122 protein-coding genes, 1 tRNA gene and 7 pseudogenes (2 of these 130 cut by a window edge) are annotated in these 109,807 nt (G+C 53.1%); 54 read left to right on the top strand and 76 right to left on the bottom strand.

Going from position 1 to position 109,807, the window contains the following annotated elements:
• Positions 1-641: the 3' portion of a bifunctional hydroxymethylpyrimidine kinase/phosphomethylpyrimidine kinase gene (locus ACZ49R_RS02710; protein ID WP_464733634.1), read on the top strand. It extends 712 nt beyond the left edge of the window; only the last 641 of its 1,353 coding nucleotides appear in the window; its start codon lies beyond the left edge, outside the window; it ends in the stop codon at positions 639-641.
• An 89-nt stretch (positions 642-730) separates the two neighbouring features.
• On the opposite strand, the gene ACZ49R_RS02705 is transcribed toward ACZ49R_RS02710, so the two are convergent.
• From ACZ49R_RS02705 to ACZ49R_RS02665, 9 genes are all read right to left on the bottom strand, one after another.
• Entirely contained in the window at positions 731-1,789 is a 1,059-nt protein-coding gene (locus ACZ49R_RS02705; RefSeq protein ID WP_464733633.1) for an encapsulin, read from the bottom strand.
• Positions 1,790-2,420: 631 nt separating this feature from the next.
• Positions 2,421-3,290 carry a S1C family serine protease gene (locus tag ACZ49R_RS02700; protein ID WP_464733632.1) on the bottom strand — a complete coding sequence of 290 codons (870 nt, stop codon included), beginning with the start codon at positions 3,288-3,290 and terminating at the stop codon, positions 2,421-2,423.
• Between the two features lie 436 nt (positions 3,291-3,726).
• On the bottom strand, positions 3,727-4,239 hold the full coding sequence (locus tag ACZ49R_RS02695; RefSeq protein WP_464733631.1) for a DUF996 domain-containing protein: 513 nt from the start codon (positions 4,237-4,239) through the stop codon (positions 3,727-3,729).
• 26 nt (positions 4,240-4,265) lie between these two features.
• Entirely contained in the window at positions 4,266-5,018 is a 753-nt protein-coding gene (locus tag ACZ49R_RS02690) for an MBL fold metallo-hydrolase (protein ID WP_464733630.1), read from the bottom strand.
• A gap of 4 nt (positions 5,019-5,022) precedes the next feature.
• Positions 5,023-6,009, bottom strand: coding sequence for an ABC transporter ATP-binding protein (locus ACZ49R_RS02685; RefSeq protein WP_464733629.1), 987 nt, complete (start codon positions 6,007-6,009; stop codon positions 5,023-5,025).
• Complete coding sequence (locus tag ACZ49R_RS02680) at positions 5,984-7,588, bottom strand: ABC transporter permease (RefSeq protein ID WP_464733628.1); 1,605 nt, start codon at positions 7,586-7,588, stop codon at positions 5,984-5,986. Before ACZ49R_RS02680 ends, ACZ49R_RS02685 begins: the two co-directional genes overlap by 26 nt.
• A gap of 83 nt (positions 7,589-7,671) precedes the next feature.
• Positions 7,672-9,162: an ABC transporter substrate-binding protein gene (locus tag ACZ49R_RS02675; RefSeq protein WP_464733627.1), complete on the bottom strand. Its 1,491-nt coding sequence runs from the start codon at positions 9,160-9,162 to the stop codon at positions 7,672-7,674.
• A 106-nt stretch (positions 9,163-9,268) separates the two neighbouring features.
• On the bottom strand, positions 9,269-9,526 hold the full coding sequence (locus tag ACZ49R_RS02670; protein ID WP_464733626.1) for a hypothetical protein: 258 nt from the start codon (positions 9,524-9,526) through the stop codon (positions 9,269-9,271).
• Between the two features lie 54 nt (positions 9,527-9,580).
• Entirely contained in the window at positions 9,581-10,636 is a 1,056-nt protein-coding gene (locus ACZ49R_RS02665; protein ID WP_464733625.1) for a DUF1646 family protein, read from the bottom strand.
• A 360-nt stretch (positions 10,637-10,996) separates the two neighbouring features.
• Between ACZ49R_RS02665 and ACZ49R_RS02660 the strand changes: the two genes are divergently transcribed.
• Both ACZ49R_RS02660 and ACZ49R_RS02655 read left to right on the top strand, forming a co-directional pair.
• Positions 10,997-12,079, top strand: coding sequence for an ATPase domain-containing protein (locus ACZ49R_RS02660; RefSeq protein WP_464733624.1), 1,083 nt, complete (start codon positions 10,997-10,999; stop codon positions 12,077-12,079).
• A gap of 1 nt (position 12,080) precedes the next feature.
• Entirely contained in the window at positions 12,081-12,368 is a 288-nt protein-coding gene (locus ACZ49R_RS02655; protein ID WP_464733623.1) for a hypothetical protein, read from the top strand.
• Here the strand turns inward: ACZ49R_RS02655 and ACZ49R_RS02650 are convergent.
• The gene (locus ACZ49R_RS02650) at positions 12,361-13,044 is read right to left on the bottom strand and encodes an ABC transporter ATP-binding protein (RefSeq protein ID WP_464733622.1); all 684 of its coding nucleotides are present in this window, start codon (positions 13,042-13,044) and stop codon (positions 12,361-12,363) included. The two genes, ACZ49R_RS02655 and ACZ49R_RS02650, sit on opposite strands and share 8 nt — an antisense overlap.
• Before the next feature lie 224 nt (positions 13,045-13,268).
• Positions 13,269-13,783: pseudogene (locus ACZ49R_RS02645) on the bottom strand (zinc ribbon domain-containing protein); the annotation flags it as partial.
• 158 nt (positions 13,784-13,941) lie between these two features.
• On the opposite strand from ACZ49R_RS02645, the gene ACZ49R_RS02640 reads away from it, so the two are divergent.
• Positions 13,942-14,451: a DHH family phosphoesterase gene (locus ACZ49R_RS02640; protein WP_464733621.1), complete on the top strand. Its 510-nt coding sequence runs from the start codon at positions 13,942-13,944 to the stop codon at positions 14,449-14,451.
• Positions 14,452-14,517: 66 nt separating this feature from the next.
• On the opposite strand, the pseudogene ACZ49R_RS02635 reads toward ACZ49R_RS02640, so the two are convergent.
• A pseudogene (locus ACZ49R_RS02635) lies at positions 14,518-15,771 on the bottom strand (zinc ribbon domain-containing protein).
• Between the two features lie 382 nt (positions 15,772-16,153).
• Here ACZ49R_RS02635 and ACZ49R_RS02630 point away from each other — a divergent pair.
• Positions 16,154-16,744: a hypothetical protein gene (locus tag ACZ49R_RS02630; protein ID WP_464733620.1), complete on the top strand. Its 591-nt coding sequence runs from the start codon at positions 16,154-16,156 to the stop codon at positions 16,742-16,744.
• Between the two features lie 96 nt (positions 16,745-16,840).
• Positions 16,841-17,356: a DHHA1 domain-containing protein gene (locus ACZ49R_RS02625; RefSeq protein ID WP_464733619.1), complete on the top strand. Its 516-nt coding sequence runs from the start codon at positions 16,841-16,843 to the stop codon at positions 17,354-17,356.
• Here ACZ49R_RS02625 and ACZ49R_RS02620 read toward each other — a convergent pair.
• Positions 17,337-18,989, bottom strand: coding sequence for a S49 family peptidase (locus ACZ49R_RS02620; protein ID WP_464733618.1), 1,653 nt, complete (start codon positions 18,987-18,989; stop codon positions 17,337-17,339). The two genes, ACZ49R_RS02625 and ACZ49R_RS02620, sit on opposite strands and share 20 nt — an antisense overlap.
• Positions 18,990-19,054: 65 nt before the next feature.
• Between ACZ49R_RS02620 and ACZ49R_RS02615 the strand changes: the two genes are divergently transcribed.
• Positions 19,055-19,399, top strand: a complete 345-nt coding sequence (locus tag ACZ49R_RS02615) for a hypothetical protein (RefSeq protein WP_464733617.1) — start codon at positions 19,055-19,057, stop codon at positions 19,397-19,399.
• A 147-nt stretch (positions 19,400-19,546) separates the two neighbouring features.
• Here ACZ49R_RS02615 and ACZ49R_RS02610 read toward each other — a convergent pair whose 3' ends face one another.
• Together ACZ49R_RS02610 and ACZ49R_RS02605 are read right to left on the bottom strand one after the other, a co-directional pair.
• The gene (locus ACZ49R_RS02610) at positions 19,547-19,855 is read right to left on the bottom strand and encodes a cupin domain-containing protein (protein WP_464733616.1); all 309 of its coding nucleotides are present in this window, start codon (positions 19,853-19,855) and stop codon (positions 19,547-19,549) included.
• The gene (locus tag ACZ49R_RS02605) at positions 19,852-20,115 is read right to left on the bottom strand and encodes a Fis family transcriptional regulator (protein WP_464733615.1); all 264 of its coding nucleotides are present in this window, start codon (positions 20,113-20,115) and stop codon (positions 19,852-19,854) included. Before ACZ49R_RS02605 ends, ACZ49R_RS02610 begins: the two co-directional genes overlap by 4 nt.
• Positions 20,116-20,189: 74 nt before the next feature.
• Between ACZ49R_RS02605 and ACZ49R_RS02600 the strand changes: the two genes are divergently transcribed.
• From ACZ49R_RS02600 to yjjX, 5 genes are read left to right on the top strand one after another with little or no spacing between them, the layout of a single operon-like run.
• A complete protein-coding gene (locus tag ACZ49R_RS02600) occupies positions 20,190-21,200 on the top strand; it encodes a M20/M25/M40 family metallo-hydrolase (RefSeq protein WP_464733614.1) in 1,011 nt (336 codons plus the stop codon).
• A 29-nt stretch (positions 21,201-21,229) separates the two neighbouring features.
• Positions 21,230-22,432, top strand: a complete 1,203-nt coding sequence (locus ACZ49R_RS02595) for an RAD55 family ATPase (protein ID WP_464733613.1) — start codon at positions 21,230-21,232, stop codon at positions 22,430-22,432.
• Entirely contained in the window at positions 22,429-22,716 is a 288-nt protein-coding gene (locus ACZ49R_RS02590) for a hypothetical protein (protein WP_464733612.1), read from the top strand. Before ACZ49R_RS02595 ends, ACZ49R_RS02590 begins: the two co-directional genes overlap by 4 nt.
• A gap of 56 nt (positions 22,717-22,772) precedes the next feature.
• Positions 22,773-23,384: a methyltransferase domain-containing protein gene (locus tag ACZ49R_RS02585; protein ID WP_464733611.1), complete on the top strand. Its 612-nt coding sequence runs from the start codon at positions 22,773-22,775 to the stop codon at positions 23,382-23,384.
• Complete coding sequence (yjjX, locus tag ACZ49R_RS02580) at positions 23,381-23,914, top strand: inosine/xanthosine triphosphatase (protein WP_011763127.1); 534 nt, start codon at positions 23,381-23,383, stop codon at positions 23,912-23,914. The genes ACZ49R_RS02585 and yjjX overlap by 4 nt, the downstream gene beginning before the upstream one ends.
• Here the strand turns inward: yjjX and ACZ49R_RS02575 are convergent.
• The 3 genes from ACZ49R_RS02575 to ACZ49R_RS02565 form a co-directional block, all read right to left on the bottom strand.
• Positions 23,902-24,792 carry a class I SAM-dependent methyltransferase gene (locus ACZ49R_RS02575; RefSeq protein ID WP_464733610.1) on the bottom strand — a complete coding sequence of 297 codons (891 nt, stop codon included), beginning with the start codon at positions 24,790-24,792 and terminating at the stop codon, positions 23,902-23,904. The genes yjjX and ACZ49R_RS02575 overlap by 13 nt on opposite strands.
• A complete protein-coding gene (locus ACZ49R_RS02570; protein WP_464733609.1) occupies positions 24,783-25,088 on the bottom strand; it encodes a hypothetical protein in 306 nt (101 codons plus the stop codon). The genes ACZ49R_RS02575 and ACZ49R_RS02570 overlap by 10 nt, the downstream gene beginning before the upstream one ends.
• A 66-nt stretch (positions 25,089-25,154) precedes the next feature.
• Positions 25,155-25,231: transfer RNA gene (locus ACZ49R_RS02565), tRNA-Met, on the bottom strand.
• 439 nt (positions 25,232-25,670) lie between these two features.
• Between ACZ49R_RS02565 and ACZ49R_RS02560 the strand changes: the two genes are divergently transcribed.
• Complete coding sequence (locus tag ACZ49R_RS02560) at positions 25,671-26,048, top strand: hypothetical protein (protein WP_464733608.1); 378 nt, start codon at positions 25,671-25,673, stop codon at positions 26,046-26,048.
• A 129-nt stretch (positions 26,049-26,177) separates the two neighbouring features.
• Positions 26,178-26,446: pseudogene (locus ACZ49R_RS02555) on the top strand (zinc ribbon domain-containing protein); the annotation flags it as partial.
• 19 nt (positions 26,447-26,465) lie between these two features.
• Here ACZ49R_RS02555 and ACZ49R_RS02550 read toward each other — a convergent pair.
• On the bottom strand, positions 26,466-27,152 hold the full coding sequence (locus tag ACZ49R_RS02550; protein WP_464733607.1) for a DUF973 family protein: 687 nt from the start codon (positions 27,150-27,152) through the stop codon (positions 26,466-26,468).
• 80 nt (positions 27,153-27,232) lie between these two features.
• Complete coding sequence (locus ACZ49R_RS02545) at positions 27,233-27,565, bottom strand: hypothetical protein (RefSeq protein ID WP_464733606.1); 333 nt, start codon at positions 27,563-27,565, stop codon at positions 27,233-27,235.
• A gap of 68 nt (positions 27,566-27,633) precedes the next feature.
• Here ACZ49R_RS02545 and ACZ49R_RS02540 point away from each other — a divergent pair, with 68 nt between their 5' ends.
• Entirely contained in the window at positions 27,634-27,849 is a 216-nt protein-coding gene (locus tag ACZ49R_RS02540; protein ID WP_464733605.1) for a hypothetical protein, read from the top strand.
• On the opposite strand, the gene ACZ49R_RS02535 is transcribed toward ACZ49R_RS02540, so the two are convergent.
• Positions 27,830-28,942: a 4Fe-4S binding protein gene (locus tag ACZ49R_RS02535; protein ID WP_464734084.1), complete on the bottom strand. Its 1,113-nt coding sequence runs from the start codon at positions 28,940-28,942 to the stop codon at positions 27,830-27,832. The two genes, ACZ49R_RS02540 and ACZ49R_RS02535, sit on opposite strands and share 20 nt — an antisense overlap.
• A 53-nt stretch (positions 28,943-28,995) precedes the next feature.
• Positions 28,996-29,232, bottom strand: a complete 237-nt coding sequence (locus tag ACZ49R_RS02530) for a hypothetical protein (RefSeq protein ID WP_464733604.1) — start codon at positions 29,230-29,232, stop codon at positions 28,996-28,998.
• Between the two features lie 204 nt (positions 29,233-29,436).
• Here ACZ49R_RS02530 and ACZ49R_RS02525 point away from each other — a divergent pair, with 204 nt between their 5' ends.
• Positions 29,437-29,667 carry a transposase family protein gene (locus ACZ49R_RS02525; RefSeq protein WP_464733603.1) on the top strand — a complete coding sequence of 77 codons (231 nt, stop codon included), beginning with the start codon at positions 29,437-29,439 and terminating at the stop codon, positions 29,665-29,667.
• A gap of 307 nt (positions 29,668-29,974) precedes the next feature.
• On the opposite strand, the gene ACZ49R_RS02520 is transcribed toward ACZ49R_RS02525, so the two are convergent.
• Together ACZ49R_RS02520 and ACZ49R_RS02515 are read right to left on the bottom strand one after the other, a co-directional pair.
• On the bottom strand, positions 29,975-30,337 hold the full coding sequence (locus ACZ49R_RS02520) for an aspartate 1-decarboxylase (protein ID WP_464733602.1): 363 nt from the start codon (positions 30,335-30,337) through the stop codon (positions 29,975-29,977).
• Between the two features lie 441 nt (positions 30,338-30,778).
• Positions 30,779-30,952: pseudogene (locus ACZ49R_RS02515) on the bottom strand (zinc ribbon domain-containing protein); the annotation flags it as partial.
• A gap of 18 nt (positions 30,953-30,970) precedes the next feature.
• On the opposite strand from ACZ49R_RS02515, the gene ACZ49R_RS02510 reads away from it, so the two are divergent.
• Both ACZ49R_RS02510 and ACZ49R_RS02505 read left to right on the top strand, forming a co-directional pair.
• Positions 30,971-31,249, top strand: coding sequence for a hypothetical protein (locus tag ACZ49R_RS02510; protein ID WP_464733601.1), 279 nt, complete (start codon positions 30,971-30,973; stop codon positions 31,247-31,249).
• Positions 31,250-31,299: 50 nt separating this feature from the next.
• A complete protein-coding gene (locus ACZ49R_RS02505; protein ID WP_464733600.1) occupies positions 31,300-31,581 on the top strand; it encodes a hypothetical protein in 282 nt (93 codons plus the stop codon).
• A 266-nt stretch (positions 31,582-31,847) separates the two neighbouring features.
• On the opposite strand, the gene ACZ49R_RS02500 is transcribed toward ACZ49R_RS02505, so the two are convergent.
• Together ACZ49R_RS02500 and ACZ49R_RS02495 are read right to left on the bottom strand one after the other, a co-directional pair.
• Positions 31,848-32,267, bottom strand: a complete 420-nt coding sequence (locus ACZ49R_RS02500; RefSeq protein ID WP_464733599.1) for a nucleotidyltransferase domain-containing protein — start codon at positions 32,265-32,267, stop codon at positions 31,848-31,850.
• The gene (locus ACZ49R_RS02495; protein WP_464733598.1) at positions 32,246-32,614 is read right to left on the bottom strand and encodes a HEPN domain-containing protein; all 369 of its coding nucleotides are present in this window, start codon (positions 32,612-32,614) and stop codon (positions 32,246-32,248) included. Before ACZ49R_RS02495 ends, ACZ49R_RS02500 begins: the two co-directional genes overlap by 22 nt.
• A 211-nt stretch (positions 32,615-32,825) precedes the next feature.
• Here ACZ49R_RS02495 and ACZ49R_RS02490 point away from each other — a divergent pair, with 211 nt between their 5' ends.
• Positions 32,826-33,206, top strand: coding sequence for a hypothetical protein (locus ACZ49R_RS02490; RefSeq protein WP_464733597.1), 381 nt, complete (start codon positions 32,826-32,828; stop codon positions 33,204-33,206).
• 619 nt (positions 33,207-33,825) lie between these two features.
• Positions 33,826-34,263, top strand: coding sequence for a PaREP1 family protein (locus tag ACZ49R_RS02485; RefSeq protein ID WP_464733596.1), 438 nt, complete (start codon positions 33,826-33,828; stop codon positions 34,261-34,263).
• Here ACZ49R_RS02485 and ACZ49R_RS02480 read toward each other — a convergent pair.
• Positions 34,260-34,583 (bottom strand): hypothetical protein, encoded by a 324-nt coding sequence (locus tag ACZ49R_RS02480; protein ID WP_464733595.1) that lies wholly within the window; start codon positions 34,581-34,583, stop codon positions 34,260-34,262. The two genes, ACZ49R_RS02485 and ACZ49R_RS02480, sit on opposite strands and share 4 nt — an antisense overlap.
• The gene (locus tag ACZ49R_RS02475; protein WP_464734083.1) at positions 34,574-34,855 is read right to left on the bottom strand and encodes a HEPN domain-containing protein; all 282 of its coding nucleotides are present in this window, start codon (positions 34,853-34,855) and stop codon (positions 34,574-34,576) included. The genes ACZ49R_RS02480 and ACZ49R_RS02475 overlap by 10 nt, the downstream gene beginning before the upstream one ends.
• Positions 34,856-35,527: 672 nt before the next feature.
• Between ACZ49R_RS02475 and ACZ49R_RS02470 the strand changes: the two genes are divergently transcribed.
• Positions 35,528-36,706: an ATP-binding protein gene (locus tag ACZ49R_RS02470; protein ID WP_464733594.1), complete on the top strand. Its 1,179-nt coding sequence runs from the start codon at positions 35,528-35,530 to the stop codon at positions 36,704-36,706.
• Between the two features lie 33 nt (positions 36,707-36,739).
• On the opposite strand, the gene ACZ49R_RS02465 is transcribed toward ACZ49R_RS02470, so the two are convergent.
• On the bottom strand, positions 36,740-37,744 hold the full coding sequence (locus ACZ49R_RS02465; protein ID WP_464733593.1) for a hypothetical protein: 1,005 nt from the start codon (positions 37,742-37,744) through the stop codon (positions 36,740-36,742).
• Between the two features lie 430 nt (positions 37,745-38,174).
• A complete protein-coding gene (locus ACZ49R_RS02460; protein ID WP_464733592.1) occupies positions 38,175-39,011 on the bottom strand; it encodes an NTP transferase domain-containing protein in 837 nt (278 codons plus the stop codon).
• Between the two features lie 39 nt (positions 39,012-39,050).
• On the opposite strand from ACZ49R_RS02460, the gene ACZ49R_RS02455 reads away from it, so the two are divergent.
• Positions 39,051-39,512: a cob(I)yrinic acid a,c-diamide adenosyltransferase gene (locus tag ACZ49R_RS02455; protein ID WP_011763109.1), complete on the top strand. Its 462-nt coding sequence runs from the start codon at positions 39,051-39,053 to the stop codon at positions 39,510-39,512.
• On the opposite strand, the gene ACZ49R_RS02450 is transcribed toward ACZ49R_RS02455, so the two are convergent.
• The 4 genes from ACZ49R_RS02450 to cobT form a co-directional block, all read right to left on the bottom strand.
• Positions 39,478-40,353, bottom strand: a complete 876-nt coding sequence (locus tag ACZ49R_RS02450) for a CobD/CbiB family cobalamin biosynthesis protein (RefSeq protein ID WP_464733591.1) — start codon at positions 40,351-40,353, stop codon at positions 39,478-39,480. The two genes, ACZ49R_RS02455 and ACZ49R_RS02450, sit on opposite strands and share 35 nt — an antisense overlap.
• Before the next feature lie 278 nt (positions 40,354-40,631).
• Complete coding sequence (locus ACZ49R_RS02445; RefSeq protein ID WP_464733590.1) at positions 40,632-41,315, bottom strand: adenosylcobinamide-GDP ribazoletransferase; 684 nt, start codon at positions 41,313-41,315, stop codon at positions 40,632-40,634.
• On the bottom strand, positions 41,294-42,220 hold the full coding sequence (locus ACZ49R_RS02440) for an aminotransferase class I/II-fold pyridoxal phosphate-dependent enzyme (RefSeq protein WP_464733589.1): 927 nt from the start codon (positions 42,218-42,220) through the stop codon (positions 41,294-41,296). Before ACZ49R_RS02440 ends, ACZ49R_RS02445 begins: the two co-directional genes overlap by 22 nt.
• Positions 42,208-43,197 (bottom strand): nicotinate mononucleotide-dependent phosphoribosyltransferase CobT, encoded by a 990-nt coding sequence (gene cobT, locus ACZ49R_RS02435; protein ID WP_464733588.1) that lies wholly within the window; start codon positions 43,195-43,197, stop codon positions 42,208-42,210. The genes ACZ49R_RS02440 and cobT overlap by 13 nt, the downstream gene beginning before the upstream one ends.
• Positions 43,198-43,269: 72 nt before the next feature.
• Here cobT and cbiS point away from each other — a divergent pair, with 72 nt between their 5' ends.
• The 3 genes and pseudogenes from cbiS (at position 43,270) to ACZ49R_RS02420 (ending at position 45,371) form a co-directional block, all read left to right on the top strand.
• Positions 43,270-44,259: a bifunctional adenosylcobinamide hydrolase/alpha-ribazole phosphatase CbiS gene (gene cbiS / locus ACZ49R_RS02430; protein WP_464733587.1), complete on the top strand. Its 990-nt coding sequence runs from the start codon at positions 43,270-43,272 to the stop codon at positions 44,257-44,259.
• Between the two features lie 365 nt (positions 44,260-44,624).
• A pseudogene (locus tag ACZ49R_RS02425) lies at positions 44,625-44,990 on the top strand (molybdopterin-dependent oxidoreductase); the annotation flags it as partial.
• Between the two features lie 138 nt (positions 44,991-45,128).
• The gene (locus ACZ49R_RS02420; protein WP_464733586.1) at positions 45,129-45,371 is read left to right on the top strand and encodes a TIGR00304 family membrane protein; all 243 of its coding nucleotides are present in this window, start codon (positions 45,129-45,131) and stop codon (positions 45,369-45,371) included.
• Here ACZ49R_RS02420 and ACZ49R_RS02415 read toward each other — a convergent pair.
• The 3 genes from ACZ49R_RS02415 to ACZ49R_RS02405 form a co-directional block, all read right to left on the bottom strand.
• Positions 45,325-45,594 carry a hypothetical protein gene (locus ACZ49R_RS02415; protein WP_464733585.1) on the bottom strand — a complete coding sequence of 90 codons (270 nt, stop codon included), beginning with the start codon at positions 45,592-45,594 and terminating at the stop codon, positions 45,325-45,327. The two genes, ACZ49R_RS02420 and ACZ49R_RS02415, sit on opposite strands and share 47 nt — an antisense overlap.
• 438 nt (positions 45,595-46,032) lie before the next feature.
• Positions 46,033-46,809 (bottom strand): GHMP kinase, encoded by a 777-nt coding sequence (locus ACZ49R_RS02410; protein ID WP_464733584.1) that lies wholly within the window; start codon positions 46,807-46,809, stop codon positions 46,033-46,035.
• Positions 46,782-47,633 (bottom strand): ketopantoate reductase family protein, encoded by an 852-nt coding sequence (locus ACZ49R_RS02405; RefSeq protein WP_464733583.1) that lies wholly within the window; start codon positions 47,631-47,633, stop codon positions 46,782-46,784. Before ACZ49R_RS02405 ends, ACZ49R_RS02410 begins: the two co-directional genes overlap by 28 nt.
• Positions 47,634-47,661: 28 nt before the next feature.
• Between ACZ49R_RS02405 and panB the strand changes: the two genes are divergently transcribed.
• Together panB and ACZ49R_RS02395 are read left to right on the top strand one after the other, a co-directional pair.
• Positions 47,662-48,447 (top strand): 3-methyl-2-oxobutanoate hydroxymethyltransferase, encoded by a 786-nt coding sequence (gene panB / locus ACZ49R_RS02400; RefSeq protein WP_011763099.1) that lies wholly within the window; start codon positions 47,662-47,664, stop codon positions 48,445-48,447.
• Positions 48,444-49,202: a 4-phosphopantoate--beta-alanine ligase gene (locus tag ACZ49R_RS02395; protein ID WP_464733582.1), complete on the top strand. Its 759-nt coding sequence runs from the start codon at positions 48,444-48,446 to the stop codon at positions 49,200-49,202. The genes panB and ACZ49R_RS02395 overlap by 4 nt, the downstream gene beginning before the upstream one ends.
• Positions 49,203-49,407: 205 nt before the next feature.
• Here the strand turns inward: ACZ49R_RS02395 and ACZ49R_RS02390 are convergent, their stop codons facing one another.
• From ACZ49R_RS02390 to ACZ49R_RS02345, 10 genes are all read right to left on the bottom strand, one after another.
• Positions 49,408-49,620 carry a hypothetical protein gene (locus ACZ49R_RS02390; protein ID WP_464733581.1) on the bottom strand — a complete coding sequence of 71 codons (213 nt, stop codon included), beginning with the start codon at positions 49,618-49,620 and terminating at the stop codon, positions 49,408-49,410.
• A gap of 123 nt (positions 49,621-49,743) precedes the next feature.
• Positions 49,744-50,196: a hypothetical protein gene (locus ACZ49R_RS02385; RefSeq protein WP_464733580.1), complete on the bottom strand. Its 453-nt coding sequence runs from the start codon at positions 50,194-50,196 to the stop codon at positions 49,744-49,746.
• A gap of 266 nt (positions 50,197-50,462) precedes the next feature.
• Positions 50,463-50,666: a hypothetical protein gene (locus ACZ49R_RS02380; protein ID WP_464733579.1), complete on the bottom strand. Its 204-nt coding sequence runs from the start codon at positions 50,664-50,666 to the stop codon at positions 50,463-50,465.
• Positions 50,606-51,160 (bottom strand): PIN domain-containing protein, encoded by a 555-nt coding sequence (locus ACZ49R_RS02375; protein ID WP_464733578.1) that lies wholly within the window; start codon positions 51,158-51,160, stop codon positions 50,606-50,608. Before ACZ49R_RS02375 ends, ACZ49R_RS02380 begins: the two co-directional genes overlap by 61 nt.
• A complete protein-coding gene (locus ACZ49R_RS02370) occupies positions 51,160-51,375 on the bottom strand; it encodes a hypothetical protein (protein WP_464733577.1) in 216 nt (71 codons plus the stop codon). Before ACZ49R_RS02370 ends, ACZ49R_RS02375 begins: the two co-directional genes overlap by 1 nt.
• Positions 51,360-53,006, bottom strand: a complete 1,647-nt coding sequence (gene cimA / locus ACZ49R_RS02365; RefSeq protein ID WP_464734082.1) for a citramalate synthase — start codon at positions 53,004-53,006, stop codon at positions 51,360-51,362. The genes ACZ49R_RS02370 and cimA overlap by 16 nt, the downstream gene beginning before the upstream one ends.
• Positions 53,003-53,443 (bottom strand): PaaI family thioesterase, encoded by a 441-nt coding sequence (locus ACZ49R_RS02360; RefSeq protein WP_053240402.1) that lies wholly within the window; start codon positions 53,441-53,443, stop codon positions 53,003-53,005. Before ACZ49R_RS02360 ends, cimA begins: the two co-directional genes overlap by 4 nt.
• 22 nt (positions 53,444-53,465) lie before the next feature.
• Positions 53,466-54,569 (bottom strand): cytochrome ubiquinol oxidase subunit I, encoded by a 1,104-nt coding sequence (locus ACZ49R_RS02355; RefSeq protein WP_464733576.1) that lies wholly within the window; start codon positions 54,567-54,569, stop codon positions 53,466-53,468.
• A complete protein-coding gene (locus tag ACZ49R_RS02350; protein ID WP_464733575.1) occupies positions 54,566-56,158 on the bottom strand; it encodes a cytochrome ubiquinol oxidase subunit I in 1,593 nt (530 codons plus the stop codon). Before ACZ49R_RS02350 ends, ACZ49R_RS02355 begins: the two co-directional genes overlap by 4 nt.
• Before the next feature lie 101 nt (positions 56,159-56,259).
• Positions 56,260-57,045 (bottom strand): hypothetical protein, encoded by a 786-nt coding sequence (locus ACZ49R_RS02345; RefSeq protein ID WP_464733574.1) that lies wholly within the window; start codon positions 57,043-57,045, stop codon positions 56,260-56,262.
• Between the two features lie 46 nt (positions 57,046-57,091).
• Between ACZ49R_RS02345 and ACZ49R_RS02340 the strand changes: the two genes are divergently transcribed.
• From ACZ49R_RS02340 to ACZ49R_RS02315, 6 genes are all read left to right on the top strand, one after another.
• Complete coding sequence (locus tag ACZ49R_RS02340; RefSeq protein ID WP_011763087.1) at positions 57,092-57,532, top strand: SRPBCC domain-containing protein; 441 nt, start codon at positions 57,092-57,094, stop codon at positions 57,530-57,532.
• A 225-nt stretch (positions 57,533-57,757) separates the two neighbouring features.
• Positions 57,758-59,974: an ABC transporter substrate-binding protein gene (locus ACZ49R_RS02335; protein ID WP_464733573.1), complete on the top strand. Its 2,217-nt coding sequence runs from the start codon at positions 57,758-57,760 to the stop codon at positions 59,972-59,974.
• Positions 59,975-59,987: 13 nt separating this feature from the next.
• Entirely contained in the window at positions 59,988-60,986 is a 999-nt protein-coding gene (locus ACZ49R_RS02330; RefSeq protein WP_464733572.1) for an ABC transporter permease, read from the top strand.
• Complete coding sequence (locus ACZ49R_RS02325; protein WP_464733571.1) at positions 60,983-62,047, top strand: ABC transporter permease; 1,065 nt, start codon at positions 60,983-60,985, stop codon at positions 62,045-62,047. Before ACZ49R_RS02330 ends, ACZ49R_RS02325 begins: the two co-directional genes overlap by 4 nt.
• Positions 62,044-63,012 carry an ABC transporter ATP-binding protein gene (locus tag ACZ49R_RS02320; protein WP_464733570.1) on the top strand — a complete coding sequence of 323 codons (969 nt, stop codon included), beginning with the start codon at positions 62,044-62,046 and terminating at the stop codon, positions 63,010-63,012. Before ACZ49R_RS02325 ends, ACZ49R_RS02320 begins: the two co-directional genes overlap by 4 nt.
• Entirely contained in the window at positions 63,009-63,971 is a 963-nt protein-coding gene (locus ACZ49R_RS02315) for an ABC transporter ATP-binding protein (protein WP_464733569.1), read from the top strand. Before ACZ49R_RS02320 ends, ACZ49R_RS02315 begins: the two co-directional genes overlap by 4 nt.
• Here the strand turns inward: ACZ49R_RS02315 and ACZ49R_RS02310 are convergent.
• Together ACZ49R_RS02310 and ACZ49R_RS02305 are read right to left on the bottom strand one after the other, a co-directional pair.
• Positions 63,959-65,119: an LUD domain-containing protein gene (locus ACZ49R_RS02310; RefSeq protein WP_464733568.1), complete on the bottom strand. Its 1,161-nt coding sequence runs from the start codon at positions 65,117-65,119 to the stop codon at positions 63,959-63,961. The two genes, ACZ49R_RS02315 and ACZ49R_RS02310, sit on opposite strands and share 13 nt — an antisense overlap.
• Before the next feature lie 24 nt (positions 65,120-65,143).
• A complete protein-coding gene (locus ACZ49R_RS02305; protein WP_464733567.1) occupies positions 65,144-66,730 on the bottom strand; it encodes an L-lactate permease in 1,587 nt (528 codons plus the stop codon).
• A 269-nt stretch (positions 66,731-66,999) separates the two neighbouring features.
• Here ACZ49R_RS02305 and ACZ49R_RS02300 point away from each other — a divergent pair, with 269 nt between their 5' ends.
• From ACZ49R_RS02300 to ACZ49R_RS02285, 4 genes are read left to right on the top strand one after another with little or no spacing between them, the layout of a single operon-like run.
• On the top strand, positions 67,000-67,920 hold the full coding sequence (locus tag ACZ49R_RS02300; RefSeq protein ID WP_464733566.1) for a heterodisulfide reductase-related iron-sulfur binding cluster: 921 nt from the start codon (positions 67,000-67,002) through the stop codon (positions 67,918-67,920).
• On the top strand, positions 67,917-68,207 hold the full coding sequence (locus ACZ49R_RS02295) for a 4Fe-4S dicluster domain-containing protein (protein WP_464733565.1): 291 nt from the start codon (positions 67,917-67,919) through the stop codon (positions 68,205-68,207). Before ACZ49R_RS02300 ends, ACZ49R_RS02295 begins: the two co-directional genes overlap by 4 nt.
• Positions 68,204-69,586 (top strand): FAD-binding oxidoreductase, encoded by a 1,383-nt coding sequence (locus tag ACZ49R_RS02290; RefSeq protein ID WP_464733564.1) that lies wholly within the window; start codon positions 68,204-68,206, stop codon positions 69,584-69,586. The genes ACZ49R_RS02295 and ACZ49R_RS02290 overlap by 4 nt, the downstream gene beginning before the upstream one ends.
• Positions 69,587-69,616: 30 nt before the next feature.
• Positions 69,617-72,061, top strand: coding sequence for an aldolase/citrate lyase/malate synthase family protein (locus tag ACZ49R_RS02285; RefSeq protein ID WP_464733563.1), 2,445 nt, complete (start codon positions 69,617-69,619; stop codon positions 72,059-72,061).
• Between the two features lie 2 nt (positions 72,062-72,063).
• Here the strand turns inward: ACZ49R_RS02285 and ACZ49R_RS02280 are convergent, their stop codons facing one another.
• The 3 genes from ACZ49R_RS02280 to ACZ49R_RS02270 are packed head-to-tail and all read right to left on the bottom strand — an operon-like array spanning position 72,064 to position 73,577.
• Positions 72,064-73,206: an LUD domain-containing protein gene (locus ACZ49R_RS02280; protein WP_464733562.1), complete on the bottom strand. Its 1,143-nt coding sequence runs from the start codon at positions 73,204-73,206 to the stop codon at positions 72,064-72,066.
• A gap of 16 nt (positions 73,207-73,222) precedes the next feature.
• The gene (locus ACZ49R_RS02275; RefSeq protein ID WP_464733561.1) at positions 73,223-73,345 is read right to left on the bottom strand and encodes a hypothetical protein; all 123 of its coding nucleotides are present in this window, start codon (positions 73,343-73,345) and stop codon (positions 73,223-73,225) included.
• A gap of 13 nt (positions 73,346-73,358) precedes the next feature.
• Positions 73,359-73,577: a hypothetical protein gene (locus tag ACZ49R_RS02270; protein ID WP_053240401.1), complete on the bottom strand. Its 219-nt coding sequence runs from the start codon at positions 73,575-73,577 to the stop codon at positions 73,359-73,361.
• Between the two features lie 63 nt (positions 73,578-73,640).
• Between ACZ49R_RS02270 and ACZ49R_RS02265 the strand changes: the two genes are divergently transcribed.
• Positions 73,641-74,234 (top strand): mechanosensitive ion channel family protein, encoded by a 594-nt coding sequence (locus ACZ49R_RS02265; RefSeq protein ID WP_053240400.1) that lies wholly within the window; start codon positions 73,641-73,643, stop codon positions 74,232-74,234.
• Positions 74,231-75,454 carry a glycosyltransferase gene (locus ACZ49R_RS02260; RefSeq protein ID WP_464733560.1) on the top strand — a complete coding sequence of 408 codons (1,224 nt, stop codon included), beginning with the start codon at positions 74,231-74,233 and terminating at the stop codon, positions 75,452-75,454. Before ACZ49R_RS02265 ends, ACZ49R_RS02260 begins: the two co-directional genes overlap by 4 nt.
• Positions 75,455-75,575: 121 nt before the next feature.
• Here the strand turns inward: ACZ49R_RS02260 and ACZ49R_RS02255 are convergent, their stop codons facing one another.
• A complete protein-coding gene (locus ACZ49R_RS02255) occupies positions 75,576-77,789 on the bottom strand; it encodes a bifunctional alpha,alpha-trehalose-phosphate synthase (UDP-forming)/trehalose-phosphatase (RefSeq protein ID WP_464733559.1) in 2,214 nt (737 codons plus the stop codon).
• 45 nt (positions 77,790-77,834) lie between these two features.
• On the opposite strand from ACZ49R_RS02255, the gene ACZ49R_RS02250 reads away from it, so the two are divergent.
• Positions 77,835-78,383 (top strand): class I SAM-dependent methyltransferase, encoded by a 549-nt coding sequence (locus tag ACZ49R_RS02250; RefSeq protein ID WP_464733558.1) that lies wholly within the window; start codon positions 77,835-77,837, stop codon positions 78,381-78,383.
• Here the strand turns inward: ACZ49R_RS02250 and ACZ49R_RS02245 are convergent.
• The 5 genes from ACZ49R_RS02245 to ACZ49R_RS02225 all read right to left on the bottom strand — a co-directional run bounded on the left by ACZ49R_RS02245 (position 78,351) and on the right by ACZ49R_RS02225 (position 84,043).
• Complete coding sequence (locus tag ACZ49R_RS02245) at positions 78,351-79,562, bottom strand: Nre family DNA repair protein (RefSeq protein ID WP_464733557.1); 1,212 nt, start codon at positions 79,560-79,562, stop codon at positions 78,351-78,353. The two genes, ACZ49R_RS02250 and ACZ49R_RS02245, sit on opposite strands and share 33 nt — an antisense overlap.
• Positions 79,563-79,592: 30 nt before the next feature.
• Positions 79,593-80,201 carry a pyridoxal 5'-phosphate synthase glutaminase subunit PdxT gene (gene pdxT, locus ACZ49R_RS02240; RefSeq protein ID WP_464733556.1) on the bottom strand — a complete coding sequence of 203 codons (609 nt, stop codon included), beginning with the start codon at positions 80,199-80,201 and terminating at the stop codon, positions 79,593-79,595.
• On the bottom strand, positions 80,198-81,214 hold the full coding sequence (pdxS, locus tag ACZ49R_RS02235) for a pyridoxal 5'-phosphate synthase lyase subunit PdxS (RefSeq protein ID WP_011763073.1): 1,017 nt from the start codon (positions 81,212-81,214) through the stop codon (positions 80,198-80,200). Before pdxS ends, pdxT begins: the two co-directional genes overlap by 4 nt.
• A gap of 302 nt (positions 81,215-81,516) precedes the next feature.
• Positions 81,517-82,590, bottom strand: coding sequence for a TIGR04084 family radical SAM/SPASM domain-containing protein (locus tag ACZ49R_RS02230; protein WP_464733555.1), 1,074 nt, complete (start codon positions 82,588-82,590; stop codon positions 81,517-81,519).
• 184 nt (positions 82,591-82,774) lie between these two features.
• The gene (locus ACZ49R_RS02225) at positions 82,775-84,043 is read right to left on the bottom strand and encodes an MFS transporter (protein ID WP_464733554.1); all 1,269 of its coding nucleotides are present in this window, start codon (positions 84,041-84,043) and stop codon (positions 82,775-82,777) included.
• Positions 84,044-84,678: 635 nt separating this feature from the next.
• Here ACZ49R_RS02225 and ACZ49R_RS02220 point away from each other — a divergent pair.
• The gene (locus ACZ49R_RS02220) at positions 84,679-85,035 is read left to right on the top strand and encodes a hypothetical protein (RefSeq protein ID WP_464733553.1); all 357 of its coding nucleotides are present in this window, start codon (positions 84,679-84,681) and stop codon (positions 85,033-85,035) included.
• Here the strand turns inward: ACZ49R_RS02220 and ACZ49R_RS02215 are convergent.
• A complete protein-coding gene (locus ACZ49R_RS02215) occupies positions 85,032-85,835 on the bottom strand; it encodes a KaiC domain-containing protein (protein ID WP_464733552.1) in 804 nt (267 codons plus the stop codon). The genes ACZ49R_RS02220 and ACZ49R_RS02215 overlap by 4 nt on opposite strands.
• A 44-nt stretch (positions 85,836-85,879) precedes the next feature.
• Here ACZ49R_RS02215 and ACZ49R_RS02210 point away from each other — a divergent pair, with 44 nt between their 5' ends.
• Positions 85,880-86,182, top strand: a complete 303-nt coding sequence (locus ACZ49R_RS02210) for an MTH1187 family thiamine-binding protein (protein WP_464733551.1) — start codon at positions 85,880-85,882, stop codon at positions 86,180-86,182.
• Positions 86,183-86,185: 3 nt separating this feature from the next.
• On the opposite strand, the gene ACZ49R_RS02205 is transcribed toward ACZ49R_RS02210, so the two are convergent.
• The 3 genes from ACZ49R_RS02205 to ACZ49R_RS02195 form a co-directional block, all read right to left on the bottom strand.
• Entirely contained in the window at positions 86,186-86,971 is a 786-nt protein-coding gene (locus ACZ49R_RS02205) for a hypothetical protein (protein ID WP_464733550.1), read from the bottom strand.
• Positions 86,972-87,017: 46 nt separating this feature from the next.
• Positions 87,018-87,116: a hypothetical protein gene (locus ACZ49R_RS02200; protein ID WP_464734081.1), complete on the bottom strand. Its 99-nt coding sequence runs from the start codon at positions 87,114-87,116 to the stop codon at positions 87,018-87,020.
• Between the two features lie 109 nt (positions 87,117-87,225).
• Positions 87,226-88,347, bottom strand: a complete 1,122-nt coding sequence (locus ACZ49R_RS02195) for a CofH family radical SAM protein (RefSeq protein ID WP_464733549.1) — start codon at positions 88,345-88,347, stop codon at positions 87,226-87,228.
• 11 nt (positions 88,348-88,358) lie between these two features.
• Here ACZ49R_RS02195 and mqnC point away from each other — a divergent pair, with 11 nt between their 5' ends.
• Positions 88,359-89,405 (top strand): cyclic dehypoxanthinyl futalosine synthase, encoded by a 1,047-nt coding sequence (mqnC, locus tag ACZ49R_RS02190; RefSeq protein WP_464733548.1) that lies wholly within the window; start codon positions 88,359-88,361, stop codon positions 89,403-89,405.
• Complete coding sequence (locus ACZ49R_RS02185; RefSeq protein WP_464733547.1) at positions 89,398-90,117, top strand: MqnA/MqnD/SBP family protein; 720 nt, start codon at positions 89,398-89,400, stop codon at positions 90,115-90,117. The genes mqnC and ACZ49R_RS02185 overlap by 8 nt, the downstream gene beginning before the upstream one ends.
• Here ACZ49R_RS02185 and ACZ49R_RS02180 read toward each other — a convergent pair.
• Together ACZ49R_RS02180 and ACZ49R_RS02175 are read right to left on the bottom strand one after the other, a co-directional pair.
• Positions 90,065-90,802 (bottom strand): ABC transporter ATP-binding protein, encoded by a 738-nt coding sequence (locus ACZ49R_RS02180; RefSeq protein WP_464733546.1) that lies wholly within the window; start codon positions 90,800-90,802, stop codon positions 90,065-90,067. The genes ACZ49R_RS02185 and ACZ49R_RS02180 overlap by 53 nt on opposite strands.
• Positions 90,799-91,929 (bottom strand): ABC transporter permease, encoded by a 1,131-nt coding sequence (locus ACZ49R_RS02175; protein WP_464733545.1) that lies wholly within the window; start codon positions 91,927-91,929, stop codon positions 90,799-90,801. Before ACZ49R_RS02175 ends, ACZ49R_RS02180 begins: the two co-directional genes overlap by 4 nt.
• Before the next feature lie 28 nt (positions 91,930-91,957).
• Here ACZ49R_RS02175 and ACZ49R_RS02170 point away from each other — a divergent pair, with 28 nt between their 5' ends.
• Positions 91,958-93,085, top strand: a complete 1,128-nt coding sequence (locus ACZ49R_RS02170) for a fucose isomerase (protein WP_464733544.1) — start codon at positions 91,958-91,960, stop codon at positions 93,083-93,085.
• Positions 93,086-93,100: 15 nt separating this feature from the next.
• Positions 93,101-93,541: pseudogene (locus tag ACZ49R_RS02165) on the top strand (NAD(P)-dependent oxidoreductase); the annotation flags it as partial.
• 971 nt (positions 93,542-94,512) lie between these two features.
• Here the strand turns inward: ACZ49R_RS02165 and ACZ49R_RS02160 are convergent.
• The 3 genes from ACZ49R_RS02160 to ACZ49R_RS02150 all read right to left on the bottom strand — a co-directional run bounded on the left by ACZ49R_RS02160 (position 94,513) and on the right by ACZ49R_RS02150 (position 95,835).
• Positions 94,513-95,061, bottom strand: a complete 549-nt coding sequence (locus tag ACZ49R_RS02160; RefSeq protein WP_464733543.1) for a PaREP1 family protein — start codon at positions 95,059-95,061, stop codon at positions 94,513-94,515.
• Between the two features lie 64 nt (positions 95,062-95,125).
• The gene (locus tag ACZ49R_RS02155) at positions 95,126-95,563 is read right to left on the bottom strand and encodes a type II toxin-antitoxin system VapC family toxin (protein WP_464733542.1); all 438 of its coding nucleotides are present in this window, start codon (positions 95,561-95,563) and stop codon (positions 95,126-95,128) included.
• Positions 95,560-95,835, bottom strand: a complete 276-nt coding sequence (locus ACZ49R_RS02150) for a DUF6364 family protein (RefSeq protein WP_464733541.1) — start codon at positions 95,833-95,835, stop codon at positions 95,560-95,562. Before ACZ49R_RS02150 ends, ACZ49R_RS02155 begins: the two co-directional genes overlap by 4 nt.
• A gap of 240 nt (positions 95,836-96,075) precedes the next feature.
• Here ACZ49R_RS02150 and ACZ49R_RS02145 point away from each other — a divergent pair, with 240 nt between their 5' ends.
• The 4 genes from ACZ49R_RS02145 (at position 96,076) to ACZ49R_RS02130 (ending at position 98,227) form a co-directional block, all read left to right on the top strand.
• Positions 96,076-96,351, top strand: coding sequence for a hypothetical protein (locus ACZ49R_RS02145; protein ID WP_464733540.1), 276 nt, complete (start codon positions 96,076-96,078; stop codon positions 96,349-96,351).
• Positions 96,352-96,767: 416 nt separating this feature from the next.
• Complete coding sequence (locus ACZ49R_RS02140; protein WP_464734080.1) at positions 96,768-97,673, top strand: 2-hydroxyacid dehydrogenase; 906 nt, start codon at positions 96,768-96,770, stop codon at positions 97,671-97,673.
• Between the two features lie 18 nt (positions 97,674-97,691).
• Complete coding sequence (locus ACZ49R_RS02135; protein ID WP_464733539.1) at positions 97,692-97,997, top strand: hypothetical protein; 306 nt, start codon at positions 97,692-97,694, stop codon at positions 97,995-97,997.
• Positions 97,997-98,227: a hypothetical protein gene (locus ACZ49R_RS02130; RefSeq protein WP_011763055.1), complete on the top strand. Its 231-nt coding sequence runs from the start codon at positions 97,997-97,999 to the stop codon at positions 98,225-98,227. The genes ACZ49R_RS02135 and ACZ49R_RS02130 overlap by 1 nt, the downstream gene beginning before the upstream one ends.
• 257 nt (positions 98,228-98,484) lie before the next feature.
• On the opposite strand, the gene malQ is transcribed toward ACZ49R_RS02130, so the two are convergent.
• Together malQ and ACZ49R_RS02120 are read right to left on the bottom strand one after the other, a co-directional pair.
• Positions 98,485-99,924 carry a 4-alpha-glucanotransferase gene (gene malQ, locus ACZ49R_RS02125; protein ID WP_464733538.1) on the bottom strand — a complete coding sequence of 480 codons (1,440 nt, stop codon included), beginning with the start codon at positions 99,922-99,924 and terminating at the stop codon, positions 98,485-98,487.
• Entirely contained in the window at positions 99,925-100,356 is a 432-nt protein-coding gene (locus ACZ49R_RS02120; protein WP_464733537.1) for a hypothetical protein, read from the bottom strand.
• 51 nt (positions 100,357-100,407) lie between these two features.
• Here ACZ49R_RS02120 and ACZ49R_RS02115 point away from each other — a divergent pair, with 51 nt between their 5' ends.
• A complete protein-coding gene (locus tag ACZ49R_RS02115; RefSeq protein WP_464733536.1) occupies positions 100,408-101,103 on the top strand; it encodes a ferritin family protein in 696 nt (231 codons plus the stop codon).
• Here the strand turns inward: ACZ49R_RS02115 and coaBC are convergent.
• The 3 genes from coaBC to ACZ49R_RS02100 form a co-directional block, all read right to left on the bottom strand.
• Positions 101,086-102,303, bottom strand: coding sequence for a bifunctional phosphopantothenoylcysteine decarboxylase/phosphopantothenate--cysteine ligase CoaBC (gene coaBC / locus ACZ49R_RS02110; protein WP_464733535.1), 1,218 nt, complete (start codon positions 102,301-102,303; stop codon positions 101,086-101,088). The two genes, ACZ49R_RS02115 and coaBC, sit on opposite strands and share 18 nt — an antisense overlap.
• Positions 102,296-103,171, bottom strand: a complete 876-nt coding sequence (gene speE / locus ACZ49R_RS02105) for a polyamine aminopropyltransferase (protein ID WP_011763050.1) — start codon at positions 103,169-103,171, stop codon at positions 102,296-102,298. The genes coaBC and speE overlap by 8 nt, the downstream gene beginning before the upstream one ends.
• Positions 103,172-103,616: 445 nt before the next feature.
• A complete protein-coding gene (locus tag ACZ49R_RS02100; RefSeq protein WP_464733534.1) occupies positions 103,617-105,383 on the bottom strand; it encodes a S9 family peptidase in 1,767 nt (588 codons plus the stop codon).
• A gap of 281 nt (positions 105,384-105,664) precedes the next feature.
• On the opposite strand from ACZ49R_RS02100, the gene ACZ49R_RS02095 reads away from it, so the two are divergent.
• Positions 105,665-105,910 carry a hypothetical protein gene (locus tag ACZ49R_RS02095; RefSeq protein ID WP_011763047.1) on the top strand — a complete coding sequence of 82 codons (246 nt, stop codon included), beginning with the start codon at positions 105,665-105,667 and terminating at the stop codon, positions 105,908-105,910.
• A 532-nt stretch (positions 105,911-106,442) separates the two neighbouring features.
• The gene (locus tag ACZ49R_RS02090) at positions 106,443-107,048 is read left to right on the top strand and encodes a site-2 protease family protein (protein ID WP_011763046.1); all 606 of its coding nucleotides are present in this window, start codon (positions 106,443-106,445) and stop codon (positions 107,046-107,048) included.
• Here the strand turns inward: ACZ49R_RS02090 and ACZ49R_RS02085 are convergent, their stop codons facing one another.
• From ACZ49R_RS02085 to ACZ49R_RS02070, 4 genes and pseudogenes are all read right to left on the bottom strand, one after another.
• On the bottom strand, positions 107,049-107,582 hold the full coding sequence (locus ACZ49R_RS02085; protein WP_011763045.1) for a 50S ribosomal protein L30: 534 nt from the start codon (positions 107,580-107,582) through the stop codon (positions 107,049-107,051).
• Complete coding sequence (locus ACZ49R_RS02080) at positions 107,579-108,187, bottom strand: 30S ribosomal protein S5 (RefSeq protein ID WP_011763044.1); 609 nt, start codon at positions 108,185-108,187, stop codon at positions 107,579-107,581. Before ACZ49R_RS02080 ends, ACZ49R_RS02085 begins: the two co-directional genes overlap by 4 nt.
• A 49-nt stretch (positions 108,188-108,236) precedes the next feature.
• Positions 108,237-108,824 (bottom strand): ribonuclease HII, encoded by a 588-nt coding sequence (gene rnhB / locus ACZ49R_RS02075; RefSeq protein WP_464733533.1) that lies wholly within the window; start codon positions 108,822-108,824, stop codon positions 108,237-108,239.
• A 337-nt stretch (positions 108,825-109,161) separates the two neighbouring features.
• A pseudogene (locus ACZ49R_RS02070) lies at positions 109,162-109,671 on the bottom strand (zinc ribbon domain-containing protein); the annotation flags it as partial.
• A 77-nt stretch (positions 109,672-109,748) separates the two neighbouring features.
• Between ACZ49R_RS02070 and ACZ49R_RS02065 the strand changes: the two are divergent.
• Positions 109,749-109,807, top strand: partial view of a hypothetical protein gene (locus ACZ49R_RS02065; protein WP_464733532.1) — the beginning only. It continues 112 nt past the right edge of the window; only the first 59 of its 171 coding nucleotides appear in the window; its start codon is at positions 109,749-109,751; its stop codon lies beyond the right edge, outside the window.

Genomic DNA, 109,807 nt, shown 5'->3' with positions numbered 1-109,807 from the left:
TCATCTACATGGCCATCAGATACGGGGTGGCCAGGGGAAAGGGCCACTGGCCGGTCAACCCCATGGCCTGGCTAGAGATACCGGCGGAGAGGTGGAGGACGTTGGAGGAGCTGAGGGAGGCCCTAGAGGCCGTGGAGAGAGAGGCCGAGGCTTTTGCAAAGGCCATACCCGAGGTGCAGACAAACATAGGATACGCCATAGACCCCCGCTACGCCACGACGAGAGAAGACGTCGCCGCGGTGCCCGGGAGGATAGTGAACTACATGGGCCGCGCCAAGCCCTCCGGCCCGCCCGCCTTCGGCGCAAGCGACCACATAGCCAGGAAGATACTGGCGGCGCTGGCGAAAGACCCCCAGGCCAGGTCGGCCATGAACATAAGACTAGACGCGGCGTACATAGAGAAGGCGAAAAGCCTAGGCATGACAATAGCCTACATAGACAGGAGGAGGGAGCCGGACGACGTCAAGAAGAGAGAGGGAGCCACCATGCAGTGGATCATCGAAGAGGCCTATAGACAGACAGGGGGAAAAACGCCAGACCTAATAGTGGACTGGGGAGACTGGGGCAAAGAGCCCATCATAACCATACTGGGGAAAACCCCAAGGGAGGTGGTAGAGAAGGCCCTTCGACTCATACGTTAGAAATCTTTAAATACACAGATGGGGGTTACGGCCATGTGCACGCCCCCAAAGAAGGTGGAGGAGAAAAAGAAGCAACCTGAGAAATAAGCCTACCCCCTAAGCACAACAACTCCCTCAGGTTTTTTAATCCTAACAGCAAGAGTCTCCCTCAGGAGGAAGCTGTGGCCCGCCTCGTCGGGGCCCAGATGGACAACCTCTGTGTCTACGCCCACTGCGATGTCTACCACGGCGGGGCTTGCGGAGAGCAGGAGGGCAACGCCGTCTTCCAGCTGTGGGATCACCGCCACCTCCCTCACCAGGGACTTCACCCTGGTGAGCTCCATGACGCCTGTCCTCTCCTCCACAGCCACAAGTCTGGCGTATCTCCCCGGGCTCACGAAGAGGAGGTAGGGCTCTGGGACGTAGGCCCGGTACAGCTCAGCCACAGCCCTAGCCACCTCCGCGGTGGCGGACCCCGGCCTCTCCCAGCTAGACGCTTCGAGAGTTCTGCCGGCGCCCCTAAGCAACGCCTCAGCCACAGCCGCGTCTTCCATGTAGGCAAACCTGGCCGCGGCCTCCTCTCCGGGAAACGCGCCGCCTCTCGAAAGCCACTCCTCGAGCCCCCGGTAGGAGATAGTAAACCTAAGCCTGACCTCCCTCAGCGGTATGACAGCCCTCTCCAACGACCCTTGCGCCCCCGCCACCTCGACGCCGACGGCATCTGCGTCCCTCCCCACGTAGAAAGTCTGGAGGTACCTCCTAAACCTCCTAGCCGACGCCACGGCCCCCCTCACCCCCTCGACGAATTTCAAAACCCAACCGCCCCCGCTGGCCTCCTCCGCTCTATTCCCCCTGTCCCCCGGGGGGTCGCCGCTTTTTATACCGGTGAGCTTCTCCACCTCCCCAGCGCCGGCCTTTAGCTCGCCAGCCAACGTGGGGTCGTAGGCCTTCAGCAAGGCAAGAAACTCGCCAAAGTGCGTCTTCTCCTCGTTAGCAACATCTTCAAAAACCCTCCTCACCCTCTCGTCCTCTACGTATTTAGCCAGCTGTAGATATAGGCTGATGGCGTCGAGCTCCGCGATTATGGCCAGACGCAGGGCATCAGCAACCTCCAAAGAGTCGAACTTCTTCTCTCTAACGACGTCAACAGGGTTTTTCGAAAACACCATAGACAGTGTTAGGTCTCATATATAAATACACAACAGAAACACATCAAAAACCTAGATTCTAATTCTACAACAACCCCCGTCTAAAGCGCCAGAGGGCGGCGCCTAATAATGGAAAAGGAGGTATCCCACCGAGGAAGAAGGGAGGAACACAGCGGTTGGTTACAGCACAAGTCCCGACATGGCTACGTCGGCCGCCGCGCGGGCTCTGCCACACAGCGAAGTGGCGCAGACTCATGATATATCGCGCCATTGTCGGAACCCACCCGCTTAACGATCATGCCGCTACGGTGGGCCATAGACGCTTGGATCGAGACGATTCACGTCAACTACGACAAGTGCCTACAGCAATACACAAAAGTTGAGCAGTGAGACAACAAGTGTGTTTTTTACTTCTTCTTTTGCTGAAACCTTTTTCAAGTCGATGCGGAAGTCGCGTGAGCGGTAGGCTGGGGGCTTCGGAAGCCCTTCATTGGCCCGTCGGGGGCGTCCGCCCGTTTTCGGCGTATCCAGCGCCGGTCTCTGTCTCCAGCGGCAGGGGCCGCAACGCCGGTGAGTCACGGTTCTGCTCACGCCTGTGGAAGAGCGGCGTGGTGTTGTGCGCCGGCGTTCCCCGCGCCGTCGGCGTCTGCGGTTAGAGCTCTATACTCCTTCCGCCTCTGAGGACCTCTATCCTGGGGGTTCTGCCCTGGATCAGCGCTTCGCCTATCAACAGGCGGAGTTCGAAGACGTTGGCCACCTCGCGGCCGTCGACCTTGGTTAAGATGTCGCCTCGGGCGATGCCCATCTCTTCGGCTGGCGAGTTGGGCATGACGTCGACAACGAGGAGTCCTCTGTCTGTGGGGAGGCCGTATAGGGCTTTCAGAGCTTTGTTCAACGCGACGACGTATACCCCGAGCGCCGGCCTTACGTATCTCCCGTATCTCTTCACCATCTGGTACATGATTCTGACTAGGTCTATAGGCACCGCGAAGCCCAGGCCCTGGGCCCCGGCGATTACGGCCGAGCAGACCCCCACCGCCTCTCCGGAGAGGTTCACGAGCGGGCCGCCCGAGTTGCCTGGGTTGATCGCCGCGTCTGTTTGGACGAGGTACTCGAAAAACCTATCGCCCGCCCTCAAGCTCCTCCCCACGGCGCTTACGATGCCGAAGGTCGCAGTGGGCTTGTCGATGAGGGCTAGGGGGAAGCCCACGGCGACTACCCCCTGCCCGACCCTCAGCCTCAGCGCGCTCCCTAGGGCCAGCGGGACGGCGTAGAGGTCGGAGTAGAGTATGGCTAGATCCTCGGCGGGGTCCGCCGCCGCCACCACGGCATCGGCCACCTCCCCCTCGGGGGTGATCAACGCCACCTCCCCCGCCTGCGCCACGACGTGGTATGCCGTGGCGTAGACCCCCCGGTCTATGGCGAAGGCGGAGCCGAAGCCCTCGCCAAAGGCCCCAAACCCCCTCGTCACAACGCCGACGACAGAACGCGCCACCTTTTCAACTAAATTACTCAAATCCATATACAAAGGTGCGCCACTATTTTTAACATATCTGCCGGCAAAAACGCAGTGACTTACAACTGTTCGCCCTTTAGGGCGGGGACGCGGTTTTTCTCCGTCTGCGTCTTCACCGCGGCGAGCTCCCGCCAGGGCCATCCGACGTATCACCGCGTCCTTAGGCCATTGTTGTCGGTAACAGTTGACTCGCGCCTAGGGACTTTCTCCTCGCCCGCACTGCCACGGGCATCCAAGGCGTCTCCGGCGTGAGACCTACGGGCATGGGGCCCTCTCGGGTGGCGCCCCCATGCCTGCTGGGAGACAGACTTTAAGCCCTTTGCAACCAGCCCCTTGTTTTCAACATTGGAATATTCCCACGCCAACGACAAAACCTCAATAGTGAAAAAGAAAGCAGAAAGACGGGCCTTTAGCTATAGAGACTCTTTGGCTCTTTTAGAAATCAGCTGCGGATTTCTGTAGTAAGAAATCCAACCCCCAGGAGTATATATGCGACAAAAAGTAGAACGATCCCGACGGCTACGACGGCAAATACAGACCCCCACCAGTAGAGCTTGTCCGCGGTCTTAAAAACCTCCTCCCCGGTTCCCTTGGCTAGAGTATCTAAGACCCGCCTAAATCTATATGCAGAAGCCACTTGGAAAACCCAGCCAACCACCCAAGCGGCGGCGGCCACGACAAGCGCAACGCCGTGGAGGCCGGTGCCCCAGAGCAGGTGCGAGATGGAGAAGCCGGCAACGCTATATGCAATAGTATACGCCAGAGACGCCACAATAACATATACCAGCCAACTCAACGCGTCTACCTTGGCGTCCCCCAGCCTCCCCAGAAACTCCAAAACCCCCACATACATCAAAACCGCCCCCACCAAGGTGGCAACCCAGCTCGACACAACCCCCGCCCCAGCCAAGAAGGCTCCCACAGCCGCAAACACCCTAGCGAGATCCAAATCCATATGTCAGCTACACTACGGATATAAAACTATAGCCTAATTACCATGTTGTCCTCAGCCACAATGACATCTCTACCAATTCCACGTACATCTTGGTAGATTGTGGGGTTCAACCTCTCGTCTATGTGTGTAAGAACTAGCTCGCTTGCTTCCATAGCATCTGCTTCTTGAACAGCCTCTAAGGTAGTGACGTGACCGTACCTTCTACATATCTCACCGTTTTGCTCATTACAGGTAGCCTCAAACACGGCCACGTCTACACCTGTGCCAAGCTGTCTAATTGTGTCGCATCTGGGGGCTGTGTCTCCAGAGAAAAGAACATCTATGCCGTCTACAGAAAATCTGAAGGCATATGCCTCATCGGCGGTGTTGTGACAAGCCGTGGCCGCCTGCGCCTTGAGATGAGGTAGTTCAAGAAGAGGGCCGGGGCTCAGCTTGTGAAAGACAATTTCGAAATTTGGCGATTTGTACAGATGTGTAGCAACAAGTCTTGTTGTCTCTTCTACAACTCTGGGGGCGTATATATAAAGCGGTTTTCTACGACCCTCTATGTGCGCTTGAAATAAAGCCTCGGGAAGACCCAAGTAGTGATCCATATGGCTATGAGTTATAAAGACGTAGTCTATCTCAGTCAACAGCCGGCGGTCGGACAGCCTATAGTGACAGCCAACGCCGCAGTCTACCAACACGAGGTAGTTCTCCGTCTCTAAAAGATTCGCCGCCCGCCACCTCTTTGACCCAGGGCTACCGCCGGCCCCAGACCCCAATATGTGGAGATACATAGATCTAGCCTGGAAAACAGAGTATTTTATCCCTAGCTACGTCAAAGTTAACCTCGGCGCCCTCGGGCATATCTAGGCTTGACGGTACACGCGCTTTGATAACCACGTCGCCGTATGAAATCTCCAACAGTTTATACGGCCCTAGGTACTCCACCCTAGTAACTCTCCCCCTGTAGTTGCCGCTGCCGATGGCCACGTCCTCTGGTCTAAATCCAACTAGGCCACATCCCCCAAGCCCCAGTTTGTCCCCCTTTACTATGTTGCTCAAGCCCAGGAAGTTGAAAACAAATAGACTCCTGGGTCTTGTATATAATTGGGAGGGAGGCCCAACTTCCTCAATTCTCCCGTTGTTTATCACCACCAGCAAATCGCCTATGGCCAAGGCCTCCTCTTGGTCATGTGTGACATGTATTACTGTAGTGCCCAACCTCCTCTGTAACCTTTTCAAAAAGCCTCGCACCTCAAGTCTAAGTCTTGCGTCTATGTTACTAAGCGGCTCGTCGAGGAGCAAAACCCTAGGCTCCTTCACCAGAGCCCTCGCCAGAGCCACCCTCTGTTGTTGGCCCCCCGACAGCTGATGTGGATATTTGCTAAGGTGGTTCTGTATTTCTAAAATCTCCGCAATTTCATACACCCTCCTCTTTACCTCCTCCCGGGAAATTCCCTTATTTCTCAGAGGCATGGCTATGTTGTCAAAAACCGTGAGATGCGGATACAACGCATAGTTTTGAAACACAATGCCTATATCTCTTTGCCACACAGGCAGATGTGTTATATCGCGGCCGTCGATGTATATAGCCCCGCCATCTGGAGTCTCTAAACCGGCGATTAGCCTAAGTAAAGTGGTTTTTCCAGAGCCAGAAGGCCCTAGAAGTACAACATACATATTGTCGGGGATCTCCAGCCTGTCTACATAGAGGGTGAAGCCTCTAAAAGACTTCTTGAGTTCTCTAATGAGGAGCATGCTACCTAGCTCCCCAGACTTTTTCAAGATTTCTCCTAACGGCTATGAGATATACAAGAGGCGGAATTATGCTTATAATTCCCGCAGCGGAGACCTCGCCATAGCTCATAGTCACTGGGCTCATCAACATGCTTATGTAGATAGAGTAGGTCTGCGCCCCGCTGAAGCTAAGTGGATTAGCTAAGTTATAGGGCGTAGAGGTAAAAGCCAAGGGAAACACTAAAGCGCCCCAGGAGAATAAAAAGGCGTAGAGCCCCGCCACGCTCATGCCACTTCTACTAAGGGGGAGAACTACCTTGAAAAAGGCCTTTACTCTACTCATCCCGTCGGCGAGAGCCGCCTCCTCAACCTGCCTATTAAAGGTCGAAAAGTAGTTATACATAATCCATATGGCGTATGGCAGAGTCATTACTGGATATGTAACTACCAAAGCCCAAAGCGTGTTGTAAACCCCAAGCCCTCTCACGACTAGATAAAGAGGCACAATATAGAGAAGAGTCGGAGTAGTCATGAGGTAGAGAATGTACCCAACCAACAAACCGCCGCCGAAGCCGTGCACTCTCATCTGATATGCGGCTGAGGTCGCGAGAAGTACTGTGACGACGGTATTTATAACAGCGGCATATAGGCTGGTCAACAGAAACGGTAGTCCGTTGCTAAACGCCGAGATGTAGTTGTCTAATGACAGCCGCGAGGGCAACACCGACGGGGGGACGTTAATAATTTCGCCCGGGGGCTTTATAGAAATTAACACAAGCCAAGCTAGTGGGATGAAGATGAACAATAACGCGACCCCGACCACCACGGCGTGTAAAGCCTTAGGCATCTCCCTATTGGGAAGCTTGTAAACACCAGGCAACTTTATAATCGCGCCGACAGATAGAGTTTTCATATAGGCTAGCGAAAGAAAAGTGCCGATGGCGGTCATGATAACTATAAGCGTGGCGGCGTAGCCAAACTCCCCTGCCGCAAATTTCTCAAAGCTGTAATATGCCAAGTTGTCAAGCAGACGCGGGCCAACTTGGGCAGTACCTATATATATGGGGTCAAAGGTGAAGAAGCCAGTAAGCGCCGTTAACACAAAAGCTGTTAAAATATGGGGCGAAATAAGCGGTAGATCTACGGCAAAAAACTTCCTAACCCCCACCAAGCCGTCTGCCAAAGCCGCCTCCTCAACGCTTTTAGGTATAGCCCTTAGACCCGAGTATATTATCAGGACAGCGGTTGGGAGCGCCCGCCAGACGTCGATCAATACCACAGTCCAAATTGTAGAGAGGGGGTTTGTTTTAACAAGCCCAGCCTGCATTAGGTAGTACCCAAGGCCATACAGCGGGTTTAACATTAAGTACCAAGTCATAGCGGCTGTGACAGGCGGGATAAACGCAGGCAACATGAGAAATACAAGCCACCTGCCGCCCAGCCTCTTCAAGGCAAGAGCTATGGGGATCGCGGCGGCGACAGATATGATAGGAGTAACAATTGAGTAAAACAGGGTGTTCCAAAGTATTAAAGTGCCGTAGGGGTCCCGCAGAAAAAACCAGAGATAGTTCCCAGCACCAACCCACTTGAGAGCACCCTCGTAGGTACGCTCGTATAGACTCAACACGAAATTACTAGCTATGGGATACAGCGTCATTAAAAAAAGGTAGAGAACAGCTGGGAGAGCAAGAAAAAGAATTTGCTTATCTTTCATGAAATTTTTGCAATACTCTTCCAAGTCCTGTAGATGTTCTGTTGCGTCGTTTCGGCATCTTGTTCGCCCCGTAGATATTTAGCGACTTCGTTTATAAAATAGGGTCTCAAGTCTGTGAAGAAGTTCGTGACCCTGTTTACAAGAGTTAGCCTTGTGAGATCAGCTTGCGAAATCTTTGCCTCAAGAAGTGGGATAAAGGGCTTTACCCAACTCATAGAGGGCACCTCTGAAGCCACACGAAGGCCGCTGACGGTCCCGGGAACAAAGCCGACTTTTTCAGCCCCCTTCCTATACATCTCCGGCGACATCATAAAGGCGATAAATCTCGCGGCTAAGTCTGGGTCTTTGGCGTACGGATTTATCCCAATAAACGTGGGGGCTAGACCTGTGGCAAACGGGTTCTTACCGCCGGGCAGAGGCGCGATGGCGATATCTCCGGCGACTTTCGAGAGAGTGGCGTTGTTATAAATCGGTATGAAGCTAGTCCATGCGGCCACCATGGCGTAGTCGCCTGTCAAGAAGAGATCTCTAAGCTGGTCGTATTCCATCGCTTGAACTGTTATAGGCGGTTGGAATTGTATAAGGCGTTTATACGTCTTCAACGCCTGTAAAAACGAGGGACACCCCACAGTTATATTAATCCCCTGCGGCGTCATTTTAAAATACGCCCAGTAGCCTTGAGTAGGCGCTGCCCCCTCAAATTTCGGAATATCGACACAGGGGTCGGCCATGGCGTATGTATAGAAAATGCCGATAAAGCCGTTGAAAATAGACTGTTGCAACCCGTCTGGGAAGAGCAACGCGTATTTGGCAACTTGCCTAGACTGTAGAAACTCCGCTGCCTGTATCAGCTGGTCCCACGAAGACCATGTAGAGGGGTCGAGCTCATAGCCGTACCTTTTCCTAAACTCCTCACGCAGAGCTTGATTTTCAAATATGGACTTCCTATAGACCAACACATATCCAAAAACCATTTGAAACGGAACGCCAAATATCTTGGTTATATTCCCATCGGAAGATAACATGATTACGGCGGTCATAGCGCTCATAGGTAAGTCGGAGGAGTTGAATACACCTTTGTTAAAATAGGGAGTTAAATCCATCAAGTAGGGCCCCAGCGTAGAGGCTTGGGAGGGGTAAAAGATAATCACAGCGGGGTCCGGGTTCTTATTCTGTAGAGCGGTCAAGGCAGTCTGTACCATCTGGCCATACGGCACAGGCTGGATAGTGATCTTAACACCTGGATATCTCTTAGAAAACTCGTCAGCCGCCATCCTCACGTAGGGCATGAGCGTCGGATCTCCCGTGGGCACTAACACCGTGAGCGAGCCGCTCAGCTGAGGAACAGTCGTAGATGTGCCAACCGCCGTTGTGACGGCGCCGCCGACAGAAGACGGCGCACCCCCCGGCCTATACGCCATATAGAACGCCAGAGCCGCCAAAACAACCACAATAACCCCAACTACAACCGCTAAGCTTTTGGACATATATAGATGTATTTCAGTTATTTATAACAGTTAACAGCACTGTCCTCCCCCTTTAACAGACTCAACGCCTTGTCTAAGATTTTCACACATCTGGAAATTCGCCATACTATCGAGTCTCCTCTCCCGAGAGCTTTTTCACCGCCGCTTTCAGCTCCTTTACCACGTCTACAAGCTCGTCGAGGCGGTGAAAGGCGTTTAGCGTATTCCGCTGCTCTTCCTCCAGCTCCTCCAGCCGCCTCAAGATGAGGTAGAGGGCTAAGAAGATAAGCTCTCTTTCGCCTACCGCCTTCCCCTTCTCCAACTTCCCCAAAGCCTCAGAGGCAAAAGCCGCTACAACAGACCTAACCTTTCTCAACTCGTCCATAAGGCCCGTAACAGACGGAAATATATATATTTTAGTAACCGCGCGCCGGTAGGCCTACAACAGCGGCGGATGTGGGAGGAGGGCCAGGGTGTAGAGCCCTGCGGCTGTAAACACGGGGGCGCCGACGGGGAGGGCCAGCCTCAGCCACTCCCTAAAGCCGATCTTTAGGGCGCCCGCCAGCACGATGTTGGGCGCGTTGCCGGGCACTGTAAAGCCGCCTGCGATGAGAAGCGATGTTAGGAAGCTCCGGAGCGCCTCCGGGGCCATCTCGGGGCCCACCAGAGCTGCGACAAGAGTGGCGTTGTCTGCCACGGCGGAGACCGCGCCGAAGAGGTAGAGGGCCTCTCTGCCGAGTCTGGAGACGGCAGCGGCGAGCGGCTTGAAGAACTCGCCCAATATGGTCAAGGCGAAGATGAAGACGTACACCCTAGCCGCCCTGGCAAAGACCTCCCTAAGCTCCGGCTCATACAGCTCCGCCTCCGCTCCGGCGCCCCTCCGTTTCGCCAGCGCGAAGTAGGTGTACAGGGCGAAGAAGATCACCAAGATGAGGACCACGTCAAGGAGGACATCCACGAGGTAGAAAAAGCCTTGTCTCAGCTTAGCCACTGCAATGGCTGACAGTGGCTCGCCCAACGGCAGTAGAGCCGCGCCGGCGCCGATGGCATATGCACCGGACACAGCCGCAACCGCCTTATAGCTATGCGGCGCCCTTGCAAACGCCAGAAGCTCCGCCAGCACCGCCGCCGCCACAACCGCAGACACCACGCTACTGGAGAGCCCCAGCGCCAGGACCAAAGTAGCCAGCACCCCAGGCCTAGCCAGAGCGCCGGCCCAAGCCGCTAGCCTCCGCCTCAAGAGGTAGAAGGCTAGCCCAGCCAGAAGAACAACCTGCGTGATGCCCACCGGCACGTAACCGACCCCCGGCTGGTAGACAGCCACGGGGTGGAGGAGAGCCTCCTCAAGAAGGTGCAGGCTCCAGACCCCCCCAACAGACGCCGCCACGACGCCAGCCCCCAGGAAAAACAGCTCGAGGTTGTGCTCCACCCGCCTAGACACCAGCGGAAGAGCCACAAGCAAGATGAGAAACACCACCTGTAAAACCAAATCCATACCTCACGTAAAACAAAACCCTTTAAAAAATATATAACACAAGATACCCACAAACAAAACCCGCCGTCTATCCACGACAACTTCCAACGGCAGGCAAACACAGGAACCCTAGTGTCTGCTATAGAGTTAGCGCCTCTCTCATAATGGTCTACATAGTGGCGCTGTCTTTCAGCCCACTCGGCGCACTACAAATAGGCAGCCTCGCCCTAGACCCCCTAACCCTCATAATATTCATAGGTCTGGTATACACGCCAAGTGTTTGCATAGCCTTCTACCTAATATTCGATTCTATAACAAAAATATAGTCTATACCGGAGGAAACCCCGTAATGTATATATAGAACCTAGATAAGTCTCAGGTATGAAGCTCAAGGGAGTCACGCTTATCTATGGGCCGCCTGGCGCTGGAAAGACTACCTTTGCCGCATGGTATACCTATAACAATTATGACAAAATTTTTTGGGTCTCTGCCTTTGAAGATGAGGGAACCTTTAGGAGGAATATGGCGGCTTTGGGCTACAACTTCGGCGAGAAGCTGGTCTACTGGGAGGCGGTGTTGGCCGGCGCAGAGACGTTTTTCAACACCCTGCTAGACGCAGTAGTTCGCGAAAAGCCGCAGGCCCTGGTAATAGACTCTGTGACGGAGTTTCTCGCCATGGGAGGGGGGTTGGACATCCTCCACAACGTTATCTACAGAGCTATAAAACAGGGAGGGGTCGACGTCTTTCTGACGGCAGAGAGGGAGGTTGCGCCAAAGGTGGCGTATATAGCAGATAACGTTGTTGAACTCCTCTACGACGTCTACCCCTACGGCGCCGTGAGAGAGGCCGTCGTGAGGAAGATACGCGGGGGGAAGGCGGGTTACACGTTACCCTTTGTAATTAGAGAAGGCACTGGCATACTTTTTGTAACGCCGACAGAGGCAGCAGAGGCGCGTGTAATGCGGATAGAGACTGGGACGTGTCTCGACGTAGCTGTCGGCGGGCTTTACAAGGGGTTGTTACATGTCCTTGTGGGACCGCCTGGGGCTGGAAAAACTTGGCTTATGTTGAAGACTGTTAAATCTCTACGAGAACGGGGTGTAAAAGCAGAGTATATATGTGTAACTGGGGCGGCTTCTGTGTATGTTCAACAATTTGGTGTAGAATCCATAGACGTAAATCTAGACTTAGGCGAGTTATACGCTGCATTAGCTACAGTTAAGGCAGACGCCGTTTTTATCAGAGGCTTAGAAGCTCTTTTTAGATTATATGGCGAACAACTACTGTATTCCACCCTACAGACGTTACTGAGGGTAGCCAGGTCGGGCCCCGCCGTAGTTATATCACTTAGAGATTTACACGACCTCGATGTGCTTTTCGACGTAATTGTAAACGTAGAGAATAGGAGAGTCACAGGCGTGAGAGCGCCAAGCGGAAGAATAGGAGAGAAGGTCGAGTGTTAATATGTGTCTGGCAAGGGATTTATTGATACGTTTCTATAGCTCTTTAGACATCTCACTTAGCGCTTTAATTCATTACCGTGTCTTGGCGGTGTTTGGCAAGCCTTTTGACTACTTCCTCGTGGAAGAGCCCTGGCGCGTCTATGAAGTACTAGAGAAGGCACTTGGAAAACATAACACAGAGTTAGTTATTAATATCCTAAAAGGTTGGCTTGAGAAAAATGGTTGTTCTCTCACCTATGAACAGCTCGTGAAGTTTCTAACAAAGAGAGAGACTTGGGGGGTTAAGTAACTCTTGTGTTTATCTCAATTATTTTCCCATCTCTCATCTTAGCGTAGGCATCGCAGTATGGCAGTAGCTCTAGGTTGTGGGTGACCATCACTATCGTTATGCCGAGGGTTTTCTTCAGCTCTAGGAAGGTGTCCATCACCACCTTTGCGGTGGCGCTGTCTAGGTTGCCAGTGGGCTCGTCTGCCAAAAGTATCCTCGGCCTTGCCACTATGGCCCTCGCGATGGCCACGCGCTGTTGTTCTCCGCCGGATAGTTGGGTGGGCCTCTTCTTGGGGTCTATGTGGCCGAGCCCCACCAGCCTCAACGCCTCTAGGGCGGCTCTCCTCCTCTCCTCTCTCGGCACTCTCCTGAGAATCAGCGGTAGCTCCACGTTTTCTAGGATAGACATGCGGGGGATGAGGTAGAACATCTGGAAGACGAAGCCGACGTTTCTGTTCCTGAACTCGGCCAGCTCGTCGTCGCCTAGGTCATTTAGCCTCACCCCGGCCACCGTCACCTCGCCGCTTGTGGGCTTGTCCACACCCCCTATGATGTGAAGAAGCGTCGACTTGCCAGAGCCCGAGGGGCCGATGATGCATTGGAAGGCGCCCTTCGGCACCTCCAGAGTGACTCCTCTGAGCGCCGGGTAGTCGCCGTAGTACTTAACGACGTCTTTCACAACGATCTCCACAGCCATGCCTATGAACGCGCTATAAATAGTTTACGCACTTAAAGGTGTTGTACAAGAGAGTCTCTTTCTCGACGGGCGCTCCCCTTTGCTTCACCGGCCCTCTCCGGGGGCTGGGGCCCGCGACGCCTTTTGGGTGGCCGCGGGCGAGGGGGCCCGGGTCGTTGGGGGCTGGCTGTGCCCCCTAGTCGCCGAGCCCCAGGGCTGGGGTAGTAGCTCATAGGAGCGACAGTTTACGAACTTAAAAGTGTGATAGTCGTCGGGACGGGGAAAAGCGGGTTACTTCTGGAGTAGCTCCCAATACCTCTTCTTGGCCCAGAGCAACGGCACGTTGTCTCTATGTGCCTTGAAGCCACAGGCGGGACAACGCATGAAGCGGCAGTTCTCCACCGCCATCTTTGCCCCGCATTTTGGACAGATGGTTGAGTACAACCTCTCCTCTAGATATAGCTGTCCATACCACTTTGCCAACTCCATCAACCTCCTCCTCGGTTGGCCCAGTCCATCGGGGAAGTACTTCTTCTAGCCGTCTTCTTCTGGCCGGATCTGTCTCCCTCGCAGTCTGCTCGTCGAGACGGCTTACCTCCTCGTGAAGCTTCCTCAACTCCTTTGCCATAGATTCGTCGGGCAGTCTACAACGCTTTGAAATCTTGCCGTCTTTAACCAAAGCAAATGTAATGCCGTGGTCTAGACGGTTGATGACACTCGCCCTTGGCTCTATCGGCTTGTCTCCACGGCGGTAGTATAAAAATCAACAGCTGAAGCTGGCGATTTACTCTCTGTCGTTTGATACATGACGGCGTTTGACGACTGTGTGTACAAGGGGGACCGACTGCGGGAGCTTCACTGCGCCCCCCGCGGGGCCCTCTGCCGCCGTATTTATATAATGGGTCATTATATAAATTTATGGGCCGTGTTTTGACGGTCTTTGCACATGGTGATGCCGACGGAGTTTGTTCAGCGGCTGTCGTCGTGGCGGCGCTGGCGGGGGAGTACGACGAGGTTGAGGTCTATTTTACGCATCCAGTGGACCTGCTGAAGGACTTTAGGGAGTTCGCCCGGGGCGACGTCTACATAGTGGACGTGGCGATAGACGAGAAGGTGGCAGAGGAGGCTGGGCGGGTCTTCGCCGGGTACGGGGGGAGGGTGGTCTACGTCGACCACCACCCCCTTTCCGCCGACTTGCCTCGTGTGGAGGTTGTGCACGAGGTGGGCTCCTCGGCCTCCGAGCTGGCGTATAGACTCCTCGGCGGGAGGCTTCCCAAGTCCTACAGCAGGGTTGCCCTCTACGGCGCCATCAGCGACTATATGGACCACAGCCCCCCTTTGCGGCTCCCGGCCCTCTCCGGGGGGCTTGGGGCCTGCCTGCGGAGACGCCCTAAGGCGGCCGCGGGCGAGAGGGCCCCGGGTCATTAGGGGCTGGCTGTGCCCCCTAGTCGCCGGGCCCCAGGGCCGGGGATGTGGCTCATGAATGTGAAACAGTTACGAGCTTAAAAATGTGATGGTCGCCGGAGTGGAAAAAACGGGTTGTTTCTGGAGTAGTTCCCAGTATCTCTTTTTGGCCCATATCAGTGGCACGTTGTCTCTGTTGTCGTTGAAGCCGCAGGCGGGGCAGTGCATCCGCCTGTTGCTCAGCTCCTCCATCTTCGCGCCACAACGGGGGCAGATAGTCGAATACAGCCGCTCCTCCACATACGGCAGTCCGTACCACTTTGCCAAGTGTTGTAGGCGCCTCCTCAGTTGTCCCAAACCGTCTAGGAAGTGCTTCTTCACTCCACTCCAGTTCCCCTCCTTCAGCTCCCGGTACGTGTCGTCTTCCATCGTGTCAACTACGACAGCGGCTTGGTACTCCCTTGCCAATTTTATGATCTCGCCGGCGCTTCGTATCACTACATCTCTCGTCTTCCTATACCGTTTCGATGCGAGGTGGCGGGCTCTGTCTTCGAAATGTCTCTTTCTGACGGGGTCCGTCTCCCTCGCGGCCCGCTCATCAAGGCGGCTTATCTCCTCGTGAAGTCTCTCCAACTCCCTTATCGTGCTCCAGTGGGGAAGTCTCATCCGCCTTACGATCTTGCCGTCTTTTACAACGCCCACCATTATGCCGTGGTCAAGACGATTCACGTCAACGGCGACAATGGCCTTGGGCTCTACCGGCGTCACCTCTCTGGCGAAGACAAGGGCAACGTAGAGTCTTCCATAGGTCGGCTCCTTCTTACCACTTCTCTTCTCAACGCCGAGAAGCGCCAACTTGAGTCTGGCATCCTCCTTCAACCTCCGGCTAATCCAAGCGACGTTGCCCTTCTTCAACTCGACGGCGAGAGGCGGTATGCCCAACTTCCGCACTCTGACTACGCCGCTCTTTAGGTCGACGAAGACGGCCCTACTCACGTCTCTCTCGTTTTCAATCCTAAGTTGGGCGTCGAGCGGAACCGCCCGGTGGAACACGACATCGCGCCAAAACACCTTGGCTTGGTCTACGAAGTACTTCTTGAGACCGTATTTGGGAAACACCTCCTCGATAATCCGCCGTGCCAGCTCCCGTCTCTCGGGAGTGAGGAGTCTGTCCGACTCCTCCGCCGTCAGCTTGGGTTCCTCCTATCCCGTAATCTCCTTCACTAGTCTTCTGGCGTACTCCTCAACCGCAAGGCGCATCCTTACGGCGGGGTCTAGGACGTCCGGCCGCTCTTCGACGAGACGCCAAGGTATCTCTATCCTCAGCGTTCTGTATGCGTACATGGGCGTATATGTGGAGTGGCTGAAATCTCTGTTGGTTATAGAAGACACACGGGGGCAGGCCGAAAGTTTCACAAGACAAACCCACGGCGCCGTCGTGAAGGCGGCGTTGAGAGACATGTTGTTGACCTCCGCCGCCCCTCGCCGGCGTCATACGCCGCCGTTGCCACCCCAAGCCCAATTCACACTGGCGATACCCACCGCGGCACTCGCGGCGAAAACCGCCGCAAACCCGTTTCTTAACCCACCCACACCTCTAACGCAATCTCTTCACAATTTCTACTCCCTCGGTTCACCTGTCTGACAGCGACGACGTCAGGCAGGTGAGTCGAAAGAGTTGAAAGACAGACTTTTCAACTAGTTTTTCTCCCCCACGCCTTCGCATATGGGCCAAGTCTACAGAGTGTTGAAGATCAGAATCCCATGGCGGTTGGTCGAGGAGCGGCCGGACGTCCTCGACCTTGCCGTAAGGATGCGCCTAGCGGCGGAGGAATTTGCAGGGAAGCTGTCGAAGGAGCTGGTTGGGAAGGAGAGGGCTGGGCTCGCGCCGCTCCTCGCGCTGGACAGGCGTGAGTTGGTCTTCAAGATAGCCGAGGAGGTTCTCGCCAAGTACGGGCTCGCCGACTGCGGGCATCTAGAGGGCGGAACCGTAGAGATACGCTGGCCGGGCTCACAGCCCTTCACGATTAAGTTGAAGAGAAGCAAGGCGAGGTGGATCAAAAAGCAGTTGGAGAGGGGCGAGCTCAAGTTCGCGTTCCTCGGCATAGAGAGGCAGAGGGACGAAGAGGGGACGACCTACGGAAGTCTCTACGTAGGGCTTGTGCTCGTCCGCGAAGTCCAGCGGGTGGAGCCCAGAGCGCTTGTGGTCGTGAACAACCTCGGCCACTATGTAAAGGTCGGCCTCGTGGCCGACGGGAGGGCCGTGGAGACGCGGAATCGTGGGAAATGTCATTTACAAGATCGTGAAGTTGGCTAGAGAGCGCCGGGCCGCAGTTGTGGTGAACGTAGAGGAGGACATAGTGAGCCCGAGGAGCCTCGCGGAGAGGTTGTTGTTCGAAGGTCTCAAGGGGCTGTGAGGGAGGCGCTGGAGGCTTGGGACCGCCGGATTATATACTTCGAGGCGGGGGTTCTGATACAGGGCTTGGAGAGGGCTAGGAAGGACCACGACTTCAAGAGGGAGGTGGTTAGGCATCTGGCGAAGAACCTCCCGCCGTCTGCGATGGCTAGGCTTATGAAGATGGCTGAGGAGCAGGCGAGGGTCAACGAGGAGCTCGTCTGGTGGGTGGAGAAGAACGTCTCGCTCCGCGGCTCAGTCGCGTTGGTGGTCAACCCGCCGGGGCCGCTTGGCTTAGCCGCCAACTTGGCCAGGGGGCTGACGGGGGCTGAGGTAGGGGTGGCGGCTGAGGCTAGAGGCGACATGTATGTTGTGAGTCTCCGCTCCAAGGGGCTTGACCTAAACGCCTTTCTGAGGGATTTCGCCAGGAGATACGGCGTTTCGGGCGGGGGCCATCCAAATGCGGCCGGGGCGAGGATTCCAAGAGACCTCCTCCCCGTCCTCGTGGAGGAGCTCAGCCGCCTACGTAGATGACGCCGGAGGCGTGGGGCGCCTTGGCGGCCTTTATCTGCCTGGGCTCCGTCATCCACGCCACCACGTTGCTAAAGAACCTGCGGTTGTCATCCAGGGTTATGAAGTAGGGCGTGAAGGATCTGACAGACCCCACGAAGAGGAAGTTGCCGGCCTGCGCCGCAACGGTGTAGTTCCCCTCTCCGTAGCCGAAGACGTAGCCTCTCACAGTCAGCCTATGGGGGGCGTTGGTCGCCACCGCCGAGGGGCTGAAGAGGGCTAGCCTCCTCACGCCGCTCAAAAGGGTCCAGTTTCCGCTGGGCTCCACGTAGACGAACTGCCAGTTCTGGAGGTAGGTCCTGCCCCCTGCTGTGAAGTTGTAGACTGCCCTTAGGCCGGACATGTTGAAGTACATAGGAAGGGGGTCGAAGATGGCGTAGGCAGAGTAGGGCGCCACGTAGGCCGCCCCTCCTGAAATAACAACGGCGCTTGCCCTCATGTCGTAGAAGTAGGCCACCCTCACCCCCCTGGCCGTCGCGTTTAACACCGCCGCCAGGGCGTCTCTTGAAAACGGCGCAGTTGGGTTAACCACGACCAGCCCCGTGGCGTTGGCCAGGAGAGAGGTCAGTTGGTTCTCACTCGCCGCCGCCACCAGTGCGAAGCCCCGGACGGCCAGCTCGGCCCTAAGCACTTCGATAAAGCCCCTTGGCACCATGTTGCCGTGGGACATGTCTAACACCACGTAGGGCTTCCCCAGCGGAGATGTGGGGAGAGTAACGTTTCTGGGGACGCCGGCTCTTACGTCGATCTGAAGCACGCCGGGGTAGATATAGAATATGGGGATGGGAGAGGCGTTGAGGAGCTGGGACAGAGGCACTCTCCAGGCCGAGGCGGCCGCCGTCGTCATGTTCATCAAATCGCCTAGGTAGACCAGGGAGTAGTTCCTAAGGCCCAGCTCCTCCGCCATATCTCTCGCGGCGTCGAGGATCCCTCCTATTTTATCCACGAGACCTAGCTTTAATGCCTCTTCCGCCGTGAAGAGGCCTGCGGTTTCTAAAACCGCCGGATCCGCCTTGATCCTTCCCGCCCTCCCCCTCAACACAGCCTCTACAAAGTTCTGCCTGATCTTCTCTACGTCGTCGTAATAGCCGTGGAGATCTTCGCCGTAGTACTTCAACGGCCCTGTGGTGTATATGTAGTCAGCTGCGTCGTATAGGTATAGGTCAGGCCAGATGACGGCCACAACGCCGATGCTACCCACCCAGCTGGAGGGCGCCGCGTATATTCTCTCGGCCGCTACGGCGGTGTAGTAGGCGCCGGAGGCGCCGAGACCGACAATCACGGCGTATTTCGTCTTGTTTAAACCGAGGAGAGTAGTGTAGAGTGTCTCTGTCCCAGAGACTGTGCCGCCTGGCGAGTTTATCACAAGCACTATGCCTGCCACGTCGTCTCTTTGTGAAAGTTCTGTAAGCGCCTTTACTAACTTATCTGTCTCGGGGCCGCCGATGACAAAATCCACAGGGACGAGGACTATTTTTGGCTTAACAGGCTGGGGGGCCGCCGGCTTTGGCTGACATATATAAAACACGGCGAGAAGGGCCGCCACGCCGATGGCAAGAGCTAATGCAATTCCAACGGCGAGAGCTTTCTCAGCCATAGAAAAGAAGTGTGGGAGGTATATATCTTCTATCGCGCTAATGTCCTTAGTATTTAAACGAGAATGTGACAGTGAAGGTCGGCGACAGGATCTACATCCTTGAGACAAACATAAGAGACGTAACGGTTGGATACCACAGCTACAGGGAGATCTTGCAATCTACCAAGGGCCCGTGGCACGCAGGCTGCACCGTCAAGAGCCGGGCAAAAGAACGACGTGAGGAGGAAAGTGACAAATCTCGTCGTAAGGGAGACAGAGAGGCTAAGCGCTGCCACAGCGGTCAAAAATTTGCCAAAGGAGACGTCGAAGGACATGATATCAGAGATAGCAATCCTAAGCCAAGGGACGGGATCTATAGGGCGGGCTTTAGAATTAGAGAGATCGTACAGAAGGCGAGGGAGGGGAAGTGATAAAAGTAAATCCGAGGAGAACCTCCTCTCTAAACGTCGAAAAACGTGCAGCCGCGTGCTGTCCGGCACCACGCCTGAGGTACCGTGGATGCCGATGGTGGCATGGGCGAGGAGAAAGTCCCTAGGGACAGGCGATTGCCGTTGGCCCTATTTAGTAGCCCAGTCTTTTCTAGGCGGTGAGAAGACGTCTATTACCACGGCGTCGGTTATCGCCACGGCCTCATGTTCTACGCCCGGCGGTACATATACCACATCTCCTGTAGATGCAGTAAATCTCCTCCCACCTACGTCAAACTCTATAACGCCCTCTAATACCACAGAGATCTGCTCGTTTGGGTGGCTGTGTCTCTGTGCGACGCAACCGGCCTTTAATCGAAACTGCGCCACTGTGGCCCCCTCTCCAGATATATAGCGCCTCTCCATACATTCGTTTACTCTCTCCCAACGCCAGGTCATAGTCTCATAAGCTTTTCCCGCTCCTCTCTGGGAAGTGTAGAGATATCTACTGAGTCGAGTATCACCTCGGCGGCAGTCTGCGGGTCTCTATAATAAAACTTAACGCCAGCTATCACCACAGCCCTCAGCGCTCCCCCCTCTACCAATTTATCTAGCCTCCTCTTGACCTCCTCTAGAGAGGTCCCAAGATACGACGCGGCTTGAGCTGCAGTAAAGGCGCCTAGTTTCCTCGCAAGTTCCAGCGCCGACCTAAGAAACATGTCTTCTATTACACAGGTTGATATATATTTTGTGGTTTTAAACAACAATTTTTATACCTCCTGAAATTTGGCTTATGGACGTCGCCGCCTTACTTGAGGAAGTGCTTAAAATCTACAGCCCTCCCCACGGCGAGGGCGAGTTGGCCAGGTGGCTCCAACGCTATCTGAGACAATACGTCCCAGACGTATGGATCGACGAAGCTGGTAACGTAATTGCTGTGAAAGGCCGCGGCGAGCCTGTCGTGTGGCTACACGCCCACATGGACACAGTGCCCGGCCCCCTGCCCGTGAGGAGGGAGGGAGACGTGCTGTGGGGCCGCGGGGCGGTAGACGACAAAGGCCCCCTGGCGGCTTACACAAAGGCTTTCCTCGAGGCGGAGCCCCGGGGGACTCTGGTGCTTGCCCTCGTCACTGCCGAAGAAGATGACAGCGCTGGCACGGAGGCCCTCCTGAAGGGGGGACCCCCCAGGCCCCGCTATATTTACGTGGGGGAGCCCACCTCTCTTCACGTGGCGTATGCCTACAGAGGCGGCGCCAAGGTGTACATAGAGCTGGAGTCTAGAGGTGGCCACGCCAGCTCCCCCATATACGGCAACATCGTGGAGGAGCTCTACGCCATATACCAAGAGATCAAGAGGGCCCTTGGACATGCCGAGAGATACGACGCCTTCACTGTCACGCCCACTGTGGTCAACTGCGGCGACGCCCCAAACAAAATACCGACGAGATGCACTATGGTTCTAGACGTGAGAATACCCCTCGGTAGGACATGCCGCGACCTCCTCTCGGCCCTCCCCCCACAGGCAAGGGCGAGGAGCTGCGTAGAGCCGGCCGAGGTCTCGCCCACCAACCCAGCCGCCAGGGCGCTCATCAGAGGGCTGTTAAAACTCGGCCTAGAGCCCAAGCTCAGCAGGAAGTGGGGCACAGCCGACTTCAACCTCCTCGTCGACCTCACCAGAGACATCGCCGCCTTCGGCCCCGGCGACCCGCGGCTAGCCCACACAGAAGACGAACATATAGACATGCAAGAGGTTGAGCTAGCCGTCCAAGTGCTTAAATATGCATTAAAAGAACTAATGAGATAAGGTATATATATATGACTTAAATAAAGACTATGAGGTTTGAAATATGGGATCTCTTTAAAGAAGGCGCTATCGTCGTCAAGGGTCTTCCAGGGGTTGGCAAAACGTTGCTTGTGGCTAAGGCCGCTTCTCAGTTTAAAAAAGTGGCGTGGTTCACCTTTTACGAGACCGCCGATCGGCTTGTTAAATTTCTCAAATCGGCTGGATTAACTCCGCCTGCGTACATATTTGACTTAGTTAGCGTAGAGCCTAGGGTTGCAGTAAAAATCATTGTAGATAAAGTTCTTGAGCTTAATCCAGATTTCGTCGTCGTAGATGGCGTAAGTGCTCTTACTGCCGAAGGCGAGAGAGAGCTTATCCACGCCGTGTTTTACCACGGGCTTTCACGTGAGAGGCCTATAGTCTTGGTAAAAGAGGGTGTGGAAACAACTCCATCTGATTATATAGCTGATACAATAATAGAAGTTGAGCACCGTATATTTAATACAGGCGCCTCTGCACGTTATGTAAAAATACTAAAGTCCAGAGGATATTATATACCTCAGACAGTATTTCTCTATGCGTTAGAAGAGAGGCCCACTGTTGTGGCGCCTGGGAGAGAGCCTGTAGAAATCACCGCCGAAAAAATCTCTACAGGTTTTCCCGAGTTAGACCAAGTTTTAGAAGGCGGTTTATTAAGGGGGAGTTTAGCCGCGTTGGTAGGGCCTCCAGATGGGCTGGCGAGTAAACTTGCTGTATTAATGGCGGCGGAGCTTGCAAAAAGAAACTACAAAGTTCTTTATCACCACCACAAATTAGTGCCGCTTTACATAGAAACTGCCAAGAGATTTGGAGCTAGCCTAAAGGAGTTAGGGGTTTCTCTGCTTTATCATCCTGTGTCTGAGCATATGTCTGCAAATTGGTGGTATAGAAGCGCTGTGTTTGTAAACCAGGGGAAGTACGATTTACACATTGTTGACCAATATGAGGAGGTATTGTTAGCAACGGGCATACAGCTACTAAAGGAGACAATCCCACTCCATAGATCTCTTTTAAAATATCCCACAGTAATTTTCCACGTGTTTAATTCCTACAGCGCCTGGAGAGAGATGGCTAGATACTTAAGCTCATACTATGACTACATCCTGTTGGTAAAACACAACCACGCCATTATACATACGCCAGACAACATAACCCCTATAAAGTTGCAGTTTCGAGTAGATCTCCAGGAGAGGAGAGTAGTATTTAAGCTATGACATGTCTCACCAAAGATTTATTAACACGCCTATATATAGAGCTTGATTTTCCCATAAGAGCTTTAATTCATTACCGTGTCTTGGCGGTGTTTGGCAAGCCTTTTGACTACTTCCTCGTGGAAGAGCCCTGGCGCGTCTATGAAGTACTAGAGAAGGCACTTGGAAAACATAACACAGAGTTGATAATAGGCATAATGGCCGACTGGCTTATTAAGCATAACTGCCGTATGACGCCGGCAGAACTAGAGAAAGTATTCAGCGATAAATCGATGTGGAGTAAATAGCCGCCCTAGAAATTTCAGAGTTCCTAGGTTTTTATTTTCCTCGCTTTCTCTATCGTGTGGAAGTTTTTAAGGCTAAGGCAAAAGACTATGACAGATGGTATATAGCCCATTCTGCGTTGTACAAATCGGAGTTGTCTGCGGTTTCTAACTTCGACTGCCACGGCGGCGTGGAAGTGGGAGTTGGCACTGGGAGATTCGCCGCGCCAGTTGGGATAAGAGTAGGCGTAGACCCCGTGAGAGAGATGCTTAAGTTAGCTCCGCGAGAGTTAGAGCTTGTAGAGGCCGTGGGAGAGGCCCTCCCGATGAGAGATAAGGCGTTTCCCTGTGCCCTCCTTGTAGTTACGCTTTGTTTTGTAGATAACCCGGCGGCTGTGCTCCGCGAGGCGGCTAGGGTGGCGGAGAGAGTTGTGGCGTGTATAGTGCCGAAGGAGTCGCCCTGGGGCAGGCTGTACGTAGAGATGGGCGCGAGGGGCCACCCCTTCTACTCGAGGGCGAGGTTCTACACCGTCAGAAAGGTAGTAGAAATAGCCGAGGGGATGAGGCCTTTGCGTATAGTCGCCACTCTCTCTAGGCCGCCAGGCGAGAAGGAAGAGGTAGAGGAGGCTAGAGAGGTGTCTATAGAAGAGGCTGAGCGTATGGGCTTTGTCTGTATCGAGTTTAAAGTATGATTGTCGCCGTTGCGTCTAGAAATCCAAATAAGCTGAGGGCTGTTCAAGCGGCGTATAAGCTCTTTGGGATGAGGGCGCAAGTAGTCCCCGTCGAAAAGCCTGTGTCTCTCCCTCCGCAGCCCATTGGCGTTGAGACTGTGGTCGCGGGGGCCATAGAGAGGGCGAGGGCGGCGCTTTCTGTTGTGCAAAATGCAGAACATGGCGTTGGGATTGAGGCAGGCGTACTACAGGCGGGCGGGCGTTATTTAGACGTCACTGTGGCTGCAATAGCGGATAGAAACGGCGTTGTTACAATAGGCTTTGGCCCTGCCTTCCAAGTCCCCGACATATTTCTCAACGATGTGTTAAGGGGGGTTGAGTTGGGGGTTCTGGCAGAGAGGTACTTTGGAAGAGTTGCAATCGGCTATAAAGAGGGCATAATAGGCGTGCTTACCAAAGGGGTGGTGTCTCGCTTCGATTTAAACATGGCTGCGGTAGTTATGGCGCTTGTGCCTAGGCTCTCTACAAACGCCCCGCTCTACCGCTTCTGAAACACCGCGCCGTAGAAGGGCAGAGCTCTAATGAGGCGCTTCTCTAGGTGGAACCTAGATGACAACATATCTTCAACCTCTCTCCAAGTGAAGACGTGTTGTGCCCCCACCGCCGTGAGGATGGCGAGGTAGCCCGGCATAGACTCTGCCACGGGCTGGGCGACATATAGCCTTCCTCCTGGCTTTAAGACTCGGCTAATACACTCAAGCTCACGGAGTGGGTCGGGCATCCACTGGAGTTTTTCTATGAGTAACACGGCGTCGTAATGACCTGAAATTTCGCATGCTGTCGAAACCGTCACAAAAGTCGCTGAGGGCGCCACGGCTTTTGCCATTTCAACAAAGACGGCGCTGGGGTCGTAGCCGAGGTAAGAGGCTGGCTTATAGTCCTCGTGGTAGAAGGCGGCTATGTGGCCCTCTCTGGAGTAGGGCTCTAGTACGGCTTGGCCGTCTGTAACCCCCGCTGCCTTTAGGAAGGTTTTTACCATAATTCTATGCCAGCCTTGTACTTGTATATCGCTGTAGAAGAGGTCTAAGGCGTTTCTATCAACTTCGTCTTGTGCTATTTTGATAGCTCCTATTTCGTCAAAACGCATATGCATCTCTACCCACTCTCTCGCATATAGCCCCTTTGGCATCTCGGGTTTCTTAACCTCTTTCTTGAACTCGCCTCTCTCGTCTATTATCCCCCTTTTGAGAAGCGATATGTAGAGAGCTTTAACAAAGGGCTTTTTTAGATCTTTCTCTTTTATCTCATTCCACCATTTGGCTGCATACCAAATGCTCCAGTCGAGCGCCTTCTTAAGTTCTAAAATGCCGCCGGACGCTACTATATATTCCCGGAAGTATCTCCACACAGAGGGAAAGTCTATGTACATACCAAGGCTCCTATCTCTCTGAGCTTTAATAATATGGGGTACAACTCTTTAGGCGCCCTCCCAGACTCCAGCGCTTGTAGAACCATCTGTTGAACAGTGGGGCTTAAAGTAGCTACCCTATCCCAATCTCTAATTTCGCAATCTCCCAACTTGACGACACTATCTCTTTCACACTTATTAACATCCGCAGGCTGGCCGCAGTGGGGGCATACAGATGTAACACCCGGCGCCATCTCCAAGACGAAGGGTCTTCCGCATCTCGGACACAAACCCCTGAGGACAGTTATAATCTGCATATATACTATAACGCCCTTATATTTTAGACTTACGGGTGGGCTCCTTACATATACAAGAGAATAATTTGGTAGCGGGGCCCGGATTTGAACCGGGGACCTCGGGGTTATGAGCCCCGCGGCCTACCAGGCTGGCCTACCCCGCTTCTGGCGCCCACTGCGCCGTATGGTAATTTCATAACAGCTTTATAAGTTTTTCTCTATGCCCCCTTCGCATCTCCCGCCCCTCCTCGGAGCCTGCAAAACACTGACCCCCGGGACTACGACATACGCGGCGGTGTTGACCATAGTCGCGCCTACGCCGAGAGCCAGCCAGAGGGGCTCTGCGTCTACTTCAGGGCTGATATAACTACGGCCATCGCTGCCGTGCTTCTATACGCAAAAATAACGGGTGCTAAAAATATAAGAACTAAGCCGCCGCACGTCCAAGAGCTCTACGGCCTTATCTGTGCTCACACCATAGAGGATCTCGTCTCCTACCTAACCTAGTTTTTTGCATCTCCCTCTCATGTCTCCCGCCAATCTCTTTGCCACTTTCTACTCCCTCGGTTCACCTGCCTGACAGCGACGACGTCAGGCAGGTGTGTGAAAGGAATAGAAAGAGTGCTTCTGACTTTTTGCGTCTGTGGGAGGTGGGGCGTGAACCTACTGTCGTTTGTAGTTGGGCTCATCGCCGTGGCGACCAGCGATGTCTTGTTTTTGAGCGACTCCTCTTCTCCAATTGTATACGTCGTGGCGATTGATGCAATTGCACGCACTCTCGCCCTAATCGCTATTATAAATCGCGGAAAGGACTACGAATCTGACGCACTTGAATCGGTTGCGTTTAGTATGTTCATCACTACACCCGCCGTACTCGCCATCTTGTTCATGAACCTCGGATCCGTCACGCCGTTGGAAACCGCCGCATACATCACAAACGTTGCCAGGCGGCTACTAATTGCGGCTTTCGACTTACGATAGCCTTTCCCGCCCGTCCTACCCGCTCGCAACGATACGAGAGATCTCAACATCTAGCTTTTCTCCCCTACGCCCTGTATGCATATGAACCAAGTCTACAGGACACTGAAGATCAGAATCCCTTGAAAGCTCATCGAGGAACGGCCGGATGTCCTCGACCTCGTGACGCACATGTATTTAGCCGTCGGAGAATATATAAAGAGACTGCTTAAGGAGTTAACAGGAAAGGAAGAGCCCAGACTCACGGCGGAGGAGCTAGACCGTCTCCTCACTCCCGACAGACGACGCGCCGGATTATTGAGGTGGTGTTTCTCCAATATGGGCTTAAGAAGTATTTCGTAGACCGAGCCAAGGTGTTCTGGCGCGACGTGGCGTTCTACCGGGCGGTTCCGTTGTCCAGTTTGCAAGGCTTAGCAACCGCTAACTCGACGTGGCAGATTTATACGAGATTTTTTCTATCGTCTCTTTTAATGCGACATACATCAGTATAGTCCCCACTAGCGACAGTATGCCTCCTACTCTAACGAAAGCTAGGGCTAGGTCCACTATGTAGAGGATGCCGGCTGCAATATATAGCGTGTTGTTATATCTGCCATATAGCTTAAAGGCGCCTACTATAAAGGCAAGTATTTCGCCTATGAGAATGACTATACCACCTATAAAAACTGCGCCCAGAATAACAAAGACGCCAGATAAGGCGCTGAACGGCATGGCAGCCGCGGCTCCTGCGCCTATCACCAACAGACCTGTTATCAACCCGAGAATTACAACTATTAAACCTACAAGCATAAGCGTAGTCCCCGTGTGGCATATGTCAAAACCCCTATCTATCTGAGACATTAGACGCATGCCCGGCCTAATTTTGCCAAAAATGGCGTATAGAGACACGGCGGCGCTTACTAATAACAGTATGAAAAATACAGCTAAAGCGCCCGCCGCAGAAGCTACATAGTGGAATGGATGTTCGAAAACTGCGCCAACTACAGCAAATATAGAAGCCAGGCCGACGAAAATACCTATAATAGCTAAAAGCGTTGCGACTAAAATGTACAAAAACCCTGTCTTAAGCATATTAAGGGCATCTAATTCCACGCCCCTCGTTTCCATAGATATTAGTCTTTTATAACTTAAATATGTAGATGTGGAAGGACGTCAAGATATCCTCTGGCAAAATCGTGGAAAAAATTCTATAATCTAAGCGTTGGGAGGAATAGGCTGAATAGTCCGTTTATTATCCATATCAATATGGCGAGGGCAAACGCTCCGAGCCATCCAACTCCCTGTAGCTTCCGAAGTGCATAAAGCCAGACGAAGAAAGCTATTATGCCGCTTATAAAGGGGATTCTAAATACGGCGTGGAAAAACCAATAGATCAACGCGCCTACTAATGCAGTAAGCGCCGCCCCAGCCAAATCCTCTCTCTTCTGCCTACCTGGGAAAACCTTAAGCGCAAGCCACACGGCAATGGTAGAGACCAACCACCCAACTACGAGTCCAATTATCTCTCCCGCCGGAGACATAGCAAAACTTTTACAACTGCTAAATAAACATTGACGCTATTTTTATAAGGCCGATGTATTTCTAGTTCGTGGAAGTAGTTGAAGTGCCGGGTTGTCCAGAGGGCTCGCTTAAGGCTGTGGCATATATAAAAGAGAGACAGCCTAGAGAAGTCGTAGTTAAGACGCCAGATGAGGGATGTGTAAATGTGCTAAGGCTTATTTTACCCCTCTTTAATTACCTCGTCATAGACGTGTATAAGGAGGGCGACCTACATGTGGTTAAGGCTAGACGGGCGAAGACTTGAGACGGCACTCCTCGCAGAGGTATATATGCTCGTAGGGGAGCCCCCTCTCTTTTAATCTTTCGGCCAGCTTCCGCGCCATAGTCTCCGTATATGGCAGAGGTTTTCCGCAGGAAGAGCATCTGGCGGGGCTGTCGCGGAAGACGACCCTAGACTCGTAGGGCTTGTCTTCCCGGGTCTTCCCAACCTTTATCACTTTCTCTGGGCATTTCTCTACACAAACACCGCAGGCGATACATAACGCCGGCGTGAGGCGGAGCTCAAAGCCCTTTATGGAGAGGGCGTCTGTAGGACAGACGTTGACACAGGCCCCGCAGAGGGTGCACCCCTCCGCCACCTCCACTCTGCCGACAGGCATTCCCAGGGCCACGGCGAGCATCCTCGTCTGCCACCTGTCTCCAGGCTGTAGAGGAGCCTTCTCGGCCCTCACCACGAAGTCTCTGTCCTCGCGGACAAGCCCCGCGCCCCACTTCTCCACGGCTGGCCACAAGGGACATCTCTCGCCGCGGGAGCAGTGGGCTCTGGCTTCGCCATATTTCGCCGCCGCAATATAGAGATATTGCTTAGGTATGGCTGCGATACACTTGACCCTCACCCCCTCCTCGTCGCCATCTTGGAAGGCATAGTCACAGATAAATTTCAACGGCCCTGGAGCCGTCTTTATAAGCTCGGCGAGAAAGCCGTCAGGTAGAGACGGCATCTTCACCGCCTCGACGGGACACACGGCGTTGCATAGGCCGCAATCTATACACCGGTCGTACCTCACTCTAATAGATTTCCTCTCAACATATTCAAAAGCCGTAGCTGGACAAGATCTGACACACATGCCGCACCAGATACACTTGGCTTGGTCTACCACCGCTGTGTCCCTCAGCCTTATGAAGCCCCCTGTTATTAGCTCTCTCCTCGTCGCCGTCTTAACTTCAGCAGGTGGGAGAGAGGCCCAGTCTGTGTCTATGTGTTTCTCGGCTACGCTTCTAAACCACTCCCCATGGGGCCCACGATATGCGAAATATAGCGGCGTCTGAGAGAGACGTTTAGAAAGATCTTCTCTACCATCAACAATGATGATAGATGGTTTGTCCCCCGTTCCCACCTTCTCTAATACAACGACGCCTTTAAATAATTGACACCTTTCTGCCCACGTCACTACATTTCTAGTTGGAAAGCTGACAGCCTATTGGACTCACGACGCGGGCTAAGAACCACCGCGGCCATGGCCACCACGGCGAGCCAAGGCGCGTCGGCGAAAAGCGGGTTCACCTCAGCAAAGCCCCTGTGATGGCGGTAGCCGCATATATCGCCGTCTTTAGGCGCATACGCCAGAGGGGGCAGAGGGAGAAAAGCGAGGACGCCGTCTTCTCCAATAACGATCTCCGATTTCACTACAGAGGATACATGCCCACATCAGCCGGTTAAGTAGGGCCCTCGCGTGCGTACGAGGATCCGTGTAGAGCTCTCGACCTCCAGAGACAGCTGTAGAAACTTGAGACGAAACGCTTTGGCGCAATCCGTGACGTCGTTATAAACGCCGCCCGCGAGATCATAAAACTGGCCAGAGAGCACCAAGCCGCGATCGTAGTAGACACGATGAAGGACGACACGTACCAAGAGCTGAAGGAGGACAACGGAAGAGACATAAAGAAGCACCTCCTCAACGGTCTCGGCCAACTGAGGAGGAGGTTAAAGGAGTTGGCGCAGTGGTACGGCCTGCCGTATGTGGAAGAGCGGCTGTATTCGACCATCTGCCCCCGCTGTGGCGTTAAGATGGGAGAGGGGCCGCGTAATGCGTTGCCCCACCTGCGGCTTCAGAGCGCATAGAGACAACGCCCCCATGATATGGCGGAGGAGAGGTACTGGGGGCTAGAAACAACCCCCCGGCGACCACCACCTAACCCCCCAACTACACCTCCCACATGAACGACGCTTGGCCCCCCGGGGCGCCTGCAACAGGCGACTCGCGGCCGTCCCCCGGGTGACCCGCCCCCTCGCCCCGGCACGGCCCCTGAGCCCCTCGGAGGAGGGGCCGAGAAAAAGATAAGGAAGTCGTCTCCCGCGCCAAAGATCCCATGCCAATAGGCGAGACACACATACCGACTTTACTATTGAAATAGCTGGAAGGCTTGTATCAATACATGTCGCTGAAAGAAATTTTCTTAACTTCTTTCAATTTATTACCTTCAAAAATTGCAATAGTTGCGATGTGGGAAGCTGGGTTAGCTACACATTCATATGCCGCAACAATAATCAAATCGCCTACCTCTCCAAGTCTCGCTGCGGCGCCGTTTAGTACAACCTCCCCCGGCCTGCCCGGGATTACATATGTAGTAAATCGTGCCCCATTTGTGACGTTGTAGACTTCTACTTTTTCCAACGGGTAGAACCCCGCCGCTTCTATGATATCTCTTCCCAACGTCAGAGATCCCTCGTAGTGTAGATTTTTGCCAGTCACAACAAGTCCGTGTGCTTTAGCTCTCAGCAAAACCGGCATACACCCCCTAACAGCTTAGTTTATATATGTGATCGTGCCTAAGCGCATATAACGGGAGAACAAATATATCTCCACGGCAGAGTTACGAATAGCGGACGTATCCTATTGAATTCTGTAGCTATCTGTAGAGAGGTATACAAGTTGCTGTAAGACTGGGCAGACTTGTCAGCGACCAGAAACCCTCCCCACACATCGGCGCCCTGGACATCATCACTGACGCGGAAGAGACCCAGAGATTTATACACTTCTCCGAGAGTCTCAGCCAGATAGGCAACGTGACAAACCCCCCTCTGTGACGCCCGGCCCTCTCCGGGGGCTGGGGCCCGCGGAGATGCCCTTAGGGCGGCCGCGGGCGTGGGGCTTGGGTCATTGGGGGCTGGCGGCAAGGCCCTCAGTTCGCCGGGCCCCAGACCGGGGATGCGGCTAATGAGCAGGAGATAGTTATGAAGTTAAAAGTGTGATGGACGAAAAAACGGGTTGCTTCTGGAAGAGCTCCCAGTACCTCCTCTTTGCCCAGAGCAACGGAATTCTATCCCTACGATCCGAGAAGCCGCAGACGAGGCAACGCATGAAGCGGTTTCCCTCTTCGATCATCTTGGCTTCGCAATGGGGACAGGCGAGGCAAGGGCTCATGTGGCCGTCGCTGTGAGGCCCGGCTACTGCGCCTACGACACGTCTGCCATAGGCCCCGTCTTCGAGACCCCCCAGCCCTTCAAGACTGTCACGGGTTGCCACGACGGGATAGGCTACTGGAGAGAGCTCAGGGGCTTTTTCGGCGCGTGGTCGCCCGGCGGATATGTGAGAAGGCAGTACGTCCTCATCTGGATGCCGCAGGTGGGATCTACGGTTGCGGCCTTGGCCGGCCTTCAGCTGAAAAACGCCACGGCGCCTCCAATTCAACTGCTGAAGTAATGATTTTTTCATATGAACAAACCTTATTTATTTTTGAAAATTCATTGCTTATGATAACTAGGAGAAAACTAATAATAGCTACAGTTATGTCGGTAGTTCTAGGAGGACTTGGGGATCTACGCCTTAGGACACGCGGCTGGTGGAGACGGGAGGAGACTAACGATATTGAGGAGATCCGCCTACCACCAGGAGTTCCATCTACGGGGCTGATACCGTACTTCGAGAGCAAGCACCCCGCAGTCAGCGTGGAGTACATCCCGAAGGGATACGACGAGGAGTTCCCGCCGCCTTCTCCTTCTGCGCGAACTCGATGGCATAGGTATCCTCGATGAGGTAGGCCCACGGCGCCTTGAACTCCACCGTAGGCCCCGCAACAGGCTTACTCACAGTGCCTGAAGCCGGGTCTACCACAGCCACCACCCCAGCTGGCGGGGCGAAGACGGAGGGTGGCTCAGTTCACGCAGAACTGCCTCAAAAGAGGGCCAGCCTTCGGGTCTCTAGATATCCTCACCGGCCTGGTTAAGTCGACAGCCACAGCACGCTGTAGTTCTTTAATCACGTTGTCCTCACAAGGCGCATCCCTCGGCGCCTCTGCTCCTCACCGCGTCGGATCGAAGTGAGACGGTGCTGGGTACCACCCGCTTGGCGTCTTGACCAGCCTCTTCTCCAGGATGTACAGGCGGGCTTTTTTTAGGTAGATCTGCCAGTGGTCGCCGCGGCCGCAGAGCAGCTGGCCGTCGCTGGCTATGTCTAGGGCGATCATGCTCTTGGCGAGTATCTCGTCTACAGAGGCGAGGGGGATGTAGACGACTTGGCCGAACTCCTCCACGGCGATGTGGTAGCGGCCGCTCTGCGTCAACACCGCGATGTCCCAGTCGCTAAGGGCGTGGTGGGAGCCCCGGGCGCGGGAGCCGAAGAGCACCACGTCGCCTTCGCTACATACCTCTTTGAGGAATTCGCGGAGTCTTTCCAGCAACTCCACCTGCCTCTGCCTCGCTACCTTAATCCATCTGTCCATTTCCACAACAAGTCGAGGCATCTGAGGCACTCCCCTGCTTCCCATTCCTCATACGGGCCGAGCCTCGCGTCTGGGTACCTGGCCTGTATGTAGTGCTCCTCCAGCGATTTGGCGCACCGCGCCACCTCCTCCGGCACATGGGCCGACTTCAGCTGGGCAAGCCTCTTCGCCATCTCGTAGAGACTATGGGTGAGGGGCCTCGCCCCCGCCTCCCTAATGAGGAGGGCCTTTAAAAGGAATTCGCCAGCCTGCTGAGCCAGGAAGCACGCCAAGTCGTATTCGCCAGCGGCGAGGCTCCTCTGGGCGTACCGCCTATAGCGCTCTGCCTTCTCAAGCCAGCGCTCCACGTATGTACCACCTCTGTTATATAAATTGTTGTAGTAGCTCATAGAGTGGCCGGCGTCGTTGTGTATATGCGGATGGCGGCTATAAGTTGATGATGTGCTATGAGGCGTCTAGGTTCTATAGACTTCGTACGACCCGAAACCCTCCGCACTCGCTTTTAGATATGGGAAGAGGGCCGCCGACCCCTTCGCCGCGGTTGACGAGGCAGATGTGGTGACCTTCGAGTTTGAGAATGTGGATGTGGAGGCGGCGAGATACGCCGAGAGGCTCGGCAAGCTGAAGCCGCCGCTGGGGTTCTTGGCAAAGAAGAACCGCCTCGAGGAGAGGGCTTTCTTCGACTCTCTTAAAATCCCCACGGCGCCTTGGGCCCGGGGGTGGGAGGAGGCGGTGAGGATTGCGGAGGGCATGGGGAAGGCTGTGGTGGAGATGCCGTCGGGGGGTACGACGGGAAGGGGCAGTTTATCTAGTGTCGGAGGCGGCTTAGGGGCTACGGAGGGGATCTGCTCGTGGAGGAGTACGTGGATATTAAGAGGGAGTTCTCCCTGGTGGCGGTTAGGGGGGAGGACGGCGACGTCTACTCCTACCCCCCGCTGAGAATTTTCACGTGGATGGGGTAGGTGTGGAACTACGCCCCCAGCCGCGGCACGGATGAGGCGCCGTGCTACACCCAACCGAAGACATGTGGACGCGCCCAACGCCCCACCCGACCCCCGGGGGCCTGCCCAGAGTCTCTGGGCAGTCCCGGCAAGGGGCACATGTTAAGCCGGCGTCTCCAAGTCGCAAAGCCTTGGAGCAGTGATGGCGGCCGCTGGGGCGAATGTATAACCCCTTCCCCTGAGGCGGGGTTTGCAGGGGTCTCGGCCGTTGCTCGGGTTTGTGGGCAACGACCGGGGTGGGTATTGTGGCAGGGCGCCCCCGCCGGAGCCCTCTGTGCTTATGTTGATCCGCCGTGTTGAACACACCGCTGTTTAAGCCCTTCTCAGCTGTCTTCACCACTCTGCCATGAAAAATGTATTCGTATAACTCGTCTCCGCCCTAAAGGGCGGAATTTTCGGTTGTAACGGTTGTGGCCATAGAAAATCCATTGTAGCTTTCGGTTGTACCTCCGAGGTGTTGTCCTCTGCGGAGGGGCTCTGCGGAGCGTATTTGTCAGCAGATGCAGGGCAGGAAGTCTTAAATTGCACACCCACGCCTTTTCGTGGATATCCCGGACTTGGAGATCCTTAGGGCGCGCGGACTTGACCCGCTGGCCGTGTTGCACGACGCGGTAGTCCAGGGTCTAGATCCGCCGGAGCGCGTCGAGCTCTACCTGAGGGCCTCTGAGTATTTCTGGGAGGAGGGGCTTAGGCTTATCGATGCCGGCGATCTGAGGCAGGGCGGCGAGAAGATCTGGAACTCGGTAGTGCAACTTGTCAAGGCCGTGGCGGAGGCGCGGCGCTGGCCGCACGATACACATAGGCTTGTCTGGGCCGCCGTGAGGAGGATCTCCCAGGAGCTGGGAGATCGTGAAGTTGTAAAGCTCTTCGCACAGGTGGAGCAACTACACGTAAACTTCTACGAGGGGCACTTGGAGAGATGGGACGTAGACGTCTTCGTCGAGGCGGCGAAGACGCTTAGAGAGAAGCTAGGGGCAGCGCTGGGAGGCCGCTAGACCTCCCGCCACACGTCGATAAACCTCCTGTACCAGCTCTCGTACTCCTGGGGGGTAGCCACGTGGATCTCGAAGGGGTGGGGCCCTCTGCCGACGGCCTTCGCGGCCGCCCTGTAGACGGCGAATTCATCCGCCGTCGTTATCACGAAGATGTCTATGTCGCTGTCCGGCCTAGAGCCCCCCTTACGAAGCTCCCGAAGGCCAGAACCCGAGCGTTTGGGTCCACCTTCCTGACGGCCTCCTTTATCGCCGACAGATACCGCCTCAGCCACGTATCTATCGCGCCCCCTCTTCAGATCAGCCAGCAACTCTACAAACATCCCAGCTCCCCCAAGAGCTTCTCCACGTACTCCACGGCCTGCCTGGCGGCCTCCGGAGGGAAGGTAAATAGGAGGTATCTAGACGCCGTGTAGGCCAGCGTCAACAAGTCGAGAAAGAGGGTGTCGACGTCGACGCGTTCAAACCTTGACAAGGCCGAAGCCAGAGTCTTAAGGTCGTTCTTCGGGGGGAAATCCCCCAAGCGGCTGTAGAGCTTGTACTTCAGACACAGCTGTAGCTCCTGCTCTGCGTGAAACATGGCGAGATTCCACACTATCCTCAAGATCCCTCCTAGCCACCCGCCGAGAAGCCCTTGAGTTCTCTAGAAGAAAACTCACATATTTTACCATGCGCGAGTTGGGTAGAGAAGATAAAACAACCCGTTTTTCCACTCCGGCGGCCGTCACATCTTTAACTTCGTAAGTTTTCTTGTTTCATGAACGGCGTCTGGCCCCTGGGGCGGCAGACGGGGGCGCCAAACTGTTGCAATATAAACAATCAGCGGCCGACCCCCAGGTGAGCCGCCCTCTCGCCCCGGTGTACCCGAGGCGGGCCCCCAAGTCCCCTGGAGAGGGGCCAAGAAAAAGATAGGGGACAAAGACACAATGTAGCAATTGGCATACGACGAGACATCACGACGTCACCTTAGGCGACGGCGCCTGGGTTGGGAGAATTAGGCGGGGCACTTAGCGCCAGTGGCTGGAGGGGCACGTCGTCGCCCGGCCGTCGGGGGCTTCCGCGTCACATGACTGGCTGAGGCACACGGAGTTCTCTTCTCTACACCTTCCGAGCCCCGGCTAGGCCCGGGACATGCAAATGTGGCTTTTCGCCAATGTTACAGATGTATGTCTGCCGTGTAGCCCGTTGGCAGTACGGCGTTCAGCTACCTTCTTATGTTGTCAGTTTTATGACAAATATTTTTAAGGTTATTGTCAGTATTTTGACAATGGACGTGGTGGATAGGGCAAACCCCTGGTGGTTTGAGACCAACTGGGCTGAGAGAGACCGCCATCTTCGGGCGTGGGAGGGGGAGAGGGTGCGCTGGGTCCCCAGTTGGATCTGGGCAGTCTCTCTGGATCCTCCGGCATTGAACTTCGTCTACGGGCCCAGGCAGACGGGCAAGACCACGGGCTTAAAGCTCCTCATTAGGGAGCTACTGAGGCGGGTCCCGCCGGATGCTGTGGCCTACCTAGACCTAGACATCCTCTTGTCGCCGGCTGAGCTGAGGAGAGCTCTGGAGTATGTGCTTGGGCGCGCCGCCAGGCGGGGGGCAAAGACGCTCTACCTCTTCCTCGACGAGGTGACCTCGGTCAGAGGGTGGTGGCGCGTGCTCAAGTACTACATAGACGTGGGGGCCCTGGAGAGGGCCGTCGTGACGGCCACCGGCTCCTCCACCGTTGGCCTCGTCAAAACGCCGGAACGGTTCCCCGGCAGAAGGGGGAGCGGCCGCGACGTGGTCGTCCTACCCCTCGACTTCCCCACCTACGCCGAGGTCACCGGGGCAGCCGGCGGCGACCCGGCGGCTCTGGCCGAGGCCTTCCACGAGTACCTAGAGACAGGCGGATTCCCCCGATCTGTAAACAGACACCCCGACGCGGCTGAGACCGTCGTAGACGCCGTGGTTTCGGAGGCCTATAGACACGGCAGAAGCCCCCACCTCCTCAAGGACATAGTGGCGGCTGTGCTGGACAGAGTGCCGAGCCCAACGTCCTACCACGCCTTGGCACAAGACGTGGGGGTCTCCCACAACACAGTGAGGGAGTATCTAGAGTTCCTCGCCGACATATACGCCGTCGGAATCGCCCTACAGATCTCCGGCGGGGTGCCCCAGCCGAGGAGAGAGAAGAAGATATTCTTCAGAGACCCCCTGCTCTACCGGGCGCTGGCGCAGTGGACATCCAGAGCCGTCGACGAGGCAGCCCTCCTCGAACACGTGGTACAGGAACACCTCTACCGGAAGTTCGGCGAGATATACTACTGGAAAAACAAGGAGGAGGTAGACGCAGTAGCTGGCCCCTACAAAGTCGAGATAAAAAAGACACGGCCCCGGAAAACCTACCCAGCAGACGTGCAGATACTAACAAAAGAGGACATACCACACTTCCTAAAACAACTAAAAAGCTGAAAAGGGGGCGAAAGTTTTACTCTCTAAAGGATCTCAGCCACACACTGATATGTAACCCGGCAGAGAACTAGAGCCAGCGGCACCCGTAGCATAGGACACCACATAGACCCCTTCTGGAAATAGATTCCACGACGTCGATACAGACCCGACTTGGCCATAAACGCCACCACCATTTACGTTGATGCCAAAGTAAACGCTCGTTGATTGCACTATGTTTACCTGCGTCTCAGGCGGCGAGAACGATACCCAACCGGTTGAGATAGAGCTCCAACCGCTCCACTGCTGACCTTCCATGGTGATCTGGTTGTAGAAGGTGTAGCCAAACATGTCGGCAGTATTAATCCAGCCAAGTGCACTATAGATACCTGATGAACAGTCGGTGCTGTATGCCACGCCGTGTTCCACCGTAGCGACGGTCACTCCAAATACATCTTGGAATTGCCACTCTATCGGCGGCGGATAAACCGTAATGATGTCAAAGCTCTGTGTATCTCTGATAAGTTGTACCTTCAGTAGTATCTCATGTGGTATGTACTCTAGCGCCTTTGGCTCTATGTTCTCGATTACTGACTTCGTCTCAGTCCAGTTGAATAGGCGGAATTTTTGGACGATCCACGAACCATTTACCGTCGGGGGGCCATCGGGGAAGTATAATAGGGTCAGCCTGACGGCCTTGTTGCCCTTCTCTATCTTGACCCATCCCTTGATCACCCCTCCGCCGATAGGTAGCACCTTCTCTTTTTTGCTTCCTATGAAGTAGTAGGGCGCCGCCTTGTACAACCTCATGAACTCCTCGGGCCGGCTCAGGTCAAACTCCAGCATACTCCCATTGGGGTACGTAAGGATGACCCTAGCCCCTTCCTCGTTGCCCACATAGTGTATACCCGGTATGACGGTGCCGTTAGGTAACACGGAGTATGTAATCGGTATTTTAGGTACCACCTTGACAGGTAGATGCAGTGAGTTTGTTGCCAAGATCAGCGCTATTGCTACTGAGGCTGGTGTCGTGGCTAATCCCACTATCTTTTTTCTATCCATGTATGGTATTGAATTTGCCAGTATTTTTTTTCGTTTGATATCTGTAAAAGAGAGCTACAATAACAAATAGATGTTAATAAATTGTAGAATAAATTAGTTCAATTTAAACTACATCTCATAAGAAATGTATAACCGGTGAAGTCCCATCTACCTTTGCTACATGACTAGAGCCGAGGAATAACATATCCCGACGCTGTGACTAGGGGCGGGTTTTTTGTCATGGGTTTGGCTGATTTCTTCTTGGGGGTGCGGGAAAAGTTCTGCGTTTGGCGCAGGCGGAGGGCTTAAATACGTGTCTATCTGCGGCGGCGAGGGGCAGTTCCATGAGGTGCCTCGACTAGGTCTGTCCCGAACGCTGGCGGAGGGGGCCGCGTGCTCCCATAGGTGCGCGTCAAGAATTGCCAGCGGCGACCGCCTAGGGACATACGGCTTATGTTCTACACCGGAGTTTTTTGGCGGCTGGCCTCGCCTTGGCGGCTGGGATTTGGGATATGTGTCTACCGCGGTAGGTGTGCCAGGTGGTTTTGGGCGGGTAGAGCCTGCCTTCTAGGGCTCTCTGGACCACCTCCTCCCTGGGGATGTTTACGTCTACCACCCGGTAGTCAAATAGGAGGACTGGGGCAGACCCGTGTTTGAGCAGAGCCTTGAGCCTGTGGTGTCCGTCGAGGACTACGCCGGTTCTGTAGTCCACGGCGATGGGCGGTATCTCCCCTTGGGGCTCGGGGGCGGCGTCTAGGGTCTCCTCGTGGGGCTTTAGGCAGGCCACGTCGACGTAGAGGGGGTAGGCGGTTGGGCACCTCCTCTCTGCCTCCTCGAGGTCCTCGGGGGCGTCGACGTCTAGGAGGGGGCCCACGTCTACCTCCACCCATCTGTCCATGTCGGCGCTGGGGAGGTAGGACAGCCCCACGTAGCCCCTCGGCGTCACCGCCGTGGCGAAGACCTCTTGCGCTGTGAGAAGCTGTATGTGCCGGGGCTCTAGGTCGGCTATGTCGCACGCCGCCACCACCGCCGGGGCTAGGCGGGCAGCTATGGGAAAGTCTTGGGGGTAGCTCTGGCCGCTTCCATAGACAACCTTTAGGCCCCACCTCTCCGCCGCCTGGACGAGTTCAGTGTGGCTAGGCGTCGTCACGACGTAGATCTCGTCAGCCAGTTGGTGGAGGACGCCCGCTACTCTAAACAAAAGCGGGATGCCGCAGACTGGCCTTAGGCACTTCTGGGGGTCGCCGAGCCTACTCCCCTTGCCCCCCGCCATTATTACGGCTCTCACGTAAGAAACAACTTAAATATAAATAATGCCCCAGGAACTGTGATCTTAGCATACGTCGGCGGTGGGAAAGGCAAAACCACAGCCGCCCTCGGAACAGCCTTAAGAGCTTGGGGCCACGGCATGAGGGTGCTGGCGGCCTTCGTGATGAAGACGCCATTTTACATGGGAGAGGAGGTTGGCGAGTACAAAGCGCTAAGGAGGCTGGGAATAGACGTGCTCACCCTGTGGGACCTCAGAAGACCTGAGGAAGTGCTCAAGGAGGCGCTGGCAAGGGCAAATGACTACGACTTAGTTATCCTTGACGAGGTAAATTACGCCGTGAGACAGGGCTTCATAGACCCCAAGGCCCTCCTTAGCTTGAGCCGGGAGAGACCCCACTTCATACTCACTGGCGATTTTGAATACCCAGAGCTATATCAAGTGGCCGACTTGATCTCCAGAGTTGAGGCGGTTAGACACTACTACTCTAAGAGAGTGGGGGTAAAAGGGCTGGACTGGTGAGGAGGATAAAAACTGCTGCCGCCTTGGAAATAATCGAGAGGCCGCGTGCCACGTCAAAAAGCGTGGGGAGGCCGCCAACTCCCACTGCGTAGCTCCCCGACTTTTCTAAGACAACTCCAAGCGCTGAGGCAAGCGCTGCAATAGGCCACCCGGCGTTTCTACTGACAACTCTTCTTCTGTGGGAGAGGACCTCGGGACTCCACCAACCGGCTACTGCAATTATGCATAAGGCGGCTAATCTCGCCGGGATATAGTTAAGAGCTGTATCTAGATAGGCGGCGGGAGCCCCCGCTCTGCCGAAGTAAGGAAATCCCACTAACCCATCTAACGTATTGACGGCTCTCTGAAGCCACGCCCCGGGCAGGCCGAGGAAAGTGTACCACATCAACGGAGAGATGTAAGAGTCGACGAGAGACTCAGCAGCTGCCTCTAAACATGCAGATCTCACATGTCCATCAGAAGCCGTTGAGAGATCCCTCCTCACAAATTGTTGCGCTACCCATCGCAGATTATTACTACGGCTACAGGGATATATGATGTGGGCGACGCCAAAGGCAAGCTTGAGGAGATAGCCCTCTAGTAACGAGCCGAGAATACCTAAATGTGGCTTAGCCCAGACCGCTAAAAGAGCAGGCGCCAGCCCCACGGCGAGACCTACAGCAAGTACAGCGAGGCCGCGCGTGTACCCACCTGGTCTCGCAAGGGGGGAGGCAGCCTTATATATAATAGCCACCGGGTGGAGTACCGGGTGGATAAGCCTCGTGACTAGGTAACCGCGCCACTTCGCGGGCACGTCTAAAGTCTCAAGAGCGAGGGCGAGGGCCAACGCTATGGGATCCACACTCCGAGAGAAGAGACTGTTAAAAACATGTTACGTCGTTGCGGCAAATGCCATATTCCGATAACGGTATATATTATCCAGTTCCATACTTACTATGACAATAGGTTCATATCCTAGGCGGCTGGAGCAAAACTCCTCACGCCGTTTCTACTAGCTACACATAGTGTAACCACGGTCGTCACGGCTTGAGAACGCCAGTCTAACCTAGCCTGGACAACCAAAAGCCACTACGATGTGTCTTGCCAACCCTAGACATGACCACGGCCACCTCCATAGCATTAGAAGAGCCCATTTATAAGGGATGTGCTAAGGTCAACTGTTGCCAGATAGAGCGCCCTTGTGACCTCCAGCAGAGCGCCTAGAAGGTCGCCGTTTGCACCACCCAAATGTTTGTAAGCGGCTACATAGAAGAATAGCGAAAGTACTGTTGCGGCAAGAAAGGCCGCTGGGTGGAGCCAAGCAGCAACAGCGAGAGCCGGTAGGGCGGCTGGCCATTGGCGTTTTGCAGAGACGATGAAAAGAGAACCGAGCCCCTCCTTAAACGGCTTTGAGTAGGCAGCTACGACGAGGGCCAACGCTTTTGAATAGAGGTCAGTTACTATGTAGTCAAGCCAGCTCTCTGGTCTCGCGCTGGCCGCAAGCGCAAAGAGGGCTACCACGGCGAATATCCCGCCTACCCCCCTCCTGGGGTCCTCCAACACCTGCCGCGCCCTCTCTCTATCCCTCACCATCAGCGCATCTCCCACGTCAGCAAGGCCGTCCAGGTGGTGGAGACCGGTGGCCAAGAGGAGGGCGGCGTAGGCGGCCGCGGGGCTGTGGGTGAGGAAGTAGACGGCTCCCCCGGCGCCCCCCACCATTAGCCCCGCCAGATAGGGGGTGGCCCAAATACAGGAGAAGTCCAGCTCGGCCCCGCCGACTGGGAGGGCGGTAAAGAAGGCCACTACCGCCTTGAGACACCGCATACCGCCTCTATCAACACGTCGTTCTCAGGAGGCCTCCTCAGCGAATACCTAAATCCCGCTATCCCCTTGTCCCAGAGAGGTCTCACCTTCACGCCGGGGGGAGGCGGCCCAAACACCACTTGGAAGTGAACCGAGGTGGGGAGAGTCTTTACACACCTAGAGATGGCCGCTTGAACTCTAGCCCCCTCCTCCCTCACGTAGGCTACCGTCTTTTCTCTGTGGGCGCGTAGAAGCTCGGCGCCTGTGTGGTATATTGCGTAGTCAGCTATGCTGTTTATCCTCCAGGGCGGGGGGTCTCTGTGTTTATACAAGAGAGCGCCGATTCTCAAGCCAGGGGTGGCTAGAAACTTGCCGTAGGACTTCACCACGGGCAGATCCGGAGCCGCCGACTTGCCTCCTGCGAATTCCATGAAGGACTCGTCTACGAGGAGAAACGCCCCCCTCCTCCTCAGCCTCCCGGCGAGGTCGAGGACGGCGTCTCTTGGCATGTAGAAGCCAGTTGGGTTGTTGGGGTTGCAGAGGATAGCGACATCACCAGGCCGCGCCTCCCTCTCCAGGAGGGGAGGGGGCACCCTCACGGCCGGGACGCCCAGGAGGCGGGCAATTCGCTCGTAGTCGCCGTAGCTGGGCCACGCCACCAACAGCCTACGGGGTCTTAGGTCGAGTAGGGCATAGAGCAGGGCCTCCGTCGCCCCATTGAAGAGAGTCACCTCAACCCCCTCGTACTCTCGGAGCACCTCCTCGGCGAGGTGTGCAGGGAACCTCCTGTGGACCCCCCGCGCTGCCGCTTGGACAAGGGCCTCCTCAAGCCCGGGGGGCGGTCCTATGGGGTTGGAGTTGTCCGAAAAGTCATAGCGGACCTCCTCGGCCCAGGTAGAGCCGCCATGGACATCTAGGCGAAACATGAGCCTAACCTCTCTAGCTCGGCTTCAACATGGGACAGGGGGTCCACGCCTTTTGTTTCGGCATGCCACAGGGCGTAGCCCATGGCCACGCCCTCTTTGACATAGCCTCTCTCATAGGCCCTAAGCCCTCTGCATCTAGAAGTAGCGAAAGACGTCTTTGAGATATATATCCTCCTCACTCCCACCTCCCTCATTAACCCTAGGAAGTCAGCTGACTTGTCCTCCACAATCCAGCGGGTTGTAGCTACCGCAAGCCGCTCCATGTCGCCGCCAAGCGCTTTGTACAACGCCGCCGCTGCCGCCATCTGTGTACCGCCGGCGAGGATAACCTCTCCGCCGCCTTCCACTACCCCCAGCGCGATAGAGGCCACAGCCAAGTGGACAGGGTCTCCCACCTCGGCCGCCGCTGTAATAGCGTCAAGTGGAGGACTAATACGCGCCAGCGCATCTCTAACTACTTTAATTTTAAGCTCCTTGGGATTATCTGGCGATGAGCTGCTTGTCCTCCCCCACGCATTGTAGCCCAGGGCTAGGAGGATTGCCATGGCTGTGGTCGTTCCGCCAGGTATAGATTCGCCAATTACCACCCTCCCCAGCGGGGCCAGCTGCCTACCCAGTAGCCGTCCACCGGCCGCTATCTCCTCGGCGGCTTCTCTAGGCATGGCGCCCTGCCTGATGTCGCCCCCCGGGACTCCGCCCAAGACTACACGGGGCACTCTTGGCGGAATTCTGCTACCGGCGTCGACGACGAGCTTGGGCAAATCCCTCGTCAGCGCTCTCGTCACCACGGCCGGGGTCGGTATGCCGTCTGGAGTGACCGGCACCGCGTCCAGCGTCTTGGGGCGGCCCGTGAGTAGATACTCTACATCAAGAGCAGGCGTGTAGTGGGTGGCCTCGGGAGATGGGCCGGCTATAGAGATGCCGGGGATCAACGATACATCTGTCGTCCCTATGACAATCACAAGGACATCGCCCATACCCGCCCACTTCTAAATGTTTATAAACTTGAATGAATTCCAACATATAAATATTAGAGTCTTCTAGAAGCCATGCATATAGAGACCAAGCTAGTAGATGGAGCGCTTTGGGTCGAGGCGCCTGGCGTAGCGTTGTCTAGCACAGTGGACGGAGGGGTGAGGAAAGTCAAAGGGGCGGTCTTCAGGCGTGTGGCAAAGCACATGACTTGTAGAGAGATGGAGGAGGCCGCTGTCCCCGGCTACCTCAACTTTTACACCGCGGTAGACGTGGCGAAACACCACTGGGCCGCCCGGGGGAGATACGCCGCGGTAGTGGCAACGGCGGGCTTCGGAAACACCATAAACGTCCTCGTGGTTGTGCAGGCAGAGCCCGACCTCAGAGCTCTCGCCGACGTCTACAGGCTGGCCGTCGAGGCAAAGGCCGTGACGGCGGTGGACATGGGCCTTAGGAGGGGCTTGGCGAGACTGGGCGGCGACGCGTCAGACGCCGTCGCCGTGATAGCGACGGGTGGCGTCAAGGCCAGATACATGGGCCTGGGGACCGAGGTGGGCGAGGAGGTCTACGCCCTGGTTCAAGAGGCGGTGAAAAAGGCGGCGGAGCCCCCCGACCTGGACCAAGAGCTCCGGAGGTACCTCGGGGTAGGCGTCGGCGACCTCCTGAGGCTTGTGCTGGAGGCCTACCGCCAAGCGCCGGTCCCCGGCGCCCAAGGCGTAGAGGAGACCGCGGCGGATATGCTGAGCCGCCTCCTGCAGGACCCAAACGTCTGGGCCTTCATCTACGCCGCGGGGGAGCTCGACGCAAAGGCCGCCTCGGGCACCCACCGCGGGCTAAGCCCACAGGAGCACGCCCAAGACAGCAAGAAGATAGTGGCAGACGAGGCAATAGGCGCGGCGCTAGCTCAGTACATAAACGGCTTCAAAGCACTACAAGCCATGTACTGGCTCGACAGAAGAAAGCCCCCGCCCCTAGATAGACTGCCCATGTACACCGACGACGTAGCCGCAGCCCTAGCCGGAGGCTTGCTTTCGAGACTCTACGACAAGCTACTACACGGGATTTAGCCGAGACGGGGCTCTTCATCGGCGTTGCTGAACAGAGACGTTTTTGTCGATGCGCGGATGCAACAGGAGAAGTAAATAAAAAGTTAAGCTTTATGATCCTCTGGACAGCGGCAAGTAGCTTCAGGGGGACGACTATCTTTGTGGATGGAGAGGAGGCGATGGTCTTCAACGCCTCGATGTATAAGGGAAGGGCGTTTTGACTTAGCCTGGAAGCGGCCTCGTTTATGTAGTCCAGAGCCTTGGCCTGCCCCTCAGCCCTTATATTGCGGCTTGGCGCTCGCCCTCCGCCTGCAGTATCGCTGCCTACTTCTGGCCCTCGGCCTTCAATATGGCGGCTTGCTTCTCGCCGTCTGCCTGGGCTATTAGGGGCGCCGCTGAAGTCTCTCCTCGAGGAGACGAAGCCCTACGGCCAGTACGCCCCCGCGTGGGGGGCAGACGGCTACTTCGCCTCGCTCCTCCTCGACGCCTTGATGGAGGAGGCCACGATAGTCGCCTGGGCGCTCAACGGAAAGCCCCTCCCTAAGAAACACGGCGCCCCGGCTCGCCTCGTGGTGCCCACGCGCTACGCTTGGAAATCCGTGAGGTACTTCGCCGCGGTGGAGGTCTTGACTGAGCCCGTGCCGGGCTACTGGGAGATGCGGGGCTACTCCCTCAACGCAGACCCCTGGCAGGAGGAGAGGTTCGACTTCGGCAGGCCGGTCATGCGGGGGAGGAGAGTCTCAATCAGCTAGGGCTAAGTCTCTTCACCCTCCGCTCCTGCCGAAGTCATCATAGGCGATATTTTTTACGCGTTTAAAACCTTGACTATGTCGTATGTATCTCCTCCATTACGGCCCTAAGATTTATATAGCCAGTGCTATAGTGTATATGTGATCGAGCTTGTGGTTTTGGGGCTTTTGCTCATCTTCCTCGGCTTTATACTGTTTATACTGGCAACACTGAGAGTTGCTAAAGACGAGGCCAGGAGAGCTGAGGCCGGCGGAGTCCTCATCGTGGGCCCCGTCCCCATCGTCTTTGGTACAAGCCAGCGCATTGCCACTATAACAATGGTTCTCGCCGTAGTTCTCACTCTCCTGTCTCTCCTCCTCTTCTTGCTAGCTCTCTGGCGGTAAGCCACATAATCAACGCCGCGATTACCGCAAGGACAGCTGACATGACAACAGCAATAGAGAGGAGTTGTGGCGAGCCAGCGCCGAAGCAAAACGGTATGAAAAACAAGACGATACAACCGCCGCCAGCCACTTCTACACGCCCCGCTAATGAGAGAAACGGCGCTACGAACAAAAGCAGAAATCCTGTAAAAATCATCGTAAGCGCTAGGATAAACAGTCTCACATATCTATATATCTCCCAATATAAAAGCTTAATCTTACAACATGTCAAGTGTTGCCATGACACAAAACTAATAGACATCAGCTCTTCCCATCTTCGCCACAACTCCGCCTGCAGCCGCTTCACATCACCAAGCAATCTATACGCTAAGCGTAAAAACTTAGCGGCCTATGTTCATACTATACCACAGCTTCTCTTTAGACAAATGCTAAATGTGCATATCTCCCCATCTCTTTCCTGGCACATCCCCGGAGGACTTCCGCCTTGGATGTACTAAGGCAAGGGACGGCCTACCTAAGACAGACGTCAGAATATAACAACTTGGCACCGTCCCTGGATCGAGCGAGCCGTTTCGAAATAGGAGAGGTTGCGGGTTCCCTGAGTCTCAGAACTCAGGAAGGCAATACATCTCACTTGAGATGTGACTTGACAAACTCCAGTCTAGTAGCTCCAGGATAGGTATACGGCCCGCCACTTTAACTCCGCTATATGTACAGCGCCGTATCTCCTCAACGTCTCCGCCACGTCTGTAACGTGATCTCTCTCTGCCACCACTACTAGGACTCCCTTTTTCACGTAGAAGCCTGACACCCCGGCCAGCCTCCTAAGCTCTTCCTCAAGCTGGGGTGTCAAAAAGCCGACTGCCCGAGAAAACCTCCTAGCAAGCTCTAGAAAAGTCTGGAAGTCCCCATCTATCATCGCCTCCACAGCCCGCCTCCCCTCTATTTCCAACTGCAGACGGAGACTTTTCAACATCGTAGCTGTCTCCGCCCTATGTAAATCTACTGTCGCTACAAATAGGCGGGGGCAGTCATATCCATATGCCTTTCCCACGCCGGGCGCCCCAGGCGAGGTTCTGACTACAAGACATCCACCTGTGTATATCGCAAGGACGTCGCCCAACCCAGTCCCAGCCTCTACCTCGGCAATATGCGCTCTTTGAAACGCCTCAAGGCCGAGACCAAGGACGGCAATGTGTTTTGCGATGTTCACTACCGCCGACCCAGCGTAGCCATAGCCGAGAGGATAGGGCGATTTAATATCCACACCCGGGCCGGCCTCGAGGAGCTCGCCGTTGTATCTAACGCCGGCGCCAGAGAGATACACCTCTGCATAGTCCAAGAGGAGGCCGGCTCCCACCGACCCCGTCTCCAACGGGCTCCCACCGTAGTGGGGGAGCCAAAAGCCCGTCACGTGGTGCGGAATCTTAAGCCGCATCTCTCCTCCAGCGCCTTGACCAAGGTGTATACGACATAGTTATGAGGGGTCGCCACCCCCCGCGCCGCCCCGTACTTCATCACGGCGCCGTTTATGAAGTCTACCTCCGTAGGCCTACACCTGGCCAAGTCTTGCGCCATAGACGAGATGTTACTTGCAGTTGCCCTAGCCACGGTAAAAACGGTATCCACAGCCCCCTCCACTGGATACCCCACGGCCGCCGCCACAGCCGCTGCCTCTAGTGCCAACTTCTCGGCGAGGGCGCGAGCCCAGGGATTTTCCAACAGTACCCCATTGGGAGCTTGCAAAATAGCTGTGACTGGGTTTATCGCGGCGTTGACAACAAGCTTCGCCCAGCGGTACGGCTCAACGTCGTCTACAAGTCGCACAGCCGCGCCGCCTCTCGCAAGCGCCTCCCCCACCTCCGCAGCCTCTTTCGGGAGGATTATCTCCCCCCTGCCCCTCAGCTCGGCCCTACAGCCCTCCCGGTATACGCCGTAGGTCACTACGGCTGCCATGGCGTTTGGAAACACCTCCCGAGCCAACTCAAGCCCCCCGATGCCGTTCTGGAAGAGTACAGGCACGCCTGAAGCCGCCCTAAGTGCTCCAGTTGTGTCCGGCCCCTTCACAGCAACAAGGCTATACTTCACGTCGGGGGGCGCCCTATCGAGTATCTTGACTCTAAGCTTGTGGCAACTATCGCCATTGCAGAAGATATATTCATCACACCTCGACCTAGAGACCGCATATGGCTCAAGCCCCGCCTCGTTTAGAAAATACGCCAGGAGACTCCCCACCGCCCCCAGACCAACAACGACGAACACAAATTTATAGAGGGGGGAAAATAAATCTATGCGTAGAAAGACTGTCTTAGACTTTGCCAAAGGCCGCGGGCCTTACGTCTGGATTACAGCCTACGACTACCCTACGGCTAAGGCGGTAGACGAGGCGGGGGTGGACGGCATATTAGTCGGCGACAGCCTCGGGATGGTCCTCCTAGGCCTCCCCAACACCCTCGGCGTCACCATGGAGGACATGGTTAGACACACCGAGGCGGTGGCCAGAGCCAAGCCGCGGGCCCTCGTCGTAGCCGACATGCCCTTCATGTCCTACGAAACCGGGCCAGAGGACGCGCTGAAAAACGCGGCGCGCCTCATTAGGGCGGGGGCAGACGCGGTAAAGTTAGAGGGAGGTGCCGAATATGCCCATATAGTGGAAAGGTTAGTCAAGGCAGGCATACCGGTGATGGGCCACATAGGCCTAACCCCCCAGAGGGTTCTCACAATAGGGGGCTTCAGGATGGTGGGCAAGACAGAGGAGCAGAGACGGAAGGTGCTAGAGGACGCCAAAGCCCTAAGAGACGCAGGCGCCTTCTCCATAGTCCTCGAGTTCGTGCCTGCGTCCCTTGCCAGGGAGGTGACACAGGCCGTAGACATACCCACCATCTGCATAGGTTCCGGCCCCCACTGCGACGGCCAGATCCTCGTCCTCCACGACGTGATAGGCCTCTCGGAGAGGCCTCCCAGCTTCGCCAAGAGATACGCCGACGTTGCCGCAGCGATAAGAGAGGCCGTGTCTAAATACGCGGAGGAGGTGAGGAAAGGCCTCTTCCCAGCGAGGGAGCACTACAGGGAATGATCCCCCCAACCCACCCCCGGTATAGATCCCTCCTGGAGAGGGAGAAGATCGTGGAGGGGGCCAGGGAGGGCTACGTCGCCCTCCAGGGGCTGATCGCACAGGGCAGGGGGGAGTGCTTCGACTACCTAATCGGCGAGGAGACCCAGCCCTTCGCCCAGAGGGCCATAGAGGCGGCCGCCGCCGCCCTCCTCGCCGCGAGACATCCGGTGATTAGCGTAAATGGAAACGTGGCCGCCCTAGCTCCCGGCGACGTGGTGCGACTAGCCAAGGCCGTCCCGGCGCTAATAGAGGTCAACCTCTTCTACCGGACGCGGGAGCGGGAGGAGAAAATAGCCGAGGTACTGAGGAGATACGGCGCCGAGGAGATCCTCGGCGTGGGGGAAGACGCCTCCTGCACAATACCGGAGCTCTTCAGCGAGAGGAGGAGGGTAAGCTGCCGAGGTATATACACCGCTGACGTGGTCCTCGTCCCCCTAGAAGACGGCGATAGGACAGAGGCGCTTAGGAAGATGGGCAAGACCGTAATCGCCATAGACCTCAACCCCCTGAGCAGAACAGCCCGCGCCGCCAGCATCACCATAGTGGACAACGTCACCAGAGCCCTCCCCCGCCTCGTAGAAGCGGTAGAAAACCTCAAAAAAGACCGCAACCGGATACAGGACATCCTCGCCAAATACAACAACAACGCCGTGCTGGCAGAAGCCCTACTCCACATAAAAACACGGCTAGAAAAAATAGCCGCAGAGATGCTATAGAACAACCACCCTCAGCCGTCTGCCCCCAAGCCATCACCGCCAGCAGTCGCTGATTCATGCATGGGGGCCTTCTCCCCGTCCACGCCTTCGCCGGCGTCAACGATAAGGCGTGGAGGTCATAGGCCTTCCTCAACCCGGGTGGTTGCGCCACGCGTTAAAAGCCGCGCAGTGGTCAGCCGTAAGGGCGACGGGTCTCCCAGAGGCGTCAACCCCAAGACCCGAGAGAGCAAGACATAGAGACACCAACCTCGTCGCTGTAGCTTTTGGTTCCCGTACCGCTGTAAATTGGTAGTGCAGCCAGCACGGCTCCGGGGAATTTCTCTAGGATTACGGCGTCTTTTGGGATTCTCAACTCGTCTAGGGCTTTGGCTAGCTCTCTGATGACGGCCCGGCTTATGCAGTCTGGGTTTATGCCCACGACGATCTGGTTAGTTGCTTGGTCTACTCCAACCCCGGTGACAACTATCTTTCCACATATCTGCTTCAGCCTATCCCCAAACCCCCTTAAACGCCCTATGAAACAGCGCGTCTGCCCACTGGCTTAGCTGTTTGTGTGTATTTGTCTTTGAGGATGACGAGCTCCGTGCCGTATCGGCTGGCGAGATCCTCCACAGCTCTTCTTATCTTCTCTCCGCAGGCTGGGTCTGTCGCCACTATGTATATCCTCGCCGCGTCTACAAAAATCCCCAAGACACCTCTCGTAAACCTCCCTACCCGCCGCGTCGTTGTGAAACCACTGTCTCTCGTCAATCTGAAATTCACCTCTCGCAGGCCCGGGAGCCCCAACCGGCCTCTCTAAAATACGCCCAACCACGTCGTCAACCTCAATATTCATCTTCCTCGGCAGTCTGCCGTACATGTACCAGAAGGAGTCGTTACCCCCAATGGTCAGCCCCTCGATCGCCGCGTCTTGCGCAGACCGCGCTTTGCTGTCCGAGCCGGCTAAGGCGTACACCGCCAAAGCCGCCGCAGCCACCACCACGCCCAACCTCATGGCCGAGACCCAGCTTTTTATACTCGATGTACTGCCGGTGTATACCCACCTTTTTGAAATGCTACTCAGCCAGCGACAGATAGGACAGGCGCTATGGAGTTAATCGGCTCGTTGAAGATTCGCGGGGGTATTTCGCACCACTTGGGGTGGTGAGTTAGCGCGTGATGAAGCCTTGTAGGTTGTTGATATGTGATCCCATGTTGCGTCTCGCCGCGTGTATTGCGTTGTTTAGGCCTACCCAGTGGCCAATTTCTCTCACTACTGATCTACAGGACAAGCGGAACTTTTGCCTTCCTCATGAGCTCTCTAAAGTCGTCGAGGTCAAGCCCGCTTATCTGCTGCGCCCTCCTCAAGTCGCCCGTCTCGATGTAGTATACAAGGGCTGCTCTAAGTCTCGGGGGTAGGCTCTCTATGAACTGCCAGTCTGCATACCTCCTCCTAAGCTCCCTAGCCTCTTCTTCAGACTCCATACATATTCCCAATCTCTCCTCCTAAATAAATGTAGCGTCTCCCGCTCGTATTGCCTGAGCTCCTCCTCTATGTCTCGCACCAATCCCCTTTTCCAGCCCTCAACTAAGACCTCGAAGGCCCGCCATACTGTGACGTTGAGGTTTAATACCTGCGGCGCGAAGTAGGCGCCGCCATTTTCTGTAAGCACCACGTAGCCATACATAAGCCCAGCGGCTAAACACACCGCCTCTGGGTAATCCACCGCCTTAAGCGGTCTCCTTCTGCTGGCGGCCATGACCTCCCTTGCCCTAGTCTCTACTTCCGACGTCTCGGTAAAGAGGGCGAGGGCCCCCTCGGCGAGTTTCTCCGCCACCCAATCCACTGCCGGCGGGTGTTTTATCTCCCTAAGAACCGACTCCGGTATGTGTACAACGTCGAAGATGCGGAACAGCAGATCTCTGCCTCCGTACCTACTCCAGTCTATTAGGAAGGAGGCGTCCGCTATCGCCTCCATTAAGTAACGCTTGGGATCCTCGCTCTGATCCTCAGCTCGTTGAACTCGTCCACCGTCATGCCTGCGATTCGGGAGGCGACGTATATATCGCCGGTTTCCACGTAGTATTTAAGAGCCGCCCTTAGCTTAGGCGGCTGGCTCTCTATGAACTGCCAGTCTGCATACCTCCTCCTAAGCTCCCTAGCCTCCTCGAGGGCCTTTAAGACCTCTTCCACATGTTTTCCACGGCGCGTGTTTTTAATTCTTTTGTCTGGAGGGCGAAGTCGTAGCCGTCTACAAGCGCTTTTATAGACGCCATGACTATGTTGCTGGAGACCCCCACCGTCCGCCATATCCTGTCGCCGTTGCCGAACTCCACGGTGACTCTGACGATGCTCTCTGTGCTTTTCACCGAGCCGGGGAGAACCACCCGGTAGTCTCTTAGGGCCACTGGCCTTAGCTCTGGGAAGGACACGGTGAGGGCCCTCCTCAGGGCTACGTCTATGGCGTGGACGGGCCCCACGCCCTCCCCCGCCTCCAGCCTCTCCTCGCCGTCGACCCACACCTTGACTATGGCGTAGGCCGCCTCGCTGGGCCCAGTCACCACCCTCCACTCCACGACCCTGAACCTCTCCCTGTAGAGGCCGAGGTGCCTCATGAGTATGAGCAGGGCAGAGGCCGGCGCTAGGTCGAAAGAGTAGCCCTCCCTCTCCAGCCTCTTTATCTCGTCTAGCGCCTTCCTCACCGCCTCGTGCCGCTTGTCCAGGGGGATGCCCAGCTCCTCAGCCGCCTTCACCACTACGCTTGCGCCCCCAGCCACCTCAGACACCACGAATACCCTCCTGTTGCCCACCAGCGCCGGGTCTATATGTTCGTAAGCCCTCGGCACCTTCATGACGGCATCTGCGTGGACGCCCCCCTTGTGGGCAAAGGCGAACTCGCCAACGTACGGTTGGTATGGGTTCGGCTGAACGCCCAACGCCTCGTAAACTAGCCTTGACACCTCCCTGAGGCGGCTGTACTTCACGGGGGGCGGCTCGTCCCGTAGAACCCTAAACCCCATCTTGAGCTCCAGGGTGGGGAGGACGGCGGTGAGGTCGGCGTTGCCTGTCCGCTCGCCAATGCCGTTGATAGTCCCCTGGACGTGTCTAGCGCCGGCGGCCACCGCCATGAGTGTGTTGGCCACGGCGCAGCCGATGTCGTTGTGCATGTGGGCCCCCAGCGCCATGGCGGGAAACCTCCTCCTCACCTCGGCCGTAATTCTGTACACCTCATGCGGCGGAGTGCCGCCGTTTGTGTCGGCGAGGACTATCACTCTGGCGCCGGCTCTCCACGCCGCCTCTATGGAAGCAAGGGCGGCCTCGGGGTCCTCCTGGTACCCCTGGTAGAAGTGCTCGGCGTCGTACACTACCTCCATGCCGTGCTCCCTGAGATACTCCACGCTTTCGGCAATCATAGAGAGGTTCTCCTCCCAGGTGGTCTCCAGCACCTTCTCTACGTGGAGGGTCCAACTCTTGCCGAAGATAACAGCCACCGACACGTCAGCTTTTATTATTGAGTTGAGACTCTCGTCGTCTTTCGGCCGCACGTTTTTACGCCTGGTGCTCCCGAAGGCCGCCAGCTTCGCCCGCGTGAGGGAGTACTCCTTCATCGCTCTGAAAAACTCGTAGTCCTTCGGGTTAGAGTAGGGCCAACCGCCCTCAATATAGTCCACCCCCAGCTCGTCCAGCTTAAGGGCAATCCTTATCTTGTCCTGAAGAGTAAAGGAGACGTTTGCCCCTTGCGAACCGTCTCTTAATGTGGTGTCTAAGACTTCTACATAATCCCCGGCATGTCTATTTAGAAAATGTAGTGTATATAAAGTTATCTATCGCCTACTCTCTTCGACATGTAATACCAAGTGCCTAGGGCTTTAGCTATGAGACGCCCCCTGCTGTCTACCACCTCGCCTTCTACAACCACAATCCTACTCCCTCTCCTCACCACAGTGCCACATACTCTAAACGGCCCCTCCACGCCTGGCTCTAGGAAGTTCACCTTAAGCTCTACGGTGACTTGATCAACCCCCTCGTTTAGAGTCAAGGCGGCGAAGCCCATGGTCTCGTCTAACACAGCCATGATAACCCCGCCGTGTAACACCCCGCCTACCCTTTGTACATTTGGCGACATATTAAACTCGGCACAGGCGCGTCCCTCTGAAAGCTCCACAAGTCTATAACCGAGAAACGCCATAATAGGCTCGGCAGAGTATATAAACTTATTAACCTCCTCAACACCCATAGATAGGATCGCGTTGAGACCCATGAAAAAATAGACGAGTTTAAAATTATTCAGTCTCCGGCACCTCAGCGAGGAACTTCCTATATAGGGCGTAGAAGGCGGCGGTGGTGAACACCACTATTGACAGAACTAGAAACGCCAGTATCACGTTGACGGCGAGCATCGGGATGTCTATGTAGAAGTTGGCGAAGAGGTCGGCGGGGAGGCCCTTGTCGCCCACGATCACGAGGTTGGGGTAGCGGGCGCCGTCGTTGAGTATCTCGCCAAGCGCCACCACAAAGAGGGCTAGGGGGCCAAGGAACTTCACATGTGGCGCGATGGAGCCGGCCTTAGCCGCCCTAAGCGCCGTGTATCCCAGCGCCAGTAGGGCGACCACAGCGGCTAGCTTCACGGCGAATATGGGCAGGAAGGTGGAGTTGACCGCTTGGTAGAGGAGTGGCGAGTAGACGCCGAGAGAATGCCAATACAGTGGCCCGAATAGGAGCTGGGCTGTGAGCAGGCCGAAGCCGAATGTGAGGCCGACCTTCACGCCGCGGGGGTCTTTCTCAAGTGCCATGAGGCTGGCCACCACGAAGCCTCCGGTTGATATGACGGCGGCCACCGTATGTAGGTAGAGCGTCCAGAAGAGCGGATTGGCGTAGGCCATCCAGCCGGGGTTTGCCCCAGTCTGGAGGTAGTAGCCGACGGCCTGTGGATGGTTGATCTCGGCGAATATGGCGCGGAAGCCGAAGGGAATGCCGAAGCCGGATAGGGCCATTATCCACATGACGGTGGAGTGGGCCCTGGGGGATATCTTGCCCCATGTGTACCAGCTGATGGCGATGGCGGGTATCCTCACCATTATGAAGGCTATCGCTATGGCGATGGGTATAAACAGCGTGTTTGTGGCCAGAGTGGTGACGGCGGTGAAGAAGCCGGCGAGGAAGACCGTAATTATGGTGCCCCACACGCCGCTGAATAGCTCAGACACTATGAGCACCTTGAAGGCCTTTCTGGCGAACAGCTCGGCCCACGCGTCGTTGTTCTTGTACGCGATCCACCTGTACAGAGCCGCGATTAGGCCAGTGCCGAGCGTCATCGCTGTGAAGATTATATGTAGCGTGACGGACAGCCCAAGCCCTACGAACCCGACAAATACCGCCTCGTTCATGGGCTCTGTCCGACGCCCCTCTTCAGAAGCTCTAGGAACTTGTACTCCCTAGTGGCCACCAGATACATGGCGTACAAGCCGCCAAGGTTCACAGCGAGGATAATTAGATATAGCACGGCCAAGAAGCCGGGGCTTGTGGCGTAGGGCACCGGCGTCACCAGCTCAGAGGGGTAGAGCAGGCCGTATACCGTCCAGGGCTTGCGGCCGATCTCTCTAACCGCCCACCCAGCCACAGCCGGGATGACTGTGCCGAGGACCAGCAGGAGGACCAGTATAAACACCCTCCTCCTCTCGTCTCCAAACAACTTGGCGATGGCTGTGGCTATGGCGGAGAGACCCGGCACTCTGTAGAAGTAGAAGAAGAGGACGGCGGCCGCCAAACCGCCTATAATGGCGAAGGCCACCTTTGTGTAGTACGTGGCGTGGATAAGCGGCATGTAGGCCTCGGCCTTCTGGACGTCGGCGAGACACAGGTCGGTCAGCTTGACGGAGGCGACTCCGGATAAGTCGATGGACTTGCCCGCCAACTGTAGCGTCGAGGGTAGGCCGAGCGCCTTGGCTAGATCGCCCACCGTCTTGTTGCCGTGGCTGAGGCACGCCTGTTTAAACTGGTCGAAGCCCACAATCGGCTTGTTGGGGTCGCCGTAGGCGATCAGGCCGATGATGGGGTTGGTGAAGGTCTTCTCGGCGCCCTCCATAAGCGCGAACTTGGTGGGGTTGTACTCCACCACCATCTCGCCCATGAAGTGGGCCACGATCGGAGCCTGAATCACGAACAACACGGCGAGGGCCCCGGCAAGCGGCTTCACAATCTTCAGGTACTTGGCGTCCCCAGTCTTGAAGTACCTATAGGCCCAGCCGGCCGTCGCCACCGCCATGCCTACCAAAATCCCCGCCAGGATGTTGTGGAAAACTGATGCAAGGGCGTATGGGCTGTACATAGCCACCATCGGGTCCTTAAGCACTATGCCCACCTCCTTAGCCACGCCGGGCTTCTCAACTATAAGCGAGATGGGCTGGCCTGTGGCCACGGCGGCGAGCTTCACAGCCACGAGCTTGGGCACGTCCACGGCGGTGGGGCCGTACTCTGGCATGAAGGGATACAGCGCCTTAGCCACTGGGCCGGTGCCCCAGGGCGCCTGCATCCAGCTGTTCACAGCTGTGATCAAGACGCCGGAGAAGTAGGCAAAGGCCGCATACAGAGCGAGGATGGCCATGCTGACCGGCGGCCTCACCTTGCCCAAGGTGACTATAAACAGGATCAGGAAGGCGATCTCGTTGGCGAAGGCTATCAGCTCAAGAGCTAGGGGGGCGAAGGCGAAGGTAGCTATCGCTAGGTTGACGCCAGGCCAAATCTGGACAAGCCCAAACTCCACAAGGGTGCCCGTGATAGCGCCGAGGGCGAAGTTTACAGCAAGAATCACGGTCATCAAACGGGCTGCCCTGTAGTAGTCTCTGTCGCCGGTCCTCCACCACTTCCAGAGCATTACGCCGATCGCCACCGGCAGGCCAAAAGTCAGCGATATAAACACGCCGTGGAAATACACGCCCAGCGCGCTTACAGGCAGAAGCGGGTTTGGATCCGACATGTATAAAGAATTGTATAGATTTTTAAGTTTTACCAGAAACTATTTCTCGTTCAGCGAACTCGGCACTCTTCACCTCTCTGGATAGAACCGATTCATCACGCCTAGAGTGTACATAAGTCTTTATATGGACATCTATGACATAGGGGGCCTGCCCTTGGCTCGCCTCTCTGGAACGCCTTGTAATGCGGCTCGGGGTCGTGCGGATCGACGTAGGTAATTTTTGGCGTCTTCTCTGGCTTCTGAATGTGGATTTTTACCCTCGGCCTCTGCCAGATTTTTGCCGCCACGTCCCCCTCTGCGGCCGCCATAGATCTAGCAATGCTGTAGTCAAGCCCCCTGACGTATTTAAAAATGTAGACGTAGTCGCTGGCGATACCTGCGACAATGTATACTACGTAGCTCCCCCATATGTCTGAAAATCCGGCGTATGGAAGTGGCTCTGCGTAATTGTAGAAGTAGTAAGTCTCCTCGCCAAATCCCTCCGGCGGGGGCCCCCTGGCGGCTTTTCTATATCTCTCAAACTCCTGTCTTAAAGACGGGAAGATCCTCTCAATATCCTTCGGCGTGAGGCCGCGCCCCACCTCTAGCAGAGATTCGGCAGCCTTTCTGTCTCCCCTTAGAGCTTTACGTATTGTCGATTTTAAAACCGACGGGTCTACTATTTTGAGCTCCTCGGCGTATCTCACCCTATCGATAAGCGCCCTGGCAAAAACCGCCACCTCCCTCTCTGCGGCGTACATCGCCGCGTAGCGCGGACATACAACTGCGTAGCCCACTGCGTCGGCAGGCACATACCGCAGCCCATGTTTCTCCCTCTCAATGCCAAGAAGTTTTTCAAAAATGTTATATGCGCCCCTTCTCAATAGTCTACGTAATATCTCACTCACAGAGAGGCGTGAAATCATCTATATAAACCAAGTGTCTCATGGCAATATGCAAGTGGCCGAATCCGGCGAGTTTATAGTGGATAAACCCCCGGAGGAGGTGGTAAAATTGTTGAAAAATCCGGCGGCTGTGGCCCGTCTCATACCTGGCGTAGGCGGCGTGAGAGAGTCCAGCGATGAATATATCGGCGAGGTCACGGTAAAGTTCGGCCACCTCTCTGGAAGAATGACGGCGAGGTTTAAATACGCCGAGGTGAGGGACGACAGAGTAGTCGTGGTGGGGAGGGCAGAGGGTATGCAGACGGCGGCGGATTTTAAAATAAGCGTAGATGTTGAGCCAAGCGGAGACGGCAAATCTCTAGTTAAATGGCGGTTTGAGGGGGCGGCGAGGGGGCTCGTGGCGTCTCTAGCGCCCACTGTAGTAAAAAACGCGTTGAGAAAAATGGCAGAAGACGCTGCGAAAAATTTCGCTAAGTATTTATCTCAATAGGCCTTTTTACCTGGCATAATACGTGTCAGTCTATGTCTAAACCTCTCTAGGGCTTGTCATTATTTCTCCAGAAGCTGTTTTGTAAAATCTAAGCCATATAATCTGTATATAAGTTATGAATTAGAAGAGGCAAATCAAGATTATACATTTCTAGAGGATAAATTGATAAAACAAAAATCTGTAAAATAGAATAAATACTTAAAAACTAGGAAGAAGAGACACAACATGTTGAAAGTAAGGGGTCTCTCAAGAGTAGCTATAGTTGGGGCCATAATAGCAGTTCTGATAATTGCCGTAGCCGCTATATTTCTAATGCAACAAACTCAGCCAACTCCCACCACAACACCTCCTCAGACCAAGACTACACCAAGCCCTACCACTACGACACCGTCTCCTACGCAAACGACAACAACTACGTCCCCAACGGTTACACAAACAACCCCGGCGGTTCAAAAGGTGTTTCATAAAAATATACTATACATTATCAATAACGACGCGACTGCCCGTATACAGATGTATAAAACAGGAACTGCCGACGAAGCTGCAATACCGCTTGATAGACTAAACGAAGTTATTGGCACGAGGCTTGGAAATTACGTCATAGAACTTAGAGAAGACCCAAATCTGTTGACCTTAACTATTGAATATATCGTCCTTAACACAAATAAAGCGCCATTTAATAACTCCCTCGTTAGACAAGCTTTGGCTTGGGCAGTACCTTACGACACTATTCTCAACAGAGTATACGCAGGCAGATATGTTAGGCTTTACAGCGTCATTCCTAAGGGCCTGCCGGGGTATACAGAGTATGGAATTATAAAATACAGCTATAATATGACGAAGGCACGTGAGCTAATTAGAAAAAGTGGTATTGATCCGTCTAAGTATACTATTGTTATAAACTTCAACCTCGGCAACGACGAACGTGCACAAACCGCTGCCCTTCTCGCTAACACATGGGGACAACTCGGATTTAAAGTCACAACAGAGCCTCTTAATTGGCCGACGTTGTTAAGCAAGACTGAGAAAGGAGATTTCGACGTCTATATCATAGGGTGGCTACCCGATTATATAGATTCTGACGACTACGCAAGTCCGTTGTTCTACGGCGGGACGCGGTTTAAGACTCTCAATGTAGTAGAGGCGGCGGCTGAACAAATCCCAAGTCTCCTCTCTAAAGCTAAAATCTTCGACGTGGGAGATGCCGTAGTTGTGGTAGGCCCCAAGGGCACAGGCGCTAATGCGAATGTGCCCTCTGGAAAGAAGATTTATGTAATTCAATATGAGGTAGATTTTGAAAATACTAAACCTGTAGAAAAAAGCACAGGTTTTGTCGATATTAACCCAGCCTTCTATAGAAACTACGATGTAGATGCCATAATTGTAGCCGCTAGAACGCACACAGACCCAACCCTTAGGGAGGTCTTGTACAAGGCCATATCTATAGCAAGCAACAACGACCCAGCTATCATCTGGCTTGGGCAACAGAAGTTCTTTATGCACAATTGGAATTGGGTAAAAGGAAGGTACTACACCCCGTTACAGCTTGAGAGATACGATCTAGTATGGGAAACTTCTGACGCCCCATCTGTTGACACCGGGATTAAGGGATATAAGAACAGTCCTGACACCTACGTAATTGCCACAATTGGGTGGCCGCAGAGCTTCGACCCCGCAGCTAGCTATGAGTCTTTCGGCTGGGAGATCTTCATGCAGACTGGCACTACTCTTGTAACATTCTGGCGTGAAAACGTCGAGTATGTAGTTCCAGCAGGCGCTGTGGCTTGGGCCCACGACCAAGAGGGCACGACTTGGTACTTCGTCATAAGGGGTGGTATAAAGGCGTATGACCCCTGGAATAACAAGGTGTATGATATCAACGCTGTCGATGTACTGTTTTCGATCTGGAGAATTGCCAGACTGTATCTGGATCCAAGCTGGATGATTTATACATACGTAGATGTCAATGCAAGCTCTGTCTTGACAGAGGATGAGTTTAAGCAGATTCTATCCCAAGGGCTAGTTACTGAATACGCAGGTAAGTCCTATACTGTCAAGAGTTGGGACGAGCTTATGAAAGTGTTTGGATACTCTGGCCCCACGGCTGGGGTGGTCAAGCTAAAGCTCACACAACCGTATCCGGCTATCTTGCCTATACTGGCGGCGCCGTTTACTATGATTATCTCAATGCAATATGCATTGGGCGATAAGTATCAACAGGCTTTAGCAGATTCAAACAATGGCAAGAATCCAGCTGCCTGGGCCAAATACGTAATCTCAGGCGAAGATGATGTTACACACAAGCTTCTACACGAAAAGCCCATATCGACAGGTCCCTACTATGTGGCTGACTATCAGCAAGATTCATATATTGTGCTTAAGTACAACCCGTACTACTGGAACGCAACTCTGTGGCAACAGCTATACGGATTTAAACCCTAGGTTTTTTATTTATATGTCTTCATTTAGGAGGTTTTTATTGAGACGTTTTCTCACCTTCATACCTACTGTGCTTGGGGTGATGTTTTTAACTTATCTAATTGCGTATGCAATACCGGCAGATCCTGTAAGAGCTTGGGCTGGAGGTGAGAAGGCGAAACCCGAAGTTATTGAAAAGGTGAGACAATACTACTATTTTGACCGACCTTGGTATGAGCAATTTTATTACTTCCTTGTACGTCTTTTTGAGGGCAATCTCATTAGTCCTAGGACTGGCAATAATGTCTTTACAGATATCGCCGCTAGATTCTCGGTTACTCTACAGCTAGCGCTTTTTGCGATTTTTTTCGCAGTTGTCATAGGGGTGCCTTTAGGTTTAATCGCAGCGTATAAGAGAGATACCAAGATAGATACTGCTGTGAGAATATTTGCGCTTATTGGTGTCTCTATGCCGGCTTTTCTACTGGCGTACCTTCTCATATTGGTATTTTTTGCACAATTTAGAGCTATCACGCTTGCAGGAGTCCCAACTTCTAAGTTTGTAATCACCGGCGTGCCTCTTATCGACGCCTTAATTACAGGCGATTTCGAATCTCTAGGCCAGATAATTGGTAGATACTGGCTCCCTGGATTTGTCCTAGGGTTTTCCGGCGCCGGCATAATTGCTAGATTTGTGAGAAATTCGACTGTAGAGGTCCTGGGGGCGGATTTCGTAGAATATCTCCACGCGAAGGGTCTGCCCCTCAGCTGGGTTAGAAGTCACGTTTTTAAGAACTCACTTGTGCCAATCGTTACAATTATAGGATTGGAGTTTGGCGCTTCTTTAAGCGGTGCGCCTATTACAGAGACTATCTTCGGCTTGCCTGGTCTCGGCTATTATACAGTTCAGTCTATCTACTATCTCGACTTCCCCGCCATAATAGGCGCCACTTTTGTATTTGCTATTATATACGTCATAACAAACTTTGTAGTAGATGTTTTATATGCTCTTATAGATCCAAGAGTTAGATTATGAAAATACTTGACAAAGCCGCAGATGCTATAATTTGGATTCTTGTAAAATTTATATCATTGATAAAAAGGGACTGGCACATCAGAAATAGGTCACGTGTTGAAGAGTGGCGTCTGACCCTATATGCGCTAAATAGGTCTACCACGGGAATTCTCGGACTCATACTTTCTCTAGGATTTGTCATAATCGGCATCATCGGGCCTTTTGTCGCGCCATATAAATACAACCAGTTTCTCTACCTAGAAAACCCGGACTTGTACCTAGCGCCGCCTGGCACACATGGAATGCTGTTAGGCACCGATATCTATGGTAGAGATGTATTAAGTCTTATGCTATACGGCGCCCGCGTTTCACTAGTAATATCTGTGGTCACAATAGCGCTAGGGGTCCCCCTTGGAATTCTGCTGGGTTTACTAGCGGGATACTACGGTGGAAAAACTGACGAAGCAATTATGAGAATTACAGATATCTTTCTGGCTTTTCCTGCTCTCGTGCTTGCGTTAGCTCTAGCGGCTACTCTACCACAACGTATAAGAGAGCTTCTGCTGGCCGAGCCTCTCTTCGCCTCTACTATGGCGGCTATTTTTGGCGTAAGCCCAGACGATGCCATACATCTAGCTCCGCTTATCTCCATATTCACAGCTCTCATTATAGTGTGGTGGCCGACGTACGCAAGAGTTGTCCGGGGGATGGTATTGGTGGAGAAAGAAAAGACGTATGTAGAGGCGGCAAAGGCACTGGGGTATTCCTCATGGCGTATTATGACGAGACATATATTGCCAAACATTATGTCTCCAGTAATTGTATTAATAACCTTCGATTTCGCCACAGTAAATCTGTTGGCAGCCGGGTTGAGCTTTCTGGGCCTAGGCGCACAACCCCCCATCGTAGACTGGGGCTCTCTGATAAACATGGGCGGTAGCCGCTTCCCAACCGCGTGGTGGCTAGTGTTTTTCCCAGGTATCGCAATTTTTCTAACCGCGCTGGGCTGGAATTTACTTGGAGACGCATTAAGAGACGTATTCGACCCCAAGTTTAGAAGAAGAATAGAGTTTAGGGTATGAAGATCCTAGAAGTTAGAGATTTGACTGTATACTTCTACACTTACGCCGGCGTTGTAAAAGCCGTCGAGAGAGTGTCTTTTGATTTATACAAAGGCGAGGTTTTAGCTATAGTTGGCGAGACCGGCAGCGGCAAGAGCGTAACTGTACGCGCAATAACCAAGCTCATACAGCCACCTGGCAAGATTATATCGGGTTCTGTCATCTATAGGCGAGGTGACAAAGAGGTAGATCTTCTAAAACTGCCCGAGGAAGAGCTACGAAAGATTAGAGGGTCTGAAATAGCTTATGTATTCCAAGACCCATCATCGGCTTTAGACCCACTATACACAATAGCGTATCAAATTGGAGAGACTATAGCTGCACATAGAGGCGGTAAGGTGAAGGGCTACCTAAGCAACGCTGTGGAATTACTCCGCCGTGTGTTGATTCCAGATCCCGAGAGCAGAGCCAGGTCATACCCCCACCAGCTGTCTGGTGGAATGAAGCAGAGGTCTGTCATTGCGATGGCCATTAGCAACATGCCTAAAATACTTATTGCAGACGAGCCAACCACAGCCGTTGATGTAACAGTACAAGCCCAGATCTTGCACCTATTTAAACAGCTTAAGGATGAGTTTGGCATGTCTATAATCTTTATAACCCACAACATGGGACTTGTGGCCGAGTTCGCCGATAGAGTTGTTGTAATGTATGGCGGGAAGATAGTAGAGGAGGCCCCTGTCTATGAGCTTTTTGAAAATCCCCAACATCCCTATACCAAAGGTTTATTAAAAGCGGTGATAAACCCAATAAATCCACAGGAGAGACTTGAGCCAATACCCGGCACGATACCGAACCTCATAAATCCGCCGCCTGGCTGCCGCTTCCACCCACGTTGTCCATACGTAATAAAGGGAAAATGTGAAAAGGAGGAGCCGCCACTTATAGGCAATAGACATAAGGTTGCTTGTTGGCTATTCACATGAGGCCGCTGGTAAAAACCGAGAGGTTAAGCAAGTATTTCCCAGTGGGCGGTCTCCTAAGGCCAAGAGGATATGTCAAAGCTGTAGATGATGTAGACCTAGAAATATACGAGGGAGAGACGCTGGGACTAGTAGGGGAGACTGGTAGCGGTAAGACGACATTGGGGAGGTTAATTCTGCGGCTAATTGAGCCCACCTCTGGGAAAATATACTTCGAGGGGATGGACATAACTAAAATCTCTGGTAGAAAACTTAGAGAGTTTAGAAGGAAGGCGCAGATAATCTTCCAAGATCCCTATATGTCGTTAAACCCGCGTCTAACAGTATATCAAACTCTTCTCGAAGTTATAAAAGTCCACAGACTACCTATTGACGACCCCGAAGATTACATAGGTAAGATGTTAGAGCTTGTAGGCCTTGAAAGAGGGCAACTCCATAGGTATCCACACGAATTCAGCGGAGGACAAAGACAGAGAATAGCTATTCTTAGAGCCTTGATCCTGGAGCCTAAGTTTTTAGTTCTCGACGAACCCACCTCCGCTCTTGACGTCTCTGTACAAGCCCAGATACTTAATATGTTGAAGGATCTCCAACAGCGTCTCAAGCTTACCTATCTCTTTATTAGTCACGACATTGGAGCCGTGAGATATATGAGCAATAGAATTGCGGTGATGTACATGGGCAAGATCGTGGAGCTAGGCCCAGCCGACTCTGTCATAAAGGAGCCGCTCCATCCATATACACAAGCTTTAATCTCCGCCCTGCCGGTGCCCGACCCCAAGATCGCCAAGAGTAGGAAAACTATCTTGTTGCAAGGAGAGCCGCCCAGCCCTATAAATCCGCCGCCTGGCTGCCGCTTCAACCCACGTTGTCCATACGTAATAAAGGGAAAATGCGATAGAGAAGAGCCTAAGTTAAAAGAGGTAAAAAGTGGACATTACGTAGCATGTCACTTGTACTGAGACGAGACCCCTATCTGTTTCATATATCTTATCTTTATTTCTTGTATTATCTTGGGTATGTCTATTTCCATGGGGCATACTTCTTTACAATTTCCCGCGTGGGCGCATTTTAGGGCGTGGGGGCCTGCCTCTTCTATGCCGCGTGTTATGGCAGTCCACATTACGCCCATGGGGCCTGTGTAAGGGGGTACGCCGAATTTCCCATCTAAAACACGATATATTGGACAGTGGAAATGACACCTCCCACATCTAATACAGAGGAGGGCCTCCCAGAGGACAGGGTCGCGGGCAGCCCTCCTACGGCCATTATCCACAAGCACCACGTGAAACTCCCTAGGGCCTTGGGCAGGAGAAACTCTGTAAAACTCTATATCAGCGGTAGAGCTGGGGCCTGCGGTGATATTTACAAAGGTAGGCGGATACAAACCGGCGTATGCCGCCTGTACATTAATTGCCATAAATGCGTGTATCATAGTAGGTAGGATTTTCTCTACGCCGTCGTAGACGATGTAGACAGGCGGAAGAGAAGTAGTAATCCGAATGTTCCCCTCGTTTTCAACTAGAAATACAGCGCCTGTATCAGCAGCAAGAGCGTTAGCACCAGTAATCCCTACATGCGCCTTAGTAAATTTCTCACGAAGAAACTCCCTAACTTTCTGAGCTATAGCAACAGGATCAGGTGGTACATCAACCCCCAATTTCTCTTTTAAAAGTTGGGCAACTTTCTCCCTCGTTAGATGAATAGCGGGTACTATTATGTGGCTTGGCTCGCCGTCGCTGAGTTGGACTAGGAACTCGCCGAGGTCTGTCTCCCAGACTTCGTTGCCCTCTTCCTCAAGCCGTTTTCTAAGCCTAGTCTCTATCGCCACGTTGTTCTTGCCCAACACCACAACCTTCCCCCTCCCCACTATCTTTACCACAGTCTCTCGCGCCTCCTCCGCCGTCTCCGCTAGATAAAACCTACCGCCCACCCTCTCCACAGACTTCCCAAACTCTTCAACATAACGATCTAAATTCCTCACCACCTCCTCCCTAACCCTCCTAACTTCTTTGCGCAATTCATCTAAGTGTCTGTACCTAGACAATACAGCATACACTCTTGGCACCATGTAGTTTACTGCGCGTTCTATAGCTAATTCCCAACTCATAACTAGGCCTTAGAAAATGTCGAATTATTTGCCATGTAGAATAAATGGATAGGGGTAGAGAGTCAGATAGGCTATGCCGATTAATAGCAAGAGAAATACTAGTCCTATAGAGTATTTTAGGTTATTCCTAATCACCTCGCCTTCTCTTCTAACATATTCTGTGGTAGATACGCCAGCTGAGACTGTCTGTGGAGCCACCGGCTTGCCTAATTCACCACCGATAGTCTGTAAGCCTGGGAGAAGACCTTGGGGTAGTCCAAGTAAAGTTCCCATGGCTGCTTGGAACGGCCCAAATAATGCGTTGGACGAAGTGTTACTTCCAGTTAACGCAGCCCCGAGCCATCCTAGAAATGGAGATATAAAGATAAACCAGATACCGAGGCCCGAGGCTAAATAGGCAAGACTGTACGCCATTCCACTGAAGTTGAAAACAAATGCTAGGCTTATTACAAATATGCCTGTCAACACAGCACCCCATGTCTGTGAGAGAGTGGTTCTTAGAGCCTTAGCCACAACCTCCCTATTAGCGCCCATAATTGGAATAGTGATGAGCCACGCTACTAATGCAGAAGTTCCTGTGGCGAGAAGGTTAAATGTATAAGATACAGAGACTTTCTTCTCTAACACTTCTGAATATGCTGATACAGAAAATGTAGCGAGATTAAGCTTCATAGGCGATATGGGAGAGTTCCATAGCCCCATTACAGCTATAAATACTACTAGAGAAATCCAGGCCTTTAAGACTATACCTTTATCTTGAATATTATTTATTTTAATAGTTGTTGGTTTAATAATATTTTTTGGCTTCCATATTTTTGAAAATGCTATTATAAAAATAAAGGAGAGAATGGAGCCGATTACATCTGCAAGATAAGGTCCCATATATACAGCTGTTGTATATTGTCCAATGACATAGCCGAAAGCTCCAACAAGCCCAAATGGCCACACTTCCCTAATACCTCTCCAGCCGTCTACTACGTACAGTAATATAAATGTAATAAAGAAAGAAAGTACGACGACTATATGCGCCGCCACCGAAGACATAAACATCAAGGGAAGCCCGGTAACTCCAGCTATAGTTATTATAGGTAACCCAAATGCGCCATATGAAACAGGCGCGGTATTGGCCACGGCGACTACTGTTATCGCCCTGAGACTTGGCAGCCCTAGCGAGATTAACATAGGGACAATATAAGCCCAAGGAGTGCCAAACCCTATCAAACCTTCTATCAATGCTCCGAGAGCCCATGCAAGAGCGAGAGAAAGTACTCTGATATCATTTACAATATTCCTCAACAGCCAGGAGGTAAATGCGTCAAGATGACCTGTGAGACGCCAGGTGTTAAACCAAGTGATACCCCAAAAGATCAACCACGAAATACTCCATAAACCAAATAAAGCACCTATAAGCCATGCATACATAGTTTGATCCGGAGGCGCACCCACCAAGAAGGCAAGTAGTAATGTGAAGATGGAAGATATCAAAGTCGCTTTCCATGCCGATAACTTTAGGCCAGCCAATAATATGAAGAGAACTACAATTGGCGTTATGTCTATGATAATAGTTAACACTGGGTCACCCCAGAAGAGTTTAGGTTGTGTATATATCATGAAGATACCATACTTACTTATAATTTTTAAATTTTGCATTTAAATATAGGAAATGTTATCATTTAAATGTGTATAAGAGCTATATTTTCTACATCTTTATGAACAAGTTACAAAATATGAATATATTTTTATTTTAACATATGCTATATTATTTATTTTACATCAAAAAATCATTAATAAACTCCTACATTATGCTGGACATAGATATTTATTTACAATATATTTAGTCAAATATAAAAGCTTATAAACATCGAAAAGGATTCAAGATAATGAGTATCGAGTGGATATCTAAGCTCCGCGATATTGTAGTCGATTCTTTAAACAAGTCTTGGCTTCCCTTTCCCATCGACGAAGGACTTTGTGAGAGTTGGAAGAGGGGTCTTGAAAGCGCGCGCACCTCCACCGTGCTCTACACCTCATGTATGTACCACTTGGCTCCTGTAATTGAGAAGGCTGTGGAGAGCCTTGAGAAATACGGCGCGACTAGGGGTGGGCTGAGGAGTTCTCTTGCGGCTATTGCGGCCAAGACCTTTGGCGGGGCTCTGTTGAGGCCGGACAAAGCAGAGTTAGAGAAGGCCGACCAAGTGCTGAAGAAGATCTACGCCTTACTGAAGAAGAGTGGCGTCGAGTTCGGGCTGCTCGACAGAGAGATATACTCGGGGGCCCTCCTATATGAGCTTGGCCTTGTTGACGACTTCGCCGCATACGCTAGGAGGGCGGCCCAGTTCTTCCGGGAACGCGGAGTCAAGAGGATAATCACGGTAGACCCCCACACCCACTATGTCCTCGAGAAGGTCTACCCCAAGTACGTCGAGGGGTTCGATATAGAGGTCGTCAGCTACCTCGACCTCATAAAGCCCGGCGGAGTTGCTCTGAAGGGCTTCACAATCCACGACTCTTGTCTCTACGCCAGATTTCTCGGAAGATACGACACAGTGAGAAGGCTGTTGGCGGCGGGGGAGCCCGTGGAGGATCCCTTTGTGACGGCGAGGGACACATCCCAATGTTGCGGAGGACCTGTGGAGTCCCTCTTCCCGGAGGTCTCTCGCAAGGTTGCGGAGGCGAGGGCGAGGGAGCTGTCCCGCCTATCGAGACGGGTGGTGGTCCAGTGCCCTATATGCTACGTGAATCTGAAGAGGGTCTCGGGCGGCGGCCTGGAGTTGTACTACTTGGCCGAGGTGGTGGTATGAAGGAGCTCTTGGCCGAGGCTTCAAAATGCCAGTTCTGCGGCTTCTGCGAGTTCGCCTGTCCCGTGTATAGGGTGCTCAGAATGAGGCACTTCGGGCCCCGCGGCAGGATAAACATAATAAGGAACTTCGACGGAAAGATCTCAGACGAGGCCTACAGAGGGATCATGACATGTCTCTCATGTGGAGCGTGCGATCCACAGTGTCCCGCCGGCATTAAGATAACGGAGGTCGTCCGCGCGTTCAAGGCGTACATCATCGGACAGAGCCTAGGCAGAGGGAGGGTATGAGCATCGTCAACGACCTGAGGAAGAGCTTGGGCGAGGACAAAGTGGTGGTCGACGCCGACATACTGCGCATATATGCCAGAGATCCCGCCTCCCTGGAGTACGAGCTCCCGCTCGCAGTAGTCTACGCGGAGTCTGTGGAGGATGTCGTCCAAGTCGTTAGATACGCCATAGACCACAAGCTGTACATAACGCCGGTCTTCCACTCCAGCTCCCTCTCGGGCAACGCCGCAACTATTGCGCAGAGGACCATTGTGCTTTCCTCAGAGAAGATGAACAAGATCTTGGAGGTATCTGAGGTCGACTGGCTGGCTACAGTTCAGCCTGGGATCAAAATCGATGAGTTCAACTTGGAGCTAATGCGCTACGGCCTACAGTGGCCGGTGGATCCAGCCTCGTCTAAAACCGCCTCCGTGGGCGGCTCTATAATTAACGGTGGCGGTGGCATGAGGGGGGCCAAATACGGCCCCGCCTCCCACTGGGTACTCGGACTAGAGGCGGTGATAGGCACCGGCGAGGTAATAAGAGTTGGATGCCGCACTCTCAAGTGTAGGGAGGGCTACGACCTTCTGCATCTGTTTGTGGGCAGCGAGGGGACTCTGGGCGTGATAACTGAGGCCACAGTGAGGTTGGCGCCTCTGCCCGAGTCCTTCGCCGGAGTGGTCGCCCAGTTTGAGGACGCCGCATCGCTGGCTAAGGCAGTCATCGAGAGCAGGAGGAGGAGACTGTGGCTTTTAGTGGCAGAGTTTATGGACGACGAGGGCTCCGAGTTCGTTGGCCTTGAGAGGAAGTACACGCTTTGGCTGGGCGTCGACGCCACGGTTGGGTCAGAGGACGCCCTTTTGTCGCGGCTTAAGGACATCGTAGACAAGACGGGCGGGAGGGTGAACGCCGAGGCGAGGGACTGGAACACGTTCTTCAAACTGTTGGGGCCCCGCCGCTTGTTGTACCCAGCGCCTGTGAAGAAGGCCGTTGAGCAGTACGGCGGAAGCGCCATAATACTCATGGGCGACGTGGCTGTGCCGTTCTCCAGACTACCCGAGGCGTTGGAGGAAATGAAGACGGTCGCCAAGAGCTACGGCGTGCCGACAATATTCGGCGGACACGTGGGCGACGGTAACATACACCCAGTGTTGTGGTTCAACAGATCCGACGAGGCCCAGAAGAGGAGGGCCACGGAGCTCTATGAGAGGTTCGGCGAGATCGCGCTGAAGTACGGAGGCACTGTGAGCGCCGAGCACGGCATAGGGCTCCACAAGAAGGAGCTCTTGAAAAAAACGTACGAGATGAGGAACTCGCAGGCCGTGCTCAGACTATTTAAGGAGATAAAGCGTATCTTTGACCCATACGGCATATTCAACCCCGGCAAAATAATAGACTAAAAATTTAAAAATAAACACTATATTTCTATTATGGTAATTGAAATAAATAAGGAAGTATTAAAAAAATTCCCTGAATTATTTGGCGAGAAAATTGTAAATGGCCGGAGAGTTATAGTAGAGGAGTTGATAGAGCGTTTGACGAGGGAGTTCCGCGCCGAGATAGACAAGGCAGTGAGGGCGAGGAGGGAGTGGCTCAACGATAGAAGGCCTGTGCGGGAGAAGGCGGCGTTCCCCCAGTGGGACCAGAGGTTTGTTGACGCCGACGGAAACGTAAGAACATTTAGAGAAATTGTACAAGGCCTTATTGACAATTTCCTAGGTAGAGACACACCACTGAGGTGGGGTCTCAACTGGAACACGCCTGTGCCCGACGATCTACACCCGCTCAAGAATCCGGGGCTCGAGATCACGGGGCCTTGGTACCCCATGAGCAGAGCGATACACCAGATAAACGCCGACGTCGTCTCCATGATGGAGGACGAGGAAGACGCAAGTCCCGCGTGGTTCATTCCCTGGGGCTCTGGCAGATCTGTCGCGGCTGTGTGGGAAGCTAGGAGAATTGTAAAAAGGGTATTAGAGGGAGATATACCGACGCCGTATATAGAGGGGGGCAAGGCGTATTACGTTAAAAAGGAGAGATCTAAGTGGCCTACTCTAATTCACAGAATACCTGGGCTCCATATTTTAGACTTTGACATCAGAGTTGACGGGAGGCCGGTCCCCGCTGTTATTACATCTATTGTGATATACACCGTGAATAACTATGACCAGCTTAAAAAAGTAGGCTCTGGCGTCTATTTCTATGTCCCAAAGGTTCAAACACCAGACGAAGCGTTAGTCATAGAGAAAATTTTGAGACGTGTAGAAGATGAGCTGGGGCTAAAGAGAGGCGAGATAAAAATTGCTATGCTGTATGAAGAGGCCAGAGCTGGGCTATATCTGCCGGTGATCTTCTGGATATGGAGAGAGAGACTTGTTAAAAGCAACAACGGCCGGTGGGACTACTTAGGATCTCTTATTGAAATGTGGAAAGACGAAGCAGTGTACCCAGATCCTCAGAATATAACAATGACCCACCCCATTATGATGGCCTATCAGAAGTACAACGCGCTTCTCTGCCTAATGGCTGGTCTTGACAGAGAGGGAAAGCTCAACGCGGCGCCTGTCGGAGGGATGGCCGCGGTCATGCTATATAGGCCGGATGACCCATACCAGCGAAATAGGTATAACGCAAGGGCGTTAAGGGCCATATGGCTAGATAAGCTAAGGGAGAGACTAATCGGCTTGATTTTTGTTACAGAAGAGGCCGTTAGCAAAGTGACTCTCAAAGACATACTTGAAGGAAGGGTGAAGGGTAGGCTTTATGACTTATTCCGACAGAGCTGGGTGGCGACGCCTGAAGAGTCCTATGTAAAAGCTGGTAATGAGCCGCTTAAGGCAAGCCTGGAGGAGCTACAGGCAATGATAAACAGGCCTGTGAAATATGTAGAAGTCGATGGCGTTAAGATCCCAGCTGTAGACAGCGGATTGACAGAACAGGAGAGACAACTCTTCCAGAGACTTGGGCTTATAGACGAAAATGGTAATATCACTCCATGGGTAATACGGCCTGAGATGTTGGACAGTCCAGAGAAACTATTTAACAACGTGGAACTATGGGGAGGAAAAGACCTTTGGTCAGCTCTCTATGAGCCTCCTAAGGGCGATATTACAATTGAACATATACAGCACGCCTTCTATATGGCAGCTAATTACGGCTTCCAACTTCTAAATGGCAACTTAGCAGCTGCAATAGACGACTACGAACTGGGCCAGAGATTTATGAACGACTTAGCTACATATCGTATATTCTCCACCTGGCTTTGGACGCTCCTTAGACATAAAGCACGTATAACAAAAGATGGCGCATTAAAAGGGCCTGCTAAGACGCGACTCGGCGTTATACCGGCTGATGACAGAATTAAGATAAGTGCTGGAACCCAGTTCGACGAAGAACTCTTTGAAAAGCTCTGGGAGTTACATATGGAATGGACTTACGCCTTTTACGAAGACTTAGATAGAATAGCTGCCGAGAGAATACTACTACGCTTTGTAGAAAACGTAAGGAATATACTTCACAACGCCTATAAGGCAGGGCCATTTAGATTCCAAACACCCATAGACACAGCCAGAAAAATCGCCGAGTTGTTTAAGGTAGAAGAGCTTGAGAAAGCAGTTATAGAAAACCAGCCTAGATTCGACAGATCCTTCGCCTCAGTCATTATGGATATCCTAAAGGTGAAGCTAACATCTCCGATGTATTTACAACACGGCGGCCGTCTTATTATGGTGTTAGCTCCCCTACCTGATGAGGAGAGGAGCACTGTACTACGCGCTCTCTTCACTCCAAGAGAGGAGGTAGAGAAATTAGTTAAAGAGGGCAAACTAAAGTCCTACGTGCTTGAACTATACGATTATATACACGATATTCGATAAATCTAGCGATATTTTTTTAGGTATCTTATCTTTATTTCTTGTATTATCTTGGGTATGTCTATTTCCATGGGGCATACTTCTTTACAATTTCCCGCGTGGGCGCATTTTAGGGCGTGGGGGCCTGCCTCTTCTATGCCGCGTGTTATGGCAGTCCACATTACGCCCATGGGGCCTGTGTAAGGGGGTACGCCGAATTTCCCATCTAAAACACGATATATTGGACAGTGGAAGTGACACCTCCCACATCTAATACAGAGGAGGGCCTCCCAGAGGACAGGGTCGCGGGCAGCCCTCCTACGGCCGTTATCCACAAGCACCACGTGAAACTCCCTAGGGCCTTGGGCAGGGGAGACGCGGTAGTTTTCGACGTCTGCCGTAGAACTTGGGCCGGCTGATACGTTGATATATGTCGGTGGATATATCCCGGCGTATGCCGCTTGTACATTTGCCAGAAGTAGGGCGTGTATCAGCGTTGGGACTATTTTCTCTACGCCGTCGTAGACGATGTGGACAGGCGGGACTGTAGATACTAGTCTGATATTCCCCTCGTTTTCCACAAGTACAACAGCCCCTGTGTCTGCCGCTAGGGCGTTGGCGCCTGTTATACCCACATCCGCCTTCAGTATTTTCTCTCGTAGAAACTCCCTCGCCCTTTGGGCAATCGCAACGGGGTCCGGCGCCACTGCTACGCCTAGTTTCTTCCTCAGAAGCTCGGCCGCAACCTCCCTAGTCATATGGATGGCGGGGGCGATGATGTGGCTTGGCTCGCCGTCGCTGAGTTGGACTAGGAACTCGCCGAGGTCTGTCTCCCAGACTTCGTTGCCCTCTTCCTCAAGCCGTTTTCTAAGCCTAGTCTCTATCGCCACGTTGTTCTTGCCCAACACCACAACCTTCCCCCTCCCCACTATCTTTACCACAGTCTCTCGCGCCTCCTCCGCCGTCTCCGCTAGATAAAACCTACCGCCCACCCTCTCCACAGACTTCCCAAACTCTTCAACATAACGATCTAAATTCCTCACCACCTCCTCCCTAACCCTCCTAATTTCTCTGGCGAGCTCCCTGACATGTCGATATCGTTCTAAAACAGCGTAAGTCTTAGGAACGCTGTGGTTATAGGCTCTGAGAAAGGCCTCGTCCCAACTCATATAGACAAGACACAGGTCATATATCTATAATTTTCTGTGGCCTCTTGGGGTTTCGAATCTGTTTACCAACCTCCCAAAGAGATGGGAGGCGGGGGGCCGTTCCAAACGGTGCATTAGCCGTATTCTCATTAAATTCCACGCCGCGAGTATTGTTATCTTTTGAAAAATGTTGTAAGAGGTATTGCTTTAATTTCGCTTCTCCTGGGGGCAAAACTATAGCAGAGGTTGCCGGTGTGGGGAGAAACGGCGACAGCCATAAGTCTCCTTTCGACTCCATGTGGGTATCTGATCTCCACCTCCGCCAGCCTGTAGCTGGCTGTGGTGAAGAGCTTTCCGGCGGCGATGTCGTAAAAACGGAGCGGTTTCTTCATCTCAATATTTGGGTGTGGTAGTATATCTACCTAATGTTTAATAACTTGTCCCGAGATCTCGCCATGGACGTCTGGTTTTTTGTGTACCACGTGGTGGTCTCCGTGTTAATCGCCGTGTTTGGGTTTGTGCTCGGGCGGCTGTTGCGGCTTCTGCTGGTGCGTCTACTGCTGAGACTTGGGTTTGACGACTGGTTTAGGAACTTTAACATTGGTAAGGCGCTACTGCGCTCTGGCTATACAGCGGGAGAGTTCTTCGGCTCCGTAACGGCTTGGCTTATCTACATCTTATCCATTCTGCTTGCGACAGCATATCTTTCTCTAAATCTCGGCAATACTGAGATATATAGTTTAATTATCATAGTGATAGGCGTCTACTTTTTTGGTTTTATTAAGTTCTTTATTATTTCGATACTGGGCTTTATACTTGTCGACGGTTTTGTTGAATATATATACAAGGGCGCCTTATCCAAAAGCGAAGTCGTAGGCCCCGTGGCGGAGTATATTAGGGTCATACTGTATCTCGTCGTCATAACCTTCGCCTTGGAGCAAGGCGGTATCAACGTGGCCACGTTAAGCGCTATGTTAACTCCCATCACCTGGGGTCTCACAGCTGCTGTGGTCGCTGTACTTGTGGCGGAGGCTTTAAAAAAGAGATGAACATCGCAGTTGTCGCGCCGCAGAGCTCTCACTGGGAAGATCTACACCGCGCTGCCTTGGTTTTAGTAAAGGCGCTTAGAAGACTGGGTCGCAAGACGTGGCTTGTAACTAGCGTATATCACGAGGGCCGACCCGTCGTAGACCCCCAGATTGTAGAAAAAAGCGAAAACGGATATGTGGAGATTGAGGCGGACGTGGCTGGGGTCCCCACGATTAGAGTCCTCAGCATGAAATCCCTTACTCCGCCCGGCGGCGTTGTTTTAAGAAGCTTTGGGAAAATCCTTAGCACTCTCCAGGAGAGGTATAGCCTGGATGTGGTCGTCGTCATAGCTAGCTTTTGGAACGGCCCCGAGGAGGTTGCTAGGTGGGTTTCTATAAGAAGATCGCTTGTCGAATTGGGAGAAGCTCCTAGAAGACCCTTCTTTGTCTTCATACCTGCCTACTTCGTGAGATTTACAGCTCTTAGGCCTATCGACGCCGCGGCGAAGCTGATGTGGTCTATGCTTAATATGCCCTATATCCTGCGACAGGCAGATCTAGTTCTTGTCTGTTGCCAAGCGGAGGCCGAGGAGCTTAAACAATACGGCATATCGCCTGGCAAAGTCGTTGAGTCAAAAAGCTGGGTAGACCCAGATTTCATAGACGTGGAAGACGTCAAGAGACCTAAGGCCGCCGAGGACTTCGACTTATATGTGTCATACGTGGGGCCTTTAGATGAGGAAAGAAACGTCCAAGCGCTCATCAAAGTTGCAGAAAGACTTTCTCGCCTTGGCAATGTGGCTCTAGTGGCGGCGGGAGGCGGCGACGCGTTAGAAAAAGTGAAGAAAGAAGCGAAGAGGCGGAAAAACCTCGTCGTCGTTGAAAGCCCCGATTTAAAAACAGTCGCCTCCGTAATCAAGCATTCCTTCGTCGGCGTTGACTTCTCACGCTACGAGCCCATGGGAATAAGGGCTTTGGACTACCTATACATGGGCGTGCCGTATGCCACATCGCCTGCCTCTAGAGGAGCGTGGTATATCTCCAACGGCGTAGACGGCATCCAGCTGAGCAACCCCGATGACGTCGAGGGCTTCGTAAACTGGGTCTCCACGTTGATGAAAAGGCCTGAACTAAGGGACGAAATGGCTACTAGGGCTAGGAGGAGGGCCGAGGGCCTTACCGCTTTGAGACTTGCCGAGCTTCTGCTAAAAGCTGTCGAAGGACGCGCGCCTCGCCCGTAGCGCCCCCTCTGAGGCTCGGTTCTGCCCGCAGAGACGACATGACGACAGTCGCAGGCGAGGGTCGTCGGGGCTGGCGATGCCCTCAGAGAGCCGGGGTGTTAGCTCGTGGGAGGGAAATTCATTAAAAGTTAGCTAGCCGTTTCAACAACTCTCTTAGTTCTCGGTAAGATGGAAGATTGTATCTAGCTGTGGTTTCGCCTGCGCCTACCTTTATCGTGTATGTCTCTTCTGGCAAGGCTTTAAACATGTCCTCATCTGTGGCGTCGTCTCCTGCGGCTAGTACGAAATCGGGGGCGATTTTTTCCAGAAGTAGCTTAGCCGCTGCGCCTTTGTTTACGCCGGCTGGCCTAACTTCGACGACCTTGCTTCCGCGTATTACGCTGAAATCTGCACCGCCTAGGAGACTCTCTAGGGCTTCGATGAGTCTAGCCGCCATAGTTTCACCTAGCTCTGGCTCCACGTTTCTATAGTGCCAAGCTATTGCCGACTCCTTCTCCTCTATGTAGGACCCCGGAGTTGCCGCAACTACGTCCTCCATCACCTTTCTAACAGCGGTTTTCCAGCTTACGTCAAATGGGAAAAGTTGCGTCCAGTTTTTATCCACGTCTCTGATGAAAGCGCCGTGTTCGGCCACGAGATAGACAGGGAGATCTCCGAGCCAGCTCTCTAAAAACTCCTTGTTGCGGCCGCTGACGACCACGACACTGGTGTTTGGAACGTTGGATAGTGCCTTTAGGATGCCTAGCAGTTCTGGGTCTGGCACGGCTTGGTATGCGTAGGGGTAGTGCGGGACAAGCGTCCCATCGTAATCAAGCAACAGTAGCCTTCTGCTTGAGGCTCTGAACTTCGCCGCTATCTCCGCAGCCGTATTTTCATCGACCGGGGTCGGCGTCTTCGTGTAGGCCGCTTCGCGGTTTTCAGCATAGGCTAGAGCCGTTGCGTGTATAAGCTCGGCTGCCCATTTAACAACGTCGTGTTGGCTAAGCCTCTTCTGCATTGCCTTTATCCTCCTGCACTGCTCCTGGAGATCCATCTCCAGAGCCCTTGCGATGGCCTCTGCCACGCTGCTTTCGTCGTTGGGGTTTACTATAAGCGCCTCTAGAAGCTCGTGCGAGGCGCCCGCCGTCTCGCTGAGTATGAGAACCCCCGTACAGTTCCTCCTCGAAGCGACGTACTCCTTTGCCACTAAGTTCATGCCATCTCTAAGCGGCGTGATTAGGGCAACATCGGCGATATTATAAAGCGCCAGAAGCGTCGGCGTGGGGATAAAACGCGATATATAGACGACGGGGGTCCAGTCCACCTCGCCGAGTTCGCCGTTTATACGCCCAACCTCTCTTTCTATCTCCCTCTTCATAGCTTCATACTGAGGCACGCCGACTCTCGATGGCACAACCACGAGCACAAAGACGGCCCTCCCCCGCCACTGTGGATGCTCCTTCAAGAAGCGTTCCCACGCTTTCAACCTGTTGAGAACTCCCTTGGTGTAGTCCAGCCGGTCAATAGAAAACACTATCTTCAGCCCACGCAACCTCTGTCTCAACTTGTCTATTTCCGCCGCAACCTCGGCCCTCTGGGATGAGTCGTGGAAGAAGGCGTAGTCGATGCCTATGGGATACGCCCCAACCCGCACCCTCCTCCGGCCGACGCGCACAATCCCGGACTCAGCTCTATATCCCAGAAATTTAGCCACAGCCCTCAGGAAGTTGCTCACATATTCATACGTGTGGAACCCCACCAGGTCGGCCGCCAGCACCCCCTCCAATAGCGTGTTTCTCCACGTCGGCGGCATTAGTTGGTAGATCTCGGCAGGCGGAAATGGAATGTGTAAGAAGAAGCCCACAGCCAGATCCGGCAAAAGCTGACGTAGAAATGCCGGCGTGAGCATGAGGTGGTAGTCGTGAATCCACACGATATCGCCAGGTTTTGCTATCGACGCCACAGCCTCTGCATATTTCTTGTTCACTCTGACGTAGGTGTCCCAAAACCTCCTTTCAAAGACTGTATATACTGTAAAGCCGTGAAAAAGAGGCCAGAGAGTTGAGTTGCAGAACCCCTCGTAGAAGAGCTCCACCTCTTCCGCAGATAGCGACACCGGGATGAGCCCCCGCTCTCTAAGCTCTGATTCCACCTCGTCGGTCTCTAACTCTGCCTTTACTCCGGACCATCCCACCCACAAGACCTTTGTAAAGCCGAGCCCCCGTCCCCCCTCTGTCGCTCTTAGAAAGGAGTTTATGGCTGTGGCGAGACCTCCCACCGCCTCTCTAAACTCCACCTTCCCATCTCTATATACGACCGTAATGGGGAGACGGTTGGAGACAACGATGAGTTTCACATTACCACAGGGCAAAAATATATATGAAGGTTTTCCCTATGGCGTGTGAAATTTGAAAGGTTCGGGCCCCTCTCTTCCGCCTTCTACAGTTTGTTGGTGTCTCTAGGCGTGTTTGAATGGGCATATGGCGCCACCTACAAGGCGGTGGAGAGGTTGGTACCTCATGGCGGCCGGGTGCTAGAGGTGGGGCCTGGCGTCGGAGTCCTCCTTAGGAAGCTGTCTAGCGCCGGCTACGACGCCGTGGGGATAGACGCCTCTCCTGACATGCTTAAGAGGTCCCGAGCCAAGTCAGTAAGTGTAGCAGGTGTGAGCTTTTTCCTCCCCTTTAGGGACGAGGTCTTTAACGCCGCAGTGGCGCTCTTTACTCTACACCACTGGGGCGAGCACGGCCCCTCTCTACGCGAGGTCAAGAGAGTGCTAAAGCCCGGCGGTTTCTTCATCGTGGTGGAAGCGGATCAGGCGAGGCTCCCCCTCGTGGGGAGCCATGGTTGCACCATCCGCTGTCTGCAGGATGTGCTTAGCGCAGAGTTCGAAGTTTTTATAGAGAGGAGATTCCCCCTACTATTGGCTTTCGCCAAAAAGCCTAGATCTTAAAATATGGACTAGTCTAGAGACAGAGAGCCACTTTTCTATCGGTATCTTCATGAGGGTAGATGCGGCGTAGAGCGCGTCTTCAAGCGTGTCGAAACGGGCTGGCTCGCTACGGAGGGCCTCCCGCACGTTTTCTCTTACCCACCACACGCCGACGGGAGTTGTAAATCCTGTATATACTTCTCTCCACGCCACCACCGCCGCCTGTCTCCTCATGCGGTACAGCGCCTCAGCTACAGCAAGCCTAGCTGCGTAGTAACAACCGCCGATCTCCGGGTAGTCGTCTCTGCCACGATACAGCTCGTAATCTGTCTCAACTGCGAGGCCAGGCCCGGGGTTCCACACGGTGCCTGGCTCAAAGGCCTCTCCCCATTCATAAGCCCACCTCGAGGGGGCCAGTATCACGAGGAAAAGGTTGCCGGGGGCTCTCCTCAGGTAGAGGTAGTAGCCGTCCACCGTGTCGAACTCTTTGATCTTCTCCACTAGGTGGTCAGACACTATCTTGTCCACCGCCGTGATGGCCCACCTCGTCGGCACGAGCCTCCTCCGCCGCCGGGTTCCCAGGGCCCCGACGCTAAGGGCTCTAGATATGTAGCCCATGTCAAACCCCGACCTGTACAGCGTCAAAACCGCCTCTCTAGCGTCTAGGTCGAAATCGCTGTATGCCTTCTCGGCTGACTTCGGCAACTTCGGCGATCCCTCTGTTTTAAATTCGGCGAGAGGCGCGGCGGGCCCCATTGGCGGGGCGTACTCACTTAAATATACCCCCCTCGGCTCTCTTCTAAAACGTAGATCGACATCTACAGGTCTCTCGGAGAGGGCGATCAGCTGGATCTCCTGAAGAGACCTCGGAGGGTCAGCCGCGTTGTCTACACGGATCTCCAAGCCGCCCCGATATAGGGAGAGACGCATGGCGATGAACTTTTCCAGAGGGATCTCAAGCCACCTCCTTGGGTCTTCATATAGCGAGGTGTCCCCGAGCTCGGGCGGGGCGGAGGGGTAGATCCTCACCTTTGGATATCCAACTCTCCCAACAAAGACAGACGGCGGGCTTGAGCCAGATAGCTCTCTCGAAATTTTTATCCTAAAAGGCGCCGCTAGCTGTCTTACAAGAAGAGGGCAGTAAGACAAGCCACAGAGGTATCTACCCCCTCTGCACCTGACACAGAGCTCTGGCTTCACAAATTACTCTACTACGAAAATTAATAACGACTATTTCTTTGCTAAATTGAGCATATATTTATGCACCACAGTAGTAGATAGCTCAGGGTGGAAGGCCGTGGCCACCATGTGGCCTTGGAAGGCGGCAGCGTATATCTGGCCTAACTCCGGGTGTTTGAGGGAGGCGGCTAGTCTTGCATCTCCCCAAGCCTTTATAAAAGCTGGAGCTCTTATAAAGACGGCTCTCACAGTCCCAAGTTCTCCCACTTGTAAATCCACTTCAAAAGACTCCCTCTGTCGGCCAAAGGCATTTCTAATAACGGCTATGTCCATAAGCCCAAGAATCGGCTGTTTAGTCTCGCCGACTACCGAATCTCTCACCTCCTTGGCGAGGAAAATCGCGCCGGCGCAAGTGCCTAGAGTCGGGAGCCCCTCCTTGATGGCATCTCTGAGGACGTCTAGGAGGCCGGTCCTCTTGGCAAGGGCTCCTATTGTCGTCGACTCGCCTCCAGGTATAGCCAAAGTTGCGATTTCCCTGAGGTCCTGCGGCTTTTTCACCTGTATCACCTCTATAGATATACCCAGCTCTTGAGCCGCCTTCTTAAAGGCTTGTATATGCTCCTCTACGTCGCCCTGGAGGGCTAAGACACCTGCCTTCATACTCCTCTTACTTGGAGGAGCTCCTCGGGCTTCAGCGTTTTGATGTCTATGCCCATCATGGCGCTTTTCTCGCTGACCATCCTCTGGGCCTCCACTACCTTCTCCGGGTCGTCCCAGTAGGCTGTCGCCAACACGATGGCCTCCGCCCTTTCTCTGGGGTCTTGACTTTTGAATATGCCGCTACCGACGAATATCCCGTCTGCCCCGAGCCACATCATCAACGCAGCGTCTGCCGGCGTCGCTATGCCGCCAGCGGCGAAGGTCACCACGGGGAGTCTCCCGAGCCTCGCCGTGAGGGCTGTCAGCTCTATTGGGGCTTGGCACCTCCTGGCGTAGTCCCTGATCTTCTCCTCGTCCCCGGCTCTCAGCGCGGCCGACAGCTCCTCTATTGCCCCGTATAGAGCCTTGAAGTGTTTCACGGCCTCGCTTACGTTGCCCGTCCCCGCCTCGCCCTTGGACCTAATCATTGAGGCGCCCTCGGATATCCTCCTCAGCGCCTCGCACAGCTCGCGGCACCCGTTGACGAAGGGCACCGCGAAGGCCCACTTGTTTATGTGGTGTTGTTCGTCCACAGGCGTGAGGACCTCTGACTCGTCTATGAGGTCCACCCCAATCTCCTGTAGGATCACGGCCTCGTAGTAGTGGCCGATCCTCACCTTAGCCGAGACTGGGATGGTGATGTGGCTCATGACCTCCTCTATCACCTTCACGTCTGCCATCCTGGCGACGCCCCCGGCCTTTCTCACGTCGTAGGGAAGCTTGTCCAATACCATGACGCCCACGGCGCCCGCCTCCTCAGCTATCTGCGCCTGCTCGACGTTGGTGACGTCCATGATGACTCCCCGCCTGAGCATCGCCGGGAGGCCTATCTTAACTCTGACAGTCCCCACCTCGGCCTCGGGGAGAGGCTTAGGCCAGGTCACCCCCGCCTCCCTAAGCCTATCTCTCACCTCGGCAAGGCCGTAGAAGAAGTCCCTGATCTTCTCCAGCTGGGTGTACACCTCTCCGATCATAGGTCACATATTACCTCTCCATAATAAATTTTTCTAGTAGCCGTCTCCGCGTCGCGACTCTCTTCACCGCCCCTCCCTCCATGTAACTCTCAATTGTGGAGTACAGTGCCCGTTCCAACCGCTTTCCAACCGGCTTCTGGAGACTCTTTCCATAAAAATGGGGGAAATTTCGAGAACTTTTTCTATGGGGAGCTATTTTGTTTCGCCTTTGTTTTCAGATTTCTTTTTCTTACAGGGCATGTCTTCTCTGGGAAGTAGATAATTAAATTTGTGTGTATAATCCCGAAGTAATATCTACTTCGTCATGGTATAACTTCTGTGGAATCTAAAAGAGGGTCGTATTCTAACCGCTCCTTCTCTACTACCCCGGCGTTGACAAGTCTCTTTAGCCGGGGGGCCTCCTCTTCCAATATTTTAATCGTCTTTTTCGTTACCATACATACTGCATCAAAGCCCTCCTCGCCCCAGTAGTTCTCATAGTGAGTATAAAGACAACGGCCGCCGCAGACGTGTCTATATTCGCAGAAGAAACACTTGTCCTTTAGGCGTGGCGCCACGCCGTTGAGCCCAGTCTTTATGTGGCCGGCGGTAGCCCACTTTTCCGAAACTGCAATGGGGCAGTGGAGAATCCTCCCATCTGTATTTATGGCAAAGGCGTACCTCCCCGCCCCGCAGGGAACCCAGCTGTAGGGTCTTATCAAAAGGGCTCTATATATGCCGAGGATGGGGATCACTTCCAACACCCTTCCCCTCTCGGCCTCCGCGAGAAAGAGATCTCTCAGCTTTTTAACGCCGGGGAGGTAGCTCTCTTCGGCCCAATTTAAAAACTCGCGGGGTGTCCACTCGTCTGTCCATATGACATTTAGTTGCCAATGTACTGCATCAAAGCCGAGGGCTAAGAGGTGGGTGACGTCTCTATATATATCCGACCTCTTCGCAACAGTCATCCTCGCCACGATTTTACACTTACACCTCACATCGTCTTTAAGCCATTTCAAAGCCTCTACCACTCTTTTATACACCCCAGGCCCTCTATAGTAATCAGTGACTTCCGGAGGCCCGTCTATGGAGAGGAGGATAGTGGAGAACCTCTGCCAGATTTCGGGCGGGAGCCTTCTCACAAACATTCCGTTTGTCTGTATGCCAAAACGCGCGTTGGGCAAAGCCTTTAGGACGTCTACTATGTATTGGACATTAAGTAGAGGCTCGCCGCCGTAGAAAAAGACTATGGGCTTTCTATCTCTCTGCGCTATGAAATTAACGACTTCCCTTGCCGTAATCTTGGGTCTCCAGGGGGAGTAGTTGTTGTCAAAAGAGCCCCCACAGTATTTACACTTGAGATTGCAAGCCCCAGTGGTTAAGATAAACCAAAGCACGTAGGTTTTGAATTGCCTTTATTTATGTGGAACACCCCCTACTTCTCCCTGGCCCTCTGGGAACCGCCCTCGGGTATGGGGGCGGCTCATCTGGGTGTTAGTTTTATCGCTAATTGACGCCCCACGCCCGGGGCCATGGCTCCGGGCGCGCCCTCCCAGAGAGGGCCGGTGTAACAAAGGGGAACTAGTCTAGAGGTTTGTCCTTAGTCTCAGGCATGAGTGTAAGTGCTACAGCCAGGGCGAAGCCGGCTACTATATATGTGTAAAATAGCACGCCTGCAATTGGGTTGTTAAGCCAGTAGGAAATCGCTTGTACTATCGATGGCGTAAAGCCGCCAAAGACGCCAATGCCTAGGTTAAATGAGAGAGACATGGCCGTGTATCTCACCTTAGTGGGGAATAGCTCAGCTAGCGCCGTGCCAAGCACGCTGAAGGTAAACGCCGTGGCGAGTATGAGAACAAAGACGCCAAGCGTGACTAGAGCTAGGTCTTTAACTCCTGTCAGCCAACTGAAAATTGGATAGTACGTGGCTAACGCCATAGCGAGACCTGCCGAGTAGATTACCCTCCGGCCTACTTTTTCTGAAAGCCAGGCGTTGAGTATATAGAACGGTAGCTGGAGTACGCCGGCTATTCCCACAGCGAAGTTGGCATCGACAGGGCTGAGCTTAGGCACGCTTGTGAGAAATGGGAATATATAGCCGGTCGCTGTATATGCAAGGACAGAATGTCCCGCCGCCACAGCTATGCCGACTAAGATATAACGTGGATACTTAACCACCGCCTCTATCAGAGGTATCTTCGCCACGGCTTTCTCGCTCTTAATTTTCTCAAAGAGGGGGGTCTCCGTCAGCTTTAGACGTAACACTAAGCCAAGTATAGTTAACACGATAGAGACGAGAAATGGCATGCGCCAGCCATATGTCTGAAAGTCTTGGGGCGGCAGAAGTTTGGCCGCCGTCACAAGCGTCAGCGAAGAAAGGCCAAGGCCCAACGGCGGAGTGGCGGCAACAAAACCAGCATAAAACGCCCTATTACGGCCGGCCGCATGTTCAAGTACATATGTTATAGCCCCGCCGTATTCGCCGCCGAGGGAAATACCCTGTAGGATTCGTAATAAAGTCAGCAATATAGGCGCTAGAATTCCCACTTGGCTATACGTCGGCAGAAGCCCCATGAAAAACGTCGCCATGCCCATTAGGAGAAGAGTGGCGATAAAGGTGGTTTTTCTACCCACTTTATCGCCGAGGTGGCCAAAAACCACGGCACCGACCGGCCTGACGACAAAACCTGTTGCAAACACTAGCCACGTGAGTAAACTAGCTGCTATGGGGTCTCCCTTTGGGAAGAAATTCGCCATTATGTAGGGAGATAACGATGCATATGCAAAAAACTCATACCATTCAATTAGAGTTCCGGCCATCGATGCCGAAGTTACAAGTCTTATAGACATAAGGTTGGATAAAAGAGGTGTATATATAGCTTGACAGACCTATATAAAATGGCTATCAACACATCTCATCCCCCTATCTCTCTCTTGGCCCCTCGCTTCCCTCCCTCTGCCCCTCTGGCACATGTGCCTAAAGACCGCTTGTCTCCAGGCAGTGACGCTTGGGGGCTTTCTCATCGTCCACGCCTTCATTGTCTCTGGCGTGGGGTTATCGGGCGTGGGGCCGGGCGGCACGCGGCCCTCCGCAAGCGCCATCCTCTCGTGTTTGCGATGGCGACAACGTCACAGCCCCTTCCATCCCTGGCGAAGCAGTAGGGAAACCTTGAGACGATGTCTCTCGTTAACCGGCCTCCCACACTACGGAAAGAAGACGATTGTTACTACAAACAGAAGGCCTCGCCCCTTAGGGCGGGGAGGGAGTTATATACGCGATGAAAGTCCCTTTTCTATGAGACGGACTACAGCATTAGTTGATTGATCTTAGACGTCTAGTTTCGCTACTTTCGCTTAACGTCCTCTATCTAACGATCGGCAATCCGCCGTCTCTTCACACGTCGGAGACTCAGGTATACCTCATCTCACCGGGTGTAACCAATATACTCTTTTGAACCTTTTTAAGTTTGTAACTTTTATAGAGCGTGAAGCGGTTTGCACAACTTCGTTACTTATGGGCCTACCTCACATTTAGGGATAGACCTGTTGTGAAGAGAGTTAGAGCTGAAGAAGGAGAGGTCGTAGAAGAGGTATTGAGACTGTGTCCAAGGCCGTATAGGATGCTCTGTTATATGGCTGTTAAAGAGCTGAATATAAGTCTTGCGGCAATTGCTGAGAGAGGCAGAGATGTCCCAACGGCTGTAGCTCTAGCGTTTGAAGACGTTACATCTGGCCGGCCCGACCTCCCGCGTTTTTGGCGCTATATTAACACTGGCGACCCAGGCGTCGACATAAGAGCCATACTAGATAAGTGGAGAAGAGCCGCCAAGCGCCTTTACTAGGCCTCCTCTAGCACTATCCCTCTGCCAGACTCTATTCTAACTCTAAACGCCTTTGTGGCGTGTGCCGTCATTCTCATCTTTTTTATTATTAGCCAGCGCCTTATCTCCTTGGCGCTCTCTACGTCATCCATCCACATATGAATCACGCCGTCTGCAATATGCTCAAGCCCAAAGCCGTAGGCTTGTCTTGTCGTAGGCGCGTATTGGCTTGTAAGCATGGCTGTTACGTTTTCTCTATGTGTAGCAATTTTGAGTTGGTACGAGTACTTACGTGCCATGACCGGCTTGTCTACCCAGAAGGCGGACATAGAGTCTATGACTAGGCGGACGTGACGCTCCGGGGTCCCCCGCTCCTTAGCCACGGCCAGGATCTCGTAGGCCTCGTTTATAGCCTCGATTAGGGTGTCTATAGATAATGCGGCGTAGCGTCTCACTTTGTCTGGGCTCTCCTCCTTAGACTTCTCTGTCAGTTGGCGCGCTACCTTTAGAAGCCCGAATATATCGACGACGACAATCTCTGGGAGCTCCTCCGGCTCTTTTTTCCAGGCGATGTTGTAAACAGAAAACTGGGAGAAGTCCATCCCAAGCTGTTTAGCTTGTTCTATCACGTCTCTAAACTCTTGCTCAGTGGTGACATATACCACGGGGTCTCCTGACTTTAGCCCCGCGTAGGCAAAGTGTATACAGAGGATCGACTTTCCCACGCCGGGTTCTCCAGTAACTACAACCCAAGACCCCTGGGGGATCCCTCCCTCAAGTGCGCGGTCTAGCGTCTCTACGCCGGTTGAAATTCTTTTCACGTGGCTGTACATGTACTATTTTAAAAACCCTCTCTTTCTATAACATGGCAAAAATGGTAGTAAGTCTCTCAGTAACGCCACTTGGCACAGGTTCCACCAGTCTCTCTAAGTATGTAAAAAAGGTCACCGATATTATCAGAGAGTCAGGCCTTAGGTATCGGACAGGCGCCGGCTTTACAGATATAGAAATAGACTCATATCGCCAACTCGCCGACTTGCTAGACAAAATCGAAAAGACGTTGGTAGACATGGGCGTTCAGCGTATCTCCTACGTTGTTAAAATAGATAGGAGGATAGATAAAGAGCTTTTTATAGAAGAGAAGATAGCGCGAGCAGAAGGGATTTAAAACTCAAAGTTTTTTAAAAACGGCAGGATCAGTCCCCGAGACGGCCGTAGGCCGCCTATGAAAGGGGCTCCGGACAACTACGCAAAAAACTTGTATATGCCAAATTGTAACAATCGGCATTAGAAGGAGAGTTGCCGTTATGTAGGTTGCCGTGTTTATTCTCCTGCTGTAGTAAGTGAGGGCAGGGAAGGCAGAGAGAAGCAGCCTGGGGATAGAGATAGCCGGCGTGCCTATTGTAAAGAGGAGGGAGATAGATTCAAGAAGAGTATAACGGAGGTAAAGGCCTTTTAGGGCGGTTGCGCCAATGAAGAAGAGTATTTCAAACGCAAGGTTTCTAACAAGCCAAATCTCAGGCGTAATTCTCAAGCTGGAGATCCTCCAGTCGTATGAGATAAACCAGCCATCTAATAGCCACTGGATCTGCTGAATGGGGGCGGCGGGCTCCGCGCCCCAGTACTTCCGTTGCATTTCAAAATAGGCAAGTGGCGAGCCCAGCGCGACCGTGTGCCAGAGGGCTACTGCAACTACTGTAGCTAATGGAAGAGAGATATGTCTAAGTCGCCATGTCTTTAAAAAAGCCGGTAGCCCCAGCGCCAAGTTGTATTTTATCAATACTGCCGGGGAGAAAAAGACCGAGGATAGAAGAGGCCTTTTCGTGGCGTAGAGTAGGGCGGCTGCCGCAAAGAAAAGAGCTATGCTCTCTGCATATGGCATAGTGGTATAGAGCACGTAGGTGGGGAAGAGAGCTAGGAAAAGCGCTGTTTTGAAATCAAATAATCTTTTAACCACGAGAGGCATTAGATAGCTAAATATATTTGCCATGATAGCCGACGTCTTAATGACGTCTATGCTTGTGGCTACGGCAAATGTTTTTTACTGCTAAGGGGAATAGTGGAGGGAAGGCGTAGTCTATCTCTTCTCTATAGCCAAACATAGCAATTCGCTGGAAGTGTTGGGCGTCCCAGGCGCTGGTCCATCCGGGGGCCCAAATAACACAGAACTTGGCGACTGTCAGAAGGAGAACTAAGACAGCGTCTTCTTTATCAAGACGCATTGAGAAATATCGTCTTTCTGTGGAAGGTATCGCGGAGGGCAGGTATTTTTCCAACTTCTCTAACTATCGCGGCAAGCTCCTCTATTGTTGCGCTATGTGTAGCGCCTGCAGATCTTAACACAGTCTCGTTATACATCGTGCCTACGAGGTCGTTTGCGCCAGCTAAAAGCAGCGTAGAAACAAGTCTTTTCCCAACTGAAAGCCAATACGCCGCCACTTTGAGTCTGTCTAACAAGATCAGCCTAGCTATTGCGGTGATTTTTACGTCGTATATAGAGGGGGCGACAGTTTTGACAAGACCCCTCTTGTACAGCTCTGTGTTGTACGGGTTGAATTTGACAGGTATGAAGAGCAAGAGGCCGCCTGTCTTTTCCTGTAGTTCTCTAACTCTAAATATGTGGTCAACTACATGTTCTACCCTCTCTACGTGGCCGTAGAGCATTGTGACATTACTTGGAATTCCCAACTCGTGGGCTATCTCGGCGATTCTAACCCACTCTTCGCCAGATATTTTATACGGCGTAATTACCTTTCTTACATCTTCTGCAAATATCTCGGCGCCGCCGCCAGAAATAGCGTCAAGCCCAGCCTCTTTCCAACGGGAGAGTACCTCGCGGACGCTTGTCTTCCAAAGCTTTGCGTAGTAGGCAGCTTCGGCCATCGTCGGGCCTTTTATCACCACGTGGGGCACCCGCCTTTTAACAGCCCTAAACAATTCGTCAAAATATTCAGGCGTTAAGAGGGGGTTGAAACCCCCGTTTATATGGAGCTCTGTCACGCCGTATTCCCTAACAAACATCTCGACAAGGGCGGCGGCTTCCTCCGGCTTTTTCACGTAGCCCTCTGGATGGCCCGGAGGTCTGTAGAAAGCACATATAGGACATCTCGCCACGCAGATATTACTATAGTTTACTACGACGTTGTTAACAAAAGTAACGACATCTCCAAAAAACCTCTTTGTCAAGTAGTCGGCGGCTTTTGCTAGAACGAAGACGTCCGCCTCATTAAATATACGCGCCGCCTCTGATCTGTCAAGGCCTCTGAGAGCACTTTCGATAATGTAGGAAGTATCTAGCACAACGACTTCTGCTAAAATATTAAAAAATGTCATCCTCACTGATCGTGCCTTTGTTTAAAAGAGACGACATAGAAGAGCTCCTAAAGGCAGATCTCTGGGAGCTCGGCCGTAGGGCCTATGAAATAAGGCTGAGGACGTATGGCAAAACCACTACCTTTATTTCAAATATGGTTTTGAACTATACAAACGTATGTGTAGTTGGATGCTCTTTCTGCGCTTTCTACCGGCCGCCGGGCCACCCCGAGAGTTATGTATATATGGTGGAGGAGGCGGTCAAGAGAGTGTTGGCTATAGACGCTAAATACGGCATTAGACAAGTCTTGATACAAGGCGGGGTTAACCCCGACGTAGGCATTGAATACTTTGAGGCGCTTTTCCGCGCCATAAAGACAAAAGCTCCGCACATAGCTATACATGCACTTTCGCCACTAGAGATAGACTATCTATCGCGGAGAGAACGCGCCACATATCGAGAGGTGTTAGAGAGGCTGAGGGAGGCTGGCATGGACTCTATGCCAGGTGGCGGCGGTGAAATACTTGTCGACAGAGTGAGGAAGGAGGTCGCGCCCAGGAAGATAGATAGCTCGACTTGGCTTAGAATTATGGAGGAGGCACATAAAATCGGCATCCCAACCTCAGCTACGATGATGTACGGCCATGTTGAAACTATAAGCGACATCGCAGAGCACATGTACAAAATTGCAGAACTCCAGGAAAAAACAAAAGGCTTCCTGGCTTTTATCGCTTGGAATTTTGAACCTGGAACAAGCGAACTTGGCAAACGTATAAAATACCCAAAGACATCGGCTACGTTGTTGAGAATTATAGCTGTGGCGAGGATAGTTTTTGACGGCATTATCCCCCACATACAAAGCGGTTGGCTCACCACGGGGCCGGAGACTGCGCAATTGGCTATGTACTTTGGCGCAGACGACTTCGGAGGCACATTGTACGAGGAGAAAGTCCTCGAGTGGAAACGCATTGAAACGCCGATAGATAAAAGAGAAGATGTAATACAAATCATAAGGTCGGCGGGCTTTACCCCAGCGGAGCGGGACAACGTGTACAACGTCGTCAAGGTATATGGTTAGAGTTGTAAGAATTCGATACGCCCACAGCGACCCCCTCTTCTGGCGGGCAAAACTCGACGTGGTAGAGGCCGGCAACCTAGAGGCGGCCCGCCTCTTGAGGGAAGGCGCCGCCGACATAGGCTTTGTCCCAATAACCATGGCCGCCGAGCTAGGCCTTCCCATAGTGCCGAGACTAGCTATATACAGCACAGGGCCTATATTGTCGGCAAGAGTCTTCAAGGGGCGCGGGGCGAGGGGGCTCTGCGCGGTGAGTGAAACCACTGTAAGCGCAAGGGTAGTGAACAAGTTGCTCGGCGTTTCGCTAGAGACTGTGGAGGACCCCTGGGCCGCTCTTGACGCATGTTCCGAAGTTTTGGTAATCGGCGACGAGGCTCTGCGGATGATCGACAAAGGGGTCCCCACCCTTCTAGACATCGGCGAGCTCTGGCAAGAGCGCGTTGGAACACCGCTATTTTTCGCTGTCTTGGTCGCGAAGCCGGGGGCCGAGGGGCTTGAGGAGGCGGTAGCCGAGATGGAGAACTCCCTCGCCCACTTCTACGAGAACCCCACCCCTCTTGTTGAATCCACGGCAAGACGCCTCGGCGTAAGCCGGAGGCTCGTTGAGGAGTACTTCCAGAGATCCCGCTATCTGTTGAACAGCGACTATATACAATACATAGTCAAGGAGACAGAGGTGCTAGGTCTCCCCCGCCCGCGCTTCCTAGAGCTCTGACGAAGGCCTCCTCCAGGTCGGACGCTCCGTACAGCTCCATGAGTTGCTTGGGCGTGCCGTGCACTATCACGACCCCCTTGTCTATGAAGTACACCCGGTCGCAGACGGACTCAACCTCAAGCATGTTGTGGCTTGAGTAAACCACGGCGGCCCCCCTCGACTTTGCGTAGTTCTTCACCAGTCTCCTCATCTCGACGGCGTGTATCACGTCGACTCCTGTCGTGGGTTCGTCCAGGAGTAGCGCCAACGCGCCCACTGTTAGCAAGGCAGCTACGACGAGCCTACGCCTCATGCCCTTGGAGTAGGTCTTGACCTTGTCGTCTACGCGTGGGCCAAGGCCCGAGATCTCCACGGCCTCTCGTACGTTGTCGACGCCGTATAGGCCGTGTATAAACTCTATAAACTGCCTCCCTGTGAGGTTGTCGTAGGGCAGAACCTCCTCTGGCAGATACGCGAGATACCTCCGTCTCTTCTGAAACTCCGGCGAGTCTGTCCTAACGCCTAGAACCTCGGCGTAGCCTCCGTCGGGCTTGAGAAGGCCCGCGAGAACTCGCAACGTGGTGGTTTTCCCAGCGCCGTTTGGTCCCACAAGCCCCACGACCTCCCCCGCCCGCGCCTCTAGGTCCACTCCCCTGAGGGCCTCCAGGCGGCCGAACCTCTTCCTAACCCCCACCGCTCGAATCATCTCCTCCACCGGCTGGTCACTAGGTACTCCGCAGTGACGACCTTAGACACGACATAGAGAGCTACGGCCGCCAGCGCCCAGTCTATCGCAAGTAATAGATACATCTCGCTCCATTTGCCGAAGAGAGAGGCCACGGCAATATAGAGTGGGTGTAGAAGAGGGTCTAGCTTAAGCCAGTCTGTCGGGGCGAAAAACACAACTACCGCAGGTGCGGCGAAGAAAAACACCACCATAGTTGCGACGCTCTGCGCAGTTTTGATATCCTCGGCGCGGCTGGCCAAGGCAAAAGACACAGCTACCACAAGGACAGATATCGCTAGGATAGACAACGCCGAGAGTGCCAGGGTTCCCGTGGGCAGAGACAGATGTGGGATCTCTCTAGGCTGGGGGACTTCGGGCAGATAGGCTAAGTTTGCGAAGTACACCCCGTAGCCGACCATGAAAACGGCGAACTGTATCAACATGAGGAGGATAGAACTGACCAGTTTGGACAGAACTAACGCGCTTGGCGTAGCCGGCGTGGCGAGTATGAGCTCTAACGTCCTCTTCTCCTTCTCTACCCCCACCGCAATGGCAGCAGTCGCCGCCACAAGTAGAGGCACCATTAAGGTGATCACGAAGGAGGCTATGTAGAGGCTCAGCAAGGCGCCGGCTTCGGCCTCCCCCAGCCACGCCCCGTCGAAGTACAGGCGGAGGGTGACGTTGACGAGCGTGGGAGGCACGCCCGCCTCTCTTGCCAGCTCCTCCGCCGCAGTTCTCAAAACTGCTGGGGCGACCAGCGAGGGGAAGCCGCCATATCTCCTGTACACCTCCAACCTCGCCGGGAAGGTGAAGTTCCTCGGCACTATCACGACGTAGCTGTACTTCTCAAGCAACGCAGGCGTAAATTCGCTGTACACCACGCCGCCAAGAGCCTTCAGCTTTTCCACATACCGATGCCCCAGGTCGTTTGTCTCGTTTACCACTACGGCGAATTTCTGTGCCGCCGCGGCTCCGCGGATAGAGACCCCCATTAGGACGCCCATGAAAACCAAGGCAACGAAGCCGCCTAGGAGGGAGAGGAGGAAGTATCGCGAAGTCAAGATCTCCCTCATATCCTTCACCACGAGAGCGATGAAGACGCCCACGTTTTTATAGAGGTGAATTTAAAAATGTATGGCCTACTTCTTGGCCTCGGCTGTACACGGGGTCGACTACGTCGCCGAGGTGGAAAGATATGTCGCTAGATATGTCTCTCTCAAAAATCCGGAGAGACCTGAGGGGGAGAGGTTCCCCGTTATAATCCACGGCACCGGCGGGACAACAGCTCAAGCGCTAGAACTCGTGGAGAAGGCTGGTGCACGTGGCGCAGTTCTCGTGGGCTTCGGCGAGTACAACAGCTTCGCAAGTGCACTACACACCAAGGCCGAGCTGGAGGCCTCGGGCCGCACGGCCGTCGTCTACCACTGCCCCTCCTACGCTGAGTGCGGCCCAGTTTTGGCTAAGGCGGTTAGGGTCTCTGCCGCCGCCTCCTCTCTCATTGGCGTAAAGGCCGTGTTGATTGGGTCGAAGACCCGCCAAGCCGACATAGTGAGAGAGAGGTTCGGATGGCACGTGGAAGTTGTGTCTCTGGCCGACTTCGAATCAGCGGCGGCAAACTCGGAGCCCGACGGCGAGGCTCTTTTGTTATTTAAAGACGAGAGGATGGCAAAGGTGACGGCTGCCCTCCGCAAGCTGGCATCTGGGGCTGACCTCGTCGCTATACAGTGCTTCCCCTTCTTGATAAAGGCCAGATACACCCCGTGTCCAGCTCTCGCATTGTTGAACGCCAAGGGCTCCACAGTGGCGTGTGAGGGAGACCTCTCGGCTGGCTTCGCCATGTTGTTGCTGAGGAGACTCGCCGGGGGAAGCAGCTGGATAGCCAACGTTGTGGAGAGCCGTGGCGAGAGAGCCACCTTCGCCCACTGCACGGTGTCGCTAGACCTAGTGGAGCGGTGGTGGACTATGCCACACTTCGAGTCGGGCCTGCCCTATGGAATCGCCGGGGAGCTGAGGAGAGGCGTCTACACGACCGTGTCTATCTCGCCGGGGTTTGAGAAAGCGGTTGTGGGCCGGGTATACGTCGAGCGAAGCGGCAACTACCTACAGAGCGCATGCCGCACTCAGGCCACGGTTAGGTTTGAGAGGCCCGTCCGCCTGGAGGCGGAGGCGCCAGCAAACCACCACGTCTTTGCGCCTGGCGACGTGGCCGCCGAGGCTGCAGACGTCTTAAAGCTCCTCTCTATCTCAACCGTTATATACTAAGGCTTTCTTCAACATATGGAACTCTATATAAATTTCGAAATTCCGTATGAACTCGAGAAGGAGCTCAGTAGGAGGTTTAAGGTTGTAAAAGGCGGCGATTTAAACAACGTAGAGGCTGCTCTTGTCTCTAGGCTCACACCAGAGGAATTGGCGAAGATGCCTAGGTTAAGATTTATACAAGTGGTGACGGCTGGTTTAGATCATCTGCCGTGGGAGCATATTCCTCCGCATGTAGTTGTGGCTGGAAACTCTGGTTCTAACGCAGATGCAGTCGCCGAATTTGCACTAGCCATGTTGCTAGCCGCGTTTAAAAAGGTCTTTTACTACAATGAAAAGATGAGAAGAGGAGACTATAAAAAGGACGTTTCCGTGCCCGTCCTCTCCGGGAAGAAAGTCGCCGTTCTCGGTCTCGGCGAAATAGGGACTAGGGTAGCTAGGATATTGGCAGCGCTGGGGTTTCTCTCGCAGCCCCCTTTGTACAACCGGCCTTTCCCGGGGGGCTCGGGGCTCGCCCCCGCCGGACGCCTTGGTGGGCGGGGCGGGGGCGGCTAGCGCCGTCTCTGTAGGCGGGTTTTGTCGGCGTGTTTCGCCGGCTCCGTGTGAATGGTTGCTGGGGCGCGCCGCCTTTTTTTAACTAGCGGGGATGTGTTCATAGGCGTATTGACAGATTCAAGATAGTGCTGGACAAGTCCCTTCAAAAGGAGCTAGAGGAGGGGTATCAAGCCGTTTTCCCCCTCAACGAAGATTAAGATCTATAGGCAGTTGCCTCTTAGGTCTTCGTCTAGTTTTGTAAGGGCTCTGTATACAGTTTCTCGGTCGTAAAGGCGTAGGGTGCCTCTGGCGTTTGTCTCTATTAGGAGGATTTGGCTGAGATCCGGCTATGGTTATATACATGGCGTATCCCCCTGGAACTTGTCGGGAAACTTTTATGTCATTATGTGCTGTTTTTAAACAAAAGCTCAACGTCCCACACAGTCCCGGGGGTAATTAGAGGGGGTATGAGTAGGTCGGTGGGGGAGCTACTGAGGACGTCTGTGGTAGATAGGTGGAACTTTTCGATGCAGAGGGCTACTTCAACGGGCACCCCGCTGTGCTATAGGCCGACGTAGGTCGTAAAGACTGCGTCAGCACCCTCGCCGGAATCGAGTCCAGCATAGTCAGGTGCGACGTTGTTGCCTGGAGAATTGACAGGCTGTACCAAAGGCCGCAAGCATGTGGCTAACCCCCATTGTCTCCTGTGGAGTTGCCACTGGGATAGCTAGAGTAATGGATAGTTGAAAGACCACGCTTAAGGCGCCTATGCCTACAGCCGCACACCGGAGATAGATGAGATACGAGGCGCCTCTGCACGGTAGCAGGCGCCGCGTATTTATCTCCGCCGTGCCTCAGCCCGGAGCGTGGTCTGTTGGTTAACGCCTTGTATGACTTTAGGCTACCTCCTTCTTCAACGTCTGGAGCGTTTTTTCAAGCTCTGGGCTCCACCTCACTCTGTTTCTTATCGCCTCGACCCTCTCCACAAGCTCTCTCAATAGTAAGATCACGTCTTTTGCGGCTTCTTCTCTTGTGCGGTATTTTGATAGAGCCATGTCGGGATCTGGGCCGTGGTACTGGTAGTCGTGTAGCTTAAGCACCATCGCTGTCCACGCAGATACGCCTACATGGCCCACGTCCTCCAACGTCTGCGACAGTGAAGTCATTCTGTTGGTGGGCACCCTAGGCACCGCGGTGGACTCAAGCCACCTCCTTTCCTCGCCAGTCTTGGCGATGTTCTTAAGCTTATCCAACTCAAGCCTTAGCAGAGCCGCCATCAGCGCTTTCCAAGCTTGAAAAGCCTTCCCCGCGGCGTTTCTGACGAGGCCTCGTCTTAGGTACTCAAGGGCAAGGCCCGCCTCCACAAGCGCCTCAAGGAGCCGGACATTCACATAGTCCTCGGCGGAGGGTTTGGGTAAGGGCCTCTCTAATATTTCCACATCCATGTACGTATGGCTGGTTTAAAATCTTCTGTGTGGACGTGTGAGGCGCATCCTGCAGCGTTGTCTGTTATATTTCCACCGTTTTTAGTCCTTCTCTTTCGGCGGCTTTGGCGAGCTCTGCGTCGGCTGTGTAGAAGGCGCCGCATTTGATGTGTAGGCAGCTGGCTATCTGGAGGGCGTCGGCGAAGTAGAGGTGGTGTCTCAGCGTCAGCGTTATCGATCTGCGGAGCACCGCGCCGCCGAGGGGGACAATGGCGAAGTTTCCCAGCCGTGTGAGGGTCTTGAGTTCTCTAAGCATTAATGACACGGCGATCTCTGCGCCGCGTGTCAACTCGCCGCGTCTGGCTTTTTTATCTAGCGCCGACGCCGCCTCGCCTACGTTGTAGATGGATGTAGACAACACGGCTGAGCCTCTATATGCCGATTCGAAGAGCTTATCCACCTCGGCGCTTCCCGGCTCCTCGACGTAGCGCTTCACCAACGCGCTTGTGTCTAGATATATCACAGGCGCCCGGCCCGCCCTCTCCGCATCTCAGCCACGAGGGTAGCCGCCGGAGGCCCGAGGGCTCTGGGCCTCTGCGCTACGATCTCCCCCGGGGTGGTTAGGGGCTCAGCGCAGTCTAGCTCCAGCTCTCTGCACAGAGCATCCGCCAGCCCCTCGCCGTCTATAGACTCCAGGAAATCCTCGACGACTCTGCTCAAAGATCCCAGCCTCCGCGACCTGGCTTTAGCTCTCTCGGCCAAATCCTCCCGTATAGACAAAGTCAACTTCTTCACGTACACACGTATATACGTAATATATAAACTTTTCGAGGTGACCGGCCGCCACCGGGTTGCTGAGAGGGCGTCTGGCGACAGCCACATCTCATGGCCGGCAGCGGCTCTTTGGGCTGCCTCTTTCAGCCTCATCTAAATACAGGCAATATACCAAGAGCACAAGGCGGTGGAGGAGACGGGGTAGGGGACATATGAGATAGGTATCCTCGCAGTAGGGAGGGACATGGCATCTACGCAGAGGTGAAGTGGTCTGATGACGTGGACTGCGCGGCGGAGCGCGAGAGATTACGGAAAAAGCTCTGCCGGAGACGCCTCCCGAGGCCCTCCAGAGCCGGGACCGCTTGTGGCAGTGGCCGCCCTCACGCCGGCAAGAGCAACGCCTGCCCCTGCCGCCACGCAGTCTTCGACTTAAAGACAGAGCCGCTTTACGTCGCGCCTAATGCGCCCAAGGAGAAGCTAGGCGTCGAGACATACCCAATTGGAGAAAACGAGAGATGGATCGAGGTAGGCGTCTAACCCCTCCCACGGCTTACCTGGCTATCTGGTGGGCTGAAGCGGTGCAAGGCCTTGCGGCTCCCATTTTCTCGTATCTCGCCGCTCTGGGGAATTTGCTGTTAGGCGCGCTTGGTGACCTACGACGAGCTAATCGCGTTGCTGGAAGCGGTAGTGGAGAGCCGCGGCGAGATGGCCGCCTTCGCCCACTGCACGGCGCCGAAGTTTGAAGAGGCGGCTGTGGGCCGGATACGTCGAGCGGCAACTATCTAAGGGATGTCTGCCGCGCCCAAGCCGCGGTTAGGTCCGGGGGACCCATCCGCTTGGAAGAGGCGCCAGCGAACCACCACGTCTTTGCGCCTGGCGACGTGGCCGCCGAGACTGCAGACGTCTTAAAGCCCCTCTCCTCAATTGTTATATATTGGGGCGTTTCTGCTCCCGTGGAGCTCTACGTAAACTTCGAAATCCCACAGGAGCTCGAAGAGGAGCTAAAGAGGCACTTCCGCATCGTTAAAGGAGGCGACTTAAGCGGGGTAGAGGCGGCTCTTGTCTCTAAGCTAACGCCGGAGGAGCTGGCGAAGATGCCCAGGCTGAGGTTTATACAGGTGGTGACAGCCGGACTGGACCATCTGCCCTGGGAGCACATTCCCCCACACGTGACCGTGGCAGGCAACGCCGGGTCAAACGCCGACGCCGTCGCCGAATTCGCCCTGGGGATGTTGTTAGCAGCCTTCAAGAGGGTGTTCTACTACAGCGAGAAGATGAGGAGGGGCGACTACGGGAGGGACATCCCCGTCCCCGTCTTGGCGGGGAAGAAGGTCGCCGTTCTCGGCCTCGGCGAGATAGGCTCTAGAACGGCTAGGGCGTTAGCGGCTTTGGGGGCGGAGGTGTGGGGCTTCGCCCGCACGCCGCGAGAGGGGCCTTGGAGGTTTACCCATAGGCTGGAGGACGCCCTCCGCGACGCATACGCTGCCGTCTGTGCGCTGCCGCTTACAAAACACACTAGGGGGCTTGTGAAGTATGAACATCTCGCCTTGATGAGAGAGGATGCAGTATTTGTAAACGTGGGTAGGGCGGAGGTAGTGGATAGAGAGGGCGCCCTCCGGATTGTAAAAGAAAGACCCCGCTTTATATTCGCCAGCGACGTCTGGTGGGGGCGTCACGATTTTTCTAAAGACGCCGAGTTCTTCTCACTACCTAACGTCATTGCAACGCCTTGGGTGGCTGGGGGGTATGGAAGTGAGGAGGTATGGAGAAAGATGGTAGAAGAAGCCGTTAAGAATCTATTAGTCTGGGCTTCGGGCGGGACGCCGAAAAATATCGCAAAACGTCAAGATTATATATAGATAACGCATAGTGCAGATATGAGTCGTGAGGTTATATTTCAATTACTACACCCAGAGGTGCTTAAGTTATTAGAAAGCTGGGGTTACAAACGTCTCGCTGTGGATGTAGAACGAAATGGTATGGCACATCCAATATATGACTTCCTAGACAGGGCGTTCTCAATGTATTATGCCGAATACGGTGGTGTAAACTGTAGCTGGCTTGAAGACGCCATCCGGCGCGATTGGAGTAAAGTAGTGAAAATCGTACTGCCGAATCTACTTAAGCAATATCTAGGTGTAGAGCGCCGTCTAGAAGACAAAAAGGCGGTTTCGATAGGGTGATGGAGCCTGACGTAACTACAGCAATGTTAAGGCGAGTAGAGGAACTACAGCAGCTGGCTGACAGTATTGCAGAACACCACCCCTATTGGCCGGCACTACATTTTACACTTCAGCTTTTAGGCAGACTAGTGGATAAGTGGCGGGAGAACCTCACCAACAGGGACAAGGAAGAGTTGCTCTGGCTCGCCGAGAAAATACGTGAGTCTATAGAAAAGATACAGACTCACTAAAAGCCCATAGTTCTGGATTCCCAGTGGCGTCTATTGTCGGATTTGAGTTTTTGTAAAGCCCAATGATTAACGCAAGTAAAGACGGGGTTATTTTATTGCTACTCTTATGGCATCAGCCGCTAACCCGGAGAGGGCCGGTGTAACAAAGGGAGCTTCTCCCCACGTCAGCCGGAGGTTTGTCGTCACATCTCAGATGCGGCACACAACATCACAGAATGGTACATAATAGTGTACGAGTTTTTATTCTATGTGAAGAGCTAACGGCCGTAGAGCTTAGCGAGTCGCCTTAGTCTTACGGCGAAATTTATAGGCGGGTCTTTAGCCAGTTTCCATTTCCAGTTGCCTCTAGGGGTGCCGGGCTTGTTTATCCTGGCCTCGCTACCCAGCCCAAGGACGTCTTGTATTGGGACGACCGCCACGTCTGCCACCGTAGAAAAAAGAAGGCGTATGAAACACCAGTTTATCTCTTTCCCACAGCCGCCTATGTATGCGAGGGCCTCCCGCCTTGACCTCGGTGTTGTCTCCTCTCTCCACCAACCGACTATGGTGTTGTTGTCGTGAGTTCCGGTATACGCCACAAGGTTTCTCTCGTAGTTATGCGGCTTATGTTCATTCGCGGGATTTCCATCCCAGGCAAACTGTAGGACGCGCATGCCGGGAATGCCCAGCCTCCTCCTAAGCTCCACCACGTCTGGAGTTATAAAGCCCAGATCCTCCGCTATAAGCCTTGGGAGAGTCTCTTCGACAGCCTTAAAGAGCTCCTCTCCGGGGCCTGGCGCCCATCTACCTCTAACCGCCGTGGGCTCGCCATACGGCACCTCCCAATATGACACGTAACCTCTGAAGTGGTCGAGACGTAGGTAATCGAATAAAGACAACATCCGCGTAAGCCGCCGCGTCCACCAGACGTAGCGGTCTCTCCTCAGCTCCTCCCAGTTGTATACTGGGGTTCCCCAGAGCTGGCCAGTTGGCGAGTAGTAGTCAGGCGGCACCCCGGAGACATAGAGGGGGGTTCCGTCTGGCGCAAGCTTGAAGTATCTCCGGCCTTCCCAAACGTCGGCACTGTCTAACGCTGGATAAATCGGGAGATCGCCTATGGTGAATATCCCCAGACTGTTGACATATCTCTTTAGATCATCCCATTGACGCCAGAAGACATATTGGACATATTTATAGAACTCTGCCAACTTGGCTAATTTAGGCGGTAGCGGCGTATTTAGTCTTCGAGCCCACTCTGGCCATTGGATCCATGGCACTCTAAAAGTCTCCCTAAGTGCCATATATCTGCCATAGGACTCTAGCCACCAGGAGTTCTCGGCTATAAACTCCTCGTAGTCTCGCCAGCCGAGTTTGGCCTCAAATGCCTCTTCAACATACCGCCTTTTTAGCTCCCATGACTCTGCAAAACTTGTCCTCTCTACAGACGGACATTTGGGGGGAGATCTAACCAACAATCCGTCTTGCGCCATTTTTTCAAGACTTATAAGAGCGGGGTTTCCGGCTAATAGCGAGACTGCGCTATAAGGAGAGTCGTCATACTCTGGAAGTGTATGACTTAGGGGGAGGATTTGCCAGTAGGTAGCCTCAGCTTTAGAAAGAAACTCGGCAAATTTATAAGCAGATGGCCCCAGATCACCGGCTAGACATCCGCCGGGGAGACTAGATATATGTAGGAGTACTCCAAAGCCTCTGAGCACTTACAAGCTGAACTCTACCATTCCGCTGGTTGTAGATTCTGCAAGTATTTGCTCGTCGATTTCTATGTAGTATAGAACCTCTGCCTTATAGACATAGTTATTTCCCTCTTCGCCAACAGGCGCCTTGGGTATAGCTGCCTCCATTACAGCTAGGCCCTTGACCTCCCTTCCCTTTAGAAGTGGAATTTCGAGCCTAGCTTTTATAGAATCTCCCTCTGTCTTAATATCCCACTTCTTTTCGCCAATTTCAAGGCCGTAGTCTGTTGCATATATCTGTGTCAATTTGTTAAAGTTAGAGCCAGATTCGTCTAAGACAACTGTGGTTCCTGCCTCACGTGGCCATCTCTCTAGTTTTTTCAGTCTTGCTTGTTCGTCTGCGCCTTTAGAAATTCTAATAGGCACCTCCACCCTTCGTTCATATACTCTATACATAGCCGATTTCTTCGCCGCAATTTATAAATGTTTATATTGTAATAAGCTATTATGAGTTTAGAGAGAGTGCTCTCAGCTGTTAGGGCTGTCCTCGCACGGGAGTTAGTAGAGAGGGGCTTGGGCGTAAACGAAACTGCGAGACTTCTTGGCTTGACGCCAGCCGCCGTTTCTATGTATCTGTCTGGAAAGAGGGGTGGAGAGCTTGTTAATGTATTGACTAGCGATGAGAGAATTATGTCGCTTATTAAAAGCCATGCCGAAATGTTTGCCGATGCGGCAAAACGCGGGGCTAGGGGGCCTATCGATCTCACCGAGCTTGCGAAAGTTGTTTCCAATATCCTTGCTCAAAAAAGTCCAGAGGTAGAACTAGAGGAATTAATACAGACGCGAATTCGGCTTGAACAAGAGACTGCTACAAGAGCTATGGCTTATTCGTACAAAGTACGTAATCCTCTTGTGAGAGCGTTGTTTATGCAGATTGCCACAGATAGCCTCCGCCATGCAGAGATATTAACGATGATTCTAGACTATCTCTCGGGGAGGCTAAAGGCAGATGAATTAGGCATAACTGTGGAAGAACTTGAGACGCTGGCGCAAGAGGAGTCTTCGATGAGAGAAAGTATCGCCGACCTTTACAAATTGGGAGATCCCGTACTAAGGGCTTTAATTCTCTCTATTGAGTTAGATGAGCAAAAACACTATCAGCTGGTAAAAACTCTACAGTTGACTCTACGTAGGTCTAGTTGATTTTCGAAGTTTATCCAATGCAATAGTCAATATGGCCCTTGCCAACTCCCGCTTGTGAGCCGGCCCTATCTTCTCTATCCCGTCTTGCGTCAGGAGGAGGTACTCGTCTTTTAGCGTTCTAAACCCCATCTTAGATACATCATGTGCCAAGGCGATATCCCAACCCCCTGTCTCCATCCTTTGTCTCGCCCTTTTGATTAATTCTTCTTCTCTAACGCCATGTTCTGCCTTAAAGCCTATTACAAAGGCGCGTGGGTTGTATTTTTTAACGTCTTGGGCTATCTTTGGCGCTTGGCGTAATACAACAACGTATTGTGATAGAGAGCTATCGATTTTCCCGCCTATTTTATTCTCAACATAGAAATCTAGGGGGGCCGCTGCGAAGATAAATACGTCATGACTTTCTGCTCTCTCTACAACTGCTTGATACATCTCAAGCACAGACGTTACTTTTATGAGGTCTACGCCTGGAGGAGGCTTGAGGTCTGTGGGGCCTGTCACCAACGTCACTTTTGCGCCTCTCGCGGCGGCTTCCCTAGCAAAGTAATACCCCGTGAGGCCACTACTAGGCGTTGTGATATATTTTACGTCGTCTATATGCTCGTATGTGGGGCCTGCTGTTACTAAAACGCGGACGCCTTCGTAATCTCTCGGCGCAGTGGCATCTATTACATATTCAACTACTTCCTCAGGCGGCGGATATTTCGCCTTACCTTCTTCAAAAAGCGGCGGGACAACTATGGTGTGTTTGCCAAGTCTCTCTATAGCTTCTTGTACTTGGGGCGTATTCCACATCGCTAAATTCATGGCTGGGACAACCACCTTCTTGGCTTTAGACGCCGCGAGGACACATGTCAAAGCAGCGTTATCGGCTATGCCTAAAGACATTTTGACAAGAGTATTTGCAGTAGCTGGCGCAACAACTACCACATCTACTTTTCCACATATTTCTATATGTTCTGTGGCGCCTGTAAGTTTAACAACAGGCTTATGTCCAGTGGCCCACCAGAAGAGATGTGGCGAAATTAATCGTGCTGCCTGCGGCGTCATAAAGACATAGACGTCGGCCCCATGTCTAATTAATAGACGTGCTGTGTCTATAGATTTATAAAGCGAAACTCCTGAGGATACTACTAGAGCTATCTTTTGGTTGTGTAGTAAATTGCTGTAGGCCCCCCTTATTACCTCTACTTCATACATGACGGATCTTGCGGTAAATAGGTAAATTCATAAGGCCTACGTGTGTTTTACCAGAGTAGAACAGTGTTTTTACACCTCTTTCTTTAAGTCGTTTTTCAACTTCCTCCGCTGTTAATGAAGTGGGGTCGTATTTGAGCGATCCGATGATGTAATTTACTGCATATCCAAAAGAAGGTATCCACACGTTGTATTCTGCGACGACGGGGAAGCTTGATTTTACGCCGTGTAACACCATGTCGTAAGCCTCTGGGAAGAAGAAGCTATTGCCGGCTTGAGTCACGATAATTCCGTCTTCTCTTAACAGTCCAACGAGTTTTTTAAAGAACTCTGGCGAATAGAGCTGTTTTGCAATTTCTGAACTATACGGGTCTGTAAGATCCATAATAACTACATCAAATTTATCCCCGTTTTTAAGAGCTTTTTCTACATATACAAAGCCGTCTTCTATTACCACCTGCGCGCGTGGGTCTTCAAAAACGCCTTGGTGCATCTGCGGAAGGTATTTTTTTGAGAGTTCTACAACGTCCTCGTCGATGTCTACCATCACAGCCCTTTTGACTGTAGAATGTTTTAACGCCTCTCTTAGAGTTGCCCCCTCTCCGCCGCCGAGTATTAATACATCTCGCGGTGATATGTGTGTAACCATGGCGGGGTGCACTAGACTCTCATGGTAATACGCCTCGTCGTAATAAGACGATTGAATATACTCATCTAGTATCAAGGCGCGGCCGAAGTCTTCTGTATCTGCTATTATGATTTCCTGATACTTAGAACGTTTTACTACATGTAGCGCATTTATCTTAATCACCAATATTGTGTTTCCACTCAGCGGTTCAATTAGGGAGACAGGCCCAGGTACGCTTACCATCGTAGGTCTTATCACTAAGTTTTTAAAACTATTGATCAAGTAGAGGCCCCCTATCTTTTCCCCGGCCCCTCCCTGGGAGCTCGCCCAGATACACCGGAACGAGTGGATAGCTCGCGCAGAGTCAGACGTCAGTCCAGCACCATTATCTGCCACCCCAGGACAGTTTTTGAACTTCGTAATTGTTGAAAAATTTTTGTAGAGATATCGCTACAGTAGTAAACATCGAGAGGAAGACGCTGGAAGTACTCGAGAAGGGTCGCGTGTCGCCCGGCCCCATGCTCAATGACCCCACGCCCGAGGTATCATGGATACCCATGACGGCGTGGGCGAGGAGAAACCCCCGCCCTTTAGGGCGGGGAGACGAGTCATGTCTGGCTTTCCTCTGGCCTCAGTCGGCAACCGGAGGGAGGAGTCTGGGCCTTCGGGGTTTGGCTGCGGTAGAGATCTATGTAGATATGTGTTGCATAATGAATTTTATAGCCTCTGTATATACTTTTACTCTGTTTTCTACTTTTGTGATAGTATGTCCCTCGTCCGGAAGTATTATGAGCTTAACCTCTCTCCCCAGTTCGCTCAGTCTTTTAGCCAGCTGCTCGGCTTCATATACAGGTACACGTATGTCATTTGCGCCGTGGATTACCATTAGAGGCGCGGTTATTTTTTCTACATGTGTAGATGGGCTGAGTTGTATAAGAATGTCTCGGTGTTTTTCAAGCGAGCCGTATTCAAACTCTCTATATCTCCTCCTCCACGGAGCTGTACGTTCTAGAAATGTAACTAGGTTAAAGATTCCCATCATTTCAACACCACATGCCCAAATCTCCGGAGCCATTGCTAAAGACATCAATGTCAAATAACCGCCGTAAGAGCCGCCTATTACACATGGCTTTTTCTTAGCTATGCCTTCTGACATTAACCACCTTGCGAAGGTCTCGACGTCTTTTATGGCATCCCACCTCTTCTCTACGTCGTCTAGATGTACGAAGGTTTTTCCAAACCCGGTGCTACCCCTGTAGTTTGGGGCGGCTACTATGAGGCCAGACATGAGAAGAGCAACTAATAGAGGCTTAAACTCCGGCCTATCTTGGCTCTCGGGACCGCCGTGTAAATAAACCACAACTCCCTTTGCCTCGCCTGGGGGTCTATATATATTTGCCTGTATTTTCCTACCGTCGTGGCTTGTATACCAAACAGATTCCGGTTCTGGGATCTTATCTAACGCCAAGCCAAACTTGGGGGAATCTGTAATTTGTCTTACCACGCCGCTTTGGTATAAGTATACCTCATGCCCTCTATTTACACTAGAGAGGGAAAAAAGCAACTTCTCCTCTCTATACTGTAGTGAAGTTATTACGCCCCTCGGTATCGTTATCTTATGTGTCAAACCGGAGGGCATGTGCATGTAGTAGAGACCAGAGCTCCCCTCTTCATTAAGGGTAAAAACTAGGTAGCTTCTCCATACGTCAAAAAGCTCAACATCGCGGTCTAGTTGAATGACATATCTCCAGTTCCCAGTTGTCAAATCTATTTGTGCAATACCAACGTATTCCCAGTCCGCGTTTGTGAGATATAGTAGTTTGCCATTGCCTAAGTACTTAGGCGAGTGACTCCACGTCTCTCCGCTATGTTTTGTGACTTCTTTTAACTCGCCGTCTCTATACCAATATATTGTGCTATGTAAATTAGTTTCATAATGTGTTATAAATATCCCAACGTCTGACCACTCCTCTACGATATTTATACCTGGGATGTCAGCCAGCTTTACGACAGAGTTTGTGTCACGGTCGTAGACATAAAGGTTGAAGTTTTGGCCGTCGTCTAGTGTAGATGTAAAAGCTAGTTTACGTGAGTCGGGAGACCACGCGCCTAGGTAGTTCACCCCTTCGAGAGATACTGGAACTACGACGTCGTCATTAATTATGTAAAGACGCCATTTTTCATCTCCGTTAAAATCTGTCGCTATTACGATAGTGCCATCGTTTGCAATGCGATAGTCAGAGACTCTGCCTTCCCATGGCACTACCACATCGTGTCTAGTGCCGTCGAACTGCCACAACTGCATAGATCCTGTCACGTCGCTTAGGTAGTAAATTGCCTTTCCTTTTCCAAACCTTGGAGATGTGGCAGAACGTATTGAAAGAGCCCGCTTGATTGAGAGTGATACGCCAAAATAGAGATTAACGTCGCGTGACATATGGACGTTATTAGGCATACCGACTTATCTCAATATGTTTATATCTCCTACGCACGATTTATACGCCAGTGAGGCGGTGCCCATGATAAAGAGGTGTAAGCCATAGCCTCACGGAAGGTCTCACCATAGTCTTAGAATTATTACTAATGCGTCTGTTGTATCTTTGTAAGGTTATAGGGGCTTGACAAAACAACTGTGCAATTAGTGGGATCTCCCCCACGCAAGACCGTCTTAGTTGTCTCTATTAATAAACTAAGTCTCCCTATGCTTCAGTTGCTTAATATCTTCAAGAATTTTATGTGAAAAACAAATGGATTTCTGCCTTGATATATTACCTGCACAATAAAAAGGCAGAGAAGGGAAACATAGTCGTTGTAAGAACTCGTGAAATATGTGGCACAGATAGACGCTGTGGGTGGGAATTGCGGAAATTAATGATGTTTCTAGTGTCTAGGGGTATCGCAACACGCCATAAGCAGGGGGTCTACGTCATAGAGAAAGGCGCTATCGAAAAGGCGCTTTATGCACTTAGCGAACAAATTTAGATGGGGCAGAGACGGCGCGACCTTTAACGACGCCTACTCTCTCTACCAGACGCGTACAGCGACAATGTTACAAAAAGGATGTTGGCCACCATAGCGTCTCGGCAAGTGGCGGGTTCGTCTCGGCGGCGTCCATCAACAGTCTCTCAGACCACAGAGACAACGTGCCGCTGGTATGGGCCAAGAAGAGGTATCTGGAGTTGTTGGAAAAGACTAAACAACCCGCTTTCCCCCGGAGACCACCACACTTTTAAACTCGTAAGTTTCTTCACTCATGAACCACATTCCCCGGCCCTGGAGGCACGGCCGATCTGTTGCGCCCGTACGCCCGGGCACGGCCGGCTCCTCTCGCCTCCGCCCCGCCCACCGAGGGCGTCTGGCAGAGACGGGCCCCGAGCCCCCAGGAGAGGGCCGGGGCACCGCTCTTTGAAAGGGGGCGCAACAAAGGAGGCTGTACTGGTGGCCGCCTTCGTAAGCTGTTTAAGAGAGCTCTCCTAGCATTAAGAGATTTAAACTCTAGGAATTGGATGTCAGTGTGTATGATCAACATCTTAGGAAAAGAGAGTTGATAGATTTAGCTATAGCGCTTGTAGTCTTGTCAATAGGGTTTGCCATCTCGATGGCTGGACGGGGCATTTTTGGAGGGATAAACTGGGGGCTCGTAGCCCGGTATCTCCCGGTGACTTTCTTTGTCTTACTCTTTGCATTTATAGGCCATGAGCTTGCCCATAGACAAGTGGCACGGAGACTGGGGTATTTTGCAATGTTTCAAGCCGATTACACACTCCTACCCCTTGCGATAATCCTCCCACTATTCTTTGGATTTGTATTTGCCGCACCTGGAGCGGTGGTGATATCACCATTTAGACTCTACGGCCGCGGCGACGAGAGAAGAGACGTATTTTACATAGCCGCAGCCGGCCCTCTTGCCAATGTCGCATTTGCACTACTCGGCATATTGTTCATGGAGCTGTTTAAATCGGGTATCTTTTGGTTTTTTGCATATATAAACGCGTGGCTAGCGTTTTTTAACATGCTCCCACTCCCAACGCTAGACGGAAGTAAAATGGCTAAGTCAAACTTTATTATGTGGCTTATCTTAATAATAACAGCCGGTTGGCTAGTGTATATACTTTGGTAGTTATAACATCCTACGTATCAAGTCATTTATCAAAGGCCCTCTATACCCCAAGTCTCCACCTACTGAAAAATGCAGTTTAACACTATTGAGGCCGCCGCGCGGCGGATGTAGCCTAAAGAACGGCTTTAGATATGGTATACAAGGCGGCCTCTGGCCTTCTCGTACTCTGACTTTTCTACAGGAGAGGCTGTCTATCTCGCCTGTTATATAGGCAAGCGCGACCTCTTCAAAAGACTGCCAGCCCCACTTCTGGAGGTATTCCAATGTCAAAGGCTTGTCGCCGACTATACGTCCCCTCTTTTTCAAAACTTCTGCAAGAGTATCTGCATCAATCTCACCCCAGGTAACCCAGTCATTCACCTTCTGTATCATACCAATTATACTCGGCGTCCCTGGCACGACTACCATAGTAAACTTCCTCCTGAGCCTTAGCAAATGTAATGTAGTCGCTATATCTCTAGGCGTCGTTGGTATACCTCTAAGCCGTATTACTGCGTAACGTGGATATACTACCTTCTCCTTTGTCTCCATCATATTTTGAAGTAATAGGTGTTTCTTAACGCGTTGTAGACAGCCATGGCGAAGTTTAGAGTTGTCCTAGTGTCTCCCCGTGTTTGTGTCCAAACGTCTTTAATCCCAGCAAGCCTAAGCACAACTTTTGCAACATCTCCAGCCACCAGCCCAACGCCTTTAGGCGCTGGGATTAAAGTAACCTCCACAGAGCCGGACTTTCCCCTTACTACAAAGGGCACGCTGTGCGGCTCGTCACATGAACATTTCCAAGAGCCACACCCCCTTCTCACAGGCGTTAAATTAAGCTTAGCTTCTCTAACAGCCTTCTCTATGGCTTGTCTCACTTGTTTCGCCTTTCCAATGCCGACGCCAACGTATCCATCTTCATTTCCGACTGCGACAACAACTTGAAACTGACTACGCTCGCCGGCATGTGTCTGTCTCTGAACTACATTTATGTTCAAAATCTCCTGTTTTAAACCTGGCAGTAGTATGTCTACAATTTCGGGCTCTTTTATAATGTAGTTATTTGCAAATATCTCATCTATCGTCCTTATCTTCCCCTCTTTTACTAACCTCCCCAACTCTGTACGAGGTTCCCAAAGACTTAAATCGACGACGCTCACATACGAGGCAAACAAAACCTATTTAAATAATTTCTACCATAGGGCAAGGTTATGTGTTAAGATATCGCAACGTTCTCCAACTGCGTCTTACACATTCAACAGGTATCTTACCCAAACGAAGCCACTCTATAGTTTTTACATCTGAAGGATAGCCGCTACCAAAGTCGCCAATTTCACGCTTAAGTATATCTATCAGCCTATCTCTGATAACCTTAGCTACAATACTAGCGGCGGCGACTTGAGGCACTGATTCTCCGCCGTGTAACGCTACAACTCTACGACCAGTTATGAAAGATAAGGCATCTCCATACCGCCTAGGGTTAACATCTGGAGAATCTACATAATACAACTCGGCTGGACACAGCTCTATAAGCCTAGCCGTAAAATCCAACTCTAACGAATTTAACATCCTGCGTCTTACATACTCGTCGATTATGTGAGGCTCCACCACTACGTAGTTTACACAATCTGCAACCTCAATAATTCTGGCATATATAACCTCTCTTTTTGTAGGACTCAACGTCTTAGAGTCTCTCACCCCTAGCTGTAGCAACCTCTCCCCGTCTCCTGCCACGGCTGCAATCACCATAGGCCCCACAACAGGCCCTCTTCCTGCTTCATCAATTCCACAAATCATACATTTCTTTAATGTACCCTCTTTTCACGACACCGACCTTCCCTGGAGACTCCGAGCCCGCCTCCGCCGACGCCCTTTCGGGCCGCGGGGGACAGGGGGAACCGGCCGTGCCCGCGCAGATGGGCTCGGCGGAGTCGGCCGTGCCCCCAGGGCCGGTTGGTTCATGAGTGAAGAAACTTACGAGTTTAAAAGTGTGGTGGTCTCCGGGAGAAAGCTGGTTGTTTAGTCTTTTCCAACAACTCCCAATACCTCCTCTTTGCCCAGTGTATGGGGATGTTATTACGTGCGTCGTTGAGACCACGAATGATACGCCGCATATGTCTGTTTCCCACTTCTCTCTATATCGTTTCACAATTTTTCGGTCTTTTACAATGCCGATTACCATGCCGTGGTCTAGGCGGTTGACATACACGGCGACGATAGCTTTCGACACGATCGGTTGGGCCTCTCTAGCAAAGACAAGCGCTATATAGAGCTTTCCGTATGTTAATTCCTTCCTGTCCTTCCGCTTCTCTATGCCAAGAAACGCCAACTTGAGCTTGGCGTCTTCTTCCAACCTCTGCCTAATCCACTCGACGGTCTGTTTCCTAAGACGAACTGTGAACGTCCTCTGTAGTCGTCGCACTCTAACAACACCACTCTTGAGGTCGACAAAGACCGCTCTGCCCACGTCTCTCTCGTTTTCAACTCTCAATTGAGCGTCAAGGGGGACCGCTCTGTGAAATGCCACATCACGCCAAAACACCTTTCCCTGCTTTATGAAGTACCTCCCCAACCCGTACTTAGGAAACACCTCCTCGATTATCTCATGCGCAAACTCCAGCCTGTCTGGCATAAGGAGACAATCCCCCGAGCCCCTCCGAAGAGGGCCGGCGCCGTGTAAGAGGGGCATAATAAGATATTAAACGATCATCTATCTAAGGTATGGATGTACCTCAGGAACTTAGGTCGTATCTCTCTGTGGAAATAGATCAATGGGGGGT

Source organism: Pyrobaculum organotrophum (assembly GCF_055384425.1).
Note: the sequence above shows the minus strand (reverse complement) of the source record. Positions and strands in the feature narration are given on the sequence as shown.

What these genes read in the sequence shown, in the direction of transcription:
- ACZ49R_RS02705 (WP_464733633.1), bottom strand. Translation starts at nt 1,789, where the DNA reads ATGGTGTTTTCGAAAAACCCTGTTGACGTCGTTAGAGAGAAGAAGTTC.
- ACZ49R_RS02700 (WP_464733632.1), bottom strand. Translation starts at nt 3,290, where the DNA reads ATGGATTTGAGTAATTTAGTTGAAAAGGTGGCGCGTTCTGTCGTCGGC.
- ACZ49R_RS02695 (WP_464733631.1), bottom strand. Translation starts at nt 4,239, where the DNA reads ATGGATTTGGATCTCGCTAGGGTGTTTGCGGCTGTGGGAGCCTTCTTG.
- ACZ49R_RS02690 (WP_464733630.1), bottom strand. Translation starts at nt 5,018, where the DNA reads ATGTATCTCCACATATTGGGGTCTGGGGCCGGCGGTAGCCCTGGGTCA.
- ACZ49R_RS02675 (WP_464733627.1), bottom strand. Translation starts at nt 9,162, where the DNA reads ATGTCCAAAAGCTTAGCGGTTGTAGTTGGGGTTATTGTGGTTGTTTTG.
- ACZ49R_RS02670 (WP_464733626.1), bottom strand. Translation starts at nt 9,526, where the DNA reads ATGGACGAGTTGAGAAAGGTTAGGTCTGTTGTAGCGGCTTTTGCCTCT.
- ACZ49R_RS02665 (WP_464733625.1), bottom strand. Translation starts at nt 10,636, where the DNA reads ATGGATTTGGTTTTACAGGTGGTGTTTCTCATCTTGCTTGTGGCTCTT.
- ACZ49R_RS02660 (WP_464733624.1), top strand. Translation starts at nt 10,997, where the DNA reads ATGAAGCTCAAGGGAGTCACGCTTATCTATGGGCCGCCTGGCGCTGGA.
- ACZ49R_RS02655 (WP_464733623.1), top strand. Translation starts at nt 12,081, where the DNA reads ATGTGTCTGGCAAGGGATTTATTGATACGTTTCTATAGCTCTTTAGAC.
- ACZ49R_RS02650 (WP_464733622.1), bottom strand. Translation starts at nt 13,044, where the DNA reads ATGGCTGTGGAGATCGTTGTGAAAGACGTCGTTAAGTACTACGGCGAC.
- ACZ49R_RS02640 (WP_464733621.1), top strand. Translation starts at nt 13,942, where the DNA reads ATGGGCCGTGTTTTGACGGTCTTTGCACATGGTGATGCCGACGGAGTT.
- ACZ49R_RS02630 (WP_464733620.1), top strand. Translation starts at nt 16,154, where the DNA reads ATGGGCCAAGTCTACAGAGTGTTGAAGATCAGAATCCCATGGCGGTTG.
- ACZ49R_RS02620 (WP_464733618.1), bottom strand. Translation starts at nt 18,989, where the DNA reads ATGGCTGAGAAAGCTCTCGCCGTTGGAATTGCATTAGCTCTTGCCATC.
- ACZ49R_RS02610 (WP_464733616.1), bottom strand. Translation starts at nt 19,855, where the DNA reads ATGACCTGGCGTTGGGAGAGAGTAAACGAATGTATGGAGAGGCGCTAT.
- ACZ49R_RS02605 (WP_464733615.1), bottom strand. Translation starts at nt 20,115, where the DNA reads ATGTTTCTTAGGTCGGCGCTGGAACTTGCGAGGAAACTAGGCGCCTTT.
- ACZ49R_RS02600 (WP_464733614.1), top strand. Translation starts at nt 20,190, where the DNA reads ATGGACGTCGCCGCCTTACTTGAGGAAGTGCTTAAAATCTACAGCCCT.
- ACZ49R_RS02595 (WP_464733613.1), top strand. Translation starts at nt 21,230, where the DNA reads ATGAGGTTTGAAATATGGGATCTCTTTAAAGAAGGCGCTATCGTCGTC.
- ACZ49R_RS02590 (WP_464733612.1), top strand. Translation starts at nt 22,429, where the DNA reads ATGACATGTCTCACCAAAGATTTATTAACACGCCTATATATAGAGCTT.
- yjjX (WP_011763127.1), top strand. Translation starts at nt 23,381, where the DNA reads ATGATTGTCGCCGTTGCGTCTAGAAATCCAAATAAGCTGAGGGCTGTT.
- ACZ49R_RS02575 (WP_464733610.1), bottom strand. Translation starts at nt 24,792, where the DNA reads ATGTACATAGACTTTCCCTCTGTGTGGAGATACTTCCGGGAATATATA.
- ACZ49R_RS02570 (WP_464733609.1), bottom strand. Translation starts at nt 25,088, where the DNA reads ATGCAGATTATAACTGTCCTCAGGGGTTTGTGTCCGAGATGCGGAAGA.
- ACZ49R_RS02550 (WP_464733607.1), bottom strand. Translation starts at nt 27,152, where the DNA reads ATGGAAACGAGGGGCGTGGAATTAGATGCCCTTAATATGCTTAAGACA.
- ACZ49R_RS02545 (WP_464733606.1), bottom strand. Translation starts at nt 27,565, where the DNA reads ATGTCTCCGGCGGGAGAGATAATTGGACTCGTAGTTGGGTGGTTGGTC.
- ACZ49R_RS02525 (WP_464733603.1), top strand. Translation starts at nt 29,437, where the DNA reads ATGAAGGACGACACGTACCAAGAGCTGAAGGAGGACAACGGAAGAGAC.
- ACZ49R_RS02520 (WP_464733602.1), bottom strand. Translation starts at nt 30,337, where the DNA reads ATGCCGGTTTTGCTGAGAGCTAAAGCACACGGACTTGTTGTGACTGGC.
- ACZ49R_RS02505 (WP_464733600.1), top strand. Translation starts at nt 31,300, where the DNA reads ATGATAACTAGGAGAAAACTAATAATAGCTACAGTTATGTCGGTAGTT.
- ACZ49R_RS02500 (WP_464733599.1), bottom strand. Translation starts at nt 32,267, where the DNA reads ATGGACAGATGGATTAAGGTAGCGAGGCAGAGGCAGGTGGAGTTGCTG.
- ACZ49R_RS02480 (WP_464733595.1), bottom strand. Translation starts at nt 34,583, where the DNA reads ATGTTTGTAGAGTTGCTGGCTGATCTGAAGAGGGGGCGCGATAGATAC.
- ACZ49R_RS02470 (WP_464733594.1), top strand. Translation starts at nt 35,528, where the DNA reads ATGGACGTGGTGGATAGGGCAAACCCCTGGTGGTTTGAGACCAACTGG.
- ACZ49R_RS02465 (WP_464733593.1), bottom strand. Translation starts at nt 37,744, where the DNA reads ATGGATAGAAAAAAGATAGTGGGATTAGCCACGACACCAGCCTCAGTA.
- ACZ49R_RS02445 (WP_464733590.1), bottom strand. Translation starts at nt 41,315, where the DNA reads ATGCGGTGTCTCAAGGCGGTAGTGGCCTTCTTTACCGCCCTCCCAGTC.
- ACZ49R_RS02440 (WP_464733589.1), bottom strand. Translation starts at nt 42,220, where the DNA reads ATGTTTCGCCTAGATGTCCATGGCGGCTCTACCTGGGCCGAGGAGGTC.
- cobT (WP_464733588.1), bottom strand. Translation starts at nt 43,197, where the DNA reads ATGGGCGATGTCCTTGTGATTGTCATAGGGACGACAGATGTATCGTTG.
- cbiS (WP_464733587.1), top strand. Translation starts at nt 43,270, where the DNA reads ATGCATATAGAGACCAAGCTAGTAGATGGAGCGCTTTGGGTCGAGGCG.
- ACZ49R_RS02410 (WP_464733584.1), bottom strand. Translation starts at nt 46,809, where the DNA reads ATGCGGCTTAAGATTCCGCACCACGTGACGGGCTTTTGGCTCCCCCAC.
- panB (WP_011763099.1), top strand. Translation starts at nt 47,662, where the DNA reads ATGCGTAGAAAGACTGTCTTAGACTTTGCCAAAGGCCGCGGGCCTTAC.
- ACZ49R_RS02395 (WP_464733582.1), top strand. Translation starts at nt 48,444, where the DNA reads ATGATCCCCCCAACCCACCCCCGGTATAGATCCCTCCTGGAGAGGGAG.
- ACZ49R_RS02385 (WP_464733580.1), bottom strand. Translation starts at nt 50,196, where the DNA reads ATGAGGTTGGGCGTGGTGGTGGCTGCGGCGGCTTTGGCGGTGTACGCC.
- ACZ49R_RS02380 (WP_464733579.1), bottom strand. Translation starts at nt 50,666, where the DNA reads ATGGAGTCTGAAGAAGAGGCTAGGGAGCTTAGGAGGAGGTATGCAGAC.
- ACZ49R_RS02375 (WP_464733578.1), bottom strand. Translation starts at nt 51,160, where the DNA reads ATGGAGGCGATAGCGGACGCCTCCTTCCTAATAGACTGGAGTAGGTAC.
- ACZ49R_RS02360 (WP_053240402.1), bottom strand. Translation starts at nt 53,443, where the DNA reads ATGGGTCTCAACGCGATCCTATCTATGGGTGTTGAGGAGGTTAATAAG.
- ACZ49R_RS02355 (WP_464733576.1), bottom strand. Translation starts at nt 54,569, where the DNA reads ATGAACGAGGCGGTATTTGTCGGGTTCGTAGGGCTTGGGCTGTCCGTC.
- ACZ49R_RS02350 (WP_464733575.1), bottom strand. Translation starts at nt 56,158, where the DNA reads ATGTCGGATCCAAACCCGCTTCTGCCTGTAAGCGCGCTGGGCGTGTAT.
- ACZ49R_RS02340 (WP_011763087.1), top strand. Translation starts at nt 57,092, where the DNA reads ATGCAAGTGGCCGAATCCGGCGAGTTTATAGTGGATAAACCCCCGGAG.
- ACZ49R_RS02335 (WP_464733573.1), top strand. Translation starts at nt 57,758, where the DNA reads ATGTTGAAAGTAAGGGGTCTCTCAAGAGTAGCTATAGTTGGGGCCATA.
- ACZ49R_RS02330 (WP_464733572.1), top strand. Translation starts at nt 59,988, where the DNA reads ATGTCTTCATTTAGGAGGTTTTTATTGAGACGTTTTCTCACCTTCATA.
- ACZ49R_RS02325 (WP_464733571.1), top strand. Translation starts at nt 60,983, where the DNA reads ATGAAAATACTTGACAAAGCCGCAGATGCTATAATTTGGATTCTTGTA.
- ACZ49R_RS02320 (WP_464733570.1), top strand. Translation starts at nt 62,044, where the DNA reads ATGAAGATCCTAGAAGTTAGAGATTTGACTGTATACTTCTACACTTAC.
- ACZ49R_RS02315 (WP_464733569.1), top strand. Translation starts at nt 63,009, where the DNA reads ATGAGGCCGCTGGTAAAAACCGAGAGGTTAAGCAAGTATTTCCCAGTG.
- ACZ49R_RS02310 (WP_464733568.1), bottom strand. Translation starts at nt 65,119, where the DNA reads ATGAGTTGGGAATTAGCTATAGAACGCGCAGTAAACTACATGGTGCCA.
- ACZ49R_RS02305 (WP_464733567.1), bottom strand. Translation starts at nt 66,730, where the DNA reads ATGATATATACACAACCTAAACTCTTCTGGGGTGACCCAGTGTTAACT.
- ACZ49R_RS02300 (WP_464733566.1), top strand. Translation starts at nt 67,000, where the DNA reads ATGAGTATCGAGTGGATATCTAAGCTCCGCGATATTGTAGTCGATTCT.
- ACZ49R_RS02295 (WP_464733565.1), top strand. Translation starts at nt 67,917, where the DNA reads ATGAAGGAGCTCTTGGCCGAGGCTTCAAAATGCCAGTTCTGCGGCTTC.
- ACZ49R_RS02290 (WP_464733564.1), top strand. Translation starts at nt 68,204, where the DNA reads ATGAGCATCGTCAACGACCTGAGGAAGAGCTTGGGCGAGGACAAAGTG.
- ACZ49R_RS02285 (WP_464733563.1), top strand. Translation starts at nt 69,617, where the DNA reads ATGGTAATTGAAATAAATAAGGAAGTATTAAAAAAATTCCCTGAATTA.
- ACZ49R_RS02280 (WP_464733562.1), bottom strand. Translation starts at nt 73,206, where the DNA reads ATGAGTTGGGACGAGGCCTTTCTCAGAGCCTATAACCACAGCGTTCCT.
- ACZ49R_RS02270 (WP_053240401.1), bottom strand. Translation starts at nt 73,577, where the DNA reads ATGAAGAAACCGCTCCGTTTTTACGACATCGCCGCCGGAAAGCTCTTC.
- ACZ49R_RS02265 (WP_053240400.1), top strand. Translation starts at nt 73,641, where the DNA reads ATGGACGTCTGGTTTTTTGTGTACCACGTGGTGGTCTCCGTGTTAATC.
- ACZ49R_RS02260 (WP_464733560.1), top strand. Translation starts at nt 74,231, where the DNA reads ATGAACATCGCAGTTGTCGCGCCGCAGAGCTCTCACTGGGAAGATCTA.
- pdxT (WP_464733556.1), bottom strand. Translation starts at nt 80,201, where the DNA reads ATGAAGGCAGGTGTCTTAGCCCTCCAGGGCGACGTAGAGGAGCATATA.
- pdxS (WP_011763073.1), bottom strand. Translation starts at nt 81,214, where the DNA reads ATGATCGGAGAGGTGTACACCCAGCTGGAGAAGATCAGGGACTTCTTC.
- ACZ49R_RS02225 (WP_464733554.1), bottom strand. Translation starts at nt 84,043, where the DNA reads ATGTCTATAAGACTTGTAACTTCGGCATCGATGGCCGGAACTCTAATT.
- ACZ49R_RS02210 (WP_464733551.1), top strand. Translation starts at nt 85,880, where the DNA reads ATGGCAAAAATGGTAGTAAGTCTCTCAGTAACGCCACTTGGCACAGGT.
- ACZ49R_RS02200 (WP_464734081.1), bottom strand. Translation starts at nt 87,116, where the DNA reads ATGTTTGGCTATAGAGAAGAGATAGACTACGCCTTCCCTCCACTATTC.
- ACZ49R_RS02195 (WP_464733549.1), bottom strand. Translation starts at nt 88,347, where the DNA reads ATGACATTTTTTAATATTTTAGCAGAAGTCGTTGTGCTAGATACTTCC.
- ACZ49R_RS02185 (WP_464733547.1), top strand. Translation starts at nt 89,398, where the DNA reads ATGGTTAGAGTTGTAAGAATTCGATACGCCCACAGCGACCCCCTCTTC.
- ACZ49R_RS02180 (WP_464733546.1), bottom strand. Translation starts at nt 90,802, where the DNA reads ATGATTCGAGCGGTGGGGGTTAGGAAGAGGTTCGGCCGCCTGGAGGCC.
- ACZ49R_RS02170 (WP_464733544.1), top strand. Translation starts at nt 91,958, where the DNA reads ATGGCCTACTTCTTGGCCTCGGCTGTACACGGGGTCGACTACGTCGCC.
- ACZ49R_RS02160 (WP_464733543.1), bottom strand. Translation starts at nt 95,061, where the DNA reads ATGGATGTGGAAATATTAGAGAGGCCCTTACCCAAACCCTCCGCCGAG.
- ACZ49R_RS02135 (WP_464733539.1), top strand. Translation starts at nt 97,692, where the DNA reads ATGAGTCGTGAGGTTATATTTCAATTACTACACCCAGAGGTGCTTAAG.
- ACZ49R_RS02130 (WP_011763055.1), top strand. Translation starts at nt 97,997, where the DNA reads ATGGAGCCTGACGTAACTACAGCAATGTTAAGGCGAGTAGAGGAACTA.
- ACZ49R_RS02120 (WP_464733537.1), bottom strand. Translation starts at nt 100,356, where the DNA reads ATGTATAGAGTATATGAACGAAGGGTGGAGGTGCCTATTAGAATTTCT.
- ACZ49R_RS02115 (WP_464733536.1), top strand. Translation starts at nt 100,408, where the DNA reads ATGAGTTTAGAGAGAGTGCTCTCAGCTGTTAGGGCTGTCCTCGCACGG.
- coaBC (WP_464733535.1), bottom strand. Translation starts at nt 102,303, where the DNA reads ATGTATGAAGTAGAGGTAATAAGGGGGGCCTACAGCAATTTACTACAC.
- speE (WP_011763050.1), bottom strand. Translation starts at nt 103,171, where the DNA reads ATGGTAAGCGTACCTGGGCCTGTCTCCCTAATTGAACCGCTGAGTGGA.
- ACZ49R_RS02100 (WP_464733534.1), bottom strand. Translation starts at nt 105,383, where the DNA reads ATGCCTAATAACGTCCATATGTCACGCGACGTTAATCTCTATTTTGGC.
- ACZ49R_RS02085 (WP_011763045.1), bottom strand. Translation starts at nt 107,582, where the DNA reads ATGATGGAGACAAAGGAGAAGGTAGTATATCCACGTTACGCAGTAATA.
- rnhB (WP_464733533.1), bottom strand. Translation starts at nt 108,824, where the DNA reads ATGATTTGTGGAATTGATGAAGCAGGAAGAGGGCCTGTTGTGGGGCCT.